General features: G+C 43.4%; 97 protein-coding genes and 1 other annotated feature. Of the genes, 78 read left to right on the top strand and 19 right to left on the bottom strand.

Going from position 1 to position 115,343, the window contains the following annotated elements; genetic code table 11:
• Window positions 1–432 precede the first annotated feature (432 nt).
• Together mnmA and P0G38_RS15200 are read left to right on the top strand one after the other, a co-directional pair.
• Window positions 433–1,551 carry a tRNA 2-thiouridine(34) synthase MnmA gene (gene mnmA, locus P0G38_RS15205; protein WP_026008140.1) on the top strand — a complete coding sequence of 373 codons (1,119 nt, stop codon included), beginning with the start codon at window positions 433–435 and terminating at the stop codon, window positions 1,549–1,551.
• Window positions 1,552–1,748: 197 nt separating this feature from the next.
• Window positions 1,749–2,039, top strand: coding sequence for a hypothetical protein (locus tag P0G38_RS15200; RefSeq protein ID WP_275852808.1), 291 nt, complete (start codon window positions 1,749–1,751; stop codon window positions 2,037–2,039).
• 58 nt (window positions 2,040–2,097) lie between these two features.
• Here P0G38_RS15200 and P0G38_RS15195 read toward each other — a convergent pair whose 3' ends face one another.
• Window positions 2,098–2,958, bottom strand: coding sequence for an AAA family ATPase (locus tag P0G38_RS15195; protein WP_118215020.1), 861 nt, complete (start codon window positions 2,956–2,958; stop codon window positions 2,098–2,100).
• Between the two features lie 311 nt (window positions 2,959–3,269).
• On the opposite strand from P0G38_RS15195, the gene P0G38_RS15190 reads away from it, so the two are divergent.
• Together P0G38_RS15190 and P0G38_RS15185 are read left to right on the top strand one after the other, a co-directional pair.
• A complete protein-coding gene (locus P0G38_RS15190; RefSeq protein ID WP_005227251.1) occupies window positions 3,270–3,647 on the top strand; it encodes a DUF1033 family protein in 378 nt (125 codons plus the stop codon).
• Window positions 3,580–5,652 (top strand): DNA topoisomerase III, encoded by a 2,073-nt coding sequence (locus P0G38_RS15185; protein WP_275852802.1) that lies wholly within the window; start codon window positions 3,580–3,582, stop codon window positions 5,650–5,652. The genes P0G38_RS15190 and P0G38_RS15185 overlap by 68 nt, the downstream gene beginning before the upstream one ends.
• A gap of 77 nt (window positions 5,653–5,729) precedes the next feature.
• Here the strand turns inward: P0G38_RS15185 and P0G38_RS15180 are convergent, their stop codons facing one another.
• Genes P0G38_RS15180 through P0G38_RS15170 form a run of 3 tightly spaced genes read right to left on the bottom strand, consistent with a single transcriptional unit; the run spans window position 5,730 to window position 9,724 of the window.
• Entirely contained in the window at window positions 5,730–7,283 is a 1,554-nt protein-coding gene (locus P0G38_RS15180) for a response regulator (RefSeq protein ID WP_060792376.1), read from the bottom strand.
• Window positions 7,261–8,709, bottom strand: a complete 1,449-nt coding sequence (locus P0G38_RS15175; RefSeq protein ID WP_275852794.1) for a sensor histidine kinase — start codon at window positions 8,707–8,709, stop codon at window positions 7,261–7,263. Before P0G38_RS15175 ends, P0G38_RS15180 begins: the two co-directional genes overlap by 23 nt.
• A gap of 10 nt (window positions 8,710–8,719) precedes the next feature.
• On the bottom strand, window positions 8,720–9,724 hold the full coding sequence (locus tag P0G38_RS15170) for an ABC transporter substrate-binding protein (RefSeq protein WP_008376147.1): 1,005 nt from the start codon (window positions 9,722–9,724) through the stop codon (window positions 8,720–8,722).
• A gap of 232 nt (window positions 9,725–9,956) precedes the next feature.
• Here P0G38_RS15170 and chvE point away from each other — a divergent pair, with 232 nt between their 5' ends.
• From chvE to P0G38_RS15150, 4 genes are all read left to right on the top strand, one after another.
• A complete protein-coding gene (chvE, locus tag P0G38_RS15165) occupies window positions 9,957–11,057 on the top strand; it encodes a multiple monosaccharide ABC transporter substrate-binding protein (protein ID WP_005231478.1) in 1,101 nt (366 codons plus the stop codon).
• Window positions 11,058–11,204: 147 nt separating this feature from the next.
• Complete coding sequence (gene mmsA, locus P0G38_RS15160) at window positions 11,205–12,734, top strand: multiple monosaccharide ABC transporter ATP-binding protein (protein WP_275852786.1); 1,530 nt, start codon at window positions 11,205–11,207, stop codon at window positions 12,732–12,734.
• A 1-nt stretch (window position 12,735) separates the two neighbouring features.
• A complete protein-coding gene (mmsB, locus tag P0G38_RS15155; protein ID WP_005227258.1) occupies window positions 12,736–13,932 on the top strand; it encodes a multiple monosaccharide ABC transporter permease in 1,197 nt (398 codons plus the stop codon).
• Between the two features lie 12 nt (window positions 13,933–13,944).
• Entirely contained in the window at window positions 13,945–14,280 is a 336-nt protein-coding gene (locus P0G38_RS15150) for a PTS sugar transporter subunit IIB (RefSeq protein ID WP_010748708.1), read from the top strand.
• A gap of 512 nt (window positions 14,281–14,792) precedes the next feature.
• Here the strand turns inward: P0G38_RS15150 and P0G38_RS15145 are convergent.
• From P0G38_RS15145 to P0G38_RS15135, 3 genes are all read right to left on the bottom strand, one after another.
• Window positions 14,793–15,902 (bottom strand): ABC transporter ATP-binding protein, encoded by a 1,110-nt coding sequence (locus P0G38_RS15145; RefSeq protein WP_005227260.1) that lies wholly within the window; start codon window positions 15,900–15,902, stop codon window positions 14,793–14,795.
• Window positions 15,903–16,009: 107 nt separating this feature from the next.
• Window positions 16,010–16,840, bottom strand: coding sequence for a helix-turn-helix domain-containing protein (locus tag P0G38_RS15140; protein ID WP_275852780.1), 831 nt, complete (start codon window positions 16,838–16,840; stop codon window positions 16,010–16,012).
• A 205-nt stretch (window positions 16,841–17,045) separates the two neighbouring features.
• Window positions 17,046–17,912 carry an SHOCT domain-containing protein gene (locus P0G38_RS15135; protein ID WP_275852777.1) on the bottom strand — a complete coding sequence of 289 codons (867 nt, stop codon included), beginning with the start codon at window positions 17,910–17,912 and terminating at the stop codon, window positions 17,046–17,048.
• A gap of 149 nt (window positions 17,913–18,061) precedes the next feature.
• Here P0G38_RS15135 and P0G38_RS15130 point away from each other — a divergent pair, with 149 nt between their 5' ends.
• The 5 genes from P0G38_RS15130 to P0G38_RS15110 all read left to right on the top strand — a co-directional run bounded on the left by P0G38_RS15130 (window position 18,062) and on the right by P0G38_RS15110 (window position 25,491).
• Window positions 18,062–19,168, top strand: a complete 1,107-nt coding sequence (locus P0G38_RS15130; RefSeq protein WP_420842465.1) for a GntR family transcriptional regulator — start codon at window positions 18,062–18,064, stop codon at window positions 19,166–19,168.
• Window positions 19,169–19,172: 4 nt separating this feature from the next.
• On the top strand, window positions 19,173–20,768 hold the full coding sequence (locus tag P0G38_RS15125; RefSeq protein WP_275852771.1) for a xylulokinase: 1,596 nt from the start codon (window positions 19,173–19,175) through the stop codon (window positions 20,766–20,768).
• Window positions 20,769–20,787: 19 nt separating this feature from the next.
• Window positions 20,788–21,483 (top strand): L-ribulose-5-phosphate 4-epimerase, encoded by a 696-nt coding sequence (locus P0G38_RS15120; protein ID WP_010748713.1) that lies wholly within the window; start codon window positions 20,788–20,790, stop codon window positions 21,481–21,483.
• A 19-nt stretch (window positions 21,484–21,502) separates the two neighbouring features.
• Complete coding sequence (gene araA, locus P0G38_RS15115) at window positions 21,503–22,927, top strand: L-arabinose isomerase (protein WP_005227266.1); 1,425 nt, start codon at window positions 21,503–21,505, stop codon at window positions 22,925–22,927.
• Window positions 22,928–23,124: 197 nt separating this feature from the next.
• Complete coding sequence (locus P0G38_RS15110; protein ID WP_005227267.1) at window positions 23,125–25,491, top strand: phosphoketolase family protein; 2,367 nt, start codon at window positions 23,125–23,127, stop codon at window positions 25,489–25,491.
• A 128-nt stretch (window positions 25,492–25,619) separates the two neighbouring features.
• Here P0G38_RS15110 and P0G38_RS15105 read toward each other — a convergent pair whose 3' ends face one another.
• Window positions 25,620–26,540 (bottom strand): LysR family transcriptional regulator, encoded by a 921-nt coding sequence (locus tag P0G38_RS15105; RefSeq protein WP_005227268.1) that lies wholly within the window; start codon window positions 26,538–26,540, stop codon window positions 25,620–25,622.
• Window positions 26,541–26,666: 126 nt separating this feature from the next.
• Between P0G38_RS15105 and P0G38_RS15100 the strand changes: the two genes are divergently transcribed.
• The 12 genes from P0G38_RS15100 to P0G38_RS15045 all read left to right on the top strand — a co-directional run bounded on the left by P0G38_RS15100 (window position 26,667) and on the right by P0G38_RS15045 (window position 41,462).
• Entirely contained in the window at window positions 26,667–27,821 is a 1,155-nt protein-coding gene (locus P0G38_RS15100; protein ID WP_275852761.1) for a cobalamin-independent methionine synthase II family protein, read from the top strand.
• A gap of 126 nt (window positions 27,822–27,947) precedes the next feature.
• Window positions 27,948–28,182 (top strand) — a binding site (T-box leader).
• 308 nt (window positions 28,183–28,490) lie between these two features.
• Window positions 28,491–29,135, top strand: coding sequence for an amino acid ABC transporter permease (locus P0G38_RS15095; RefSeq protein WP_010748717.1), 645 nt, complete (start codon window positions 28,491–28,493; stop codon window positions 29,133–29,135).
• 12 nt (window positions 29,136–29,147) lie between these two features.
• Window positions 29,148–29,780, top strand: a complete 633-nt coding sequence (locus P0G38_RS15090; RefSeq protein ID WP_005227272.1) for an amino acid ABC transporter ATP-binding protein — start codon at window positions 29,148–29,150, stop codon at window positions 29,778–29,780.
• Window positions 29,781–29,793: 13 nt separating this feature from the next.
• Window positions 29,794–30,597 carry an amino acid ABC transporter substrate-binding protein gene (locus tag P0G38_RS15085; RefSeq protein ID WP_275852755.1) on the top strand — a complete coding sequence of 268 codons (804 nt, stop codon included), beginning with the start codon at window positions 29,794–29,796 and terminating at the stop codon, window positions 30,595–30,597.
• 176 nt (window positions 30,598–30,773) lie between these two features.
• Complete coding sequence (locus tag P0G38_RS15080; RefSeq protein WP_015508880.1) at window positions 30,774–31,091, top strand: AbrB/MazE/SpoVT family DNA-binding domain-containing protein; 318 nt, start codon at window positions 30,774–30,776, stop codon at window positions 31,089–31,091.
• A gap of 7 nt (window positions 31,092–31,098) precedes the next feature.
• The gene (locus tag P0G38_RS15075; protein WP_015508881.1) at window positions 31,099–31,536 is read left to right on the top strand and encodes a PIN domain-containing protein; all 438 of its coding nucleotides are present in this window, start codon (window positions 31,099–31,101) and stop codon (window positions 31,534–31,536) included.
• Between the two features lie 130 nt (window positions 31,537–31,666).
• The gene (locus P0G38_RS15070) at window positions 31,667–34,105 is read left to right on the top strand and encodes an FtsK/SpoIIIE family DNA translocase (RefSeq protein WP_005231469.1); all 2,439 of its coding nucleotides are present in this window, start codon (window positions 31,667–31,669) and stop codon (window positions 34,103–34,105) included.
• A gap of 41 nt (window positions 34,106–34,146) precedes the next feature.
• On the top strand, window positions 34,147–34,848 hold the full coding sequence (locus tag P0G38_RS15065; protein ID WP_005232219.1) for a GntR family transcriptional regulator: 702 nt from the start codon (window positions 34,147–34,149) through the stop codon (window positions 34,846–34,848).
• Between the two features lie 61 nt (window positions 34,849–34,909).
• Window positions 34,910–35,710, top strand: coding sequence for a pyrroline-5-carboxylate reductase (gene proC, locus P0G38_RS15060; RefSeq protein ID WP_010748724.1), 801 nt, complete (start codon window positions 34,910–34,912; stop codon window positions 35,708–35,710).
• 46 nt (window positions 35,711–35,756) lie between these two features.
• A complete protein-coding gene (locus P0G38_RS15055; RefSeq protein ID WP_074934395.1) occupies window positions 35,757–36,431 on the top strand; it encodes an HAD family hydrolase in 675 nt (224 codons plus the stop codon).
• Window positions 36,432–36,718: 287 nt separating this feature from the next.
• Window positions 36,719–39,421 (top strand): YhgE/Pip domain-containing protein, encoded by a 2,703-nt coding sequence (locus P0G38_RS15050; protein ID WP_275852735.1) that lies wholly within the window; start codon window positions 36,719–36,721, stop codon window positions 39,419–39,421.
• A gap of 217 nt (window positions 39,422–39,638) precedes the next feature.
• Window positions 39,639–41,462, top strand: a complete 1,824-nt coding sequence (locus P0G38_RS15045; RefSeq protein WP_005227281.1) for an APC family permease — start codon at window positions 39,639–39,641, stop codon at window positions 41,460–41,462.
• 72 nt (window positions 41,463–41,534) lie between these two features.
• Here P0G38_RS15045 and P0G38_RS15040 read toward each other — a convergent pair whose 3' ends face one another.
• Window positions 41,535–42,425, bottom strand: a complete 891-nt coding sequence (locus P0G38_RS15040) for an ArsR/SmtB family transcription factor (protein ID WP_005227282.1) — start codon at window positions 42,423–42,425, stop codon at window positions 41,535–41,537.
• Window positions 42,426–42,740: 315 nt separating this feature from the next.
• Here P0G38_RS15040 and P0G38_RS15035 point away from each other — a divergent pair, with 315 nt between their 5' ends.
• The 10 genes from P0G38_RS15035 to P0G38_RS14990 all read left to right on the top strand — a co-directional run bounded on the left by P0G38_RS15035 (window position 42,741) and on the right by P0G38_RS14990 (window position 53,654).
• The gene (locus P0G38_RS15035; RefSeq protein ID WP_005227283.1) at window positions 42,741–43,991 is read left to right on the top strand and encodes an extracellular solute-binding protein; all 1,251 of its coding nucleotides are present in this window, start codon (window positions 42,741–42,743) and stop codon (window positions 43,989–43,991) included.
• Between the two features lie 46 nt (window positions 43,992–44,037).
• The gene (locus P0G38_RS15030; protein ID WP_005227284.1) at window positions 44,038–44,928 is read left to right on the top strand and encodes a carbohydrate ABC transporter permease; all 891 of its coding nucleotides are present in this window, start codon (window positions 44,038–44,040) and stop codon (window positions 44,926–44,928) included.
• 12 nt (window positions 44,929–44,940) lie between these two features.
• Window positions 44,941–45,792, top strand: coding sequence for a carbohydrate ABC transporter permease (locus P0G38_RS15025; protein WP_005227285.1), 852 nt, complete (start codon window positions 44,941–44,943; stop codon window positions 45,790–45,792).
• Window positions 45,793–45,800: 8 nt separating this feature from the next.
• Window positions 45,801–46,217 carry a hypothetical protein gene (locus P0G38_RS15020; RefSeq protein ID WP_010748727.1) on the top strand — a complete coding sequence of 139 codons (417 nt, stop codon included), beginning with the start codon at window positions 45,801–45,803 and terminating at the stop codon, window positions 46,215–46,217.
• Window positions 46,218–46,232: 15 nt separating this feature from the next.
• Complete coding sequence (locus P0G38_RS15015; protein WP_121260156.1) at window positions 46,233–47,189, top strand: glycoside hydrolase family 43 protein; 957 nt, start codon at window positions 46,233–46,235, stop codon at window positions 47,187–47,189.
• An 18-nt stretch (window positions 47,190–47,207) separates the two neighbouring features.
• On the top strand, window positions 47,208–48,830 hold the full coding sequence (locus P0G38_RS15010) for a glycoside hydrolase family 43 protein (RefSeq protein WP_275852719.1): 1,623 nt from the start codon (window positions 47,208–47,210) through the stop codon (window positions 48,828–48,830).
• A 10-nt stretch (window positions 48,831–48,840) separates the two neighbouring features.
• Window positions 48,841–50,286, top strand: coding sequence for an alpha-N-arabinofuranosidase (locus tag P0G38_RS15005; RefSeq protein ID WP_010748730.1), 1,446 nt, complete (start codon window positions 48,841–48,843; stop codon window positions 50,284–50,286).
• Between the two features lie 4 nt (window positions 50,287–50,290).
• Window positions 50,291–50,557, top strand: a complete 267-nt coding sequence (locus P0G38_RS15000) for a DUF6171 family protein (RefSeq protein ID WP_005227303.1) — start codon at window positions 50,291–50,293, stop codon at window positions 50,555–50,557.
• Window positions 50,558–50,693: 136 nt separating this feature from the next.
• Window positions 50,694–51,620, top strand: coding sequence for an AraC family transcriptional regulator (locus P0G38_RS14995; protein WP_225000900.1), 927 nt, complete (start codon window positions 50,694–50,696; stop codon window positions 51,618–51,620).
• A gap of 33 nt (window positions 51,621–51,653) precedes the next feature.
• Complete coding sequence (locus P0G38_RS14990) at window positions 51,654–53,654, top strand: glycoside hydrolase family 31 protein (RefSeq protein WP_275852709.1); 2,001 nt, start codon at window positions 51,654–51,656, stop codon at window positions 53,652–53,654.
• Between the two features lie 123 nt (window positions 53,655–53,777).
• Here P0G38_RS14990 and P0G38_RS14985 read toward each other — a convergent pair whose 3' ends face one another.
• The gene (locus P0G38_RS14985; protein WP_275852706.1) at window positions 53,778–55,043 is read right to left on the bottom strand and encodes a glycoside hydrolase family 27 protein; all 1,266 of its coding nucleotides are present in this window, start codon (window positions 55,041–55,043) and stop codon (window positions 53,778–53,780) included.
• Window positions 55,044–55,163: 120 nt separating this feature from the next.
• Here P0G38_RS14985 and P0G38_RS14980 point away from each other — a divergent pair, with 120 nt between their 5' ends.
• The 11 genes from P0G38_RS14980 (at window position 55,164) to P0G38_RS14930 (ending at window position 69,247) form a co-directional block, all read left to right on the top strand.
• Window positions 55,164–56,063, top strand: a complete 900-nt coding sequence (locus P0G38_RS14980) for a helix-turn-helix domain-containing protein (protein ID WP_060792630.1) — start codon at window positions 55,164–55,166, stop codon at window positions 56,061–56,063.
• A gap of 40 nt (window positions 56,064–56,103) precedes the next feature.
• The gene (locus P0G38_RS14975; RefSeq protein ID WP_275852700.1) at window positions 56,104–57,747 is read left to right on the top strand and encodes a sensor histidine kinase; all 1,644 of its coding nucleotides are present in this window, start codon (window positions 56,104–56,106) and stop codon (window positions 57,745–57,747) included.
• Window positions 57,722–59,272 (top strand): response regulator, encoded by a 1,551-nt coding sequence (locus P0G38_RS14970; protein WP_275852696.1) that lies wholly within the window; start codon window positions 57,722–57,724, stop codon window positions 59,270–59,272. The genes P0G38_RS14975 and P0G38_RS14970 overlap by 26 nt, the downstream gene beginning before the upstream one ends.
• Window positions 59,273–59,393: 121 nt before the next feature.
• Window positions 59,394–60,980 (top strand): extracellular solute-binding protein, encoded by a 1,587-nt coding sequence (locus P0G38_RS14965; RefSeq protein ID WP_016609625.1) that lies wholly within the window; start codon window positions 59,394–59,396, stop codon window positions 60,978–60,980.
• Between the two features lie 102 nt (window positions 60,981–61,082).
• Window positions 61,083–62,006: an ABC transporter permease gene (locus P0G38_RS14960; RefSeq protein WP_016609626.1), complete on the top strand. Its 924-nt coding sequence runs from the start codon at window positions 61,083–61,085 to the stop codon at window positions 62,004–62,006.
• A 12-nt stretch (window positions 62,007–62,018) separates the two neighbouring features.
• Window positions 62,019–62,912 carry a carbohydrate ABC transporter permease gene (locus P0G38_RS14955; protein ID WP_016609627.1) on the top strand — a complete coding sequence of 298 codons (894 nt, stop codon included), beginning with the start codon at window positions 62,019–62,021 and terminating at the stop codon, window positions 62,910–62,912.
• A gap of 4 nt (window positions 62,913–62,916) precedes the next feature.
• Window positions 62,917–63,549 carry a DUF624 domain-containing protein gene (locus P0G38_RS14950; protein ID WP_275852689.1) on the top strand — a complete coding sequence of 211 codons (633 nt, stop codon included), beginning with the start codon at window positions 62,917–62,919 and terminating at the stop codon, window positions 63,547–63,549.
• A 49-nt stretch (window positions 63,550–63,598) separates the two neighbouring features.
• Window positions 63,599–65,539, top strand: a complete 1,941-nt coding sequence (locus P0G38_RS14945) for a glycoside hydrolase family 127 protein (RefSeq protein WP_275852687.1) — start codon at window positions 63,599–63,601, stop codon at window positions 65,537–65,539.
• 154 nt (window positions 65,540–65,693) lie between these two features.
• Window positions 65,694–65,957: a type II toxin-antitoxin system Phd/YefM family antitoxin gene (locus tag P0G38_RS14940; RefSeq protein ID WP_010748737.1), complete on the top strand. Its 264-nt coding sequence runs from the start codon at window positions 65,694–65,696 to the stop codon at window positions 65,955–65,957.
• Window positions 65,957–66,223: a Txe/YoeB family addiction module toxin gene (locus P0G38_RS14935; protein WP_087626849.1), complete on the top strand. Its 267-nt coding sequence runs from the start codon at window positions 65,957–65,959 to the stop codon at window positions 66,221–66,223. Before P0G38_RS14940 ends, P0G38_RS14935 begins: the two co-directional genes overlap by 1 nt.
• A gap of 192 nt (window positions 66,224–66,415) precedes the next feature.
• Window positions 66,416–69,247 carry an endo-beta-N-acetylglucosaminidase gene (locus P0G38_RS14930; RefSeq protein WP_275852681.1) on the top strand — a complete coding sequence of 944 codons (2,832 nt, stop codon included), beginning with the start codon at window positions 66,416–66,418 and terminating at the stop codon, window positions 69,245–69,247.
• 131 nt (window positions 69,248–69,378) lie between these two features.
• Here the strand turns inward: P0G38_RS14930 and P0G38_RS14925 are convergent, their stop codons facing one another.
• From P0G38_RS14925 to P0G38_RS14910, 4 genes are read right to left on the bottom strand one after another with little or no spacing between them, the layout of a single operon-like run.
• Window positions 69,379–70,041, bottom strand: a complete 663-nt coding sequence (locus P0G38_RS14925) for an ABC transporter permease (protein WP_005227316.1) — start codon at window positions 70,039–70,041, stop codon at window positions 69,379–69,381.
• 4 nt (window positions 70,042–70,045) lie between these two features.
• Complete coding sequence (locus P0G38_RS14920; RefSeq protein ID WP_010748740.1) at window positions 70,046–70,966, bottom strand: osmoprotectant ABC transporter substrate-binding protein; 921 nt, start codon at window positions 70,964–70,966, stop codon at window positions 70,046–70,048.
• Window positions 70,966–71,601 (bottom strand): ABC transporter permease, encoded by a 636-nt coding sequence (locus P0G38_RS14915; protein ID WP_016609633.1) that lies wholly within the window; start codon window positions 71,599–71,601, stop codon window positions 70,966–70,968. The genes P0G38_RS14920 and P0G38_RS14915 overlap by 1 nt, the downstream gene beginning before the upstream one ends.
• Before the next feature lie 3 nt (window positions 71,602–71,604).
• Window positions 71,605–72,780 (bottom strand): betaine/proline/choline family ABC transporter ATP-binding protein, encoded by a 1,176-nt coding sequence (locus tag P0G38_RS14910; RefSeq protein WP_005227327.1) that lies wholly within the window; start codon window positions 72,778–72,780, stop codon window positions 71,605–71,607.
• Window positions 72,781–73,132: 352 nt separating this feature from the next.
• Between P0G38_RS14910 and queA the strand changes: the two genes are divergently transcribed.
• Entirely contained in the window at window positions 73,133–74,164 is a 1,032-nt protein-coding gene (gene queA, locus P0G38_RS14905; RefSeq protein ID WP_275852671.1) for a tRNA preQ1(34) S-adenosylmethionine ribosyltransferase-isomerase QueA, read from the top strand.
• A 449-nt stretch (window positions 74,165–74,613) separates the two neighbouring features.
• Here the strand turns inward: queA and P0G38_RS14900 are convergent, their stop codons facing one another.
• Window positions 74,614–75,324, bottom strand: a complete 711-nt coding sequence (locus P0G38_RS14900) for a DUF975 family protein (protein ID WP_275852668.1) — start codon at window positions 75,322–75,324, stop codon at window positions 74,614–74,616.
• 198 nt (window positions 75,325–75,522) lie between these two features.
• On the opposite strand from P0G38_RS14900, the gene tgt reads away from it, so the two are divergent.
• A complete protein-coding gene (gene tgt, locus P0G38_RS14895) occupies window positions 75,523–76,668 on the top strand; it encodes a tRNA guanosine(34) transglycosylase Tgt (RefSeq protein WP_005227333.1) in 1,146 nt (381 codons plus the stop codon).
• Window positions 76,669–76,751: 83 nt separating this feature from the next.
• Window positions 76,752–77,093, top strand: coding sequence for a preprotein translocase subunit YajC (yajC, locus tag P0G38_RS14890; protein WP_005232170.1), 342 nt, complete (start codon window positions 76,752–76,754; stop codon window positions 77,091–77,093).
• A gap of 132 nt (window positions 77,094–77,225) precedes the next feature.
• On the opposite strand, the gene P0G38_RS14885 is transcribed toward yajC, so the two are convergent.
• Complete coding sequence (locus tag P0G38_RS14885; protein WP_005227339.1) at window positions 77,226–77,657, bottom strand: Hsp20/alpha crystallin family protein; 432 nt, start codon at window positions 77,655–77,657, stop codon at window positions 77,226–77,228.
• Window positions 77,658–77,904: 247 nt separating this feature from the next.
• Between P0G38_RS14885 and P0G38_RS14880 the strand changes: the two genes are divergently transcribed.
• The 9 genes from P0G38_RS14880 (at window position 77,905) to adhE (ending at window position 87,767) form a co-directional block, all read left to right on the top strand.
• Window positions 77,905–78,747 carry a YitT family protein gene (locus tag P0G38_RS14880; protein ID WP_275852660.1) on the top strand — a complete coding sequence of 281 codons (843 nt, stop codon included), beginning with the start codon at window positions 77,905–77,907 and terminating at the stop codon, window positions 78,745–78,747.
• A gap of 26 nt (window positions 78,748–78,773) precedes the next feature.
• Window positions 78,774–79,502: a GntR family transcriptional regulator, LSA1692 subfamily gene (locus tag P0G38_RS14875; RefSeq protein ID WP_275852657.1), complete on the top strand. Its 729-nt coding sequence runs from the start codon at window positions 78,774–78,776 to the stop codon at window positions 79,500–79,502.
• Window positions 79,503–79,527: 25 nt separating this feature from the next.
• The gene (locus P0G38_RS14870; protein WP_275852654.1) at window positions 79,528–80,829 is read left to right on the top strand and encodes a Sapep family Mn(2+)-dependent dipeptidase; all 1,302 of its coding nucleotides are present in this window, start codon (window positions 79,528–79,530) and stop codon (window positions 80,827–80,829) included.
• A 123-nt stretch (window positions 80,830–80,952) separates the two neighbouring features.
• Window positions 80,953–81,900: a glycosylasparaginase gene (locus P0G38_RS14865; protein WP_275852651.1), complete on the top strand. Its 948-nt coding sequence runs from the start codon at window positions 80,953–80,955 to the stop codon at window positions 81,898–81,900.
• A 39-nt stretch (window positions 81,901–81,939) separates the two neighbouring features.
• The gene (locus P0G38_RS14860) at window positions 81,940–82,272 is read left to right on the top strand and encodes a PTS sugar transporter subunit IIB (protein WP_005227348.1); all 333 of its coding nucleotides are present in this window, start codon (window positions 81,940–81,942) and stop codon (window positions 82,270–82,272) included.
• Between the two features lie 68 nt (window positions 82,273–82,340).
• Window positions 82,341–83,696, top strand: coding sequence for a PTS cellobiose transporter subunit IIC (gene celB / locus P0G38_RS14855; RefSeq protein ID WP_086339082.1), 1,356 nt, complete (start codon window positions 82,341–82,343; stop codon window positions 83,694–83,696).
• A 17-nt stretch (window positions 83,697–83,713) separates the two neighbouring features.
• Window positions 83,714–84,232: a GrdB-related putative oxidoreductase gene (locus P0G38_RS14850; RefSeq protein ID WP_275852646.1), complete on the top strand. Its 519-nt coding sequence runs from the start codon at window positions 83,714–83,716 to the stop codon at window positions 84,230–84,232.
• A gap of 143 nt (window positions 84,233–84,375) precedes the next feature.
• The gene (locus P0G38_RS14845) at window positions 84,376–84,867 is read left to right on the top strand and encodes an NUDIX hydrolase (protein WP_275852642.1); all 492 of its coding nucleotides are present in this window, start codon (window positions 84,376–84,378) and stop codon (window positions 84,865–84,867) included.
• Window positions 84,868–85,175: 308 nt separating this feature from the next.
• On the top strand, window positions 85,176–87,767 hold the full coding sequence (gene adhE, locus P0G38_RS14840; RefSeq protein ID WP_008376050.1) for a bifunctional acetaldehyde-CoA/alcohol dehydrogenase: 2,592 nt from the start codon (window positions 85,176–85,178) through the stop codon (window positions 87,765–87,767).
• 243 nt (window positions 87,768–88,010) lie between these two features.
• Here adhE and arfA read toward each other — a convergent pair whose 3' ends face one another.
• Window positions 88,011–89,543, bottom strand: coding sequence for an arabinosylfuranosidase ArfA (gene arfA / locus P0G38_RS14835; protein ID WP_201691255.1), 1,533 nt, complete (start codon window positions 89,541–89,543; stop codon window positions 88,011–88,013).
• 101 nt (window positions 89,544–89,644) lie between these two features.
• Here arfA and P0G38_RS14830 point away from each other — a divergent pair, with 101 nt between their 5' ends.
• Both P0G38_RS14830 and P0G38_RS14825 read left to right on the top strand, forming a co-directional pair.
• Complete coding sequence (locus P0G38_RS14830; RefSeq protein ID WP_081117124.1) at window positions 89,645–90,412, top strand: helix-turn-helix domain-containing protein; 768 nt, start codon at window positions 89,645–89,647, stop codon at window positions 90,410–90,412.
• Between the two features lie 91 nt (window positions 90,413–90,503).
• Window positions 90,504–90,989 (top strand): hypothetical protein, encoded by a 486-nt coding sequence (locus tag P0G38_RS14825; protein ID WP_005227363.1) that lies wholly within the window; start codon window positions 90,504–90,506, stop codon window positions 90,987–90,989.
• Window positions 90,990–91,233: 244 nt separating this feature from the next.
• On the opposite strand, the gene P0G38_RS14820 is transcribed toward P0G38_RS14825, so the two are convergent.
• On the bottom strand, window positions 91,234–93,069 hold the full coding sequence (locus P0G38_RS14820) for a DUF2264 domain-containing protein (RefSeq protein ID WP_275852629.1): 1,836 nt from the start codon (window positions 93,067–93,069) through the stop codon (window positions 91,234–91,236).
• Between the two features lie 169 nt (window positions 93,070–93,238).
• Between P0G38_RS14820 and P0G38_RS14815 the strand changes: the two genes are divergently transcribed.
• Together P0G38_RS14815 and P0G38_RS14810 are read left to right on the top strand one after the other, a co-directional pair.
• A complete protein-coding gene (locus P0G38_RS14815; RefSeq protein ID WP_121260118.1) occupies window positions 93,239–94,087 on the top strand; it encodes a hypothetical protein in 849 nt (282 codons plus the stop codon).
• Window positions 94,084–95,751, top strand: a complete 1,668-nt coding sequence (locus P0G38_RS14810) for a heparinase II/III family protein (RefSeq protein WP_275852622.1) — start codon at window positions 94,084–94,086, stop codon at window positions 95,749–95,751. Before P0G38_RS14815 ends, P0G38_RS14810 begins: the two co-directional genes overlap by 4 nt.
• Window positions 95,752–95,810: 59 nt before the next feature.
• Here the strand turns inward: P0G38_RS14810 and P0G38_RS14805 are convergent, their stop codons facing one another.
• A complete protein-coding gene (locus P0G38_RS14805) occupies window positions 95,811–96,854 on the bottom strand; it encodes a LacI family DNA-binding transcriptional regulator (RefSeq protein WP_005232137.1) in 1,044 nt (347 codons plus the stop codon).
• A gap of 177 nt (window positions 96,855–97,031) precedes the next feature.
• On the opposite strand from P0G38_RS14805, the gene P0G38_RS14800 reads away from it, so the two are divergent.
• The 16 genes from P0G38_RS14800 (at window position 97,032) to P0G38_RS14725 (ending at window position 115,229) form a co-directional block, all read left to right on the top strand.
• On the top strand, window positions 97,032–97,454 hold the full coding sequence (locus P0G38_RS14800; RefSeq protein WP_016609650.1) for a hypothetical protein: 423 nt from the start codon (window positions 97,032–97,034) through the stop codon (window positions 97,452–97,454).
• Window positions 97,417–99,258 carry a DUF2264 domain-containing protein gene (locus tag P0G38_RS14795; RefSeq protein ID WP_275852617.1) on the top strand — a complete coding sequence of 614 codons (1,842 nt, stop codon included), beginning with the start codon at window positions 97,417–97,419 and terminating at the stop codon, window positions 99,256–99,258. Before P0G38_RS14800 ends, P0G38_RS14795 begins: the two co-directional genes overlap by 38 nt.
• Window positions 99,242–100,393, top strand: coding sequence for a glycoside hydrolase family 88 protein (locus P0G38_RS14790; RefSeq protein WP_016609652.1), 1,152 nt, complete (start codon window positions 99,242–99,244; stop codon window positions 100,391–100,393). The genes P0G38_RS14795 and P0G38_RS14790 overlap by 17 nt, the downstream gene beginning before the upstream one ends.
• Window positions 100,394–100,438: 45 nt before the next feature.
• The gene (locus P0G38_RS14785; RefSeq protein ID WP_086294521.1) at window positions 100,439–101,710 is read left to right on the top strand and encodes an ABC transporter substrate-binding protein; all 1,272 of its coding nucleotides are present in this window, start codon (window positions 100,439–100,441) and stop codon (window positions 101,708–101,710) included.
• Window positions 101,711–101,796: 86 nt separating this feature from the next.
• On the top strand, window positions 101,797–102,699 hold the full coding sequence (locus P0G38_RS14780) for a carbohydrate ABC transporter permease (RefSeq protein ID WP_005232126.1): 903 nt from the start codon (window positions 101,797–101,799) through the stop codon (window positions 102,697–102,699).
• 13 nt (window positions 102,700–102,712) lie between these two features.
• On the top strand, window positions 102,713–103,585 hold the full coding sequence (locus tag P0G38_RS14775) for a carbohydrate ABC transporter permease (protein WP_005232123.1): 873 nt from the start codon (window positions 102,713–102,715) through the stop codon (window positions 103,583–103,585).
• A gap of 11 nt (window positions 103,586–103,596) precedes the next feature.
• A complete protein-coding gene (locus tag P0G38_RS14770; RefSeq protein ID WP_010748767.1) occupies window positions 103,597–104,253 on the top strand; it encodes a YesL family protein in 657 nt (218 codons plus the stop codon).
• 60 nt (window positions 104,254–104,313) lie between these two features.
• Window positions 104,314–104,856, top strand: coding sequence for a GNAT family N-acetyltransferase (locus tag P0G38_RS14765; protein ID WP_010748768.1), 543 nt, complete (start codon window positions 104,314–104,316; stop codon window positions 104,854–104,856).
• Between the two features lie 226 nt (window positions 104,857–105,082).
• Window positions 105,083–105,856, top strand: a complete 774-nt coding sequence (sufC, locus tag P0G38_RS14760; protein WP_005232112.1) for a Fe-S cluster assembly ATPase SufC — start codon at window positions 105,083–105,085, stop codon at window positions 105,854–105,856.
• A 13-nt stretch (window positions 105,857–105,869) separates the two neighbouring features.
• Window positions 105,870–107,174 (top strand): Fe-S cluster assembly protein SufD, encoded by a 1,305-nt coding sequence (gene sufD / locus P0G38_RS14755; RefSeq protein WP_010748769.1) that lies wholly within the window; start codon window positions 105,870–105,872, stop codon window positions 107,172–107,174.
• Entirely contained in the window at window positions 107,171–108,415 is a 1,245-nt protein-coding gene (locus P0G38_RS14750; RefSeq protein ID WP_005227371.1) for a cysteine desulfurase, read from the top strand. The genes sufD and P0G38_RS14750 overlap by 4 nt, the downstream gene beginning before the upstream one ends.
• Window positions 108,393–108,887, top strand: coding sequence for a Fe-S cluster assembly sulfur transfer protein SufU (gene sufU / locus P0G38_RS14745; protein ID WP_005232105.1), 495 nt, complete (start codon window positions 108,393–108,395; stop codon window positions 108,885–108,887). Before P0G38_RS14750 ends, sufU begins: the two co-directional genes overlap by 23 nt.
• 29 nt (window positions 108,888–108,916) lie before the next feature.
• On the top strand, window positions 108,917–110,308 hold the full coding sequence (sufB, locus tag P0G38_RS14740) for a Fe-S cluster assembly protein SufB (protein WP_005232103.1): 1,392 nt from the start codon (window positions 108,917–108,919) through the stop codon (window positions 110,306–110,308).
• 193 nt (window positions 110,309–110,501) lie between these two features.
• Entirely contained in the window at window positions 110,502–111,260 is a 759-nt protein-coding gene (locus P0G38_RS14735) for a hypothetical protein (protein ID WP_275852590.1), read from the top strand.
• A 177-nt stretch (window positions 111,261–111,437) separates the two neighbouring features.
• A complete protein-coding gene (locus P0G38_RS14730) occupies window positions 111,438–112,052 on the top strand; it encodes a DUF5710 domain-containing protein (protein ID WP_275852585.1) in 615 nt (204 codons plus the stop codon).
• A gap of 588 nt (window positions 112,053–112,640) precedes the next feature.
• On the top strand, window positions 112,641–115,229 hold the full coding sequence (locus P0G38_RS14725; protein WP_275852582.1) for a TrlF family AAA-like ATPase: 2,589 nt from the start codon (window positions 112,641–112,643) through the stop codon (window positions 115,227–115,229).
• Window positions 115,230–115,343 lie beyond the last annotated feature (114 nt).

Below are 115,343 nucleotides of genomic sequence, written 5' to 3'. Positions count from 1 at the left end.
CCTGAAGAATTCCATACGATTTTATGACAAACGACCGTTTAAAAGGTGAAATGCGGCTTCTTAGCATTCGCTTATCTAGTTGTCTTTGAACAATGGGAGGCGTTTGGACGGCTGTCGATAAGATACACAAAAAGCAGCGCTTCTTCTATTGGGCTGAATGGGGGGAAGAACGGACAGCGGGTATCCTCCAGATGACTTTTCTAAAAATGATTTTGCCCCTAGTGATTTATTACGCCAAGAACAGCAGTAATAGGAAGACGGCCGTGGATCGAATGAAAGAAGAACTTATCTAGTAACAAGGAATTTATAAGAAAAGACAGCAAACAGTGAACTTTTTTGTGTTTTGTTGTATAATGCAAATTACTGAAAAGTTGCGACCTTCAAATCGTAGATGATTTCAGAATCTATAATTGAAATGATGGTGAAACGATCATGTCTAACGAAAACACCCGTGTGGTGGTTGGAATGAGTGGCGGGGTAGACTCGTCAGTAACAGCACTTTTGCTGAAAGAACAAGGGTATGATGTTGTCGGGATCTTTATGAAAAATTGGGATGATACCGATGAAAACGGTGTTTGTACCGCAACAGAAGACTACAAAGACGTAGCCAAAGTGGCTGCGCAAATCGGGATTCCTTATTATTCAGTGAATTTCGAAAAAGAATATTGGGACCGTGTATTTGAATATTTCCTTGCAGAATACCGTGCCGGACGGACACCTAATCCAGATGTCATGTGTAACAAGGAAATCAAGTTCAAAGCCTTTTTGGATTATGCGATGGATCTTGGTGCCGATTATGTAGCAACTGGCCATTATGCACAAGTGACCGTTGATGAAAACGGCGTAACTCATATGTTGCGAGGCGTGGATAACAACAAAGATCAAACGTATTTCTTAAGCCAATTGTCACAAGAACAATTGAGCAAAACCATGTTCCCACTAGGCGGCATGGAAAAATCAGAAGTACGAGCGATCGCTGAACGGGCAGGTCTAGCAACAGCCAAGAAAAAAGATTCCACGGGTGTCTGCTTTATCGGAGAAAAGAATTTCAAACAATTTTTGAGTAATTACTTGCCAGCGAAAAAAGGCAATATGGTTACATTAGATGGCGAAGTCAAAGGACAACACGATGGCTTGATGTACTACACCATCGGACAACGTCAAGGCTTAGGTATTGGCGGCGGCGGTGCCACTCAAGAACCATGGTTTGTCGTAGGAAAAGACTTGGCGACCAACACTTTGTATGTGGGGCAAGGATTCCATCACCCCGCATTGTATGCAGATCGCTTGGAAGCAAGCCAAATCCACTTTACTACAGAACAAGACCGCGGCACGGAATTTTCATGCACAGCAAAATTCCGCTACCGTCAACAAGATGTACCAGTAACGGTGCGTCTATTAGATGGAGATCGAGCAGAAGTGATTTTTGACGAACCAGTACGCGCCATCACTCCTGGACAAGCAGTCGTTTTTTATGACGGGATGGAATGCTTGGGCGGCGGTTTGATCGATGCAGCCTACAAAGAAGCCAAAGAATTACAATATGTTTAACCACTAACACAATCAGCCCTAGCTAAGACTACTGAACCAATCAGTTGCACTTAGCTAGGGCTTTTTATAAATCAATTCGAAAAACCGATTAGAGCGAGCGCTTTCCATTTTAAAAAAATAGTCAAATTATGCTATAATTTAGATAGAAAATGAATGTTTTTGATGTATTGGCATTTTTAAAAGAAAGGAGGAGGAGCATGAATCGTACAAAAGCCAATCTCATGAAATGGGGGTTTGTCGTTAGTGTCGTAGGGGTGGTGATGCTTCATCAGACTCAGGTCATTTCAAGCCAAATCAACCATCTTGCCTTAGCCGTACTATGGGGGTTAGCCGGGTATTTGATTGTTTTTAAAAAGTTCTACTTTTTGTCCTCTCAAATTGCGGGGCATTCCGATCAGTATAATCAAGCAGAAGTCAAGTGGGGCAAAATTGCGGGAGTGGTCGCCTTCTTTATTGCGCTGATCAATTTGATTTTAGTCTTTGTGTGAGTGTGGCGGAAAAAAAAGCCGCCAAAAGAAATCTTTGACGGAAACTGGGTTGCTTGGCTCATGATCGATCATCAAATTCGGCTTGGTGTGCTTGAAAAAAGCGGTAATACTGCTGGACACTAGCTAACTGGGTCCACTTCCGAACATCGACGGGCGTTTGATCCAAATCATAGATTTTGGCTTCCTTTAAAGATAAAACGAAAGGACTATGGGTAGCAATAATGAATTGACACTGTTCATAGCGGACAAAATCTTCCAGTAACTGCACCAGTTCCAGCTGACGCTCAGCAGAAAGAGAATTTTCTGGTTCATCTAATAAGTAAAGGCTGTTGGGACGAATCTTTTCTTGAAAGAAGCGAAAGGCACTTTCGCCATTGGAATATTCTCGGACATTGTCGATCAAGTGCTTGCGGGTGAATTTGGACTGTGTGTTGGATCGTGCAAGATTGATTTTCTTCAATTCATGGTAATCGTCAAAACCCGTGAAACGAAAGTCTGCATACTTTGCTTGGTAGTATTCTTGGAATACTTCTTCTCGGCGATGATCGATCCCTTGATTCAAATTTCGAATAGCCAGCATGTAATCAAAGACATCATCGCTGGTCAAAAGTACTTTTTCTTGCGGTTCGTCGATGCTGCCAGTAGTACAGTAGGCTAAGTAGTCCTCGAAAAAATTCGAGCGATTATACGCAGCAAAGCGCTGCGCGTGGATCTTTTCGGCAATCACGTTCAATGCGGTGGTTTTGCCAGAACCATTGCCGCCATATAAGATCGTGACCGGTTCAAAATCGATCTGTTGAAAAAGGCGGGCACTGAGAATCTGAAAAGGGTAGTAAGAATCATAAACGGTTCGTTTGATGGAAAGGAAAAAATCAAACTCGGTCTCTTGATCGGGAAAAGTGATTTGTTCGAGATACATGGGGCACCTCCTGGCAATTTCGTGGTTGTCATTATTGTAGCATATCCATCGCAGACAAATTTTTTTTACGAGGTTAAAATAAATCTTGTTTGATATTTTTTTAATCTTTTGATGTTATATTCACAACAGGAAACATCTGTGCTAGACTATAGGGGCATAGAAATGATGTAATCTTAAACAACCGATAAATCGTACAAAAAAACGAGGGTTTAATGAATTTTTAAAGCAATGTTTAAATGCTGAAACTTATTCCTTGCAAGTTTAAGTAAAAGTGACTAATATGAGGAAGGAATCGTGAAAGGAGCAATGGAATGTATCAAGTAGTAGTCATGTATGGGGACAATGAACCGTGGTGGTTTTTTGAGGGATGGCAGTCAGATATTCAAGAGGCGTTCACATTTGCAACTTTCAGCGAGGCGCAGTCATTTTATGAACAAAAATGGCAAGAAATCAGAGAAGAGTATTCGTACATAAATGCAAAATCAAACTTTATGACGGCTTTTTGGAATGAAGAAGACGAACGCTGGTGCGAAGAATGCGACGATTACCTCCAACAATATATTGGACTGGCATTGCTTAAAGAATATCAGCAAGTCGTCGATGAAAGCAGGAAAGATTTTTATGAAACAACTAATTCTAGCGGAAAAGCCAAGCGTTGCCAAAGACCTCAGCAAAGTTTTGGGCTGTGAGCAAAAACATAAAAATTATTACGAAGGACCCAAGGCGATCGTTACTTGGGCCCTTGGTCATTTATTGGGCTTGAAAATGCCTGAAGATTTAAACAAAGAGTGGGCATCATGGCAGATGGAAACGTTACCGATGATCCCTAAGTCCATCGGGATCAAGCCGTTGCCAAAAACCGGTCATCAACTAAAAGCCATCAAACAACTGGTTCAAAGAAAAGATGTCGGGGAAGTCGTGATCGCTACCGATGCGGGAAGAGAAGGGGAGCTAGTCGCTCGCTGGATTTTGGAGTGGGTTCGTTTTGACAAACCAGTTAAGCGTTTGTGGATTTCTTCGCAAACCCCTAAAGCCATCAAAGAAGGCTTTGCAAAATTGCAGTCAGCCAAGCACTACGACAATCTTTACTACTCCGCCCTTGCGCGGGCAAAAGCCGACTGGCTGGTAGGGTTGAATGTCACCCGGGCATTGACGGTCAAATATCAAGACAATCTTAGTGCGGGTCGGGTCCAAACCCCTACCTTAGCTTTGGTGCGCAGTCAGGAAATGCAAATCGAGAGTTTCCGTCCGCAAACCTATCATGTGATTACCCTAAACGTAGGCGATGCCAAGGCCCGCCTGCAGCAAAAAAATCCCTATCAACTAAAAGAACGCAGCGACGCCGAAGCATTGGTCAAGCAAATGAGTCAACAAAATGGTCGCGTGACAGCGATCGAAGAAAAGGTCAAAACAGAAAGTGCACCATTGCCATACGATTTGACCGAGATCCAACGAGAAGCCAATCAGCGTTATGGATTTTCAGCCAAGAAGACCTTGTCGCTTGTTCAAAGCTTGTATGAAACCCATAAAATCGTCACTTACCCAAGGACGGATTCCAAGTATTTGACCAATGATATGAAGGCAACCATGAAGGAACGCCTGCAGGCAGTTGCGGATTTTGCCCCAGAAGTCAAAGGATACTTGAAAAATGGCGGACAAGTGGTGCAGCAAGCTGTCTTCAATGATAAAAAAGTTACCGATCACCATGCCTTATTGCCAACGGAACAGCGGGCACGTTATGAAAAATTAACTACCGATGAACAACGGATCTATCAAATGATCGTTAGTCGTTTCTTGATGCTCTTTGCGAAACCCCATAAAAAGCAGCAGCAGAAAGTGACCGTGACCTTTGGTTCAGAAACCTTTGTATTCAACCGCAATACCGTGTTAGAAGCGGGATGGAAAACGACTTCTGAAGAAGAAACCAGTGATGTGGCTTGGCAAAAAGGCAGTACCGTCAAGCCTGAGTTTACCATCCAGAAAGAGTTGACTACACCACCGAAACCGTTGAATGAAGGAACTCTTTTAGGCAAAATGGAAAAACACAGTCTTGGTACGCCGGCAACCCGTGCGGAGATCATTGAAAAGCTGATCAAATCTGAGCTGATGGAGCGGACCCCAAGCGGCTTGCAAGTATCGCCAAAAGGCAAGCAGCTGTTAGTCTTAGTCAATCCATCCTTGGTGACACCAGAATTGACGGAAAAATGGGAGAAGGAACTGGAAGCCATTGCGAAAGGCACCTATTCTGCCCAAACCTTCCTCGCACAAATCGAAGCAGACACAAAACAACTGGTCAAAGAAATCAAGCAAAGCGAAAGCAAGTACCAAGATTTCTCATTGACCCAAAAACGGTGTCCCGAATGCGGCGAACCCTTGCGGGAGAAAAATACCCGTGATGGCAAGATCTATGTTTGCTCCAGTGGCACCTGCAAGTACCGTCGTCGGAAAGACCCGAAAGTTTCAAACCGACGCTGCCCGCAATGCCACCGAAAGATGGAGATCATCGAAGGCAAAAACGGCGCCTATTTCCGCTGTAAATTCGATGGGACCACCGAAAAAATGGCGGATAAAAAGGAACGCAGCAAAAAGCTGTCGAAACACGAAGAACGCCGCTTGATGAACAAAATCAATCAAGAAGAACCGCAAGAAAGCCCATTAGCAGCTGCTTTAAAAGCTGCGATGGAGAAGAAATAACTGCATGAGGTAGAAAATGAAAAAGAGTGAGGACGATTTTGCTGTCCCTCACTCTTTTTTTGCATCCCTTCACTCATTTAGGCATTTTTTTGACGGTATTCTTTCGGTGAGATTTTTTCTTTCTTCTTGAACAAAAAGGAAAAATAATTTGGGTCATTGTAGCCAACATCAAAGGCGATCTCAGATAGCCGTAGATTGGTCGTTAACAGCAGTTCCTTAGCTAAGGTCAACCGTTGCTCGGTCAAGTATTCGATAAACGTAGAATCAGTGGCTTGCGAGAAGATGGTGCTGAAATGTGCTGGACTCAAATGAACTTTTTCAGCAACTACATTTAAGGAAATATTGGGATCAGAAAAGTGCTCACTGATAAAGGCTTTGGCTTGATTGATGACGCTTTGATATTTCGCCATTGCAGGATTGATGGGTTGTTGGGTCAATAATGGCAACAGTTCTGCCAGAGTCGTTTGATAGTTCTCTGGCTCATGGGTCAATGCCGCTAGATAGTCTAAGTCATGGGCGTGTTGAACGATCTGGGGCAGCGAATGACTGTCTTTTTTCTTCAACAATGCCAGCAGTTCGACTAAGACGAACAAACGGTACATTTGCGTTCGCTCAACGGTTCCTTGAGGCGCCATCAATTCAGCGATCAGCTCAGGGATCGTCTGTTTCCCAGCATTTGCCAGCCGTGAAGCAAGGTCGGTTTTGAAAGGATTGGTGGGGGATAGTTCCCCTTCGCGAATGTCGTCTTCATAGCTGATGATTTTTTCCTTGCGGATGCTGCCATAGGTTTTTAGCATGTCACGAGCTTTCTGATAAGAAAGAGAGATACCCGAGAAGCGATCTGCTACCGGTCCGATCGCCACTGCTACTTCTTCCCCAGAACCATGAACGAGGCTTTGAGCGATCTGATAGGCTTTTTCTAAAACTTGTTCTCGGTCATGGTCAAAAAGCAAAAACTTGATGAAGCGGCTGGAAACACTGGAGAACAAGACGGCATCGTCTTGTTCATAGGCTTTGGTCAGCTGCTGGCTAAAGCGAGTGTAGTCAGAAAAGCTTTGATTGAAGGGGGTTTTTGCTAACAGCACACAAAACTGTTTGCCTGAAAAGCGTCGGCCCAGTTCTTCTGCTTGCAAAAAGGCTTCTGAGATCGTGATCTTTTGTTTAAAGAGGTGATTCAGAAAGTGATTCTTTTTGATTTCCATTTCGAATAAATCGTCTTCTTTGGATAATTGCTGATGAGTGGCTTGTTGTTCATCTAAGTGTTGAACGACGGTTTTGATGGCTTGTTCTAATTCTTCGTTTTTGATGGGCTTGAGCAAGTAATCGTCTGCTTGCAGCTGCAGTGCCGTTTTTGCATAGTCAAAATCATCAAAGCCGCTAACGAAAATAATGCGAACTTGCGGCAATAATTTCTTGGCTTCTTTCGCAAAGACCAAGCCGTCCATAAACGGCATTTTGATATCACTGATAATAATATCAGGACGCAGATCAAGGATCGAAGCCAGCGCCAATTCGCCATCTGCGGCTTCATCGCTATAAACGATCGGATATTGTTTGGCAAGAGTCATGATTTGGTGGCGCAAACTATCGCGGATCAGATGTTCATCTTCAACTATGAACACTTTGTACATGGTTGGGTTCCTCCCTTTTTGGTACTGTGACGTTAATCGTGGTGCCTTCTTGGTATTGACTGTGGATCATCAGTTGCGCTTCGCTGCCGTAGTTCAGCTGGAGACGGCGATAGACGTTATATAGGCCATAGCCGCTCTCAGAGGCGGGATCAGTGGTTTCTTTAAGGTTACGACGAATCTCCTGCAAACGCTCAGGGTCGATCCCAACGCCGTTGTCACTGATGGTCATTTGAATCTGGTGAGGCAATTCTGACACTGTGATTCGAATCATGCCGACACGACGGACAAACTTGGTGCCATGATATACGGCGTTTTCAACAAGGGGCTGCAGGACCATTTTCAAAACCTGTAGTTCTGGACTGACGGTCTGATCTTCAATGGTGTAAGACAGCATCCTGCCATAGCGGATCTGCAAAATCTTCAAGTAATCGTCCACATGCCGCAATTCTTTTTCCAGCGGAATCCAGTCTTGCCCTTTGCTTAAGGAAATGCGGAAAAAATCTGACAGCGCATAGGTCATTTCGGTTGCTTGCTCGTAACGGGCAGCTTCAATCAAAGAAACGATCGCATCTAAACTATTATAGATGAAATGTGGAGTGATCTGGGCTTGTAAGACCCGCACCTCACTTTGGGCTAAGTGATACTGCTTCAAGGCATTTTCTTCCAAGAGCCGAGTCAAGTCATCTGCCATTCGATTCAAGCTACTCGTCAGAGTCCGCAGCTCTGGGGTTTCGGGCAGTTCTGCTCGGTAGCTCAAATGTCCTTGGGATAGTTCATTGGAAAGGTCTAACAACCGATCCAGCGGGTATTGCAGATTGTCACGAACAAAGCGGCGGTTTTTATTGATGATCGCAAAGATGATCAAAAGCAACACGACCTGAAAAAGGATCAGCAGCAACACGGATTGGACCAGTTCGTGATTGGTTTGGCTGGCTAAGCTGATCTCTACCCCGACAAACTGCTGCAAAATATCGGATAGCAAATCGATCACCGAATCCACTTGGATCATGACGTATTGGTTTTGTTCCACCGGTTCATCGTTCAGAATATTATCGATCAACTGTTGCTGATAGGTTTCTAAAGAATCGAGCGTTCGAAAGGCGACTGCTAAAATATTGAGCTCTTTGGCAGTGCTGGTATTTTCTTGAATGTGCTGCAGATCGCTCCTTAGTTCATCGATCACATTGGTTTCTTGGACTTGTGCGACGGTTTTTTGACCAAAGACTAAATCCCACATTTCTTCCAAGACAATGGCATCGACTTTTTCCGATAATTGATTGGCTTCTTCAATATTGTTGATGGTGTTTTGGTAAATAAAAATCTGCCGCGAGTAAAAGACACTGCTTACTACGAGGGGGATAAAGGCGACGAGGATCATCAGTTTGTTGGTCTGCTGGAAGATGCCCTTGATACTTTTTGTTTTCATCTTCATCTCCTCAATAATTTCTTGGTGGAATCTGATCAAAGTCCATATCACTGGAAAAAACTGTTTCATGGACATAGATTTCACGAGGAATAGCATCGGCGCCGCGAGCCAAGTAGCGCGAGATGGCATTTTTGACGAACACACCAGCATCTGGGTTGCATTCAACGACACAATTGACGATCCCTTGCTTCAATTTGTCGATCATTTCTTTTTGGGCATCGATCGATACGATCACCAAATCCTTCCCTGGCTCAATATCGGTTTTTTCGAGGGCTTCAAGAGCGCCAAGAGTCATCTCGTCATTGTGACTGAACAAGACATCGATCTGCTCCATTTTGCCTTCTGCGATGTATTGTTCAATGACTTCTTTGCCTTTGCGGCGAATGAAGTCACCATTTAGCTCATCTTTGACTTGGATCGTTACATTGTTGTGGGCATAATCACGCTTGATGGTTTCTCGGAACCCTTCTGAGCGCAAATACGTCGGAGAAGTAGCATCCAGTCCCGTCAATTCTAAAACATTGATCGTTTCATTTTGATGTTCTTTATAATAATTGCTGACGTAGAGACCTGCACGATTGCCCTCGGCTTTGAAGCTTGGCCCGATATGAGTCAGAAACAAGGAGGGATCGCTGACGTTGACATGACGGTCCACCACGAAAACGGGAATCCCCGCTTGCGCAGCTTCTTCCAAAATCGGTTCCCAATTGTTTTCCTGAATCGGGGTAAAGACGATGGCATCGACTTGATACACGATAAAACTGCGGATATCTTGAATCTGACGTTCTTGATTCATATAGCCGTTACGATAGAGCACTTCATAGCCTTCCTTCTCTAATTCAGTGCGAATCGATTCGGTGTGGCGTTTACGCCAGCTGCTTTCCGTTCCCGATTGAGAAAAACCGATCACGATACTTTCTTCCGATGTTTCAGCGGTCGTTTCTTTGACTGCTTGGCAACCAGCCAAGAAAGACAAACACAACCAAAGGAGTAACCCAATTTTTATATTCCTCATTTTTTTCACCTCTATGGTCTATTCTACTAAAAAATACGGAAGCGCTTTACACAAAATATCAAATCAAATAAAAACCAAGGGAATCTTAAAAAATCCAAGATTACGAAAAGAAATGGGGGCAACTGAGTCGTTTTTTCTCAAGAAATCCAAGAAACCTCGAAAAAATCTAAATGTAAGCGATTCCTTAACTGGCTATACTGAGAATGTAAGAAAAAGACATGGAGGGATCACAATGAAAGGTACTTTTGGTAAATTGGTCGTCCTAGCATCCACCTTATTGGTTGGCGGATTGTTAGCAGCTTGTGGGAATGGATCAGACAGCGGGGCAAACGGTGACGGAGACAAAGGATTTGTTGGGATCGCGATGCCGACCAAATCGGCAGAACGGTGGATCGCAGATGGCGACAACATGGTAGAAGAATTAGAGAAGCTCGGCTATAAAACTGACCTGCAATATGGAGAAGACAAAGTAGAAAACCAAGTGGCACAAATTGAGAATATGATCACCAAAGGCGTTGATACTTTAGTGATCGCCTCGATCGATGGTTCGGCACTGACAGACGTGTTGGAAAAAGCCCATAACGAAGATATCACAGTCATCGCCTATGACCGTTTACTGATGAACTCGGAATACGTCGATTATTATGCCACCTTTGATAATTTTGGAGTCGGCGTGCTGCAAGCGTCTTATATTGAAGACAAATTGGGTCTCAAAGACGGTGAAGGACCATTTAACATTGAATTATTCGGCGGCTCTCCAGATGATAACAATGCACTGATCAATTATAATGGGGTCCTTTCGGTCTTCCAACAATACTTTGACAGCGGACAGCTAGTCGTTCCTTCTGGTCAAACCAACTTCAACCAAATCGCTACTTTGCGTTGGGATGGTTCAACTGCGCAAGCTCGGATGGACAACTTGTTGAGTGCCAACTATACGGATCAAACATTGGATGCCGTTCTTTCACCTTATGATCCAATCAGCCTAGGAATCATTTCATCGCTTAAAGGCGTTGGCTATGGTTCTTCCGATAAACCACTACCTGTGATTACCGGTCAAGATGCGACGGTGGCAGGGGTGAAATCGATCATCGCGGGCGAACAGACCCAAACGATTTTCAAAGATACACGGGTGTTGGCGAAAAACACGATCGAAATGATCGAAGCCATCACCAATGGCGAGGAAGTGCCAGTCAACGATACGGAAACCTATGACAATGGCGTCAAAGTCGTACCAACCTACTTGTCAAATCCCGTTTCTGTGGATAGCGACAACTACAAAGAAGAACTGATCGATACCGATTACTATACAGAAGAAGAGCTAGGCATTTAAGCAAGAAGCGCTGATCCAGCGAGAAAAGATACATGGTTTCCCCGAAAGCAGTAGGGAAGAACGAATCATCCCCAATATTCGTTCTTTCCGCTTTTCTTACAAAGGCAGCGCACCACTTTTACATAAAAAGGAAAAGGGTGAAAGAACATGGCAGATAATATTTTGATGATGAAAGGCATCGTCAAAGAGTTTTCAGGGGTTCGCGCCCTTGATAACGTCAACCTCTCGATCGAGCGAGGAGAGATCCACGCACTGTGTGGAGAAAATGGCGCTGGCAAGTCCACGCTGATGAATGTCTTAAGCGGACTCTATCCTTACGGCAGCTATGACGGAGAGATCTATTATGAAGGGGAGTTATGCAAGTTCAAAGATTTGCGGGACAGTGAGGACAAAGGAATCGTTATTATTCATCAAGAGTTAGCATTAAGTCCTTACCTGTCGATCAAAGAAAATATCTTTCTAGGAAACGAACAAGCCAAACACGGCATCATTGATTGGGATCTGACCGAAAAAAAAACAGACAACCTCTTAAAGATCGTTGGCTTGAAATTAGACCCGAATACGCTGGTTTCACAAATCGGTGTCGGGCATCAACAGCTGGTGGAAATTGCCAAAGCATTTTCAAAATCCGTCCGATTGTTGATTTTAGATGAGCCAACCGCGGCGTTGAATGAAGAAGAAAGTGCCAATCTGTTAGAGCTGATCAAAGAGTTCCGCAACCAAGGGATCACCTCGATCATCATCTCTCACAAGTTGAATGAAATCGTCAATGTGGCGGATCGCATCACGATTTTACGTGACGGGCAAACGATCGAGACGCTGAGTGGTGCCGAAATCTCTGAAGAGCGCATCATTCGCGGCATGGTTGGGCGAGATTTGACCAATCGCTACCCAGAGCGGAACCCTACTATTGGTGAACCGTTTTTTGAAGTCAAAAATTGGACGGTCCATCATCCAATCGACCATACCCGTGTGGTGAATGAGAATTTGAACTTGATGATCCGCAAAGGAGAGATCATCGGCATCGCCGGTTTGATGGGTGCGGGACGGACAGAGTTTGCCATGAGTGTCTTCGGTCATTCCTACGGCAGTTCGATTTCGGGGGAAGTCTATAAAGACGGCCAACCGATTTCTGTCAAAGACGTGCCAACCGCCATCAAAAATGGGTTAGCCTATGTGTCGGAAGATCGAAAAGCGCTGGGTTTGAATCTGCTGATGGATATTCGCGAGAATACCACCATTGCTAGTCTTGCCAAAATCAGCCACCAAGGGGTCATCGATAAAGAAAAAGAAGTCACGATGGCTGAAGAATTCCGCAAAAAAATGCGGACGAAAACCAATTCGATCTATCAAAACGTCGGCAGCTTGAGCGGCGGGAATCAGCAAAAAGTCGTTTTGGCAAAATGGCTGATGACCACACCAGACATCTTATTTTTAGATGAACCGACCCGTGGGATCGATGTCGGGGCGAAATACGAAATCTATACGATCATCGAAGAGATGGCAGCAGCTGGCAAAGCCATTTGCATCATCTCCTCGGAGCTGCCAGAACTATTAGGCATGTGTGACCGAATCTATACGATGAACGAAGGCCGCTTCACTGGCGAGGTCCTGCGGGAAGAGGCGGATCAAGAACGATTGATGAATCTAATGACATTAGAAGAGAGTGGGGTTTGAGATGGAAACAACCAATAAATTAAAAAAAGAACGCAGCCATTCGCTGAAAGAAAAGGCACTGGAAATCTTTAGCAAATACAGTATGATCATTATCTTAGCAGTGCTGCTGGTGGCCTTTCAGCTCATGACCGACGGGATTTTCTGGCGGCCGCTGAATATCACCAACCTCGTGTTGCAAAACAGTCATATTCTCGTTTTGGCAGCTGGTATGCTCTTGGTCGTCTTGTTAGGACACGTTGATTTATCCGTAGGGTCCGTGATGGCGTTTGTCGGTGCGATTGCAGGCGTCTTAATGGTCAATAACGGCATCAGTCCTTGGCTGGCAGTGCCTCTTTGCTTACTGATGGGCGCAGTGATCGGTGCCTGGCAAGGGTTCTGGGTCGCGTATGTCGGTATCCCAGCATTTATCGTGACCTTGTCTGGTTTACTGATGTTTCGAGGACTGACCCAAGTCGTCTTAGGGGGTCAATCATTGGCGCCGTTTCCCAAGGCATTCCAACAAATTTCTACTGGGTATTTGCCAGATATTGCAGGCGGTCAGATCCATTTACTTTCCATGATTTTAGGTGTAGTGATCACGGGCATCCTGATTTTAGGCCAATGGCGGACCCGTGAGCGTCGCAAAAAAAATCTTTTTGAAGTGGAATCAATGGCAGCCTTTGCCTTTAAAGCCGTCTTTACTGCGGTCGTATTTCTCGGCGCTACCTATATCTTTGCCTCTTATCAAGGGTATCCGATCATTTTGATCGTCTTAGGGGTGATCGTGGCTGCTTATGGCTTTTTGACTAACAAAACCGTTGCTGGTCGTCAAATCTATGCAACCGGCGGCAACAAAAAAGCAGCCGAACTTTCTGGGATCAAGACGAAGAAAATCACCTTCTGGGTCTTCGTGAACATGGGGATGATGGCAGCTTTGGCGGGCTTGGTTTTAGCCGCTCGGTTGAACGCAGCCACCCCGCAAGCAGGAACGTCAATGGAATTAGATGCAATGGCCGCAGTGTATTTCGGCGGTGCTTCCACCTCAGGCGGTATTGGTACTGTGATGGGTGCGATCGTTGGTGGGCTCGTGATGGGTGTCTTAAACAATGGGATGTCGATCTTAGGAGTCGGTGTCGATTGGCAGCAAGCCATCAAAGGGTTGATTTTGCTGCTGGCCGTCGTGTTGGATATCTACAATAAGAAAAAGAAAATATCGTAGGAGGGCCTGTTTATGGAGGAACAAGCACAAAAGACGATTTTATTGATTTGTACCGCCGGTATCACTACGGGTCTCTTAGTGAAAAATATGCAGCGAGCTGCAGATGAAAAAGGATTAGCCGTGCATATCTATTCGGCACCAGCCATCATTGCTGAACAGATCCTGCAGCAGCAGACTGTCGATGCCTTGCTGATCGGTCCGCAGTCGAAGTACGAAGTCAATCGATTGAAAGACTTTCTCATGGTCAAAGCGGTGCCTTATAAATTGATCAAAGAAACAGATTACGAGTTGTTAGATGGCGAAGCTGTCCTTGCAGACAGCCTGACCCTCTTGCAAAACGATCGCTAACCAGCAGCTTGGCAAAAAGCTAGGTGGTCAGCAGTTGAATAGGCTCCCCAGAGTAGTGCTTGTCATCCCCCACAAGCACTACTCTTTTTGTGGTGCTTTTCTGCCTACACTAGCCAAGAAAGCCCCTCTTAAGCAGCAATGCGTGGCAAGCCCGTTGGTTCGTTTTCTCGTGTTTAGGACATCGCATCATAGACAAACAAAAGAGAAGTTGAGGGGGAAGAGGACGAAGCTGACACCACCCGTATGCTGTTTAAAGGCAAGTGATGGGCGAGTGTTTCACGTACTTAAAGCATTGAGGCTGTGGGCGGTAGGAGGGGGGGAATGAGCTGCTTACACCGCTTCTGGTTTCTCGTTCGCAACTAAGCGTTTCGTAGGAAACACAACGAAACCCAAAAACAGACAGTCTGCTGACTGTCTGTTTTTAGGGGATACAAATAAGGAATAAAAGTGGATATTAGTTAAATGCGACTGCCTAGGGGGCAAATCCGAGAACAGTGCATGGTAACTACAAATTAAGGAAGTGTGATGACATTTTCTGAATCTTTGTCGAAGAAGTGTGCTTTGTTGATGTTGAAAGCCAAATCAACCGTTTCACCTGGACGGTGGAAGTCACGAGCATCAACTTTCGAGATAAATTCAGTCGCACCTACGCGTGTATAAAGCATCGTTTCTGCACCTAATAATTCAGATACGACTACTTCGGCACGTACAGTTGCTTCAGGAGAAGCTTCCAATGCGATTTGTTCACTGTGAATATCTTCTGGACGAATACCAAAGACTAATTGTTTGCCTTCGTACCCTTTTTCCACAAGAATCTTGTTCTTGCCTTCAGGAATACGTAAGTTCAAGCTTTGTCCATCAGAGATCATACCGTTTTTCAACGTAACATTGAAGAAGTTCATTGCTGGTGAACCGATAAAGCCGGCAACGAAAATGTTTTTCGGTGTGTTGTAGACTTCTTTTGGTGAACCGATTTGTTGAATGAAGCCATCTTTCATGATAACGATCCGGTCAGCCATGGTCATCGCTTCTGTTTGGTCATGGGTTACATAGATCGTCGTTGTTTCTAAACGTTGGTGTAATTTTGCGATTTCCGCACGCATGGCAACCCGCAATTTCGCATCTAAGTTTGACAACGGCTCATCCATCAAGAAGACTTTAGCATCACGGACGATGGCACGGCCTAGGGCAACCCGTTGACGCTGACCACCTGAAAGGGCAGCAGGTTTACGATCTAAGTATTCTGTCAATCCTAAGATCTCAGCGGCATTTTCTACCCGTTTTTTAATTTCTTCTTTGTCGTATTTACGCAATTTCAAACCAAATGCCATGTTGTTGAAAACAGTCATATGGGGATACAATGCGTAGTTCTGGAAAACCATCGCGATGTCGCGGTCTTTTGGTGCCACATCGTTCATTACTTTTCCACCGATGCTCAATTCGCCTTCAGAAATATCTTCTAAACCAGCGATCATTCGAAGCGTTGTTGATTTTCCGCAACCAGAAGGTCCAACGAAAACGATGAATTCGCGATCTGCGATATCTAAATTAAAATCAGTTACCGAATACGCATCATTATTATCATATTTTTTGTGGATATTTTTTAAGGCCATTTCTACCATTGGGATTACCTCTTTCCATTTAGTTTACATGAACATCATAAATGAAAACGCTTCGAAGGTGCAACGGAAACATGCACAAGAAAAAAACGTTTTCTTGTGCATGTTGTTTAATTGCTCTGATGGGTGAACTGATCGATCAATAAATAGCAAAGCAGCAGATCATCCATATTTTTTAAATTTAAGCGCGTCAGTGTTTGAAACTTATCGATCTTATATAGGAGAGAATTCCGATGCATGAACAGTTCTTTGGCTGTGGAGCTTGCATTGCCTTGATTGCGCCACAGGGATTGAATGATCGTTTCGGTCTCTTCTTCAAACCAATCTAGATACAAGGTACGAAACAAGGAAATATACTCGGAAAAGCCGTTGCGAAAAAGAGAGAAGACCACTTTGGGCAGATCCATACTTTTACTGGTGGTTTTCGTTTTTAACTCATTTTTGAACAGGCTAGACTCACTTGCCCATAAGGCAGTGAAATCGTGGCGTGGATGATGGAAGGGACCGACGAACAGCTGGGAATAGCAGTCGAAATCCATATCCAAAGCGACGAATAAGCCGTCGAGATCTTCGATGGGCAAATTGGCACCATCTTGTTTTTCTACGATCACTGCATGGTCTTCGGTGAGGAAAAAAAGATCCACCACGCTAGGGAGCATTTGCTGAATCTCTGCGAGCCATTCGGATTGCAAAGAGTCGATGGTTCGGGTGAAATGAACTTGCAGCAAGCGAATCCACTCTGGCTCTTGAACGGGCTGATGTTCAAATAAAATCGGATACCATGAATGGTTTCGGTTATCGATTTCTGGTTGCAAAGAGCCGTTTCCCAGTTGGATCAGCAATTTTTCACTGTCACTTAATTGGTCAGTTGGCAGCCAAATATATTTTTTGCCGAAGGCGATGGATTCGATATCCTTCGTTGTGGCAACTTTGTCATGCAACGTTGCCTGGGGGAAACGTGCTTTGATGTCATTAAAAGAAAAAATGAGAAAGACCTCCTTTGAGATACTCTACGTATTCTTCAATTAGTATAGCATGTTCTAAAATAACCGTTCAAAATTTTCCCAGGAAAAAAGCACAGCCCTTCACCGAAAGCTCTGCCTTCTCATGGCAGGAGGGCGGCTTTTTTCTCCGAAGCGATTGCTTCTATAATCCTAACAGTTGTTTTTTCTTGAATGCAAATTCTTCTTCAGTCAAAATTCCTTCGTCGACCAACACTTTTAGTTCGCGTAGTTCAGCAATGAGCGCTTCCGTCGGCTTCGCAGCTGGTGGTGGCGATGGGTTCGTTAACGGGACCGACCGCTCCCGAGGGAAGTTGGTGAGGTAGCGCTGTATGATCCGAGCAATCACCAGGTCTTTTTCGGCAAAGCAAAGGGAGTGATTCGGTTCCATTCGTCTGAATGAATGGGTTTCTCTGATCGCTCCGCCGCCAATATACAATTCTAAAAAGCCATTGCCTTTCCAAAGACCTGATTCAGCAACTTCTTTCAAATTGACACTGGTAATTTGGGGAATCTGCAGAACCTGTTTCGCTTTCTTCTTGTAATCGATGATTGTAAGGGTATCTTCTGAAATGACCCAAGCATCACGATAATGATAGGAAAGTAATTTGATTTTTCCAGCCTCTTCATCCACGTAACTTTTGGCTGATTGCCCACCAAGTGCTGCCAAATGATCCGTTAAAAATTCATAGGCTTTTTGGGCATCGATTCGATTGGTGAAATAGAGTAATTGAGAATTACCTGGTACCTGCAGTCGGAGGTAGTCCACTAAGAGACCTTTGCCTATATGTAATTCCACATCGGCAATTTTTGCCATGGGGATCTTTTCATCTGGGATTTTTGGATGGGTGTTGTTTATCCAGACGCCTTTTTTCGTAATGAGCCAACGACAGCTGGCATCATGTCTGCGATTTTCTCGATATTTTTTTGAATACAAAATAATGGGTTCCTCGTAGGTTTCATAAGGTGTTCTCGTCAAAATACTTACCTCCTTTAACGTAATAAGCAACATTTTATTCAATTATACAACAAATAGTGTTTTAATTCGTTTTATTCTGATGAAAATAAGGGGAATTTATCATTTACCTTCTTTTCGTTAGGTTTTTTTAGAAAAAAAGCCATAGCAGCAATTGACACGGAAGCGGTTTCTTGGTATCTTAGATGTACGGACAACTTTTGGAAGATGGGATTAAAATGGCGAATAAGTACGAACAACTTGCGGATATCTTAAGAGAAAAGATCCGCTTAGGCACCTATCAAGAAGGCGATGCGATCCCTTCAGAAGCAACCTTACAGGAAGAATTTCATTATAGCCGCCACACGGTGCGCCAAGCGATCGCTGTTTTGGTCAATGAAGGCTATTTAAGAAAAGAACGGGGCTCAGGCACCTACGTTTCAAAACCTGAGACTGTCAATCATAAAAACCGCAAAACGATTGGGATCATCATGACCTATTTGTCTGATTATATTTTCCCTTCGATCATGCGCGGCGTGGAACAGACATTGCGGGAGCAAGGCTATTCACTGCTTCTAGGATCAACCAACAATGACCATGAGCAAGAAAGAGCGTGCTTGCAGCAAATGATGGATCAAGGGGTAGACGGGTTGATCGTTGAGCCAACGAAGAGCAGCCAGTACAACCCGAATCTTGCTTATTATGTCGCCCTCCAAGAAGCCGGGATTCCTCTCGTCATGATCAATGCCTATTACGAAGAACTAGACTTGCCGCATATTTGTGTCAACGATACACGTTCTGGGTTTTTAGCAACCAATTATCTATTAGAACAACAGCATCAGCAGTTGATGATGATCACGAAAATCGATGACTTACAAGGGAAATATCGGATGAAAGGGTTTGTCAAAGCCTTGACCCAAGCCAAGCGGACGTTTGCAGCAGAAGACGTCTTGACGTATACGACGGAGACGAAAGAAGCCGTTATTGAACAAGCGATCCAGCGCTTGACGGCTGCCGATAATCAAGTCACAGGCATCGTTTGTTACAACGATGAGATCGCGCATCGCTTGATTAAAGCATTGACGGCTGCTGGGAAGAACGTTCCTGCTGATTTTTCGATCGTGGGTAACGATGACTCGCCCCTTAGCACCTTGTCCACACCGACGATCACCACACTGACTCACCCGAAAGAAGCGATGGGGGAATTGGCGGCACAATGGATCACTACAGGTAAGGCAACAGAAGCACAACGCTTTTATTTTGAACCGGAGCTGATCGTTCGCGGTTCAGTCAATAACCAAAAAGGAGAGTAAGAAGATGACGCAACAAGTAAGGCAAGCAATTATTGACGGACGCACGTCTCTTGGGATCGAGCTAGGCTCGACACGGATCAAAGCTGTCTTGATCGATGAGCAGTTTCAGACGATCGCTTCAGGCAGCTTTGAATGGGAAAATCAATTGGAGCAAGGGATTTGGACCTACTCACTAGAGGCGATTTGGCAAGGACTGCAAGCCAGCTACCAAGAGTTGGCGCACAACATCCAGCAGCAATTCGAGGTACCTTTGACGACGATCGGCAGTATCGGTTTTTCTGCAATGATGCACGGCTATATGGCCTTTGATCAGCAAGGCACGCTGTTGGTACCTTTTCGGACATGGCGCAATGCGATCACGGAAGAAGCAGAAAAAGCCTTGACGGCATTGTTCCAATACAACATCCCGCAGCGTTGGAGTATCGCGCATTTGTATCAAGCGATTTTGAATCAAGAAGCCCACGTCCCAGAGGTTGCTTTTTTCACTACCTTAGCCGGCTATGTCCATTGGCAGCTGACAGGGGAAAAAGTTATCGGAATTGGCGATGCATCAGGGATGTTCCCAATCGACAGTACGACAAAAAACTATGATGCGAATATGCTGCATCAATTTGATGCACAAATCAGCAGTCAGGGGTATCCTTGGCAGATCAAAGACCTTTTGCCGCAAGTGTTGACAGCAGGCGAACCAGCCGGCACATTGACGGCAGAAGGGGCAAAAAAACTCGACCCAACTGGTACTTTGCAAGCTGGCATCCCGTTATGTCCGCCAGAAGGCGATGCGGGCACTGGCATGGTTGCCACGAATAGTGTGGCACAGCGAAGCGGGAATGTTTCAGCCGGGACGTCTGCTTTTGCCATGATCGTCTTAGAAGAACCCTTAACTAAAGTGTATCCAGAGATCGATTTGGTCACGACGCCTTCTGGTGATTTGGTGGGGATGGTCCATACGAATAACTGTACCTCGGAGATCAATGCCTGGGTCAAACTTTTCCGCGAATTTGCCGACGCAGCTGGAATGAAACTTTCCACGGAAGAATTGTTTGCGACCTTATTCAACGAAGCATTGAAAGGGGATTCAGACTGTGGCGGGATGCTTTCTTATGGTTATTACTCTGGTGAAAATATCACTAAGATCCCTGAAGGACGGCCGCTTTTCGTCCGATCGCCAGAGAGTTCTTTTACTTTAGCAAATTTCATGCGCTTACATCTGTTTAGTGCCTTTGGTGCGATGAAGATCGGGATGAAGATTCTGGAAGCCGAAGACGTCGCTATTGATCGAATCGTTGGTCACGGTGGGATCTTCAAAACGCCAGAAGTTGCCCAACGTGTCTTGGCAGCTGTCATGGAAGCCCCGGTCACGGTCATGGAAACGGCTGGTGAAGGTGGCGCCTGGGGGATCGCCCTTTTAGCAGCATACCTTCGCCGTCACACGCCAGAACAATCCTTGGCAGCATTCTTAGCAGATCAAGTGTTTAAAAATGACCACGGCGTGACGTTAGCCCCAACGGAAGCCGACATTCAGGGGTTCACCGTCTTTACCCAACGTTACCAAGCAGGGTTGCCGATCGAGCAAGCGGCAATCGATGCGTTGATTTAAAAAGAAAGAAGGGAATTTTGTGTTAGAAGGATTAAAAGAAGAAGTCTTTCAGGCCAATTTGGCATTGCCGAAGCAAGGATTGATCAAATACACCTGGGGCAATGTGTCAGCAGTGGATCGCCAACAGCAATTGTTTGTCATCAAACCTAGCGGTGTTGACTATGAAACCATGCAAGCCAGTGATATGGTGGTTTGTGATTTTGAGGGCAACGTAGTGGAAGGAGCGAAAAATCCTTCCTCCGATACGCCAACGCATGCCGTTTTATACAAAGCATTTCCAGAAATTGGTGGAATCGTCCATACCCATTCTACATGGGCGACGAGCTGGGCTCAGGCAGGACTCGATCTGCCAGCGATGGGCACGACCCATGCCGATACGTTTTATGGGGCTGTCCCATGTGCCCGCTTTTTGACGCAAACCGAGATCGATGAAGGTTATGAAGCACAAACAGGACAGGTGATCGTCGAAACCTTTAAGGAACGCGGCATCACGCCAGAAGAAATTCCTGGTGTCTTGCTTCACGGTCATGGACCGTTTACCTGGGGCAAAACGGCGGATGCGGCGGTGATGAACGCAGTGGTCTTAGAAGAAGTTGCTAAGATGAATTTTATCACGCGTCAGCTGAACAGTTACGCACCCGAATTGCCGCAGCGGGTCTTAGACAAACATTATTTGCGCAAACATGGAGAAAATGCCTATTACGGGCAAAAATAACGAAAAAGGAGCAAGTAGAATGTTAGAAATCGGGAAAAAAGAATTTTGGTTCGTCGTAGGATCACAGCACTTATACGGAGAAGAAGCATTACAAGAAGTACGGGACCATGCAGAAGAAATGGTCAAAAGCTTAAATGACAGCTCAAAGCTGCCTTATCCAGTCGTTTTACAAGAACTCGCTGTTACTGCCGATACGATTACGAAAATCATGAAAGAAGTCAACTATCGGGATGAAGTCGCTGGGGTGATCACCTGGATGCATACCTTCTCACCAGCAAAAATGTGGATTCGCGGCACGAAATTATTACAAAAACCATTGCTGCACCTTGCCACTCAATACAATGAACAAATTCCATGGGAAACCATCGATATGGACTTTATGAACTTGAACCAAGCGGCTCATGGTGACCGAGAATATGGATTTATCAATGCCCGTTTGAAAAAGCAAAACAAAATCGTTGTCGGCTATTGGAAAAATGAAGCCATCCAAAAAGAAATCGCTGCTTGGATGGACGTGGCAGTCGGCTACAATGAAAGCTTCCAAATCAAAGTCGCTCGTTTTGGCGACAACATGCGTAACGTTGGGGTGACCGAAGGCGATAAAGTCGAAGCACAGATCCAATTTGGCTGGACCGTTGATTATTTTGGGATCGGCGATTTGGTACAAGTCGTCGATGCGGTGACTGACGAAGAAGTCGATGCACTCTTTGAAGAATACAGCCAGCTGTATGATTTCGATTATGGCGATTACGACAAAGAAGAATGGGCACGTCATGTCAAAGCCCAAGCCAAACAAGAAATCGGTCTGCGCCGCTTCCTTGAAGCAGGCGGCTATACGGCATTTACCACGAACTTTGAAGACCTATATGGTATGCAGCAGTTGCCTGGTTTAGCTGTACAACGTTTGATGGCAGAAGGCTATGGGTTTGCTGGTGAAGGGGACTGGAAAACCGCCGCTATTGACCGCTTGATGAAAATCATGGCCCACAATAAAGCGACTGGCTTTATGGAAGACTATACCTATGAGTTGACACCAGGAAAAGAAGCCATCTTGCAATCCCACATGATGGAAGTCGATCCAGTATTAGCAGCCAACAAACCAAAAATCGTGGTTTCGCCATTGTCGATGGGGGATCGTGAAGACCCAGCCCGACTCGTCTTTGACGGCCAAGGCGGCGAAGGTGTCGTGGTTTCGATGGCCGACTTTGGCACCCACTACAAATTATTGATCAATGAAGTCGATGCCTTTGAGCCAACTGAAGAAGCACCAAAACTACCGGTTGCACGAGTAATGTGGACACCAAAACCAAACTTCCACGATGGCGTCAAACAGTGGATCGAAACAGGCGGTGGCCATCACACCGTTGTCTCACTTGTCCTAAATTCTGATCAGATCGAAACATGGGCGAAGCTTGTGGGATTAGAATACGTAACGATCAAATAAGTACCCAATCACAAAAGAAACCGTTGGCGATGGTCGGCGGTTTCTTTGCGTTTTTCTTAAGCTTTCTTGCCTTCTAGCTGCAAAGTGCGGATAAGCAGACCCCTGAAAGCACCAGCAATCAGCAAAATTGACTTTTAAATATAGGGGGCATAGACTTTTATGTAAGAGTGGAACAATGGACTAAAAGGAGGAGCACAATGAAGACAACCTACGATACACCAGAGTATTATCAGAAAATGAACGCTTGGTGGCGAGCAGCCAACTACCTTTCCGTTGGTCAGATTTATTTGAAAGACAATCCCTTATTGCGCCGCCCCATCGAAGAAAAAGATTTGAAAGTGAATCCGATTGGTCACTGGGGAACGATCGCAGGGCAAAATTTTATTTACACCCATCTCAATCGCGTCATCAATAAGTACGACTTAAACATGTTTTATATCGAAGGACCAGGCCATGGCGGACAAGTCATGGTTGCGAATGCTTATTTAGACGGCAGCTACAGCGAGATCTATCCAAAAGCCACCCAAGACGAAGCAGGGATGAAACATCTATTCAAAACCTTCTCTTTCCCAGGTGGGATCGCTTCTCATGCGGCACCTGAAACGCCAGGTTCGATCCATGAAGGCGGCGAGCTAGGCTATTCCATCGCCCACGCTACCGGAGCTATTTTAGACAATCCCGATGTCATTGCAGCAGTAGTGGTCGGTGATGGCGAAGCCGAAACTGGACCATTAGCGGGCAGCTGGTTTTCAAATACCTTTATCAATCCAGTCAATGATGGCGCAATTTTGCCTATCTTGCATTTGAATGGCGCCAAGATTGCCAATCCAACGATTTTGGCTCGTAAAAGTGACCAAGATCTCACGAAATATTTTGAAGGCATGGGTTGGACCCCTTATTTCGTAGAAGGGGACGATCCAGAAGCCGTTCATCCGCAATTGGCACAGAAAATGGATCAAGCCATCGAACAGATCCACGCGATCCAAGCAGAAGCCCGCAAAGGTTCTGCGGAAGAAGCCGCTATGCCTCATTGGCCAGTTTTGATCGTTCGCACACCGAAAGGGTGGACTGGACCGAAAGTCTGGGATGGTGAGCCGATTGAAGGGGGCTTCCGTGCCCACCAAGTACCGATCCCTGTCAATGCGAAACATATGGAACACGTGGATGCTTTGACGGATTGGCTGCAGTCATATCGTCCAGAAGAGCTTTTTGACGAAAACGGCCGCATCAAAGCTGAGATTCAAGAGTTGGCACCAAAAGGAGAGCAGCGGATGGCGGTCAACCCAATCACCAATGGGGGGATCGATCCGCAACCGCTGCGCTTACCAGATTGGCAAGCACATGCCATTGCGATCGAGACACCAGGGGAAACGACTGCCCAAGATATGATGGTCTTTGGGAAATTTGCCCGTGACATCATCAAAGAAAATCCCGACAACTTCCGCATCTTTGGTCCAGATGAAGCCAAATCCAATCGGTTAAACCATGTGTTTGAAGTCACGGATCGCCAATGGTTGGAGCCAAAACATCCTGATTACGATGAATGGCTGTCTTCAGTGGGGCGTGTGATTGATTCACAATTATCAGAGCATCAAGCAGAAGGCTTCTTGGAAGGCTATGTGCTGACGGGTCGTCATGGCTTCTTTGCCAGCTACGAGTCATTCTTAAGAGTCGTTGATTCTATGATCACGCAACACTTCAAATGGTTACGAAAAGCCCATGATCTTGACTGGCGCAACCCGTACCCCTCATTGAATTTGATTGCTTCATCAACGGTCTTCCAACAAGACCATAATGGGTACACCCACCAAGATCCAGGGATCATGACCCATATTGCAGAGAAAAAAGCCGACTTTGTGCGGGTCTACTTACCAGCCGACGCCAATAGCTTGATGGCTGTCATGGCAGAAACGCTCGCTTCTGAAGAAAAGATCAATCTAGTGGTCTCTTCAAAACACCCACGTCCGCAGTTTTATTCGGCGGATGAAGCGAAAGTGCTTGTCAAAGATGGCTTGAAAGTCATCGACTGGGCATCGACAGATGAAGGACAAGAACCCGATATTGTGATCGCAGCTGCTGGGACGGAACCGAATTTGGAAGCTTTAGCTGCTGTTTCGTTGCTGATTGAAGCCTTCCCAGAGTTGAAAGTCCGCTTCATCAATGTGGTCGATCTATTGAAATTGCGTCGTCCAGAAGTCGATCCTCGTGGGTTGAGCGATGAAGCATTCGAAGCCTACTTTACGAAAGACAAACCGATCGTGTTTGCTTTCCACGGGTATGAAGGACTGATTCGCGACATCTTCTTTGGCCGTCGCAACCAACAGCTTCATATTCATGGGTACCGAGAAAATGGCGACATCACGACACCGTTTGATATGCGGATCCTTTCTGAATTGGATCGCTTCCACTTAGCCAAAGACGCCGCCGAATGGGTCTATGGAGAAAAAGCAACGGACTTTGCCCAAAAAATGGCAGACACCGTTGCGTATCACCATGACTTTATTCGAGAAAACGGCTATGATATCGCCGAAGTCGAAGAGTGGGAATGGAAACCATTGCGTTGATTTATTCTCCACAACGCCAACGTAAGACAGTTTAAGAACAAAAAAAGCACAAAAGAAACAAAACGATCCGCAACAGGGTCGGGACACCTTACCAAGGCAACCCGACCGACTGTCTGCGGATCGTTTTTTTAAAAGACGTCGAAACCGTAATTTTTGATATGCTGTTTCAACAAGGCGAGATAGTCCAAAGCCATCTCACTCAGTTCCATTTTCTTGTGTTTGAGGTAACCTAGTGTCATCGCATCATCGACTTCCAAAGGAATCGCAACGATTTTTTCATCATTCAGCTCACTGCTGATGATCCCAGAGCTGATGGTATAGCCGTTGAGACCCACCATCAAATTGAAAATCGTGGCACGATCGCTGATGCGGATGTGTTTTTTGCGTTGTAAAGTGCTTAAAATCTCTTCAGAAAAGTAGAAGGAATTGGTTTCCCCTTGTTCGTACGACAAATAGGTATAAGGTTCCAAATCAGCTAATGTGATGCTTTTTTTCTGAGTCAGGGGATTTTCTCGGCCGATGAAGACGTGAGGTTTGGCTTCAAACAAAGGAATGAATTGCAGGTCTTTTTCGTGGATCAAACGGGTGAGGACCGTCGTGTTAAAATCATTCAGATAAATGACCCCCAATTCGCTCTTAAACGTCTGGATATCATCCAGTACATTTTGTGTCTGGGTCTCTCGCAAGGTGAATTGAAATTCATCTTCCCCTAACTGTTTGACCAGCTCCACGAAGGCGTGGACGACGAAGGCATAGTGTTGTGCGGAAACACTGAAAACATGCTTGCGATGGCTGTCTTTGCGAAAGCGTTCGTCCAAGAGATTGACTTGGTCTAAAACATTTCGAGCATAGTTGAGAAAGGAACGGCCATCATCGGTCAAGGTCACCCCTAATTTACTGCGGTAAAACAGCTGCAGATCATACTCTTTTTCCAACTCTTTCATGGCTTGAGAGAGGGATGGCTGACTGATGAAAAGCTGTTTGGCGGCTTCATTGAAAGAGCCAGTTTCTACGATTTTTTCCAAATATTCAAGCTGCTGGATACGCATGGGATACAACCTCCTTTTTATGTTATAGGTATTGCCTATGGAATATATAAGTTTATAAGTATTATCTATAGTATAAGATGTTTGCTAGAATAAATCTAACAATTTTGAAAACTTTGTATAGGAGGAATGGATATGGCAACAGACAAATTTCAGCTTGTGGGGTCATTGTTACGACCACAAGATTTATTGGACTACAAAAATCAAATCGAGCATCGGGAGGACATCCGCTACCCGTTTTATGATGCGTTTCCTGGCTACCAAGAAACGGAAGCAAAAGCGATCGCTGACATCATTGCAGCGCAAAAAGAACACGGCATCACAGTCATCACAGACGGCGAACACGGCCGCTCGATGTGGCACCTGGATTTTCTCTGGGGATTAAAAGGCGTTGAGCGCTATATCTCCGATCATGGGTATGCCTTTGAAGATTTGGACGGTGGACATTTTGAGACACGTAAAGACATCGGCATCCGAATCACAGAACCATTATCTGGCAAAAACCATCATTACTTGACATTGTTTAAAGAAACCAAACGCCAAGCTGGCGACCTGTCAGTCAAAATCACCGTCTGGGGGGCTGCCCACGCGTTTACCGAGCTGACTGTCTTTAACGACCTCGTTGGTGAAGGTCAGGTGTATCCAACGAAAGAAGCCTTGCGGGAAGGGCTGCTTAACGCCTACAAGGAATTCTTGCAGGAATACCGAGAAGCCGGTGGTGAGATCGTTCAGTTCGATGATTGTTTATGGGAATTATTTGCCGAAGACAATGACAAGAGCTTCTTCACCCAAGGCAATGACGGCTTAGAAGCGTTAGCCGATGAATTTGTGGCGATCAACAACGAAGTCGCTGAATACGCCCACGAATTAGGATTAAAAGTCTGGACCCACAATTGTCGCGGCAATTACCAAAGCCGCGCGGCCGCCAGCGGTACCTACAAAGCGATCGCCGAAAAATTCTTGCGTGATCAGCATTATGACCGCTTTTTCCTAGAGTGGGACGATGACCGTGCTGGTGATATCTCGGCTTTAGAAGCGCTGAAAGATCGTCCAGAAGTGGAAGTTGTCTTAGGCTTATTATCCAGCAAAACCGCCACATTAGACGATGAAGAGCGAGTGATCGCTTTATTAGACAAAGCCAGCCAAATCATTCCTAAGGAGCGGCTTTATCTTTCTCATCAATGCGGCTTTGCCTCTTGTGACTGCGGCAATGAGCTTTCGACTGAACAGCAATGGGCAAAAATCAAGCAAGGACAAGCCTTAGCTGAAGCGTACTTCGGTTAAGCAGCTGCGTCTTCTTTTCCCTGAATCTTCCCCTCGAAATCGGTGCATGCGACAAAGTTTCGAAAATTTCAGAAAAAATGTTTGACATTTTCTTTAAGAGCGAGTAAAGTAAGACACAACTTAATGAAACAGACATCGAAAAGAAGAGTAGCAAGGCTTGCTGTTTGAAGAGAGTCTCTGGTTGGTGCAAAGAGATAACGCATGGTTGTGAAACACATCTTGGAGTCGTTTTTCCGAAAGAAAAGTAGGAGAGACCGGGTTTGCCCGTTACAGCAGCAGTCATTGATTGATGACTTTCTGAGTTCAGTTGCTGTGAAGCACTGATAAACAAAGGTGGAACCGCGTTGATAACGTCCTTTAGCTGTAATGGCTAGGGGACGTTTTTTTTCTCTTTTTTTGCGGCTCACCGAAAACCGAAAGTGGAAGGATCACAAGGACTGCATGAGGCCTTTTCCTGCGAAGGAAAGGCAAATTGAGGTGGAACCACGTATTAAGCGTCCTCTGGCAAATGCCAGTGTGCGCTTTTTTTGTTTTTCTTTTTTAGAAAAATGAAACTTGCCAGTTGCCCCTCACCAGCCAACGTACAGCGCCACATAAGCATCGGAGCAAACCGTCGCTAAGCTGTTTCGCTGCCAATCGAAATTGAAACCTATCAAGGAGGAAGTCACCATGTTTGAGTATTTAGTCAATGTTATGCCCCAACTGATTTCAGGAACTGGAATCACCGTTAAATTGTTCGCACTGACCTTAATCGGGTCCATTCCCTTAGGCATCTTGTTGGCCTTTGTTTTAGCCAGTCGCCTGCGTATTTTGAAATTGATCGTGCAAGTCTACGTTTGGTTGATGCGAGGAACGCCTTTATTGCTGCAGTTGATCTTTGTTTTCTACGGTCTGCCGATTTTAGGGATCGTCTTTGATCGCTTTGAAGCAGCCTTGATCGCCTTTATCATCAATTACGCTGCTTATTTTGCCGAGATTTTCCGTGGAGGGATCCAATCGATTCCAGCAGGACAATACGAAGCCGCGAAAGTCTTGCGTTTGTCCCCGATCCAAACGATCCAAAAAATTATCATCCCACAAGTCGTCAAGATCACCCTGCCATCTGTCGGCAATGAAGTCATCAATCTTGTCAAAGACACATCCCTCGTCTACATCTTGGGCTTGTCAGACGTGATGCGAATCGGAAAAATCGCCATGGAGCGAGACAGTACCTTGCTTCCGTTAGTTGGGGTTGGCTTGATCTACTTGGTGATGACGGGTGTCTTCACGTTATTGTTAAAACAAATCGAGACCAAACTGGACTATTACCGTTAGGAGGAACCACGTATGTTAGAACTAAAACAAGTATCAAAATCATTTGGCGCCAAAAAAGTCATCGATCAGCTAGACCTGACGATCGAAGACGGCAGTATCTTAGCGGTGGTCGGTCCTTCCGGTGGCGGGAAAACCACCTTGCTTCGGACACTGGCTGGGTTAGAAACGATCGATTCTGGAAGCTTTTTACTGGATGGCAAAGCCTTTGATCCCACCGACACAAAAGAACAAGAACAAGTCGTCGGTGTCGTCTTCCAAGACTTCCAATTGTTTCCGCACTTGTCGGTTTTTGAAAACATCACTTTGGCACCAAAAATGGTGCTAAAACAAGACAAAGCCGCGTATACAGCAAAAGCCGAACAGTTGGCAGAAAAACTAGGGTTAAGTGACCTATTAGCTCAATACCCCTTCCAGTTGTCCGGGGGGCAGCGGCAACGGGTGGCTATCGCACGAGCGATGGCGATGAATCCCAAAGTGTTGGCCTATGACGAGCCTACCAGCGCCTTAGATCCAGGCTTGAGACAGCAAGTCGAACAGCTGATCTTGGATCTGAAAAAAGAAGGAGTGACCCAGATCGTGGTGACCCATGATTTGGTTTTTGCCGAAAATATCGGCGATCAATTATTAAAAGTAGCAGGAGAATAAGGGGGAGAACAAAATGAAAAAATTACTATTAACGGGAATCGCAGCAGCAAGTGTATTTTTATTAGGGGCGTGCGGCAGCAGCAATGACACCACAACCAGTGCCGCTGACAAAGAAGAAGTGATCGTCGGCCTAGACGATACCTTCGTACCGATGGGCTTTAAAGACGACCAAGGCAACATCGTTGGGTTTGATGTGGATTTAGCCACAGCGATTTTGGATCTAACAGGAACCAAAGTCAAATTTCAACCAATCGATTGGTCCATGAAAGAAACCGAACTAAGCAATGGCACCATCGATATGATCTGGAACGGGTATACCAAAACCGCAGCTCGTGAAGAAAAAGTATTGTTTACAGATACTTATATGGAAAATAAACAAGTCTTGGTCACAGCGAAATCAAGCGGCATTACTAGTTTTGATGATATGGAGGGCAAAGTCTTAGGTGCCCAAGAAGGTTCTTCTGGTTATGAGACCTTCAATAACCAACCGGAAGTTTTGAAGGATTTCGTAGACGGCAATGACGCAACCTTGTATGCCAGCTTTAATGAAGCCTTTATCGATCTAGAAAACGGTCGGATCGACGGTCTTTTGATCGACCGTGTCTACGCAGAATATTATTTGACTCAAACAGGCAAAACCGATGACTTCAACGAAATCGAAAGCCCCTTTGAAGCAGAAGATTTTGCTGTAGGTGTGCGTAAAGACGATCAAGCCATGGCAGATAAAATCAATGATGGCTTGAAAGAATTGCAAGACAATGGCACCTTTGCTGAAATCTCTGAAAAGTGGTTTGGTGAAGACGTCACACCAAACTAAAAACAAGTCAACAAGAGGCACTGGCTGCTTAGCAGCTGGTGTTTTTTTATACATTCATTTCTTTTGCGTATCTAAGTAAAGAAGGAATGAATGAAGTATATACTTGTGTATACATAAGCGTGCTCATGTTATAATGATAGGTAGTAAGGAAAATCCGATAAAGAGGGGGGAGCCGAGTGGAACATTATAAAGAGACCGCTCATTTGATTAAGTGGGGCAACGGACAGGGGGTTCGCTTGTCTAAGAAAATGATTCGGAAATTGGATCTCCAGGTAGGTTCTGAACTAGAAATGGAACTGGCAGAAGAAGTCAATGGCAAAAAACAGTTAGTTATTACAGAAAAGCAGTCAGTAGGAGCGTTGTCCCCAGAGGAGAAACTTCGTTTAGTCGATTCTTTGCAAGGCATTTTAGCAGATTCATTTGAAACACCTGACGTTGTGGACATCAAAAAAGTAAGAAACGAACGGCGTAGGAAAAAATATCTGGGAGAATAAAATAAGCATGACCAAATACAAAGCCAAACGAGTCGTGATTGACACCAATGTGATCCTTGACTATTTATTAGGAAGAGGGTCTAAAAGCCATCAAGAAGCCATCAAACAGATATACAACAGTTCCATTTATGGACTTTGCGAGGGCGTGATTACGGCAAGTACCTTAACGGATCTTTTCTATATTCTCGATGGAGCAGCAGGAGTCGATGCTCGGAGGGAAGTCAAAAAACTGATCCAAGTGCATACCGTCTTAACAGTTACGGAAGCAGATTGCCTTCAGGCGCTTGATTCAACAATGACAGATTTTGAGGATGCTGTTTTAGCAGCTTGTGCGAAGCGAAATCAAATCGACAGTCTAGTAACGACCAATACAGCTGATTTTGAATCATCGGGACTGATTGTCTATACAGTCGCTGAATTTGTGCAGCAGCTAAAAAGAGGATGATCACTGCTATATCTGGCAGACATCCTCTTTTTTCCTTAAATTCCAACAGCTAACCAAAATTTCTCACAGGAAAACTTTTGTTCGCCTTCTTTTTTCGTTATAATAGGGAAAGATGAAAAGAGGGATAGAAATGGCGCAAAAAAAACGCGCAAAGAAACGCAAAACAAAAAAACAACAAAAACAGCAAGAGAAATTAATGCTGGTCGGCGTCGGCCTGCTCTTTGTCTTGTTTTCGATATTTGGCTTTTTCCATTTAGGTTTTTTAGGAACCTTGATTGCCAACGGGTTTCGGATCGTTGGCGGAAACACGTACCAATTTTTGAGTGTTGCCCTAGCCGCTTATGGTGTCTGGTTAGCGATCAAAACGACCGATGCTCGCTTTAAGAGTATTCGGCGAGTGATTGGCTGTGTATTGGTGTATTTTGGTTTACTGATCATCCTCCATGCGCAAATCTTTAGTAATGTGGTGGGAGAACAAGCCAATATCTTCCAAACGACGTGGATGACGCTGTTAGGCGATATTCGGCGCAGCCAAGTGACCCAAAATGTCGGGGGCGGAATGATTGGCGCCATGCTCTATGGGGCGACCTATTTTCTTGTTTCCCAGATCGGCAGCTACATCATCGCTGTTTTACTCATGATGATTGGGGCGTTCTTGTTCAGCCAAATGAGCAGCCACGAGTTAGTCGAGCACCTGCAAGCAGCTGGTGACAAGCTGCAGCGGTTGTTAGAAGGCTCTCCAGAAAAGCAAGCCGAACGAGAAGCCCGCAAAGCGGAACGAGCAGCAGAGAAACAAGCTGCGAAAGAAGCAAAAAAAGAAGCCGAACGAGCAGCAGTCATGGCGGAGATCAAAGAAAAGAATCAAGTCCGACCAATGACAGAAGACGAAAAATCAGCAAAAGAACAACAGATGCAAGCGCCAGCTGATTTTGAACCAGAGCAGCTGAGCTTTGTACCCATCGACCACTTCCAGGAATTGCCGCAAGCGGCGGGACCAGAGGCCGCTCAAGCACCACATCCAGCAGGAAACAAACCGGGACCAAGCAAAAAGGTCAATGAAGACGGAGAGATCCTTGATGATGATGGTGAAGTGTTGGAATTTGAGATTTCCGAAGAAGCTGAAAATCGTGATTATGAATTGCCTTCAGCGCAATTACTCGATTCGATCCCTTCAACGGATCAAAGCAGCGAGTACAAAAAGATCGAACAAAATATCGGTGTGTTAGAAACCACCTTCCAAAGCTTCGGTGTTGACGCAAAAGTCGTCAAAGCCAGCTTAGGACCAGCAGTAACCAAATTCGAAGTTCAACCAGCAGTAGGGGTCAAAGTCAGCAAAATCGTCGGGTTGACCGACGATATCGCCTTGGCCTTAGCTGCCAAAGATGTGCGGATGGAAGCGCCGATCCCAGGGAAATCATTGATTGGGATCGAAGTTCCAAACAGTGCAGTTAGCATGGTTTCATTCCGAGAAGTGATCGAAGCCCAACCGGATCATCCAGATAAACTATTAGAAGTACCTTTAGGACGCGATATTTCTGGCCGTGTCCAAACGGCAGACTTAACGAAAATGCCCCATCTCTTGATTGCCGGATCGACCGGGAGCGGGAAGTCCGTAGCCATCAACGGCATCATCACCAGTATTTTGATGCGGGCAAAACCCCATGAAGTCAAACTGATGATGATCGACCCGAAAATGGTTGAATTAAATGTTTATAATGGGATTCCCCATCTCTTGACACCTGTCGTGACCAATCCCCGCAAAGCGGCGCAAGCGTTGCAAAAAGTTGTCAAGGAAATGGAAGAGCGCTACGAAAAATTTGCGGCAACTGGGGTCCGAAACATTACTGGCTACAACGATTTAGTGATCAATAAGAATTTAGAAGACGGCGAAAATCGTCCGATCTTGCCATTCATTGTAGTGATCGTCGATGAGTTAGCGGACTTGATGATGGTTGCCAGCAACGAAGTCGAAGATGCCATCATTCGTTTGGCGCAAATGGCACGGGCAGCAGGTATCCATATGATCCTAGCAACGCAACGACCAAGTGTGGATGTCATTACAGGGATCATCAAAGCCAATGTTCCATCACGGATGGCCTTTGCGGTTTCCAGCGGTGTCGATTCGCGGACCATCATTGATGGGAACGGAGCCGAAAAACTGCTAGGACGCGGCGACATGCTGTATCTGCCGATGGGTGAGAACAAACCGATTCGGGTCCAAGGGGCCTTTATCTCCGACCAAGAAGTCGAACGAGTGGTTGAATTCGTGACCGATCAGCAAGAAGCCAATTATGAAGAAAAAATGATGGTCACTGAGGAAGAAACGAGTACCGGCAGCAGCGGACAACCGCAAGATGAGCTATTCGAAGATGCCAAAGCCCTTGTGGTGGAAATGCAGACCGCCAGCGTTTCTCTCTTGCAGCGACGTTTTCGCATCGGCTATAACCGAGCGGCTCGGTTAGTGGATGAATTAGAAGATCAAGGTGTTGTTGGCCCTTCTGAAGGCAGCAAGCCGCGGAAAGTCTTGATCGAGCCGCAACCAGAAGACATTCCTACCTTTGATGAATAGGGAGAACAAGACCAATCCAATGAGAGAAAGGCGAGATAGCAATGAAACGCAAACACATTCTTTACCGTGATGTTGCCGATAAGCTCAAAGAAGACATCATGTCGGGTCGCTACCCGATTGGTTCATTTTTACCGACGGAAACAGAATTGGAAGCCACCTTCAATGTCAGCAAGATCACTGTCCGCAAAGCCATCGAATTGTTAGCGGCAGATGAGTATGTGGAAAAACGCAGCGGACGTGGGACGACGGTTTTAAGCAATCGCCCTTATAACAAGCTGTCAAAAGGCACGACGTTTAGCCAATTGCTTGAAAAGACTGGCAAGGAATACACGAAGAAAAACCTCAGCTATGAATTAGTCGAACTTGCGCCTGAGCACCCCGCGTATTCTTTGATGGGCAAAGAAGTCATGCGTTTACGTCGTATGTATTATTTTGACCACCAACCCTTTATTTACTATGAGTACCATTTGCCAAAGCAGCTAAAGGGTACCTCCATCGAGGTCTTTGAAGAAAAATCATTGTATCGCCTATTGGATGAACATCGAATGATCATCGATCGCTTTCAAGATGCGTTCGTGGCAACGACCTTGACCGAAGAGCAACAGAAGTTTATGATCACGCCAGAGGTCGCTGCCTTGAAACGAACCCGTTATTCGTATGATCTACAAGGAGAAGTGGTAGAATATACAGAAGGGATCTATAACACCGCCTTGCATCCGTATATGATCGAGTTTGAAGCCTAGTCATTGATTAGGCTTTTTTAGCAAAAAGTGGTACCAAAATCAGAAGTGGAGCGTGAAAACTATGAGAAAAATCGCCTTTTTAGGAGCCGGTAACATGGCAAAAGCTATCATCAACGGCTTGATTGCAGCAAACCTGTATGAACCAGCAGAGATCCTGGTTTATAACCATCGCTACGAGCCGACTTTGGCACAATTAGAAAAAGAAACTGGGATCACTGGGACAACTAAGCTAGCAGATGTCACCGAAAAAGCGGAGATCCTCGTCTTAGCAGTTAAACCTTTTGTCTTTCCCCGCTTGCTTGCTGATTTAAAAGACGGCTTGACCAAGGAGCATTTGCTAGTATCTATTGCCGCGGGCGTGACGATCGCGCAAATGGAAGAAATCATCGGTGCGCACAAAATCGTGCGGGTCATGCCAAATACCCCTGCACTGGTGGGGGAAGGGATGTCTTCTATCAGTCCCAACGGTCAAGTGACGGAAGCCGAAGCCAACGAAGTCAAACAGCTTTTTGAAAGCCTGGGCAAAGCCGAGCAAGTACCAGAAAGCATGATCGATGCAGTCATTGGTGTCAGCGGTTCTTCACCAGCCTACACGTATTTGTTCATCGAAGCTTTGGCAGATGGAGCAGTAGCAGAAGGAATGCCGCGTCCGATGGCGTATGAATTTGCTGCTCAAGCGGTATTAGGCGCAGCGAAGATGGTACTAGAGACGAAGGAACACCCAGGTGTCTTAAAGGATCGTGTCAGCTCGCCAGGGGGCACAACGATCCAAGCAGTCAAAACCTTAGAGGAAAATGGCTTTCGGGCGGCTGTCATCAAAGCAGTGCAAGCAGCTGCTGACAAAAGTCGGGAGATGTCTTGATCCCCAGTGAATGAGGAAAAAATCTTAGCAAAACGAAGGAGCGTTTATGAAAGAACTTTTGATTTTTGATTTTGATGGATTGTTAGTCGATACTGAAAGAGTCTATTTTGATGGGTGGTTGGCGCTATTTAAAAAGTATGAGCTTCCGATTACAGCCGCTGATATTTTTGGTTGGCGTGGTCAAAGCTGGCAACAGACTGCCACTAAATTAGCCGACCTCGTAGGCGGTCAGCAGCGGGTGCAGGAATTACGAGCAGAACGGGAAGTCTATATTGCCCAGCAAATAACCGATGGCACCTTCAAAACCAAACCTTATGCGAAAGAAACCATCGCCTTGGCTCGTGAGAAAGGCTTCCAAACGGCATTAGCCACCTCGACGATGAAAAAAAGAGCCTCTGAATTGTTGACGCATTTCGATTTGTTGCAGGCCTTTGACTATCAGACCTTTGGCGATGATGTCTCCGCCCATAAGCCTGATCCAGCACCGTACTTGCTGACTTTAGAAAAAGCGCAAGTCGCAGCAGAAAAAGCTTTAGTCATGGAAGATTCTCTTGTGGGAGCAACAGCCGCGACGCGTGCGGGCATCGATGTCGTGCTGATTCCCGATCAAAGCTTTGATCAAGTCTATTCCCCAGAGGAAAAAGCAGATCTTCAATTATATGGCGAAGCTACCTCATTGAAATATGTGTATGAGTTATTGGCAAAGGATCAACTGAAATAATGCCTAAAAAAGCTTCCTTTTTCGTTGCAGAAAAAGGAAGCTTTTTTTGTATAGGAAAGGCCTGTAAAAAAACAGAACAAAGGATATGAGTGGTGTGTTTTTCGCCATCATGGTAAAGTTAAAGAAAGTTTAACAATAAGCGAAAAAAAACAAAAAGTAAAGGGGTTTCATTTTGACAAAAACGTCCATTTGTCAAAAGGACTTTTCTTGGTCGATCCTAGCCGTTGGCGGCGGGGGAAAAACATGGTAAATTATCCTTCGACGAAGAACTAGTGGGGGAAGAAAAAATGAATAAACTAAAGAATGTTTTCTATTTATATAAACTGGACTGGAAACGAATTTTCAGCAATCCAATCTCTGCATTTTTGATCATTGCCTTAATGATTTTACCCTCGCTTTATGCGTGGTTCAATATCAAAGCCCTCTGGGACCCATACGGCAACACCAGTGAATTGCCGATCGCCGTTTACAGTGCGGATAAAGGGGCAGAATTTCAAGACAAGCACATCGATATCGGTGATGAAGTCATCGACACCCTCCATGATAACAAACAGTTAGGCTGGCGTTTCTTGGATTCAAAAGAGGACTTGGTAGAAGGGGTCAAATCAGGAAAATATTACGCGGGTATTTATCTGCCAGCTGATTTTTCAGATGATCTGATCAGCTTTACCAGCGGGAAAATCGAAAAACCGACCATTGAGTATTATAGCAACCAAAAAATCAACGCCATCGCACCAAAAATCACCGAGAAAGGAGCTAGCAGCCTTCAAGAAGAGATCTCACAGAACTTTATTGAAACCGCCAGCTCTACGTTGATAAAAGTCTTCAATGAAATCGGCTATGACATTGATTCCAACTTAGTCAGCATCAACAAAGTCAAATCCATGATCTTAGATACCGATGACAATTTGGCTACGATCGATGGCTATACGAAAGAGATCGTCACCTTGCACGATAAGTTTCCAGAAATCAAAGAAAAGATCGCAAAAGCCGAAGAATTTACCGATTATATCCCGCAAGTGGATGCCATGGGGGAAAAACTGATCGGCTTAAACGATAAGCTGCCTGCATTGAAGAAAGAAGCCAGCATCATTTTGACCTTGCAAGAAAAGATCCCAGAGATCCAAAATGCTGGCAAACAATTGAAGATGATCGACGATGATTTCGATGACATAGCCAGCACTATGACGGATGGCATCGACACCGCCAAGCAAGGACTGCAAGTCATTGAACAAGTTCAAGCCGCGTTACCACAGATCGAACAACTAGGCGACCAAGCCGCCAGCTTCGCCACCGCGACCAAAGATGGGGCGCAACAGTTCAAAGATGCCTTGCCAAGTATCTCTAGCAGTGCGCAAGTGACGATTGAATCAGCTAAACAAGTTGCTTCGACAACAGCTAAATGGTCCGAAGAATTAAACAAGTTCATCAATGAAGAACAATTAGAAAAAGATCGGGAATCAATTATAAAAACGATTGATGGATTGCAACAAAATATTCAGCAACAACAAAGTATGCTAGATGCCTTAATTACATTTTTAGGAAATATTGAAGGCTCAGTTGAAAATGCACAAATTCAAGGCGTGATTGGGCAGTTAACTGACGCTAAAGAGCGTTTGACGAATGTATCCCAACTATTAGATGGTGCAAAAAAAGCTGTTCAAGAAGGTAATGTCGCTGGATTGAAGGAATATCTAGCTAACATAACTAAAGCAGCAAATGGGATAGAAAGTTTATTGAAGGGTATTGATGTACCATCTATCACTAAAACCATCAACGACATTCTAACCAAACTAATCGAAACCATCACCACCGCCGAAGATGTCTTGAAAAAAGCCCAAGAGATCGATTTTGACTCGTTGCTGTCTTCCACCAAATCAGTGGTCAGCAATGCCGTGACGATTTTGGAAAAATACCAAAAAGAATTGCCTGCCATCAAGCAAGAATTGCACGATGCCAATACGATGCTGAATGGTCACATGGATGAAATCGTCAATGCCATCAACAAAGGAGCCGACCTGTACAACAACGAATTGCCAGTCGTCGAAGAAAAATTAGGGTTGGCCGTAAACTTCTTGCAAAACGATTGGCCAACCATCAAATCAGAAATCAGCTCTACGATGGCAATGGTGGATGAAAAACTGCCAGAAGTTGAAAAAGCCTTGGATGCGGCTGTCGATTTGATCAATAACGATTGGCCGAGCATCAAAGCAGGCATCCACAAAGCCGCTGATGCGATCCGAGCAGGAGAAAATGAAGTCGATCTTGGGGAAGTCATCAAATTATTGAAACTTGATGCCACCGATGAAGCCGACTTCTTCAAACAACCAGTGGAATTAAAAAGCAATGAAATCTATCCAATCGCCAACAATGGTTCAGCTAGCACACCGTTTTATACCGCATTGTGTTTGTGGGTAGGGGCATTATTGTTGTCAAGTGTCGCTACAACGGAGTATCATTTAGAGAAGAAAGACAAAAAACGCTTTACCCAACGTGAAACCTTTGTGGCACGAATGCTGACGTTCTTGACGATGGCAGTCGCCCAAAGTTTGATCGTGACCCTAGGAAATATGTTTTTATTAGGCGTTGATGTCCACAATCCAGTGTACAGTGTCTTCTTCGCATTACTCGTCGGACTCGCCTTTATGATGATCGTTTACGTACTGGCAGGACTGTTCGGCAACCTCGGGAAAGGGATCGCCATCATCATTTTGGTTCTCTCCATCTCAGGTGGGGGAGGAAACTACCCGATCCAAGTTTCTGGGAAGTTCTTCCAATTCATTAATCCGCTGCTGCCATTTACCCATGCAGTCAATCTGTTAAGAGAATCAGCTGGCGGGATCTATTGGCCAAATGCCGTGCCACAATTGGTTATTTTAACGATTTTGTTCCTGGTCTTTGGGATCGTCGGTACTTACGCGTATCCTTATCTAGTCAACTCTACGAAGAAATTAAGCGACATTTCCAAAGAAAGTCATTTCTTCCACTAACATCGAAAAGCAGAAAGAGCATTTGTTCTTTCTGCTTTTGTGCCATCACGTGAAATTTCTAATAATCAAAAGAGGGAAAAAGGGCCGTTTTTTCATCTGATTTTCATTGACTTTTCGCGGTTACAAGAGTAGCATACAGTCTTGATAATTCAATATTTGTGAGGATATCGTTACAAGTTTAACGAAGGATTTTTTCATGAAAAGGAGTGTAGAAAAAGTGGAGTATTTGAAACGTTTGTTGGTCGGACGTCCATTGAAATCCGCAGAGAATGATGAACAAAAACTGAGCCGGACGGCGGCCCTTGCGTTGCTATCTTCTGATGCTTTGTCTTCGATTGCTTATGGGACAGAGCAGATCGTTGTCGTATTAGTGGCACTTTCCGCTGCTGCTATCTGGTATTCATTACCGATCGCTGCTTTTGTTATTATTCTTTTGATTTCATTGACCTTGTCTTACCGTCAGATCATTCATGCATACCCTCACGGTGGTGGGGCGTATGTAGTAAGTAGTGAAAATTTAGGGAAAAATGCGGGCCTGATTGCCGGCGGCTCACTGTTGATCGATTATATGCTGACAGTAGCAGTATCCGTCTCAGCAGGGGCAGAAGCCATCACTTCTGCTGTGCCAGCGTTGTTCGGCCATCAAGTGGCCATTTCTGTCGTGATCGTACTCTTGATCATGATGATGAATCTGCGAGGGCTGCGAGAATCAGCTAGCTTCTTGATGATTCCTGTCTACACCTTTATCGCAGTGATCACAGTCTTGATCGTGGTCGGTTTGTACAATATCGTAACGGGTGCGCAACCGTTAAATGCAACCGCACTACCGGGAGCTGTCGTACCTGGGGTATCCGTGGCCTTGATTTTACGGGCTTTCTCATCAGGTTCCTCTTCTTTGACGGGGGTCGAAGCGATCAGTAATGCTGTGCCGTTTTTCAAAAAACCACGGGCGAAAAATGCAGCTGCGACCTTGACAATCATGGCTGCGATCTTAGGGTTCTTCTTCGTCGGTATCACTTTTATCAACTATTGGTACGGTATCGTACCAGAAGCAGAAGTGACCGTCCTATCTCAAATCGGCTCTGCTGTTTTTGGTCATGGGTTTATGTACTACGTTTTGCAATTTGCCACAGCGCTGATTTTAGCAGTTGCCGCAAATACTGGATTTTCCGCCTTCCCCGTGTTGGCGTATAACTTAGCCAAAGACAAATATATGCCACACATGTATCAAGACCGTGGGGATCGTCTCGGCTACTCAAACGGGATCATCACCTTAGCTGCTGGTTCCATCGTCCTATTGTTTATCTTCCAAGGATCGACCGAGCGTTTGATTCCGTTGTATTCCATCGGGGTATTCATTCCTTTTGCACTATCCCAAAGCGGAATGGTCGTCAAATGGAAAAAAGAAGGCAAAGGCTGGTTCTTTAAATCGATCGCCAACATCATTGGGGCTTTGATTTCTTTTGCGATCATTGCCATCTTGTTCGTGTATCGCTTAGGCGATATTTGGCCATTTTTCATTATCATGCCGATCCTCTTGTATATCTTTTACAAGATCCATGATCATTATAAAAAAGTCGCAGAACAGCTGCGATTGGAAAAACAAGAAGCACTGCATGTCTATGAAGGAAATACCGTGATCGTTCTCGTCGGAAATGTTACCCGAGTAAATATCGGCGCATTGAACTATGCCCAATCGATTGGTGATTATGTCGTGGCGATGCACGTCTCGTTGGATGAAGATGTGAAGAAAGAAAAAGAGATCGAACAAGAATTTAAGCAAAAATTTCCAGACGTGCGTTTCTCCGTCGTTCATTCTTCGTATCGTTCGATTGAAAATCCCATCTTGCGTTATGTGGATCTAGTCAGCCGCAATGCAGCCAAACACAATTACACAACGACCGTCATCATTCCACAGTTTGTCCCAAGACGTCGCTGGCAAAATATTTTGCACAACCAAACAAGCCTGCGCTTGCGTTTCAGACTCTCTTGGCGTGAGAACATCATTGTAAGTACGTACAGTTACCATTTGAAGAAATAACAAAAACGCTAGTTTAGCGACCTGATTCCCAAAAGAAATGTTTGGGTCAGCCGCTAAGACTAGCGTTTTTTTTTAGCTATAAAACATTTTCAGTTTGATATCCTGATCGTAATTCCCAAACCCCTTGCCAAAGAGGGTACAACCGCCGACATGCTCGGCATCTTCTTTGACTTCCACTTTTAAGTGCCACGTATCTTCGTAGGCAGGTATATCCTTGATCGTAATGTCGGAAAGAGGAACACCTTCCATGTAGGTTCCGTGATCCATGATGCGGATCGTCTTCAATAACCCGTACTGATTGAGATTGTCTGGATACCAATCCGGTGTATACTTGCCGCGAATATCTGCAAAATCCCCTGGGCTAGTCCATGTACCAAGCTCCACACCATTTAAGCTGAAGGTGATGTCTGACGGCCAGTTGTTATTGGAAAAAGGAAATTCAGACGAAACTTCCATTGAAATCTCCATCATTTCAAGTTTTTCTTCTCTTGCTAAGAAGTTTGGCGATTGGTATTCAACAAATCCTTTCGTAAACCACAAGATGCGGGCATCCATTCGTCGGGGATCCATGAAAAACTTCGGTTCATCCACCATTCCCACAAAATCAGCTGAAGTAGCAAGCCCGCACGTTGGTTCTACCGAATAATTTGTATAATGACCGATCGGTATCGCCGTTTCTTTCGTATCAAAGGCATTAAAGATTTTCTCAGGAAAGTTGATATCGATATGGTCCACTCTCAAACTGGAAATCTTTTTTTGTCCCACACGCTCTGTTTTGATGATTTTGGCTTCTTCTAATTTTTTGATGTGCATCGTAATGATAGCGCTGCTTAAGCCTAGCTCTTGTGCCAACTCTTTGACATTCATCTTGTTTTTAGCCAGCAATTGAATGATTTTGATTCGCACGTTACTGGCAAGTGCCTCATAGACAGGCAATGCTTCTTGATTGATTTCTAATTGCATCGTGTCACCTCCGCTTAAACTGTTTGATTTACTTGAATGTTAACATATTTGCTAATTTGTGTAAATAGCGTTGTTTATTTCGCTAGTTATTAATATATTTATTAATTAATATAGATATTATCCTAAATAAATTAATCAAAATATTGTTGACAGCGATTACAAATCAAGTTATGATTTATTTGTAAATTGAAAGTGTTTGCAAACGCTAGAAATGAATAATGCAATTATAAATGCTGGGATAGCAAATAAGAGAAGGAGGATAGGCGTGTTCGGCTTCAAAGACCAAAATTCAATTTCTATGAAAGAGGGAAAAACATGAAGAAGAAACTTATTATTATTGGTGCTTTAGTTGCAGTCGTTGCAGTTGCCCTTATTGGTTTTAATCGTTATCAGGCAGCGGAAAAAGAAAAATACACGATTAATTTTTGGTCACCCCTTACTGGTGATGATGGCGCTTATATGGATCAGATCGTAAATGAATTCAATGAACAATCAGGTTCCGATTATACAATCAATCATGTGATCACGTCTGATATGTACACTAAATTAAGTACGGTTGTAAGTTCTAAAAGTGGGATTCCAGATTTGACTTTGATGCATTCTTATAAAGTAGAGGAATTTGTCAATTCCGATATTATTGATCCGGTTGATCGTCTGGTTTCTTATCAACCTGAGTTAGAAGAAAGCAATTATTTAGATACGGCGTGGAATGCAGGGAAAATCGGCGATACTCAATATACGATCCCATTAGATATCCATGCCAGTGCCATGTATTACAATCAAGATCTTTTAGAAAAATACAATGTCACTTCTTGGTTAGACGATAACATCGTGACGTTTGATGAAATGATGTCATTAGCAGGGCAGATGGAAGAAGGCGATTATGTCGTAAATAATGCGTTACTTTCTTGGGTTATCTTAGCGCAAATCCGTAACTTAGGCGGCGCGATTTCTGACGATGCTGGGAACCCGACGGTGAATACGCCAGAAATGAAAGAAGCGTTAGAAAGAATTAAAGCGTTAACAGATGCGGGCCTGATGACACCTTATGGAGAAGATGGGTATTTGATGTTCCAAGGCGGAAACGTACTCTTATCAACGGATGGTACTTGGACTTCTACCGCTCATGATGCGGTTGAGGGCTTGAATTGGGGCGTAACAAATATTTATTCGACTTCAGATGACATCGCAACCAACCGAGCAGCTTCTCATATGTTTGGCATGTTGAAGAGTGAAAGCAGAACAGAAGAAAAAGAAGAAGTAATCGCACAATTTTTAGAATTCGTTCGTACAAACTCGATCGAATGGGCAAAAGCCGGTCAAATCGTTGCAAGTAAAGATATTTTAGAAAGTGATGATTACCAACAATACCCACAATCATTCTTTACTTCTACACCAGAGGAAGAAGAAACACTTTACATCTTTGACTACGTTTATTTCTCTTATGTCTTAGAAGCATTAGATGTTTATAGTACAGATATCGCTTACGGTGAATTAGATATGGATGAAGGATTAGAAACGATGCAACAATATGTCGAAGATAAGATTGCAGAAGTAGCTAGATAAGTGAAGGGGGGATAATTCTATCCCCTTTTCCAATTTTTAGAAGGGAATGAAAGGAATGAAAAAAAAGAGCATTAACTGGGCATCGATCGCATTCATTGGACCACACATGGTACTCTTTATTATTTTTGTATGTATTCCAACGATCTATGGTATTTATGCTTCATTTACGCAATGGAATTTGATCTCTGATCCAGTCTGGGTCGGTTTTAACAACTATAAAACATTATTGTTTGATAGTTCCTCGACGTTCTATACCCAATTTTGGAATGGTTTGAAAAATACCTTTATTTTCGTTTTGATCATGGTGCCGTTACAAATCATCATTCCACTGATGATTGCAGCTGCATTGCAACATAAAAAAGTGAAGCTGAAAGGACTTTTTCAAGCAATTCTATATATTCCAGGTCTTATCTCTGTTTCAGCAGGTTCTTTGATTTGGTCATTGATTTTCCACTCTCGATTAGGTGCCGTCAATAATATTTTTGGGTTCGATTTCTCTTGGGCTTCGCGACAACCCTATGCTTGGATCTTAATTTTTGTTGTCAGCATTTGGGGAGCGATCGGTGGTAACATGATCATTTATCGCTCAGCTTTAGCAGGTGTCAATGAAGACCTTTATGAAGCGGCAGAGATCGACGGAGCGGGAGCATTCCAAAAATTCTTGAATGTGACCTTGCCATCTATTCGCTTTCCACTATTATATACGATCGTGATGACAACTGCTGGAGCATTTAATGTCTTTGCACAGCCTTTGATGATGACAGGTGGAGGTCCAAACCAAAGCACGACTGTATTGATGATGTATATCCGCTCACTGGCTTTTAGTCAAGGAGAATCAATTGCAGGAATGGCTTCGGCAATGGCAGTCATCTTAGGATTGATCATTATGTGTGTGTCCGTATTTCAATATTTTCTTTTAGATAGAAGCAATACTTAAGGGGGCAAAAAAATGAATACACAAAAGAAACATATACCTAGTATGGTCATCGCATATTTGTTTCTGATCGTTTTATGTATCATCTGGGTTATTCCATTGATTTTTAGCTTCGCCACTTCTTTTCGTTCTCAAACCGAAATCGTCTCCACTGGGTTTCGTTTATTACCCGTAAACTGGATATTAGATAACTATGTAGCGATTTTGACTAATACGTCTACTGCACCAATAATGCAGTGGTTATGGAATTCAATGTTTATCGCAGTCACGCACACTGTTTTAGTTGTGATCGTTGTTTCAGTGACCGCTTATGGCTATGGCAGAATGCGGTTTAAATACCGTGATCGTATCTTTTATCTTTTGATGGGGATCTCGATGTTTCCCGGTGTAGTGAATTTGATTCCGTCTTACAAAATCATTGAAACCTTCGGCTGGGTCAACTCTTCTCTTGCCATGATCATTCCAGGCTTAGCAGGGATGGGAAATATCTTTCTTGTGCGTCAGTTTATGAAAGGTATCCCGCTTGAATTTGACGAGTCAGCACGAATGGATGGTGCAGATGAATTTACAATTTTTGCAGAGATCATCGTTCCTTTGATCAAACCTGTGTTGATCGTTGCAGGCCTCTTTTCTTTCACAGGTTCATGGAATGATTTCTTGTGGCCAGTGATCGTGTATACGGATGTTAGTAAAATGCCGATCACAGCCGGTTTGCTATTACTACAAGACATTTATGGCAACTACCGAATGATTGGTCAATTGATGGGCTCGGCATTGATTGCGATCATTCCCACCGTCATGCTGTTTCTATTTGCTCAAAAATACTTCATTGAATCTATGAACTTAAATGCAGGAATAAAAGGATAGTGAAGATCATGAATCGAAAATTGGAAAGAAATTTACTACGTGCCAGTGCGGTCTGGGATGTCTGTATTGGTCTTGTAACGATGTTTGGGTATTATCCTTGGTTTGAAGAACAAGGGATCGCAGCATTTCAAAATCAAAATCAGTATGAATACTTGCAGTCAAGTCTGGTAGGAATGATATCGAAGGTAGTTATGATCGTTGCGTTAGCGACAATTTTGATGGGCGTTATCAGTTGGATCAACGCGAAGAATATGCGAGACAAACAAATAAACAAAGGAACGATACGTTGGATGATCGCCTGTGTCATCATCCATTTGATCATCTATGATGTGATCGGTGTTGTCCTCTATTTACTAGCTACGACGATGTATATGTCTAAAAACAAAGCAATAAAAATACTAAAAACGGAAAACGGAATTATTTAAGAAGGTGTAGAATTTATGGCAGAAAATTATTTGGAACCGATTGTATTAGAACGAGCAGACCCATGGATATACAAGCATACCGATGGATATTATTACTTCACTGGATCAAAACCAGGGTATCAGGAAATCGAATTAAGACGCGCAAAAACCTTGAAAGGACTGGCTGACGGTGAAGTAAAAGTCATCTGGACGGCTCATGCCGAAGGCCCCATGAGTGAACTGATTTGGGCACCAGAGATTCATTTTATTCAAGGAAAATGGTACATCTATTTTGCTGCTGCAGATCATGGAGAAGTCAGAAATGATCAGCATCATCATCGGATGTTTGCGATCGAAAATGCGAATGAAGATCCCTTTGCAGGCGAGTGGGTAGAAAAAGGACAGATCAAGACGCAATTTGAGAGTTTCAGTTTAGATGCTACGGTATTTGAACACAGGAACCGATTGTATTATGTCTGGGCACAAGCAGATCCAAACATTCCAGGCAATTCCAATCTTTATTTATCAGAGATGGAAAATCCTTGGACATTGAAAGGAAAGCAGATTCTGCTGAGCATTCCTTATTATGAATGGGAAAAAATTGGCTTCAAAGTGAACGAGGCACCAGCTGCTTTGATTAGAAATGGAAAAGTGATCATTACTTATTCAGCCAGTGCGACGGATGAAAACTACGCGATGGGACTGTTGTGGGCAGATGAGGATAGTGATTTATTGAATGGGTATTCTTGGCATAAGTTGAAGGAACCAGTCTTTTCAAGTTCTGAACAAAATTCCCTATACGGACCAGGACATAACTCCTTTACAGTCGATGAGGAGGGGGAACAAGAGATCTTAGTGTATCATGCAAGACCAGAAAAAAATGATTACAGTAATCCTTTAGAAAATCCCAATCGACATGCGTATGTCCAACCGTTTACTTGGAAAAAAAATGGATTACCTGATTTTGGCGAACCCGGTGTAGTCAAAGGATAGATAAAAGAGAGGGAAAAAATGAATACAAAAAGAAAAATGCTCTGTTTAACCATGTCCGTTTTTTTTACTAGTTTATTTCTTGCTGGCTGTCAAACAGGAGATGCTGCTGAGCAACTTTCACAAAAGGAGTGGGAAACAACGACAAAAAATCGAGTGTCGATTCATGACCCATCGATTACTTCTATTCATGTTGGTGACCAAGAGCTGTTTTACGTATTTGGTTCGCATCTCGCCCAAGCGAAAACAGAAGATTTACAAACTTGGGAAGTGCCTTTCACTCACGAATATGAATCAATGGAAGACAATATGATCTATGGTAACACAAAAGAAAATCTAGCTGAGACTTTTGAATGGGCAGGCTATGATGATGCCGATTCACAAGGTGGTTACAGCCTTTGGGCACCAGATGTCATTTGGAATGCTGATTATGAATGGTCAAATGGAGACAAAGGAGCCTACATGCTCTACTACTCAGCTAGTTCTACTTGGCGGCGTTCAGCGATTGGATTGGCCGTAGCTAAAACGATCGAAGGACCCTATAGCTATGCGGATACCGTGATCTATTCTGGCTTTACAGAAAAAGATTCGACAGATGGTAGTGAACGCAATACCAACTATCAAAATACCCATTTGGCCAAATTGATCAAAGAGGGGAAAATCAGTGGGTTCAGTGAAAACTGGGCGATCGAAGATGGTCTGACGTATAACACCGATTATGCGCCAAACGCCATTGATCCAGCGTTGTTTTATGATGAAGAAGGGAAACTATGGATGACCTATGGTTCTTGGTCTGGCGGTATCTTTTTATTGGAAGTTGATCCAGCCACTGGAAAACCAATGTATCCTGGGGAAGATAGCACGACGGAAGATGGGCGTATCATTGATCGCTATTTCGGGATCAAGCTTTTTGGCGGCTATCATCAATCAGGAGAAGGTCCCTATATTGTATATGATGAGGAAACCGATTATTATTACCTATTCGTCACTTACGGTGGTTTAGCAGCAAAAGGTGGTTACAATATGCGACTGTTTCGCGCTGAAAAACCAGAAGGACCTTACCTTGATGCCCAAGGAAATAGCCCAATCTTAGAACAAGGGGACCAAAATTCAAACTACGGCATCAAATTGATTGGCAACTACCAATTCTCGTTTCAACAAATGGGGTATCGAGCAGCGGGACACAATTCGGCGATCATCGATGAGAATGGTCAGTGGTCCTTGGTGTACCATACGCGCTTTAACAATGGAACCGAAGCCCATGAAGTGCGGGTCAACAGAATGTATATGAATGAGGAAGGCTGGCCAGTTCCAGCACCCTACGAGTATCGAGGCAATGAACAAGTAGCGGATGCTTTGACAGAAGATGACATTATCGGGCGCTATGAAATCATTAACCATGGTACCGACAATGGAACGACCATGCTAAAAACGCAGACGATCGAGCTTCAAAAAGATGGAAGCGTTACTGGTGACCTGACCGGAACTTGGACGTACGATGCGGGATACTTGGCATTGACTTTTGAAGAAGCGACCTTCAAAGGAATTTTATTAACTCAGGAAATAACAGAGTTTAAGCAGCAAAAATTAACGTTCTCAACGATTGGCGATAATAATGAGTCCATTTGGGGAATCAAAGAATAGGAGTATAACAATGACGATTAATATTCAAAACACAAAATCAGGAACAACGATTAGCAAATATATCTACGGTCATTTTGCAGAGCATCTAGGCCGTTGTATCTATGAAGGATTATACGTTGGAGAAGATTCGCAGATCCCAAATAAAAATGGGATGCGGATCGATGTGGTTGAAGCACTGAAAAACATTCAAATCCCTGTGCTGCGTTGGCCAGGCGGCTGCTTCGCCGATGAATACCATTGGAAAGACGGGATTGGTCCTAAAGAAAACCGCAAAACGATGGTCAACACTCACTGGGGCGGCGTGACTGAAAACAATCATTTCGGGACCCATGAATTTTTTGAATTGATCAAGCAGCTGGAATGTGACGCGTATGTCAACGGCAATGTCGGCAGCGGAACGGTGCAAGAAATGTCGGAATGGGTGGAATACATCACGATGGATGGCATTTCTCCGATGGCTGATCTTCGCAGAGAAAATGGCCATGAAGATGCGTGGGAAATGAAATTCTTTGGCGTAGGAAACGAAAACTGGGGCTGCGGCGGCAATATGCGGCCAGAGTACTATGCGGATCTGTATCGTCGCTATCAAACCTATGTCCGCCAATACGGTGACAAAAAAATCTACAAAGTTGCTGGCGGAGCGAATGTCGCAGACTATCATTGGACAGAAACGCTGATGAAAAACGCCCATTGGTTGATGGACGGCCTAAGCTTGCACTACTACGTTCATCCGCAGGGCTGGGAAGAAAAAGGTAGCGCCTTGGAATTTGATGAGGCAGAGTGGCAAGTGACCTGTGAAAAAGCAGCTTACATGGATGAATTATTGACCCGCCACAGCGCGATCATGGACCAGTATGACCCAGAACAGCGTGTGGGAATCATTGTTGATGAATGGGGCACTTGGTTCTCAGCAGAACCTGGGACGAATCCAGGCTTCTTATACCAACAAAATACGATTCGTGATGCCATGGTCGCAGCGATCACCTTGAATATTTTCCATAAACATGCCAAGCGAGTGCATATGGCAAATATCGCACAAACCGTCAACGTCCTGCAAGCGATGATTTTGACAGATGGCGAACAAATGGTGAAAACCCCAAGCTATCATGTCTTTGATTTGTACAAAGTCCATCAAGATGCTGAAACCATTGATAGCCATGGAACTAGCAGCGATACCATTACGTATACGATTTCGAAAAAAGAGGATACGATCCATCTATCGGTTTGTAATTTTGCTACCCAAGGCACGGAAGAATTAACCTTCTCCCTGGAAACAGCGATCAATGAAGTGAAAGAAGCTCGTTATATCGTGGGGGACAAAATGAACGCACACAATGATTTTGATCATCCTGAAGATGTGGTGATCCAAGACTTCACCGCTTACGATGTTGAAGAGAACAAAGTCAGCTTGCGGGTGCCAGCAATGAGTGTTCTAACGATCTCATTGACAGTCTGATCCCATGACTTGTAAAGGATGCGAAGTGAAAGATGCTGCTGCAGCAGCACAGGAAGACATTGAATCCTTGATTGCAGAACAACTTTCTTTAGAAAGCGACTTGGCTTCGCCGGAGATCGTCAGTAGGAGAATCGCTGTTTGTGAGACTTGTCCATTGCGATTGAATCATACCTGTACCAAATGCGGCTGCTTTTATCGGTTTCGCGCAAATTTAGCTAAGAAAAACTGTCCTGCAGGAATGTGGGAACAAACAGGACAGCTCGTCAAGTAGCTGTCCTGTTTGTTTCAATTGGTCAAAAGGATCAACAGATAAACTATTTTTTGATTACGCTTACATAATCGTTGTAGATACGCTATGATAAAACGAAAAACACTGTTAACAAAGTGGAAAGTGAGCGAGTGATTCAATGAAAATAAATCAACCTGCAGCGCTTGCTTATTATGAAGCTGCGAACCATGGCACAGAAGATTTCCCATTAGCATATTATCCTAATTTAGTGAGTGTTTGGCGAGAATTCTTTTTTGTGCCACATTGGCATAAAGAAATCGAAATTTTATGTGTCCATCAAGGACAGCTAGAATTAGTCGTTAATGGAGTCTCACGCAAGATTAAGGCAAATACGATCGTACTGATTCCTCCCAACACTTTACACACTGCCTATCGAATCGCACAACAAAGCTGCCGTTTTTCGTGTATCGTTTTTTCTGAACAATTAATCACGAGTCGACAATCAGATAGAATTCAAAGTCAACAAATCGATCCTTTTTTGAGACAAGAAGGTGTTACTTCTTATGTGGATTTTCCAGATAAAAGTCAACAAAGTCTCACCTTGTTTCAACTATTTGATCAATGCTTTATGGGGAAATCGTCCTATCGTGAATTACGTCTGAAAGGGATTGTTATCCAACTCTTGTCATATCTATTAGAAGTTGGGACCGACCAGCCAGCAAAAAAATCAAGCGAGCGCCTCCAAGAAAAACGGGAAAAAATGGTTTTATCTTATATTCATAGTAATTATCATGAAATGATCCAATTACAAGATTTGGCCGATTCTGTTTCCTTAAGTAAAGAGCAATTTACACGATTTTTTAAACAATCATTTCGAACTTCCCCAATGGCTTATCTAAATCATTATCGCTTGATCCGATCGGCAGAATTGTTGCGAGAGACTGATTTGACCATGGTGGCGATCGCTCAAGCTGTCGGTTTTTGTAATAGTAATCATTTTTCTGTGTGCTTCAAAAAGATGTTTGGTGAGACCCCTACACAATATCGGAAAAATGACATGATTACGATAGAACACGCCATAAAATCGAAGGATAGCCCTCTGTAATCCAGCTATACTGAAAAAAAGGAGGGTTCAAAAATGTCGTTTTTTTCAATAGGTGAGAATTACCTCGAATTTCAAAATGGAAATGAAGTCGTGCGCATTATTGCTTGGGGCACGAACAGTTTGCGGGTGGTGAGTGCACCGTCTGGTGAACTAGATTTATCCTGCTGTGCATTATTAACACAAGATTCTAAGGCCGAGGTTGCGATTGAGGGGGATGTAGGATCTATCGGTAATGGAAAAATCCACGCAATAGTCACCAAAGAGTCAGGCTGGAACAACTATGGCAAGATCACTTTTTACAATCAAAAAGGCGAAGTGATTTTGAAAGAAGCAGCATCTGGCGGTGCGCTCTTGAAAAAGGCGCGGTTTTTCAAGTCGATTATTGGAGGAGATTTTCAACTAAAAGCTACTTTCGAAGCCAATCATGAGGAGAAAATCTATGGTATGGGGCAATATCAACAGGATATTTTTGATCTAAAAGGGTGTAATTTAGAATTAGCGCATCGAAATTCACAAGCTTCGATCCCCTTTTATTTATCAAACAAAGGATACGGCTTTTTTTGGCAAAATCCAGCAATCGGTTCGGTCTCTTTTGGTAAAAATACGACCGAATGGCGTGCCGAAAGTACGAAGCAATTGGATTACTGGATCACTGCTGGAGAGACACCAGCTCAAATCGAAGAACAATTTAGCCAAGTGACAGGACGGGCACCTATGATGCCCGAATATGGTCTAGGATTTTGGCAATGTAAACTTCGCTATGCGACACAAGCGGAAGTAGTGGCGATCGCTAGGGAACACAAAGAGCGGAACATTCCCGTTGATGTACTAGTGATCGATTATTATCATTGGCCGCGCTGTGGTGATTTTCGCTTTGATGAAAATTTCTTTCCAGATCCCAAGGCGATGGCAGAAGAAGTACGAGATAAATATGGAATCGAGCTAATGGTATCGATCTGGCCCCAAATCGACACGCGTAGTGAGAATTTTCAAGAGATGAAAGAAAAAGGCTTATTAGTCAAAACGGATCGCGGCATTGATGTACAGATGTTGTTTCATGGGAATAACATTTTTTATGATCCAACAAATCCTAAAGCTCGAAACTATGTCTGGGAGAAAGTATCAAAAAATTATGTCAATAACGGCATTCGCTTGTTTTGGTTGGATGAGGCTGAACCAGAATTTGGTACGTATGACTATGATTCCTATCGTTATTATGTAGGGAGTGTGCTGCAAAAAGGCAATATTTACCCCCGTGAGTATGTTCGTGGTTTTGATGAGGGAGAAGCCTCCTCACAAAAAGAACATTCAATCAAATTGGTTCGTTGTGCTTGGGCGGGCAGCCAACGATATGGGGCATTGGTTTGGTCCGGCGATATTCATTCGACTTACCAAGACTTTCGCAACCAAATCGTTGCTGGCATGCAAATGGGGTTAGCAGGCATCCCGTGGTGGACAAGTGACATCGGCGGATTTCATGGTGGTTCTGTGACAAGTCTAGATTTTCAAGATTTATTGATCCGCTGGTTTCAATATGGGACTTTTTGTCCAGTCATGCGATTGCATGGTTCACGTACTCCCCATAAAAAAATCTTCAAGGCAGATGGTGAAGAAACAGAGCAAACCGGAGCAGCTAACGAAATATGGGCGTTTGGGGAAAAGAACTATGAGATTATGAAAAAATTTATTGGAATTCGTGAATTGATGCGGGACTACTCGCGTGAATTGATGCGCGCAGCTCATGAAAAAGGAACGCCAGTCATTCGCCCAACTTTTTATGAATTTCCAGAGGATCACCAGGCATGGGAACTGACAACACAGTATCTCTATGGTTCTGATATTCTAGTAGCGCCCATCGTTGTAGCGCATGCTACTGATCGTGAGGTATATTTGCCAACAGGAGCAAAATGGACCGATGCTCGAGATGGAACTATCTATGAAGGTGGACAATGGATTGTCGCACAGGCACAAATTGATTCCTTACCAATCTTTTTACGAGAGGGAAAACAGAGTTACTTGATTCATGAAGTGTAACTGGAAATGGTTACGGTGAGTTGTTTGTAAGACTAGTAGGTACCTTGTTGAGAGGGTAAGAACCATATGAATAGAAAAGCAACACAATGTGCTCGGCACATTGTGTTGCTTTCATTGAGAGGACTATTGTAATGGGCTTTTGAGTAACAAGACACCATGAGTAGGAACCTCAGCATCGGCAATTGTTTGTTCTTTTTGTTGCCATAACTCAGTGCCGCTTTTAATTGGTAGTAAAGCAGCGATCGATTTTGGGATGGTTTGCGTTTGATCAGAAACATTGAAAATGGCATAGTAGACGGCTGTGTCGCTCAACGCCTCCCAAATGATCCACTCTTGATCACGATAGAACTCTTTTTTCGTATGGATTCTTCGATACATTTCTAAGACTTCAATATTCGTCAATAAACGTAACGTAAAGGGATCGATGTCTGGTAAAGTACCACCGAACATCAATGGAGATTGGAAGATCGTCCATAAACTCATCAATAAGTATTGCTCGTCTTCCGTAAAACGTGTCCAACTATCACCACCGCCACCATCAACTGCCCGAATGCCGATATGACCCAACGGCAGCATATCACAGTCAGGCCAGTTACCTGGACGGACGAAAGGTGCCCACTCTGCTGCTCGGTCAAACATGGCGTAAAGGGCGTCCCAATGATCCCAAAAGTCATCCGTCAAGCGCCACATATTGGCATGATTTTGAAAGAAACTACCATTTTTGAGGGCAGCTGGTCCGGGAGACAAAGAAAGGACGATCTCTCGACCCGATCGATCGATCGCACGGCGAATCGCTTTGATTTCTGCTTTATGGGCATCACCGTAAATTTTCGAATCGCCGATATCATCCACCTTTATAAAGTCAACACCCCAAGAAGCATATAATTCGAGCAAAGAATCATAATAAAGCTGTCCTTCAGGCAATGAAACATCGACCCCATACATATCGGAATTCCAAGGGCAGATTGAATTCATAGCAATGTCCCGTGCCCGTTTATCTGTTCCTTTGATCGGCGTATTTTGATGAACTGCTTGTCGTGGAATGCCGCGCATGATATGGATACCAAACTTCAGCCCTTTTTGATGCAGATAGTCACCAAGTTTTTTGAAACCAGCGCCATCTTTTGCTGAAGGGAAACGGTTCTCAGCAGGAATCAAGCGAGAATAGTCGTCCATACACAACGGATAAAAATCATTGTACCTTGTAGACTTTGCTTCTGGTTCGCTCCATTGAATATCCACGACGACGTACTCCCAACCATAAGCTTTCAAATGCTCTGCCATAAAATCTGCATGGGCGATCACTTCTGCTTCGGTTACAGAAGCGCCATAGCAGTCCCAAGAATTCCATCCCATTGGGGGTGTTTGTGCAAAATGTAAAAAAGACATTGATTTCCTCCTAGTACGTTTTTCTTATAGTATAGTAAGCAATAAAAAAGAGAGGGAAAGTTTTGTCTACTAGAAATAAAAAAGAAAGAAATCGTCAACGAATGAAAAAGGAGTTGATCAATGGTGTTTCCACAAGAAACAAACTATGCGAAGATTACAGCATACTATAGTGTTGCCCTTGAGCGTTTTTCCATGGATCCACATCAACACCCAGCGTGTGAGATCATGTTTGTGACCAAAGGGAAGTGTAAGATAAAGGTGCAAGATCAAGTAATTGTTCTGGAAAGAAATGATTTCGTTTTCATAAACGCGTTTGTGGAACACGCCTTACTCGTTGAAGGAGATTCCTGCACCTTACTGAATATTGAATTTCTTCTGAGTGAGACACCGTCCGGCCTTTGTGTTCGTGATGTTTTTGCATACATCAAAGGAAATGTACAATTGAATGAGCCTTACGCGAAAAGTCGCGATGTCCGCCAATTTGGACAAGCGATCAAGTCATTGCTGCAGCTGCTAATGATCGATGATACTCAAGAGCAACCGTCTGCTGAACGGCAATTTACGATCGAGCTCTTGTTTAAGCGGATGTTGATGGAATTAGCCTTTTCATTACGTACGAAAGAAACCAAACGGGGCAATTGCTATGTGAACGCTGCGGTCAACTATATTCAACAGCATTTTGATGAAGATATTCAAGTCTCCCAAATCGCAGCGGCTGTGGGGATTACGAAAGCCTACTTGCATAAACTCTTTCATGAGCAACTGGGAGTGACGGTCAACCATTTTCTCACCAGTGAGCGTCTGAAGCAGGCAGCATTTTTACTAAGCAATAGTCAGCTGCCAATCGTCGAAATTGCCGCTCAAGCAGGATTCAACAGTAGGCAGCACTTTACCAATACCTTTAAACAGAAAAAAGGCATGAGTCCTAAAGTTTATCGTCAAATCTACACCCATCAAATCAAAGAAGAAGCAGGACAACATATATTAGGGGAACATACAGCTTTTTTAAGAATGAAGTAAAGACAGATAGTTAGAAAGTGTGAAGCGATTGAAGATAAAAATGAAACTTATGGTAACGATCATTATTGCGAATGTCGTTACTTCGTCACTGATCATTCTCTTTTTTTCTAATACCGCGAATAAGATCATTGATAAAAATATGGAGATCCAAGCGAAAGAGATCGAGGTCTCTATTTTACGTAATATCCATACGATCAGTACGGATCTTAATCATATCAATTATAAATTGATTATGGATGGCTACGACACGTTGAAAGAGGCCAGTGAACAACCACGGATTACGAGAGACACCTTTGAGAGCATCAAACTGACCATGGAATTGAAGGAGATCGTGGAACCATTGTATCAATTTCAACCTTATTTGCTGGGAATGGCGATTTATTCCAAAGAAAATCGGTTGATGTCGTTTGGGTTAGTTGATCCAGTTGTTGAAGAAACGTTGATTGGTTACACCAATGAGGCCGCTTATGCAAGAGAAATTGATGATTCGACTGTTTATATCAAAAATGAAATCAAAGTCGGGCAAGTAGTCCTAGGGCACTTGGTGGGATTTCTTCATACAAGCGAGTTTCTTAATGATCAATTAGAAAACCTCCCAGCTGGGACGCAGATCGCCTTGTTAGATCAAAAGCAAACGGTGCTTGCTGAAGTTGGCACCATTGATGAAGACCAAGCCAATTTGTATGAGAAATCATTCTATAGTGAAGAAGTCGAAGCGTGGTTTCATCTCCATCTCCCCAAAAAACCATTTTTGGGACCGTTGACACAGAATTTGCGACTGATGATTTTCCTGTGTATCGTGATCGTCAGCATGAGTATTTTTGTGGCTACGCTGATTATATTAAAACTGTCGAAACGAATCGATCAATTAAACCAAGCAATGGAGCGGGTCAAGAATAAGGACTTATCGACCACTGTTGAGATTCAAGGAAATGACGAATTAAAACAAATGAGTATAGTCTTTAATTCGATGGTTGCCAATATCAATACTTTAATGGAAGAAAATAAAGCCAGAGAAAAAGAGAAAAAAGAAATTGAAATCGACTTTCTACAAGCTCAAATCAACCCCCATTTTCTGTCCAATACGCTAAACTCGATTACCTGGATGGCTGAATTACAACAGGCTAACAATATTGCCCATCTTTCGAAATCACTTGTATCATTGTTGCATGCCACGATGTATAAGGGACAAGACTTGATTCCTTTGTCTGAAGAAGTAGCCCATGTCAAAAGCTATGTGTCCATCCAAAAAGTTGCCTATATTGATAGCTTTGATGTTCATTGGGCGCTTGATCCAGCGATTTTATCTTGCCGTATCCTCCGATTTATTTTGCAGCCCATTGTTGAAAATAGCATTTTGCACAATTTTGTTGGAACGAATAGCGAAAAAGGGCAAATAAAAATAAGTGGAGAAAAAAGGGGAGATAAGCTTTGTTTAATGGTTGAAGATAATGGTAATGGACTAACAGAAGAAGCGATAAAACAGATAAATGAGCGAGAAAAAAGCAATGGAAAACACTATTCGAAAATTGGTATCCATAATATCGATAAACGAATCAAGCTTTACTATGGTCCAGACTATGGTATCACATATGAAACAGAGTTAGAGGTTTATACCAGGGTCATTATTGAGCTTCCTATGATTGGAGAAAACGACGATGAAGAAAATAGCCCTCTTGGATGACGAGTTGATTTCACGCAACAAAATAAGTACTATTTTACAAAATTTCCCTCAATTTGAAATTGTGCTCAGTACGGCAAATCCTTACGAATTGTTAAATTATTTGGAGATTTATTCTGTAGATCTCATTTTTTTAGACATGAATATGCCAATTATGAATGGTTTAGCCTTTTTAGAACAATTGGAACTGATCGATCGCACGACTAAAGTGATCGTGATGAGTGGCTATGCCGACTTTAATTATGCGAGTGGTAGCATGAAATATGGGGTCGTTGACTATCTTTTGAAACATGAATTGAGCGAGGAAGTGATTTCGGAAGCGCTGAAAAAAATCAATTTTTTTACAGACGAGCCAATGGCTGCGCCTGCTTACGAGACACCCTCTCTACGAGACTTTTTTCATGGAAATACAAGCTTCTTGATGCAACAGTATCCGCATTTTGTAACTGAAAAAATGGTAGGACTTGTTATGATACCTATCTCTATCAGCAAAAATGTTTGGGACAAAGAAAAGTATAAACGAAAAGTGAGCGCTGTTTTAGAGCAATTGATTTTAGACACAAAGAATGAAACCATAGAAATGCTCTCTTTTGTGACTGATGATGGGAAGCTTTTTATGCTCTACTCGTTTGCAAAAATCAAATCCTATAAAGCGATCAATGATTACTTGGAAACGATCAAAAATAAGTGCTACCATGCTGCCAAGCGCTTACTAGATGTTGAACTTTTTCTCCTGCGATCCCCAGTAAGCAATCGACTGTCGGAGGTATTAGAACTATTTAAGAGCGATGAACGAATCTCAGATTTACTCTTTTTTTCACGTCCGAATGAGTTGCTGCATTTTTCAAGCCAAGAATGCAGCAAAAACGTCTTTCAACAGCATGAGATCGCTTTGTATCTGAAAAAAATCTATTTTTATACCAAATACATCGAACCAGAGAATATCGGATATTATAGTAAAAAACTGTTTGAGTATATAAGAGAAAAACGGGTCGCACGTTCGCTGGCCTTAGAGCTAATTGCACAAATTGATTTTCAAATCAGTTTAGCGATGAGTAATAGCTTTAGACAGCCGATGGAAACGATGATTCAAATCAATTATTATCAACAGTTCGATACGTTACTAAGAATCGAAGCAGATTTTTTTGAAGCCATTTCATTAAGTGTAAAAAATTTCCAAAAAGAAGTCTTTAAGCCTGTTGACGAGCCGGTAAAAAAATGTATTCTTTATCTTCATCAACACTTCAAAGAACCGATCAGCTTGCAGACCTGCGCCGAAGCGATTGATTTAAATTATTCCTATTTAAGTAGGGTGTTTAAGCAGCAATGGGGACAGTCTTTTTCAAAATACTTGTCTGAGTTGCGGATCGATTATGCAAAATTATTGTTGAGTACCTCGTCTTGTAGTGTCAATGAAGTCGCAAGGCAAAGCGGATTTGCGAACTATAATTATTTTTTTCGTGTTTTTAAAGAACGTGTAGGAATCTCTCCATATCAGTTTAACCGCAACATTATGGACTATGAATGAAGCGGATCATGCAAAAATGGTTGGCGAGTAAAAAAAAGAGAGTAGAAGTAAAAATTGTTAATAAAAGCGTTTTCATTTTCGACGTTATACTTAGTGTAACAAGAGTGAAAGGGATGAGAAAATGAAAAAATTAGGTTTGGTGTTTTGTTCTGCAGCATTGATCGGATTGCTCTCTGGATGCGGGGGAGGATCTTCAAGTGAGGGAGATGGAGAGTCGTCAAGCAACCAGTTAAATGTGTTAGTGGTAAAACATGGCTTGACGCAAAAGAACAAAGATATTGAGTGGTTGAACAAACTAGAAGAAGAACTTGAGCTGACCATAAAGTGGGAGGAAGTTTCCGCTGATTGGGATCAGAAAAAAGCCCCAATGTTGGCTTCTGGAGATATTCCCGATTTGATTCTGGGACCAAATGTTGTGACGGATGCGGAATTTGCGAAGTTTCCTGGCTTGTTCACCGATTTATCTGATCACTTAGATGCCCTGCCAAATGTTCAAAAGATGTTTGAAGAAAAACCAGAAACAAAAGCACTTGCTACTCAACTGAATGGAGAGATCTATGGCTTACCAAAATACCAGCGTTTTTGGCCTAAATCTGCTTCTCGTCAATATATCAATCAAACGTGGCTGGACAATCTTGGGTTAGACGTACCTGAAACATGGGATGAACTATTCGAAGTGTTGGTCGCATTCAAAGAAAACGATGCGAATGGAGATGGGGATGCCAGCGATGAAATTCCAATGGATTGGAGTCCAGTTGGAACCGGCGGTTTTGGCTATTTCCAACCAATGCAGCTTTTAGCAAGTACGGGTATCGTTGTTTCTGAAGGAGGAAATACCGGCTACTTTGCTGAAAATGGACAGGTAGGCAACTTCTTTGTTGATGAGCGTTACAAAGAAACAGTGGAATTTTTGAACAAGTGCTGGGAAGCTGGCTTGATTAATCCTAAGGCTTTTTCTCAAGATTATAGTGCCTATCAGTCCACTGGTAGAGGAGAAGGCGAGACGGCAAAAGTCGGTTTTACTTGGGGCTGGGAAGCTTCAGACCGATTTGGTAATCAGTTAGCAGATCAATATACATCAATGGCACCATTGATTCAAAAAGCTGGAGTGGAACCGACATGGAGCTATGAAACCTCGCTTAATTATGGGGTAAACTTTGCCGTTGTTTCCTCTCAAACCAAAAATATGGACGGAGCCTTAAAATTCGTCAATGCGCTATACGATCCAGAAATCGGAATCCAAGCATTGTTTGGGTCATTGGGCACTAACATCGAAAAAGACGGGGACACTTACCGCGTCTTGCCACCTGCAGATGAAAATGTCGATCCAGGGACATGGAAGTGGACAACAACTTGGGCGGACAATAGTCCAATGTATATTTCAGACGCTCTTGATGTCGAACTTGGCGCAGATATGAAAGCAAATGAGGTCCAAGATGAAGTGTTGCATCCTTACGTGGATAAAATCGTTCCTGAAGAACAAGTAGTACCATTCAATCTCTTGAAATTTAGTAATGAGGATGCTACAACACTAGCAAACAACAATACAACGATCCTCAATGAAGCAATGACAAAATTTGCTAAATGGGTGACAAAAGGCGGCATTGAAGATGAGTGGGAGCAATATGTCACAACCTTGCAAAATAGCGGCTTAGATCAAAATATCGAGATCGTTCAAAAAGGATTTGATCAATATTACGGGAATTAAGTGAGTGGTGAGGCTGGTCAGAGTTGAGTAAAGCAATCGCAAGTTCATGCTTGAATAACAAAGACCAGCCATTTACCTAAATCTATCAAAGGAGTGAAGATCATGGACACAGTTCTCGTGAAAAAAAATAATCGGCTACTCTCTCATTTCAGTCGACAATGGCAGCTATGGTTGATGGTTTTACCGGCATTAGCGATCATTTTGGTTTTTAATTACATACCAATGTATGGTATCCAACTAGCATTTCGGGAATTCGATTTTACGAAGGGACTCACTGGTGGCGAATTTGTCGGTTTCAAGTATTTCCAACAATTTTTCGAAAGCCCGATGTTCCAAACCGTGATAGTCAATACGTTGCGGATCAGTGTGACAACGCTGATTTTTGGGTTCATTGCCCCCATTTTATTGGCATTGATCATCAATCAAATCAGAAACCCTAAAAGAAAAAAAGTCATGCAAACTGCGGTTTATTTACCTCACTTCATTTCTACGGTCGTGATGGTAGGGATATTGCAAGTCTTTCTTTCACCAGAAACAGGTGTTTTAGTCAACCTCTTGAACTTGGATTCTTCTGTCAACTTAATGGGGAGCGACAGTACGTTCGTGCCCGTCTATGTCATTTCTGAGGTTTGGCAGCACTGTGGCTGGAACAGCATTATTTACTTAGCGGCACTTTCGAGTATCGATACGCAACTCTATGAATCAGCAGATATCGATGGCGCCAATCGTTTTCAAAAAATCCTCCATGTTGATATACCAGCATTAGTGCCAACGATGGTTATTTTGTTGATTATGAATATGGGTGGGGTTTTAAATGCTGGCTTTGAGAAGATTTTCCTGATGCAAAATAGTTTGAATTTGAGCGTCTCAGAAGTCATTTCTACGTATGTGTATAAAATTGGGATTTTAAACAGTCAATTTAGTTATTCAACAGCGATCGGGCTATTCAATAACATCATTAATTTTCTCTTTTTAGTTTTAGCAAATGGTCTTTCGAAAAAATACACGAACCGTAGTTTATGGTAAAGGGGTGGCTATATGAATCTATCACTAACAAACAAACCTAAATCAGATCTTCTTTTTAACCTAGCGATCATCATACTTTGCTTGAGTATCTTTTTGATTGTCGTCTATCCGCTCTTTTTTGTCGTCATCGCTTCAATTAGTGATTCCAACATGGTTTCTAAAGGATTAGTCACACTCTTTCCTAGGAATATCAGCTTTTTTGGTTTTGAAAAAATTTTACAAGATGCTAGGATCTGGACGGGCTATCGCAATACCTTGATTTATACGTTAGGAGGAACGGCGGTCAATTTAATTTTTACTTTGCCCGCAGCTTTTGCCTTATCAAGAAAGGAATTTAAACCTCGAAAACTTTTGATGTTTCTCTTTACCTTTACGATGTTTTTCAATGGTGGCTTGATCCCTACGTATTTACTTTATCGAGATGTGGGGTTGATCGATAGTATGTGGGTCTTTATTATTCCCTCGGCAGTCAATGTCTATAATTTGATCATTGCAAGAAGCTTTTTTGAGACAAGCATTCCGGATAGTCTCTATGAAGCAGCCGCTCTAGATGGTTGCTCCTATGCAAAATTTTTTGTTACTGTAGCGCTACCGCTATCCAAAGCAGTCATTTCTGTGGTGGGTCTTTACTATTTGGTCCAACATTGGAACGATTTCTTTACAGGACTCGTATTTATTCGCGACTACGAAAAACAACCTTTACAGATCGTTCTGCGAGATATTTTATTATCAAATCAAGCATCTGCAGGTGGTGCGGGCGCTTTGGGTGATGGCTACGGACAACAATATGCAGATCAGATCAAATATGGCGCCATCATTGTTTCGACCTTACCGATTTTGGTGATCTATCCTTTCCTACAGAAATACTTTGATAAAGGAGTCATGATTGGTGCAATGAAAGGGTGAGTACATGAATAAGCTAGTCAATTTACATGTGAGCATTGGGAAAAAAGGCTTACTGTTATTTCTGTTGCATTGCTATTGGCTGCTGTTTACCTTATTCGGCTTAGTTCTTTTCGGACTATTGCCAGCAACCAATGCGGTTTACGAACTTTGCAATGATGAAAAATATCAAGAAGCAAATGCGATAAAATTGTTTCAGTCCTTTGCAAAAAGCTTTCGAAAAAACTTTTGGAGAATGAATCGATTAGGACTCTTTATCCTTCCTTTAGCAGCCCTTTTTTCGATTGACTTGATGCTAATGAGACACTATGTCTTTACCGAAGCCGATACAACCGTTTATTTGTTGATCCAACTTCTGATAGTGATTAGTCTCCTTTTTTTAGCCAATCTCTTTTGGTTTTTTCAACACGAACGAGCTTGGCAACCCATGCTTAAAAAAAGTTTGATTCTAATGCTTGGCAAACCTGGATTGACCGGTCAAATTTTCGTCCTTATGGTCGGGATCAGCTGTTGCTACTACCTACTACCGGGTTTATTCTTCGTATTTGGTGTTACACCGCTGGTTTATTTTCAACTTAATTTGTTTAAACAAAAAGATGCGTATGTCTTTTTACCTGAAAAAAAGCATACGACTGTCTAAGCTCGTACATTTACCATAAAATCTCAAAATAACAGAACAGGAGAACGAAATGAAAGAATTCGCATTAAACAAGATCCAGCTCACGGACGAGTTTTGGCAAGGATACCAAGAGCTTGTTCGCAAAGAAACGATTCCTTACCAATACCAAGTCCTAAATGATGAAATCGATGTAGATGTTCAAGCAGAACGGGAAGATCCCAATTTGCCAGCTGGGAAAAGCCATGCATTGGCGAATTTTCGCATCGCTGCAGGGCAAATGGAAGGGGAACATTTTGGCTGGTTTTTCCAAGATAGTGATGTCTACAAATGGATCGAGTCGGCTGGGTATAGCTTGTTGAATACTAGCGATCCGCAATTGGAAAAGACAGTAGATGAAGTGATTGACTTAGTTGCTGCTGCGCAAGAAGCGGACGGCTACTTAAATACCTTCTTTCAATTGACCCGACCGAAGTTAAAATACCGTCAGCTGTATTTCAGTCATGAACTTTATTGTGCCGGGCATCTAGTCGAAGCGGCTATCGCTTATGATCAAGCAACAGGCAAGGATAAATTACTGACCGTGGCAGAGAAAAATATCGCCAATATTTGCACGTATTTTGGGCGGGAGCCTGGAAAAATTCAAGGTGCTGATGGCCATCAAGAGATCGAATTGGCTCTGGTGCGTTTGTATGAATACACCGGTAAACAAACCTATTTGACATTCGCTGATTTCTTTCTTGAAGTACGTGGGGAAGATCCTGCCTTTTACGAAAAAGAAATCTTGAAAAACCAAGCGGATGGCTTATCGGATGAAACGCCAAGGGTAGACCTCACCTATTTACAAGCCTACGATCAACCTAAAAAGCAGCATGAAGCCAAAGGGCATGCGGTACGAATGCTGTATATGGCAAGCGGGATGGCAAAAGTCGCCCAGCATACCCAAGATCAAGAATTAATTGATGCTTGCGAAGCGATCTGGGAAGACATCGCCTGTAAGAAAATGTATGTGACCGGTGGCGTCGGCTCAACCGTTCACGGGGAAGCCTTTGTCGGTCCCTATGATTTGCCAAATGATACGATGTATTGTGAAACCTGTGCAGCCATTGCATTGGTCCAATTTTCTTTTGAGCTGTTCAAACTAACCAATGAACCAAAATATTTAGCGACGATGGAACGAGCGTTGTATAATAGCGTCCTTTCTGGTGCGGCAATTGACGGCAAACACTTTTTCTACGTGAATCCTTTGGAGGTCAATCCCCAACGAGATCAAGAAAATCCTGGCAAAGGTCACGTCAAAGCCCAACGACCCGATTGGCTCGGTTGTGCGTGTTGTCCACCCAATTTTGCACGGATGGTCGCTTCGCTGCAGCGCTTGGTTTACACCTGCGATCAAGAGAAGCTTTACGTGAATTTATTTGTAGCAAGCCGTTTAGAAGAACCTGATCAATTTACGTTTGAACAAACGGGCGGGTTTCCTTTTACAGAGGACCTCACGATTCGCTATCAAGGCATTCCAAAGACGCTCATCATCCACAAACCTAACGGACTAAGTAAGTTTCAAATCGATAGTGAACACGAATGGCAGGAGACGAACGAGGCAATCATCTTTGAGGCAGTCGAAAACGTGACGGCCAATATCCGTTTTGAACAACCATTGCAAATCTTGCGTGCGAATCCTCAAGTTATTCAAGACATCAATCAAGTCGCATTGCAACGTGGTCCCTTCGTGTATTGCATAGAAGAAGCCGACAATGGTCAAGCACTCTGGCGTTGCCGCATCGACCCACAGGCGCTGGAGGCGACCTTTTCGAAAGAGGATACGTTGTTGCCAACTACTTTACGTTTGGCGATCAAAGGCTACCAAAGCGAAGAATGGTCGGGAACAACCCTTTACGAAGAACGAGCGGAAACGGTCATACCTCGTACGTGGCAACTGATCCCATACCATTTATGGGGCAATCGGGGCATAGGCGAAATGCGCGTCTGGCTGCCGCTCGTTGGAAAGAAGTAAGAAGTAAGCAGGGCCAAAGAGCTTCCCTAAAAGGAGGCTCTTTTTTTCTATGTAAAAATAACGGGGAAAGTTCGCTGTATATGAGTACGTTATTGTATTTTTGATGTACTCAATCAGGTACGCTATAATTATATCAAGAAAAGGAGGAGTGGCAATGGCTAAAACAACGATGAATCCTAGCACTGCTCGTAAAAATTTTTATCAGTTATTGAAAGATGTAAATGAAAACCATACTGAAATTGAGATTATTAGTGATCGAAGTGGAAACAATGCGGTGTTGATTGGGCTAGGAGACTGGAGAGCGATTCAAGAAACCCTTTTTCTTGAGCAAACAGGTACTCTAGAAAAGGTACGAGACCGCGAAAAAGACGACAGTGGCTTTACGGATATCGATGATATTGATTGGCAAGCTCTTTGATGAGGAGCGATACGGTCACAATCAAAAACTCTGCGAAAGTGGATCTAAGGAAAATCAAACAATCGAATTTAAAAAAACAGTTTGAAGAAGTGATTCAGGCCTTGAAGGAAGATCCATATATGCCCACGCAGTCTTTTGAAAAGCTGAGACCTACACATGAAGGCAGATATTCACGTAGGCTGAGTAGGCAACATCGAGTGGTTTACAAAGTTGATGAGAAAAATAAAGTTGTGGAAATTTATTCTGCATGGACACATTATGAATGAAGTGTGAAGAGCTGATTTTTTAGCTAGTTGACCAAGAGCTTCCCAAAAAGGAGGCTCTTTTTTTTCTAAACTCAACCTTCTTGGATTTGTTGCATGATTTCTTTAATTTGTTCCTATATTACTATCTTTGAAAGCGTTATCGTTTTAGTGTAGGAATGTTGGCGGGTTTATGTAAAACAAGGAGGAAGAAGTGTGACAAGGAAAATCAGTAAAGTTGGCGCATCTTTGTTGGTATTGGCAGCGGCAACGGCAATCGGTGGCTGCACCCAAAGTGAGGCGAAGACAACTGGAAAAGTCGTTTACCAAGAAACAGCCAAAAGTACGTTGGAAAAAGCGATGGACAATCAACCGGAGTCGTCTTATTGGTTCCCAGAGGATTTGTTGGCATGGTCTTTTGAAAAAGATCCAGATGCGAAATACAATACCAGCGTTGTTCCATTAGCGCACCGGGCAGCTAAAGAGACGTTGCCGAAGATGAATGACACGCAAACGGCAGAAACCAAAGTCGTGGCGCTTTCGATCATGAATAGCAGTACGAGCGGCAATGCACCACGTGGGATCAATACCTTTGATGCCAATGTCTTTTCTTATTGGCAATACATCGATCAATTGGTTTATTGGGGCGGCTCTTCTGGCGAAGGGATCATCGTACCACCAAGTCCTGATGTGACAGATGCTGCTCATAGGAATGGCGTGCCAGTTTTAGGAACGATCTTCTTTCCGCAAACTGCCCATGGTGGGAAGCTGGAATGGCTAGATACGTTTTTAGCTAAGGATGAGGACGGCAACTTTCCGATCGTAGAAAAAATGATCGAAGTTGCCAATACGTATGGCTTTGATGGCTGGTTCATCAATCAAGAAACCGATACGGCGGTCACTAGTTTTGATGATGCAGCGGAAGGTGTCGAACAATCGGGGGCTGATGGTAAAGGACTAAATGAAAGCCACGCCAAAGCGATGCAAGAATTGATCGCCCAATTCAAAGAACAAGCCGACGAGCATTTAGAGATCATGTGGTATGATTCCATGACGAGTGATGGGAAAATGGATTGGCAAAACGCTTTGACAGATAAGAACAAAGCCTATTTGGTGGATGCAGAGATGAACCCATTGGCAGATAGTATGTTCTTGAATTTCTGGTGGACCACTGACAAACTGGCGGACAAGGAGCTGTTGAAGGCCTCCAATGAAAAAGCCCGTGAAATCGGTGTCGATCCTTACGATCTTTTTGCTGGGATCGATGTACAAGAAAATGGCTATTCAACGCCTGTGCGCTGGGATCTGTTTACGGATGAAAGAGGCGTTCCTTATACCTCATTGGGCCTGTATGTGCCTAGCTGGACCTATTCTTCTGCTAGTACGCCGGATGATTTCCAAAGCAAAGAGAATGCTTTTTGGGTCAATAACACGGGCGATCCTCGGGAAAGCCAGCTGCCAGAAGCGACAGAGTGGCCTGGGATCTCCACCTATGCCCTGGAACAGACCGCTATCACAGAGCTGCCTTTTGTGACGAATTTTAGTTTGGGGAATGGCTACAACTATTTTATCGAGGGAGAAAAAGTGTCCAGCCGCAATTGGAACAACCGAAGCTTGCAAGCTATTTTGCCGACCTATCGTTGGGTCTTTGACCATGGAAAAGACAATGATTTGGCTGTATCAATCAATTATGCGGAGGCCTATAATGGCGGAAATGCACTGAAACTACGTGGACAGATGACAAAAGGTAGTACCAGTCACATGGCATTGTATCAGACAGCATTTCCTGTGACGAAAAAGACGAAGTTGACGACGACTGTCAAAGCAACGGTACCGACAGCTCTTGATTTGGTCGTGACTTTAGCTGATGGTTCAACACAAACGATCAAAGGAGACAAAGAGGTCGCAACAGACTGGACGACGATCACTTACTCATTGAAAGACATCAAAGGGGAAGTGACAGCGATCGGTTATGACATAACCACGAAAGATACCAGTGATGTCTATGAGTTGAATCTAGGGCAATTAACGATCGGAGATCAGAAAGCGGAGAAATTCGCTGCCGAAGCATTGACGGTTGAGGATGTGCTCTTTGATGAAGAAGAGGGCAACTATGCGGGGGTCCGTTTAACGTGGGAAGCTGCCAAGGACAAGACAGCTGCGGTTTATGAGGTCTACCAATTGAACGATGACGGCTCACGCTCTTTCTTAGCAGCTACGCCAGCAACCAACCACTATTTGAATGCCGTTGAACGACCAAAAGGGACGAAAACCAAGTTCGCGGTGGTGGCAGTGGATCGCTATGGCAATCGCGGCAAGCTATCCGATACGGTGGAGATCACTTGGCCGAACAATCAGCTGCCAAAAGCAGCCTTTACAGCCTCTAAAACCTTAGCGGCACCGGGGGAAACGATCACCTTCACGAATACCTCATCTGCGAATGCCGAAGCATTTGAATGGACGTTTGAAGGCGGCGATATCACCAGCAGTACAGAAGAAAATCCCCAAGTGACCTATTCGGAACCAGGTACCTACAAAGTCACGCTTGTTGCCAAAAACGAAGCAGGAGAGACCCCTCTGGAAATGGCGGGATTGATCACGATTTCTGCTGATGCGCCGAAAGAGTTAATGCTGCTTTCAAAAGATGCCGAAGCAACTGCTTCATCGTTTGTCAATGATGCCGAAGCACCAGCTTTTGCCCTCGATGGTGATTTGAGTACGAAGTGGTGTGCGACAGGCAATGCGCCTCATGAGTTGATGATCGATCTCGGTCGACCACAAACGGTCAGTGAAGTACGCCTCGCCCATGCGGAAGCTGGTGGAGAAGGCCCAGACATGAATACGCGGGCGTATACGGTGCTCGTAAGTGAAGGCGGCAAAGACTATGAGCCAGTTTCACGAACGTTGAAAAATGAAGCGGGCAATAGCACCAATACGTTTGCCGTCAAGAAGGTGCAATATGTAAAAATCAGTATCGATAAACCAACACAAGGAGCAGACTCAGCAGCCCGAATCTATGAAGTCGAAGTATACGGAATGGATAAATAGCAAAAAAGAGCAGGGCGTTAACCCTAAGAAGGGAAGCGGCTGAAGCGATACTTTCCTGAAAAATGACCGAACCAAAAAAGCCGTTGCGACCAATAAATGGTCACAACGGTTTTTGCTTTTTCCCAATAAGTTTAGCGTGAAGTACGGCTGGCTGGATCTAAGCGGCGTTCAATAAAGCTCAATCCAAGATCCGTAATGATCGCCATCAAGGCAGTTGGTAAAGCACCGGCTAAGATGATCGATGCACCATCCGTCGCATTGGTTCCACGGATGATGATGTCCCCCAGTCCACCAGCACCAACGAAAGCCCCAATGGCGGTGATACCGATCGCCACGACTAAGGCGTTTCGAATCCCTGCCATGATCACCGAAACAGACAATGGCAATTCGATCATATACAATCGCTGCCAGCTAGTCATCCCCATCCCTTTGCCGACATCTAACGTATTGCGGTCGACTTGGCGCATGCCAGTATAGGTATTTTTGATGATCGGTAACAAAGAATAAAGGAAAATCGTTAAAATCACGACATTCACACCTAAGCCCATGCCGATCATTAAAATCGAGATCATCGCTAAAGATGGAATCGTCTGGATGATATTGGCGAAACGAATCACCCAATCTGCCAAACGCATTTTTTTAGAAATCAAGATCCCGATTGGAATCCCGACGATCGAGGCAAAAAGTACCCCGTAGATTGAAATCAAGAAGTGACGAATGAACTGGGCAAAAACATAGCCGCCATTTTCTTGAAAATAGAAAAGAAATTGTTGGAATAAATTCATGTCTGCCATTTCGTCACTCTCCTTCGAAGTAATTATTTTCTTCTAAGAAACGTTCGGCAACTACCGTTGGTTCTAGAAGGTCATTATCCACTTGGTAATTCAATTCTTGCATTTTTTCGGTATCGATTTTGCCTGCTAATTTGTTCAGGGCATCGCCGATTTCAGGTGTTTCTTTCAACAATTTGTCATCGACGATCGGTGCGGCATCATAAGGCGGGAAGAAGTTTAGATCATCTTCCAGCATCACGAGATCGTAACTGCCGATCCGGCCGTCGGTTGAGTACCCTAAAACGATATCCATTTTTCCGTTATCAACAGCATCATAGACGAGGCCGATCTGCATCGGTAGGATGTTTTGGAAAGAGAACCCATAGGCTTTCTGGAAGCCATCGTACCCATCGCCGACCCGTGTGATCCACGCGGTATCGACCCCTGCAACCAATTGATCTGCGACATCTTTCAAGTCACTGACTTTTTCCAATCCGTATTCTTCGGCAGTATCTTTTCTGACAAGAAAGACATACGTGTTATCAAAGCCGTAAGAAGGGAACCAAGTCTGTTGGTACCGTTGCTCAAATTCTGATTTGACTTTGTCAAAGGCGGCTTGCGGATCAGATTCTGGTTCCAACCCTAACGTCGTGGTCAAGTCAGTTCCTGTGTAGCGGGCAGCTGAGATCGACGCATCGCCATTCATCATCGCTTGGTGATTGATGGTCGTTGTTGCTAAGTTGTTAATGACGGTTGTGTTTTTATCCGTATAGTGTTCGACCATACCGGCAACCACCGCGCCAAGAATTTGGGCTTCGGAAGTGATGCCACCTGTGATCGCCACGGTATTCTCATCAGAAGTCGAGGCTAAACCGGGAAAGGAACAGCCGGACAGTAAAGCGACACCTAAGGAAAACAACAGCGCTAATTTTGAAGTTTTTTTCATTACGCATCCCCCCTTAAGGCAGCTGGTGTCAGTTTGTTTTCTAACAAACCCAGTAACCAGTCAGCTAATAAAGCAAAGATCGTCACTGGAATCGTTCCAGCAAAAATCAAAGGCGGTTGGTAATTGTTTAGTCCGCTAAAGATCAAATCACCAAGCCCACCGGCACCAATGTAAGAAGCCAAGGTAGCCCAGGCTAAAACATACACGGCCGATAAGCGGATCCCTGCCATGATCGTTGGGATCGCTAGGGGTAATTCCACACTAATGATCGACTGTAAGTTGGTCATTCCCATCCCTTTGGCAACATCGCGGTAATTCCAATCGACTTTTTTCATTCCAATGTAGGTATTTCGCAAAATCGGCAACAAGGAATAAATGAAAAGAGCGACGATGGCAGGGACTTTTCCGACACCTAAAATCGGGATCATCAATGCCAATAGTGCCAAAGAAGGCACGGTTTGCAGCGCACTGGTGATGCCGATCACGACCGTTGCTGCTTTGGGGAAACGGGTCAAGATCACACCGATCGGTACAGCAACAAGGATCCCTAAGAGCAAAGCAGCAAAGGAGATATACAAGTGTTCGAGACTTTTGGTGACCAATTGGCCGCCATATTCATTAAAGAAGCTTTGCATGCGCTAGACCTCCTCAGTTTCTTCAGGTTTCGCCGACTCAATGGCTTCCATGATCGATGGCTCATCGCCCCAAATCACGTCATAAACGATATCAACTAAGGAAGCACGGGTCAAAATCCCGACTAAATGTTTGTCGGCATCTACTACCGGCACATATTTTAAGCCGCGTTTTAAAATGCGTTGCAAGGTATCCCGCAACAAGGCGGTTTCACGAACGAAAAAGACATCTTTGTTCAAGATATCGCCGACACTAGTAACTTTGCCACGGTTGCGGTCGATGGATTCGACATCGATGTAGCCTTTTAACACGTTGCTATTGTCGGTAACCAGCAAGGTATCGACCCGTTTTTCCCGCATCAAGTGAATCGCTTCTTGTAAGGATTTTTCTGGTGTGATAGCGATCGGGGTATTCAACATCACGTCTTTGACTGGCGTCGTGTCAGGTTTTGCTTGCAACAAGCGGTCTTCACCGATCAATTCTTCCACAAACGGTGTTGCTGGGTGTTGCAGAATATTTTCTGGTGTATCAAATTGAATGACTTTTCCTTCACTCATGATCACGATGCGGCTAGCAAGTTTCAATGCTTCATCCATATCATGGGTAACGAAGACGACGGTTTTTCCAAGCCGTTCTTGCAAGTCTTTGACCAAATCTTGTAGGGAATCACGAGTGATTGGGTCTAGTGCGCCAAAAGGCTCATCCATTAAGATGACATCTTGGTCAGCTGCCAAGGCACGGACAACACCGATCCGTTGCTGTTGGCCCCCAGATAATTCGTTGGGGTAACGGTCGAGCATTTCTCGCGGCAATTCCACCAAGTCGATCATGCGCTCGGCAGTTTTGTTGCGTTCTTCTTGGCTGACTTTTAACAATTTTTGAACCAGTGTAATGTTTTCCCGAATCGTCATGTGAGGCATCAAACCGATGCTTTGGATCACATAGCCGATTTGACGGCGTAATTCCACTGGGTTGATCTCTGTAACGCTTTTTCCATTGATCAAGATTTTTCCTTTAGAAGGATCCGTCATACGGTTGATCATCCGCATACAAGTCGTCTTTCCGCTACCACTTGTCCCGATGAAGCAAATGAATTCGCCTTTTTCAAAGGAAAGATTCACATCTTCAACAGCGACTTTACCACCTTTGTAAATTTTGGATACCTGCTGAAACTCAATCATGATGTCACCTCTATTTTTATTTAAGCAATCTGAATAATGGCTTAGAATCTGTACTAAGTATGCCGAAAAGTCCCTTGTTATTCAAATAATCTGCCCATTTTTTTCATAATTGTATAGACAAAACCGAAAATAGCGCCAGAAGCAAGTCCAAATTAAGGAGCGATGCATAGGGAAAAGAAACGGCGAAGATCCCCCGTTATTTTTCATTGGGAAAAAGGGTGCTTTTTTGCAGAATGCCTTGGCAGCAGTCTCTTTATTTTTTTCTAAGAAAGGGCAGAATAAAAAGCTGTTTTTTCAATTTTTATAAAAACATGCTAGAATAGAGAAGAATTTAGGGAAAGAGAGGAACAACATGCTTACAACTGAAGATTTTGATTTTGAATTACCGGAAGAACTGATCGCCCAAACGCCATTAAGCGATCGCTCAAGTTCCCGTTTATTAGTGGTTGACCGTGAGACTGGCAAATTTGAGGACAAGCACTTCTATAACATCATTGATGAATTGGCACCAGGGGATGCCTTGGTGATGAATGATACACGGGTATTACCAGCTCGTATCTATGGCGAAAAACAAGAAACAGGTGCCCATCTGGAAATCCTTTTACTGAACAATATTGAAGGGGATATGTGGGAAACCTTGATCAAGCCAGCCAAAAGAGCCAAAGTCGGCACGAAGATCACCTTTGGCGACGGACGATTAGAGGCAGTGGTGGAAGAAGAGCTCGATCACGGCGGCCGGATCATTCGTTTTCAATACAAAGGGATCTTTTTAGAGATTCTGGAATCACTTGGCGAAATGCCGTTACCGCCTTATATCAAAGAACGGCTTGAAGACCCAGACCGCTATCAAACGGTTTATGCCAAAGAAAACGGCTCAGCTGCTGCACCAACTGCCGGCTTGCATTTTACCCCAGAATTGCTAGAGCAGATCGCAGCAAAAGGTGTCAAGCTGGTTTATCTGACTTTGCACGTTGGTTTAGGAACGTTTCGTCCAGTGAGTGTCGATAATATCGCTGATCATGAGATGCACAGCGAATTTTACCGTTTGACAGAAGAAGCTGCCGCTCAATTGAACGAGGTTCGGGCAAATGGCGGCAAGATCGTTGCAGTCGGAACGACTTCGATCCGTACGTTAGAAACCATTGGGACTAAGTTTGATGGGCAAATCAAAGCCGATAGTGGGTGGACGAGTATTTTTATCACGCCAGGCTATCAGTTTAAAATCGTGGAAGCTTTTTCTACCAACTTCCATTTACCAAAATCAACCTTAGTGATGTTAGTCAGTGCCTTTGCAGGACGCGACCTAACACTTTCTGCCTACCAACATGCCATCGATGAGCGGTATCGCTTCTTTAGCTTTGGCGATGCGATGTTCTTAAAATAAACAAAAAAAACTGAGCGACGTAAGCGGCTCTTTAAGTTGAAACAATTTCTCAACTTTTAGAACTGCTTTTTTGTCGCCCAGCTTACTACTAGAGGAAGGTATAAGTGGTGGTCGCTTTTTGTGGTCCATGCAAAGCAATGTTTCTCGAAAATTTGTTTTCATTTACAAACTTACACATGTTTCGTGTATTCCGATACAAAATGAGACGTATCATTTTTCGATATGGAAATGTTCGATCCTTGTTACGTTTTTCTTCTTGTTACTTTACACGTTTGGTACTAGGTGAAACTTGTACGTTCAACAACTTTTAGTAGATTGAGTTTGCGATATTTACGAAAACCACCAACAGAGTTGCTACCTTCCTTACACGTATACTATAACACGAAACGGAAGCGTTTGCAAAAGAAAAAGGTCGTTTTCCTCAAAAAAAAGACCGGCGAACCGATCTTTTAAGCAAGTGCTCGTTTAGGCAGATTGTCATAAAACGCTGCTTTGGTTGCACTGATATATGGCGTCAGCCATAAGTAGCCGATTCCTGCAGTCATGATGGCCAAAATGTGCCAGCCGATGAAGCTCAGATCAAGGATGAACAGTTGACCTTTGTAGCCTCTCATTAAATGACGGCTACCTGTGATGCAGCTGAGAAAATCTGGTCGCATGCCCGTTTCTTCATAGGTATCATAAAAGACAAAATACGCTTGAGAATAAGAATAAGCTTTAATGATCCCTGGAATGATAAACAGGAATGTCCACAGTGTCGTGAAAATAGTCGACAGAATATAGATGACGATGATCCCTAACACGAAAGCGCCACTGAAGCCGCGAAAGACATCAGAAAAGGGCTGGATCGATTGCTTCTTACCGCGTAAAATGTCAAGGAAAGTCCAAGAGATCCCAGCACCGAATAAGGCAGAAAATAGACCGCTGATCAAACCGCCGCCGCCACTGCCACCACTGCCGCCAGCGGAATTGACTGCATCGGTAGAACCAAGATCATTGAACATACCGCTTTGATACAATGGAATAACAGTAAGGACGATAATGACGAATGCGATAGCGATCGAGATCAAAGTCGGTACAATACACATCAAAACACTGTCTTTCCAGCGTCCTCGCAGCATTGCTTTTGCTTCTGCTTTTAGTTCTCTATTTGATTTCATTTCAAAAAACCTCCCTTCAATATAAATAACATGATAGCAAACTTTCGCTAAATCTTCAAAAAAAAGTAATAGATGTTTCGCATGACTAGGAGAAAATACTCTTAGTTTCTTTAAACTTCCTTGCAAAATGTAAGGGCAACCCTTATCATAGATAGCGTTGCACAGTTAATCGAGTATAGAGAGAAAGTAGGGAAATGAATGACGGAACCAGCCATTCGTTATCGTCTGATAAAGAAAGAAAAGCATACCGGTGCCCGTTTAGGCGAACTGATCACGCCTCACGGAACCTTTCCAACGCCAATGTTCATGCCAGTCGGCACATTAGCAACGGTCAAAACCCTTGCCCCTGAAGAGTTGAAAGAAATGGGTGCAGGCGTCATTTTAAGCAATACCTATCACTTGTGGTTACGTCCAGGAGAAGACATTGTTGCAGAAGCAGGCGGCTTACATAAATTTATGAATTGGGATCAACCAATCTTAACAGATTCTGGTGGTTTTCAGGTCTTTTCATTAGCCGAAATGCGTAACATCGTCGAAGAAGGTGTCCATTTCAAAAACCATTTGAATGGATCGAAAATGTTTTTATCTCCTGAAAAAGCGATTGATATCCAAAACAAATTAGGGTCAGATATCATGATGAGTTTTGATGAGTGTCCGCCATTTGATGAAAGCTATGACTACGTCAAAAAATCGGTGGAACGGACGTCTCGCTGGGCGGAGCGTGGCTTGAAAGCCCATGCCAATCCAGATCGTCAAGGCTTGTTTGGGATCATTCAAGGTGCAGGCTTTGAAGACTTGCGCAAGCAAAGTGCCCAAGACTTGATCAGTATGGACTTCCCAGGGTATTCCATCGGCGGCCTGTCAGTTGGCGAACCAAAAGCGGAAATGAATCGCGTGTTGGAATTTACGACTCCTTGGATTCCAGAAAACAAACCACGTTACCTGATGGGCGTTGGGGCAGCTGACTCCTTGATCGATGGCGTGATTCGCGGTGTCGATATGTTCGACTGCGTTTTACCAACACGGATCGCAAGAAACGGTACCTGTATGACTTCAAAAGGTCGTTTAGTCGTGAAAAATGCGCAATATGCCCGTGACTTTCGACCAATTGACGAGAAGTGTGATTGCTATACATGTAAAAACTATTCTCGTGCGTACATCCGCCACTTGATCAAATGTGATGAAACCTTTGGTATGCGTTTGACGTCTTACCACAATGTCTACTTCTTATTGAATCTGATGAAAAATGTCCGTCAAGCCATCATGGATGACAACTTGTTGGAGTTCCGTGAGCATTTTATTGAAGAGTATGGGTTCAACAAGGAAAATGCGAGGAATTTCTAACATTCTCTACTAAAATGGTGGGAATAATAGAGGAATTCTGATAAAGTATCTTATAGGAAAGAAAATAAATCGAGGTGAAAAAAATGGCACAATCTTTACCAATGCTCTTTATGCTGGTTGCTTTAGTGGCAATGTGGTTCTTTATGAGTCGTTCACAAAAGAAACAACAGCAAGAGCGTAAAAATCTTTTAGAAAATATGAAAGCTGGCGATGAAGTCGTAACCATCGGCGGACTCCACGGCGTTCTTTCTGAAGTCAACACAGAAAAAAGCACCGTGATCATCGACTGTGAAGGAATTTTCTTAGAGTTTGATCGTTCAGCGATCCGCACAGTGAAACCTGGAACTGTTGCATCCGTTGAAACACAAATCGAACCGGCTGATGTCGAAGACGCAACGAGCATCCAAGACGAAACCAAAGAATAAGCACAAACGCACCGTCGCTTTCTCAGAAGCGACGGTGCATTTTTTTTAGTAGTCGGACAGTTTCTAAAATAAAACAAGCACCGCAGCAAAACAGAGATCGCTCGTTTTGCTGCGGTGCTTTGATTGCCTTCGTTACTCGATCGGAATCAGTTTCTTTGACGCTTGTTTGCCTTGGTCTTTTGGCAACGTCAATTTCAAAATTCCTTCAGCGTAAGAGGCTTTGATTTCATCCTCTTTGACGTTTTCTAACAGGTATTGTCGCCGAACGCTTGTCAAGCTGCGCTCGCTGCGAACCAGACGTCCTTTTTCATCTTCGGTCGCATGATCCGTCTGGTGTTGTCCCGTAATCGTTAAAACCCCATTCTCATAGGTTACTTGAATATTTTCTTTAGGGATGCCAGGCAGTTCTGCTTCAACGAGAAATTCCTTGTCATTCTCGTGAATATCGGTTTTGATCAGGTTCGATGGAAACCCATCAAAAAAACTGCGGCCAAAATCTTCAAAGAAATCAAAAGGTGTCATACTGTATGAATCTGAGCGGCGTGGCACAATCTCATGTGTCATAAGAATCATCCTTTCTTTATTCTTTTGTTTTTACACTTTTTATTTTATTCATTTTTTAGCGAATTTCAAGTGATTTACTCGCTTTAAAAAAATCTTAAAAAACCTTTGATACCAACGTTTTACTCCTTGGTTTTGGCGTGTTTTTACATTGCTTCGTTCCTGTTTTCCCCCTCATTTCGCCTGCTTTTTCTGCGTGACAGTATATACTTAATGATATATACTAAAAGCGAAGTGGAGGAGGAAAAACATGGCACGTTATAGAAAACGAATGCTTGTTGCTTTGATCTATGCATTGCTGTCGTCGATTGCCCTAAATCTCTTTTGGTTGCCGGGAAATATTTATGCGAGTGGGATCACTGGTTTATCGCAATTGTTGTCGCAGCTTTTAGATGAGCAGTTGAATCTGCAGCTTTCGATCCCGCTTTTGGTGCTTTTTTTTAATGCGCCATTGTTAACGGTTGCTTGGGTCAAAATCGATCGAGAATTTACCATCATGACGGTTTGTACCGTCGTCCTGTCTTCTGTTATGATGAAGGTAGTACCGGTCATTGCTTTAACGACCGATCCGGTGATCTGTGCCGTGTTTGGCGGATTGCTGCACGGGGTGTCGGTGGGCTTGACATTGAACGACGATTTTTCAACGGGTGGGCTTGACATTTTAGGGATTTTAGTGAAAAAAGCCACTGGTAGAAGTATCGGCAGTTTCTTTATCGGCTTCAATGTCAGTTTGCAGCTAGCAGCTGGGCTGATCTTTGGCTGGCCTTATGCTTTTTATAGCGCCATTTCCTTCTTCATCAGTGGGCGGATGGTCGACTACGTCAACCTGAAGCAGCGGCGTGTGCAGCTGCTGGTCGTTACAGAAAAAGCAGAACCCGTCATTACGACGCTGCAATGTGCCTTGCAGCGAGGCATCACGGTCATCAACGATGTCGAAGGTGGATTTGATCATCAACAGAAAAAACTATTATTACTGGTCATTTCCCATAGAGAACTCAAGACCGTCGAAGGCATGATCCAAGGAATCGATGAACAAGCATTTGTCAGTGTTTCTTCTGGCGTCAGTGCCAATCGATCGTTTTATGAATGGTAGCAAAGTGAAAGAAAGTAGGAGAGACGTTGAAAAAACAAGCAGTATTTCAAGAAGTTGCCCAGCAGATTGCGCAACGGGTTCATGAAGGTATGTACGTGACGAGCCAAAAACTTCCTTCCGATTATGATTTAGCAGAGGAATTTCAGTGCAGCCGTTTAACGGTGCGCAAAGCCATCGATTTATTGATTGCCCAGAATTTGTTAGTGAAAGAAAAAGGCAAAGGAACCTATGTCATGAAACAGCCCAAGATCCAAAGCGGCTCCGGCGGTCTTCAAAGTTTTACTGAAACTGCAAAGGTCCAAGGGAAAAAGACCCGTACGGAAGTTCTGCATATCGAAACCGTCAAAGAACTCCCGATAGAGATTGGTCAGCTGTTTGGCGATTATGGCAAGGAACCGATCGTTTATTTGGTGCGCTTGCGTTACTTTGATGATGAGCCGATGACGGTGGAAAATCTTTACGTACTGAAACGCTATCTGCAAGAAGGCACCGCAGAACTCACGAAAGCACAATTAGAGTCGTCTTTATATCAAGTTATTGAAGCCAACATCGAGATTGGTTATTCCCATCAAGAGGTGGAAGCTGTGAAAAGTCCTGCCGATATTGCGAAACTTTTACAGGTGCCTCAAGAGGAACCGATGCTTTTGGTCCATTCGATGACCTATTCCGCATCAGCCAAACCGATCTTATACGATACATCCTATTACCGAGCAGACAAATATACCTTCAAAAATACATTAGTGCGTCAAAAATAAAATCAATCCTTTAGAGGTGAAGACAATGGATCCACTCACAGCAAGTATTGAAGCCAATTGGTCAGAATTTCTCACGCTTTTGAGCGAGGTGATGCAGATCGCAAGCGTCAAAGGTGAGTCGGCGCCCCATGCGCCTTATGGCACCGGACCACGAGAAGTGTTAGCATACATCATGGAAAAAAGCGCAGCATACGGGTTTCAAACAACGGTCATTGATGATGCGATCGGCTATGCCCATTGGGGACCAACGGATACCGACTATATCGGTGTGTTAGGACACTTGGATGTCGTCCCGGCAGGTTCTGGCTGGAGCTACCCACCGTTTGCACTAACTGAAAAGGACGGCAACTTTTATGGCCGTGGGATCTTAGACAACAAAGGCCCGATCATCAGCTGTTTGTTTGCCATGAAATTGTTGAAAGACCTTGGGCATCAACCGCAATTACCGCTGCGGATCATTTTCGGTACAGATGAAGAAAGCGGCATGTCGGATATCCCGCATTATCTATCGGTTGAGCAGCCACCGCGTTTTGGTTTTACGCCAGACTGCAAGTATCCAGTGGTTTACGGCGAACGAGGTGTCGTCAATGTGCAACTTGATTTTCCATTGCCCGCCCAAGAACAGCAGCTGTTAGCGGCGTTTTCTGGCGATCAATTCCGCGATCATGTGCCAGACCACCTATCGGTAACCATAGGCAGCCAGTCCTTTGAAGCACTAGGCAAACGCTCCCCTAGCAATGCCCCTGAGCTAGGGGACAACGCCATTACAAAACTTGCGCAGCAAGCAGCACCGCAACTAGCGGCGACACCGTCCGTGCAAGCAGCTTTGCAGTGGATCACCCAAAGTTTTCACCAGCAGCACTATGGCGAAGGCATTGATTTGGTACTAGAAGATGCTGATTCAGGAAAGTTGATCTTGACCCCTGTGGTTCTCCAAAAATCCGCCAGTGGATTAGCGTTAGAAGTGGCCTTTCGTTATCCGGTATCGGTAACAGAGGAACAAGTGCTCGCTGGGGTGCAAAAGGCATTGCCAGAAGGGGCAAGCCTTACGATCCTTCGCAGCATTCCGGGGTTCTGCCGATCAAAAGATGCCCCCGAAATCCAAACGCTATCGACGATCTATCACCAAGTAACGGGCAATGATCCAACCCCCGTGACCACTACAGGAGCAACCTATGCCCGCAAGATGCCAAATATCCTTGCTTTCGGTCCGTCTTTTCCAGGGCAAAAAGGGATCGCTCATAACCAAGATGAGTACATGGCGGTTGCCGATCTACGGATGAATCTTGAAATTTATCTGCGCAGCTTACAAGCACTGACAAAATAAGCGAAGACACGAACGAAGAAGAGTTTTTCCATTTTTTTGAGAAACTCTTTTTTTAGTATAGACATAGTAGTATATACCGTATAGAATATACTTGAAAGCGCTATGAAAAATGGAGGGATATTTATGTGGGGAATGATTGCTACATGGCGGATGGCACACGATGGCGTGCTCGCTGCTAAATCAATATTAGAACAACAAGGCTCCTGCCAAGATGCAGTAGAAACAGCCATTAAAGCAGTGGAAGATTATCCATTTTATAAATCGGTGGGGTATGGCGGGCTGCCCAACGAAGAAGGCGTGTTGGAAATGGACGCTGCCTTCATGGATGGTGATACCTTCAAAATTGGTGCCGTCGCTGGGATCGTCGATGTGGAAAATCCTATTTCCGTGGCACGCAGCCTAAGTGAGGAAAAATTCAATAGTTTTCGGATCGGCCAAGGAGCGGTCGCTTATGCGCTTGCCGAAGGATTCCAGCCCAAAGAGATGCTGACACCGCGAGCCAAAACCATTTGGGAAAAGCGCAAAGCAGAGATCGCTGCCAACAACCTCGATCCCTATGACGGCCACGATACAGTGGGAGTAGTTGCGCTGGATGAACACCAAAGCATGGCAGCAGGAACCTCTAGTTCTGGTTTATTTATGAAAAAAAGCGGTCGTGTTGGCGATTCACCTTTATCTGGATCTGGTTTTTATGTGGATAGTGAAATCGGCGGTGCCGCTGCCACAGGGTTAGGGGAAGACTTGATGAAAGGCTGCCTTTCCTACGAAATCGTCCGTTTGATGGGAGAAGGGCTAGCACCGCAAGAAGCATGTGATCAAGCCGTTTACGACTTTGAAGCGCGATTGAAGAAGCGCTACGGCAAAGCCGGCGCCTTCTCGCTGATCGCCTTAGATAAACAGGGTCGCTGGGGGGTGGCAACCAATGTAGAATTTACCTTTAGTGTCGCAACCACCAATCAAGAGCCTGCTATTTTTATGGCAACACCAGGACCTGAGCAGACAACCGTGATCGAACCCATCACGAAAGAATGGTTGGAGGCGTATGAAGAACGGATCAAAGCGCCGGTCTAACAACCGCGATTGAGAAAAACAAACATTGGAGGAATGGATATGGCAACGAAAAAAATCTATTTGTTTTGTGAAGCTGGAATGTCAACGAGTATCATGGTCAATAAAATGATGGAAGTCGTCAAAAAGCACAACATGCCTTTGACGATCGAAGCATTCCCTGCGATCCATGCAGAAGAAAAAGTCGAACAAGAAAAACCAGTCGCTATTTTGTTAGGTCCACAAGTACGACACTTAGATAGCAAAATGAAAGCAACTTTCGAGCCAATGGGGATTCCAGTCGGCACGATCGCGACAGAAGCATACGGCATGATGGATGGCGAACGAGCGTTGAAAGATGCCTTAAGCTTGATCAAAAAAGCCAAAGCAAAGTAATAAAAGTGTTGGAGTAACAGGGGACTACGTGTTATCTGCCAGATAGCACGCAGATGGGAGGAAGAAAAATGCAGAAATTTTTAAACTGGTTAGAAAAAGTGTTAACACCGATGGCAAAGACGATCGGTGAAAACAAATACTTGATTGCGATTCGTGATGGTTTCTTATTATCCACACCGTTGTTGATCGTGGGTTCACTCTTTTTAGTCTTGACCAATTTTCCGATTCCAAATTGGAACGAGATGATGAGCAGTTTGCTGGGAGACAATTGGGCAACGATGTTGAATATGCCAGCAACAGCCAGCTTTGACATTATGACGATTTTAGCCGTTGGTGGGATCGGGTATAGTTTGGCAAAACAGTTTAAAGTTGATGCCATGCAAGCAGCCATTATTTCACTCGTTTCTTTTTTTATCGTGACACCATTTACGACCGTTTTCACACCAGAAGGCTCTACGGAAGTATATGAAGTTGGCAGCCTGCCATTACGATGGATGGGTTCTAGCGGTTTGTTCTTAGGGATGGTTGTTGCCTTGATTTCCACCAGAATGTTCGTTGCGTTATTACGCAAAGGGTGGACGATCAAAATGCCTGACGGTGTTCCCCCAACTGTGGTGAAATCCTTTGAGGCGTTGATTCCCAGCTTTGTGATCGTGACGGTCTTTATGATCGCCAACTGGTTAGCAAACTTGACGTCTTATGGCAATCTCCAAGAGATCCTCTTTAAGTTCTTACAGACACCGTTGTTAAGTTTAGGAAATACTTTAGGTGCCATGATCATAGCTTACCTATTTTTGCATTTTTTCTGGTTCTTTGGGATCAATGGTTCTAGTGTGGTCGGCGCTGTCTTCAATCCTATCTTACGGGCATTATCTATTGAAAACTTAGATGCTTTCAAGAATGGCGCAGAAATTCCTAACATTATCACCGGTCAATTTCAAGACATGTTCGCGACCTTTGGTGGGGGCGGTTCGACATTATCTTTGATTTTAGTCATGATCTTAGTCTGTAAAAGCCAACGGGTCAAAAAACTATCACAGTTATCGTTAATCCCAGGTATTTTCGGGATCAATGAACCCATCATCTTTGGGTTACCGATCGTCTTGAATCCAGTTCTGCTGATTCCTTTTGCTTTAGTGCCAACGATCAATATTATTATCTCTTACTTCTGTATGGATCTTGGGTTAGTCAACTATACCAATGGAATTCAACTGCCATGGACCACACCACCGATTATTTCTGGTTTCTTAGTCAGTGGTTGGCAAGCGTCCGTGTTACAAGTCTTGTTGATCCTCTTAGGAATGGCTATTTATTATCCGTTTATCAAAGTCTTAGATAATCAATATCTAAAAGAAGAAGCGGATACCGTTGAACAAGAAGAAGAGGAAATCAATTTTGATGATTTCGATTTTGATGATCTGTAAGAAAAGAGGCACCGCTCATGAAAAAAATAATTTTGATTCTTAATCATGTCACTGCAGGGATGGGAAGTGATGAAAATGCTCAGTTGCCGCCAAGCGGTAAAAAAGCTGCCCTTGGTCCAGGTCGAACCTTGAATCCACTTTTTCAAGAGCAAGACGCACAAATCGTTGCAACACTTTATTGTGGTGACCAATATTATCACGAGCATCAAGAAGAAGTGAATAAAAAATTTGTGGGGTTTGCTAAAAAATTTGACGCCGATGCCGTTCTTTGCGGACCTGCGATGCATTATCCTAATTTTGGCGAAATGGCAGCAGGATTGACGAAAGTATTCAATGCACAAGGAATTCCAGGGGCTGCAGCGATGTCAGAGGAAAACCCAGCAGTGGCAATCTATGTCAAAGACATCTATATCTTGAAGATGCCGAAAAAAGGCGGAATCGGATTGAATGATTCCTACAAAAAGATGGCGCACGTTGTTTCCCAGCTTGCCCACGGGAAGCCTCTAACAGAAGTAGACCAAGAGGATTTGTTTTAAAGAGAAAGACGATCAGCGTTGGCTGGTCGTTTTTTTGTGTGTGAATCAAGCCAAACGTGTTCGATGTAAGACATAAATCGACTAAGCCTGTTGATGATTTATTTTGATTTACGTAGAATAGATACAAGTTAGGAGGGATTCGGTTGTACCATACCGCATTTGGAGTATATGGAATTTTGTTTCAAGGTAATTGCTTGGCCGCCATCAAAAAGAAGGCGGGACCTTATCAAAACCGCTATGATTTGCCGGGCGGCAGCATGGAGGCAGGTGAGTTGCTGGAAGACACGCTGTGCCGAGAATTTAAAGAAGAAACCGGCATGACTGTCACTAGCTATCATCAATTTGGAACAATTAATTTTCTCTATCCTTGGCGATACAAAGAGACAACAATGAACAATCATATCTGTGTCTTTTATGAGATTCGAGCAATCGTTGGAAAACTTGAAAAAAACGTTCACCAATTTACTGGACAGGATTCATTGGGAGCAGTTTTCTTACCCATCGAGCAGCTAAATGAAGAAAATGCATCACCTCTTGTAATAAAAGCTTGTGAGGTGTTTAAACAGAAGGCATTTACGGCAAGAAGCCAACGCCTAATGAAATGGGATGTATTAGAGGACCCTTCTTATGAATAATCCTTTCAGATCGTAAGACGTTTGACAGAAAAAGTGAAAAGAGCAGATGATCATATTTAGTAGGGATAAGGTGTTTTCGTAAATCCCTCCATTGTTCAATTTAGCACATGACATTTTTCTTAATAAAAACCGAAACTTTTGTCCACTTCTTTTCCTTAAAACCTCTTGAAAACGCTTAATTTAAAGGGAGTTTAATAAAACTGTGAAAAAAATCACAAAAACTATTTACAAACGAAAAAAGATGTTGTATGATCTGTATGTGAAGTAGTTAACAAACAAAACATGTTTAAAAACTAGGAGGACATACAATGGCTAAGACATTGGAAAAAGAAGTGACAATCGACGTACAAGCAATGATTGACGATTTAGCAACGAAGGCAAATGTGGCGTTAAAAGAAATGGAAAGCTTTGATCAAGAAAAAGTGGACCACATTGTTCATGAAATGGCAATGGCAGCATTAGACAAACATATGCCTTTAGCTAAAATGGCAGTAGAAGAAACTGGCCGTGGTATCTATGAAGATAAAGCGATCAAAAACATGTACGCTTCAGAATATATTTGGAACAGTATCAAACATGACAAAACAGTCGGCGTGATCAATGAAGACAAACAAAAAGGCTTGATTGAAATCGCTGAACCAGTTGGTGTCGTTTGTGGGGTAACACCAACAACTAACCCAACATCTACAACGATCTTTAAAGCAATGATCGCTTTGAAAACACGTAACCCGATCGTTTTTGCTTTCCACCCATCTGCACAAAAATGTTCAGCAGAAGCTGCACGTATCGTTCGTGATGCAGCCATCGCTGCTGGGGCACCTGAAAACTGTGTGCAATGGATCGAACATCCATCAATCGAAGCGACTGGCTTATTGATGAACCACCCAGGAATTGCGATCGTATTAGCAACTGGTGGCGCTGGCATGGTCAAAGCAGCATACTCAACTGGTAAACCTGCATTAGGTGTTGGACCAGGGAACGTACCTGCTTATATCGAAAAAACAGCGAAAGTGAAACGAGCAGTCAATGACTTGATCGTGTCAAAAACTTTTGATAACGGAATGATCTGTGCCTCTGAACAAGCAGTGATCGTTGATAAAGAAGTCTATGCCTCTGTGAAAGCAGAATTTGAAGCACATCAAGTATATGTTGTAAAAGCAAAAGAATTACAAAAACTTGAAGATGCCGTGATGAACGAAGGGAAATATGCCGTAAATCCAGCAATCGTTGGTCATTCAGCAATGGATATCGCGAAATTAGCAGGCATCAACGTACCAGAAGGAACAAAATTATTGATCGCTGAACTTGACGGTGTCGGTGCTGATTACCCACTATCAAGAGAAAAACTTTCTCCAGTTTTAGCAATGATCAAAGCAAACAACACAGAAGACGCGTTCGAAAAATGTGAAGCAATGCTTGATTTAGGCGGATTAGGCCATACAGCGGTGATCCACACTGAAAACGAAGACTTGCAATTAGCATTCGGCCTACGCATGAAAGCTTGCCGTATCTTAGTTAATACACCATCTGCAGAAGGTGGTATCGGAAATATCTACAACGAAATGATTCCATCATTGACACTTGGTTGTGGTTCATACGGGAAAAACTCTGTATCACGAAATGTTTCTGCTGTGAACTTGATCAACGTGAAAACTGTAGCGAAACGGAGAAATAATATGCAATGGTTTAAATTGCCACCAAAAATCTTCTTTGAAAAGAACTCTCTAATGTACTTGGAGAAAATGGAAAACGTTGAACGTGTCATGATCGTTTGTGACCCTGGTATGGTTCAATTCGGCTATTGCGATACGGTTCGTGAAGTACTTGCTCGTCGTAAAAATGACGTGAAAATCGAAGTCTTCTCTGACGTAGAACCAAACCCATCAACAAACACCGTTTACGCTGGAACAAAAATGATGGTTGATTTCAAACCAGATACAGTGATCGCCCTTGGTGGTGGATCAGCAATGGATGCTGCCAAAGGCATGTGGATGTTCTATGAGCACCCAGATACTTCATTCTTCGGCGCGAAACAAAAATTCTTAGATATCCGTAAACGGACATACAAGATCGACAAACCAGAAAAAACGCAATTCGTTTGTATCCCAACAACGTCTGGTACTGGTTCTGAAGTAACCCCATTTGCGGTTATCACTGACAGTGAAACACACGTGAAGTACCCATTAGCTGATTACGCATTGACACCAGATGTTGCAATCGTTGACCCTCAATTCGTAATGTCAGTACCTGCTTCTGTTACAGCAGACACTGGAATGGACGTTTTGACTCATGCGATCGAATCTTATGTGTCAGTAATGGCATCTGATTACACTCGTGGATTGAGCTTACAAGCAATCAAGTTAGTCTTTGACTACTTAGAAAAATCAGTGAAAACACCTGATATGGAATCTCGCGAAAAAATGCATAATGCCTCAACAATGGCAGGTATGGCCTTCGCCAATGCATTCCTAGGTATTTGTCACTCAGTAGCCCACAAAATCGGTGGTGAATATGGTATTCCTCACGGACGTACAAATGCGATTCTTTTACCGCACATCATCCGTTACAATGCCAAAGACCCACAAAAACATGCAATGTTCCCTAAATATGACTTCTTCCGTGCCGATACAGATTACGCAGACATTGCGAAATTCTTAGGCCTTAAAGGCAAAACAACGGCTGAATTGGTTGAAGCATTGGCAACAGCTGTTTACGAATTAGGACAATCTGTGGGTATCGACATGAGCTTGAAAGCGCAAGGCGTCACTCAACAAACACTAGATACAACAGTTGATCGCATGGCTGAATTGGCTTACGAAGACCAATGTACAACAGCAAATCCAAAAGAACCACTAATCTCTGAATTGAAACAAATCATCGTTGATGCCTATAACGGCTAAACAATGAATCAAGAACACCCTGCGGTATCTTAGCTGCCGTAGGGTGTTCTTTTGTCGTCTCTTTTTTTGGAAAAGTAAGCCGACAGTTGCCGCTTCCTTGCCCAGATCAGTTAAGAATGCGAAAAATAGCAAGTGAACAGGGGGGATCATAAAAAAGGAGTGGATTTCTCCACTCCGTAAAAGTCTCGTTTTTTCAGGATGTCACCAAGGCTGCTGCTTTTTTTGCTTAAACAGATATACTCGTTACTTGCTGCCGTTTTTCTTCAAGCGTAGCATCTGGAAGCTTTGTTTTTCCAAGACGACACGCAAAATGCCGTCATTCAATTCCGCTGTTTTTCCATTGACGGGCACAACGTTGTTCGGGGTTGCTTCGGTATTGACGGCATGCAAGTCTGGATGGTGCAAGACTTGATGGGTAGCGATTTGCAATGAATCATATTGACGCAAGTCGCAAGTGAATTCATTGGCATCCTGCAAATCCTTATTTACTAAGAAAAAGGTCAAATAGTCATCTTCGTTTTCGATCGCAATGGCATCCACATAAGAAGCTTTTCCGTGGCTGCTATCGAAATCAGCCCCTCGAAGAATACTATGCAACACGTGACCGCGACCATAGTTGCTGATCATTTCATAGGGATAAAAAATCGTTTGTTTCCAAGCGGCAGTATCGGAAGTCATGATCGGTGCGATCACGTTGACCAGCTGTGCCATGCAGGCGATTTTAACGCGATCTGCGTGATGAAGCATCGTGATCATCATGCTTGCGACGAGTAACGCATCTTCAAAGTGATAGACGTCTTCTAATTGTGGTGGGTGTTGACTCCAAGGTTCAATTTTTTGATCCTGTTCATTTGAGTGATACCAGACGTTCCATTCGTCGAAGGAAATATTGATCGTCTTCTTGCTTCGGCGTTTGGCTTTCACTGCATCACAGATTGCTGCGACTTGACTGATGAACTGATCCATTGCGACATTGCTTGCTAGATAATCTTGGCTATCGCCGTTACGGTTGCCATAATATTGGTGCATGGAAATGTAGTCGACTTGATCGTAACAATGACTTAATACTGTATCTTCCCACATGCCAAAGGTCGGCATCGTGAGAGAAGAACTACCACAAGCGACGGTTTCGATCGTTGGGTCCACCAAACGCATCGCTTTGCCAGCTTCTTCTGCGAGACGGCCATATTCATCGGCTGTCTTATGTCCTTCTTGCCAAGGACCGTCCATTTCATTGCCTAGACACCAAAGTTTGATGTCATGAGGATCGGCCACCCCATGGGCACGACGGAGGTCACTATAATAGCTGCCGCCTTTTAAATTGGTGTATTCGATCAAGTTTTTCGCTGCTTCGATTCCTCGTGTCCCAAGATTGATCGCCATCATCGGTGCCGTATTGACTTGTTTGGTCCAATCCATAAATTCGTTTAAGCCGAACTGATTGCTTTCGATTACCCGCCAGGCCAAATCAATTTTTGCTGGCCGTTGCTCTTTAGGGCCGACGCTATCTTCCCATTTATACCCAGAGACGAAATTGCCTCCTGGGTAACGGACGATCGGCACATTCAACTGCTTGATCAAGGCAGCGACATCTTGACGAAAGCCCTGATCATCGGCAAAAGGACTTTCTGGTTGATAGATCCCTTCGTACACACAGCGCCCTAAGTGCTCCACAAAAGAGCCGTAGATCCGTTTGTCGACTGGTGCCAAAATAAAGTGTTTGTCTAAATACATCGTAGTTTTCTTCAATTTTGCAACCCCTTTCTTTTCTTTCATTGTAGCGATAGTCCATGAAAATAAACACTACATTCTGTCTTATTCTATTGACGTTTTGTCCGTTTTCTTTATACTAAAGTCAAGTAGGAAGGAGTGAGAAGTTGAACGTAACCTATTCAGGATTTCAAATGCACAATGCTGTTTCCGATCATATTTATCGACCCTCTGGCTTAAAGCATTATCTTTTCGTGTTGACGTTGTCTCCAATGGTTTTCACTTTTGAAGATGGTCATCAAGAAACTAGTGAAAAAGGTAGCTGCATTCTTTTTCCTCCAACCGTCTATCAAGATTATCGTGGCAAAGAAGATTTTTTTAATAGCTTTGTTGAGTTTCAAACGGATCAGGTGATCGAAGAAACCTATGCGATCCCTTGTAACCAACTGTTCCAGCCGAAAAATATTCAACAAATCAACAAATTGATCCAAAAGATCAATCATGAATCCTTGTTGCCACAACGGCACACGGAAGAATTGATCGCGGCGTATATGACAAATCTATTGGTCTTACTTGAACGCAATTTTGAAGAAAGCATCCCGCAACCACAAAACGAACACTATCAACTGTTTCAAGCGATGCGGTTGAAAATGTTAGTCAATTGCGAACAGCAATGGGATTTTTACCAGTTTAACCGAGAGCTTTCCATCGGTAAAAGCCAATTCTATAAGCTCTATCAACAATTTTTTCATACCACGCCCAAAGAAGATTTATTGCAAGCTCGGTTTCAAAAGTTTTTTTATTTACGCAGCAACGAAACACTAACGATTCGAGAGGCGGCGTTTCAATCTGGGTTCCAAAACATCAACCATTTTAATCGGCTCTTTGCGAAGCGCTATGGCTGCGCACCGTCAAAGTACCAACAGGAGCAATAGGCAGGTCTGATCGGTAAAAACGCAGAAAAAAGTCCGACGAATTCTTGACGGATGAAAGAGAAAACGGGACAATGTCATTAGGAGGTGGCGTATGGATACAGAAACGATCGTAAGCGAACTTTCTAAACGTTCAAGTGAAATGGAAGCGCTACAAAGAAAATTGAGTCAAAGCCAATTAATGAATAATGAAGCGGCACAAACGTTCATTTTTGACTTAAAGGATTATTTAGATAGCTTAAAGCTCGTAACAGATTTAGTACCGTCAGCGGCCACTACAACAGTGGAAGTTGACCAGTTGTCGTACGTCTTAGGTGAACAAAATCAAAGCATCCAGCAGCTGCTGGTTATTTTGGAAGAAGCCGAAGCAAATGACGACCAGCGCTTTTTCGGCAAAAGTGCGGGAGAAGTGCGGCGGATGATTGGCAGTCTGTCTGGGATCCTGGAACTAAACGGTCTGTTGCTGCAAGACAATCGTGGCTTTCAGCAAGTCGTGAAGGAAACTGGACCGCTTCAGGTGACTGAAACAAAGGAAGTCCCTGAGAAAAAAGGGTTTCTCCAAAAGCTTTTTGGGAAATAAGCACTGATCGTCGATCAAAACATGAATCACTTGTACCCAAAAAACGGCACTTCACAATACGTGAAGCACCGTTTTGTGGTACAAGTATTTTTTTGCTTTTTGCCAATAGAGACGGAGGGATCAGAAGGTACCGATGCTGAAACCTTAGACTGAAATCGAACTTCTGGGGGGACATTCTTCAATCCCGTAAATCAGAAAGGTGTTTTCGGTAGCTTTTCTACTAGCATTTGCCAGTAATTTTTTGCTAGTAGCTAAGCTGAATGGTTTTTCTCTGATCCCCTTGGCTCATTGCTACTTTGTCCGCTGTGATAGTGACATCAAAGGGTGGAATCTGATCAGAAAAGGCATTGCCTAAACACGCAACGAGCCATTCCTGTTGTCCGGCGAGAACGGTTTTGCTTATTTGAGGGATGACTGTTCGACTATAAAGTAGATTCGTGTTGGGTTCTGGCATCAAGAGGGTACCTTCTTGATGCGTCGGGAAGCTTTTGATACCGACACAGCCAACCGAGCTTTGATAAAAGGTGCCTTCTTTGCTAGAAAGCGCAGCACCATCAGCTGGTGCTGCAAAGCTGCCATTGACCAGTTGCAACCTTCGATCCGTTTGAATCCGATGGTAACGCAGATGCCAAGGATACATCGGAATCACAAAGGTTTCGATGACGACCTGCTCGTAGGGGCGCCAGCGACTATAGACGTAGTCATCTTTAATCGCAAAGGCTTCGTAACCAAAAGCTGTTTTAAAATCCGTCTGCCCCTCTGAGATCGCCAATGTATTATCATAGGCACCTTGTTTCAATAAAACGGTTGCTTTCGGTACGCTAAACCCAAACGTTGTCGAATAGACAAACTTTTCGTATTTGGCATTGCCGTGAGCATGTTCGTGGGAATGTTGCCCCGCAGTGAAAGCTTGCAATTCTGTGCCTTCTTGGTTATGCACCAAAAGCATCCGACTATGCGGATTGCGCACCGGTGTGGCAAAGGTTGGCACCTGCTCCTCAAGCGTCCAAAATTCAGCATCCGCTGGGATGGCCAATACACAGAAATTTTTGAAAGCCCAATAAGGCGATCCTGGTGCGTTATAGCCTTCAGCCATATTTAGGTTGGGGTAGGCATAGCCAATACTTAAAAAGCCTTCTTGCGTAAAGATTGGTTGGCGAAACCAGTAACGCATGTTTTGTAACAGTAAATATTTTCCTTCATTTTTTGTGAAGCCTTCATATTCTATATCGGCGAAAGCACCGACAGCAAAGAAACTTGATTGCGCAAACCGATACGTTAGACTACGACCAAAAGGCAATGCCGCACCGGTTTTCGTGAACCACTGTTTAAAGGATTGCGCAAACGTAGCGGCTCTTTGACGGTAGCTAAACTGATACGGGCATTGGGAACGACAAGTAAGAACACTGTAAAGGAGTCCGTAGTATTGCATCCCAAAAGGAATATAATAGTCGATTTGGTTTTCATAGCCATCAAAATACCAGCCGTCTGCTAAGTAATACCTCTCGATCTCTTCTTGATCAGCCAAAAGGGTGGTTTCAACAAAAGGCAATGCTGCCATTTCAAAGAAGGTATTAACTAAAATCCGAAAGAAGAGCCAATTGGTTTTAGGGATCGTGTGCTGATTGATCTGATTGAGCCAATCAAAGAGATTTGTTTGCTCTCTTGGTGTGAGGAGATCCCAAAAGACGGGTTTGGTAAAAATCAAATAGCTAGCAAGGGCACCCATTTCCACAAACAATTGGTCGTAGTCATGCAGTTTTCCCCAGTACTCCTGAGAGGTCGGGGTGGTGCCTGCAACGATCCCGGCATTGGCTTGTTGAAAAAGTTTTGGGTAACGAAGGCACGCTTCTTCTTGGCTGAACAATGGGCCCAATCCCCAGAGTGTCCGTAAAAAGCCTTCGACGTCACTCTTTTCCTGAGTGTACACTGCTCCTGAATTTCCTAGGTGGACCCTCCCGGGAGTTCCTTGTTGTGCCATACATTCGTATACGGGAGTGACCAGATCAACAAGGGCCTCTTCTAGATCGGTTTTGGTTCGAAGAGGGTTCTTACTTAATGCTTCTTGGAAGTTTCTCATGTAAACAGCTCCTTTTATTTGTTATTTTACTTTATTTAGTAAAATAAAGAAATGGAAACTGTTACATTTTTCGATTTTAAGTAAAAAAATAGTAAAAAATCGCTGGAACCAGTTACATTTTTTTGTCGACATCGCTATAATGGAGAAAATACGAGAGGAGCTACATGCAATGACCCAGATTTCCTTAACGATTTATGACCAAAAGCATCAAGTAAAAAAAGGCAAACGAACACCTGAAAGTGAACCTACCCTTCTTCAAGCGTCGGCGGAAGACTTTGTCACGTTGGCATCCCAAGAGTATTGTTACGAGGACGGAGATAAAATCGTTGTCTCGCTCTCACGCAGTGGACAATTTGTGTGGGTCACACTCGATGAAACGCTGGCGACTACTTTGGTGTACATCAAAGGCAACGAGTGGATCTACCCCGTACATCTTAGTGAAAATGCCAAAGAAGCCGCACCAGAAGGCCGTTTTGCTGGGAAAAGCCATTATTTGAGTGTGCGGGTAGCAACAAAAGAAGAACTAGCGGCTTACCGCAACGTCGCCTTAAACCCTCATGATCAAAAAGAATTCTTGGGTGCCTATCCGCATGCCCATGCCAATGTTGAAACAAGAGATGATGCGACGTTTTTCGCTTGTAACGCCATTGATGGTATTTTTGCCAATACGTCTCATGGCAATTATCCCTATGGCTCATGGGGGATCAATCAACAAGCAGATGCCGCTTTGACGATCGACTTTGGTCATGAGGTCCGCATCGACCAATGTGCGCTTACGTTACGGGCGGATTTTCCCCATGATAGCTATTGGCAACAAGTCACGTTGGCGTTTTCCGACGGGAGTCAAGAAATCTTGCAGACGGTCAAAAGCAGCCAGCCTCAACGGTTTTCTTTCCAGCCGCGAACGGTCACTTGGGTGAAATTGCATGAGCTGATCCAAAATGACGATCCCTCACCATTTCCAGCGTTGACCCAAATCGAAGTCTTCGGACGCTCCATTCAGGAGGAAAACGCGTGAATCCAGCAGATGTAAAAGAAGAAATTTTACAGGCGGCACAGGCTTATCTTGAGACTGGTGAGATTCCCTATTTGCCTTATCAAGGCTATCAAGAGTATCTCGAATCGGGGAATCGTGTTGCCTTCGAATCCCATTATTTTGCCCGCCGACGGATGTTGGTGGTTTTAGGACTTGCTTATGAAATGGAGCGTAAGGCAGCGATCAAAGTGCTGTTGGAGCAAGTGATTTGGGAAATCTGCAATGAATATACATGGTGTCTGCCAGCGCATCTGCCGATTGTCGATGGTCAGTTTTCTTCGCAAGCGCGCCACACAGTCGATCTTTTTGCAGCTGAAACTGGGCAATCCTTAGCAGAGTTGTTTATGTTGGTTGGGGGAGACCTTTCACCAGTCATCACAGAGCGAGTGTTGTATGAGATCGATCAACGGCTTTTTTTACCCTTCGAGGAGCAAACCTGGGAGTGGGAGACAAAAGAGAACAATTGGTCCGCAGTTATTGGTGGCTGTCTTGGAATGACGGCGCTCTATGTATTGCCGAGAAAAAGCGAGCGACAATTGCGGATGATCAAACGATTGGATACTGCGATGCAAAGCTATCTCAACAGCTTTGGCGAAGATGGTGCTTGTGTAGAAGGCGTCGGTTACTGGGCGTATGGGTTTGGTTATTTTCTGTATTATGCGCAATTGTTGGCAGAAGTATTGCAAGAAGATACCTACCTAAAGCAGCCTAAAACCAGAAAAATTGCCGCTTTTCCTTATTACACGATGATTTCTCCAGGGCATTACATTCCTTTTTCTGATTATTCGGCGATCGAACTGCCTAGCGGCTTGGTCAGTTATTGCTACGAGCATTTGGGCGTGGCGGTTCCCCAATTATCGGGGGTCAGTCCGTTAGATTTTGATCCTTGCTACCGGTTTGCCCACAGCTATCGAAATTTGTATTGGCATAACGAAGCGATCACACGAGAAACGAATGCCTCGTTTCATCACTATTTTGAACAAGCACAGTGGTTCATGGCAAAAGATGTGCAACAGGATCTTTTTTTTGCTGCCAAAGGGGGGAGCAATCAAGAAAGCCACAATCATCTCGATGTCGGTCATTTTGTATTAGGAACGACAGAGGAGTTGTTTCTGACGGACCTTGGTGCAGGGGAGTACACCAAAGAGTATTTTGACGAGAACACGCGCTATCACTACTTTCCCGCAGCCGCAATCAGTCATTCGCTGCCAATCATCAACCAGCACACCCAACGCCCAACAGCCGAGGAAGCAACGGTGCTACAGGTTAATGACCAGCAATTTGACTTAGACCTCAGTGTGTTCTATCCGAAAGCAGCGGTCACTGAATACCAGCGGCGCTTCGTGGTCTCGCAGCAACAAGTAACGATCGAAGACCATTTTGTCTTTGACGAGCACCAACCAAAGAATCTGGTGGTGGAAAACTTTATTACGAACATAACACCAATGGTGCAAGATAAGACCGTTCAACTAATGACAAAAAAAGCACGCTGTGTTCTTCGTTTTACCAGTGATAAGATCCAAATACAGCCAGTCACTTATCATGACCACCATGGTGTACAGGCACAAGCGTATTTGATCCAAGCCGAATACGCGCTTGAGCAGACAGGGAAAATCAAAACGACCATTAAAATAAAAAAAGGGTGAGAAGGATGCGGTGCTTCCTTGCAATGACGTTGATCAATGCAAGAAGACACCGCAGCTTCTCAGCCTTCTTTTGGTTTTGCGGTAGATTGACGAATCACCAGCTGTGTACTTAAAAAGATGCGTCTGGCGATCCCAGGATTTTCGATGCGGTTATAGAGTAGCTCTAACCCCGTTTCACCCATCTCTTCAGTAAATGCTTGGACTGAAGAAAGGGGTGGAGAGACATAGCGGGACACCGAAATATCGTTGATGCCCATAACACTGATGTCTTCAGGAATCTTGATTCCATGAGCCGTTAACGTATGGATGACCCCGATCGCAAAGGCATCATTGGCTGCCAAAATCGCAGTCGGCAAGCGGTCTTGCCACAAAGCCAAAGCCTGCTCCGTTAATTCTTCCCCCGTTTGGACATCCAACCGACTATTTTCTTTCACGATGAAATAATCCTCATCAAACAGCTGATAATGCTGCATCATATCGACATAGGTGTTGACCGTTGGCGTTTTGTACCGCCGATACCCATACATATTTTGACTTTCCTCGGCGCCGATAAAGGCGATTTTTTGATGACCAAGTCCCATCAAGTGAGAAAGAGCCAACTCCGTTGCTTGCGTAAAATCGGTATTGACAGAATCGTAGTCATCCAGCGGAAAGTTACTGCCAATCACACAGAGGTTGGGGTGTAGCTCATGGAGTTTCTTGACCCGCTCTTCTGTAAACTTGCCGATTGCCAGTAAGCCGTCGACGGACTGGATCACTGACTCATCAAGGTTGGAGATTTTTAACAGATCACAACCCAGTTCGGCGGCGCGTTTTTCCACACCCAAACGAATCGACATATAGTAAATGTCTTCTAATTCTTCATCATCCATCCGCCACTGAACGATCCCGATCGATTTGTTGTGTTTTTTTGGTACATCCACTGGTAGTTCACGCTGCTTTTGCTTGTTTTTGTATTTCGTATAATTTAGTTTTTCAGCTGCCTCGAAAATCTTTCGTTTGGTTTCTTCGGTCACTGAAAGACTAGGATCGTAGTTCAGAACCCGTGATACGGTTGATATTGATACCTCAGCTATGGTCGCTATGTCGGTAATCGTAGCCATAGAATCCCTCCTCCAATGCTTCTCCTCTTCAGTATATTTCTTTTTAGTAAAAAAACCAAGAGAGAAATTGCCTTCAAGTAAAAATTTTACTTTTTTTAGGAAAAACTATTGATTATTTTCCTAAAAAAAAGTATGATTTGAAATGAAGAAAGCGTTTTAAAAATGAGGGTGGCATGAATGAAGTGGATTAATTCGTTATTTATCCTGGGTCTACTTATAGGGTTGACTGCTTGTTCTTCAAATGAAGCAACGCAGACGCAAGCATTTTCCCAAAGCAGCGAAAAGCAATTAAAAGAACGAGCGCTTTGTTATTCTGACGAAGATTTTTCGCAAGGTGTCGTCCCGTTGCATGAATTCGTGAAGCTATCTGGCACCATCGTAAAGAGTGATGCGAAAACAGCAGACATTGAGAAAGGGGATCGATTTATTCTAGAAACAGCGGCTGGACAGTACCAAGTATTCAATGAGCAAAGTCAACAACTGAAACTGCAAGATGTGGTGACGGTCTACGGAGAATATTATGGTTTTATTAAAGCGACATTGATTGAAAGGAAGGATGCGGATGCAATCACAGAAGCTGCAGCAATTGAAAAAGAATAAATTTGAAAGTTATGAAGATGTAGCAGCCGGCTTCAAAACGATCATGGATCAACTCAAACCCGCTTTTGCAAGCAGTCGTCCCGGTCATTTGGCTTTAGGCAGCCATGGGACTGTCTATGAGAAAGAGGTACAGGAACTTGAAGCGTTCTTGCGACCGCTTTGGGGACTCGCGCCTTATCTAACCCAGCAAGAAGATTCATTCATGGAAACCTATCTCTCAGGAATTATTGCGGGTACAGATCCAGAGAGTCCCGATTATTGGGGTGTTGTGGAAGACTTCGACCAACGAATCGTGGAAATGGCTTCGCTAAGTACCTTTTTACTATTAAATAAGGAAAAAACGTGGGATGTTTTATCCCAACGCCAAAAAGATAATCTCCATGCGTGGCTGATCCAAGTCAATCAACGAGAAATTCCCGCAAACAATTGGCATTTCTTTCGGGTTCTCGTCAATGTAGCCATGAAGCGTTGTGGCAGCAGCTTTTCCCAAGAAAAGATCGATGCTGACTTGGCATTGATCGAGACCTTTTATTTAGGGGAAGGATGGTACTGTGACGGAGTAGCCACTCAAATCGATTACTATGTATCTTTTGCGATCCACTACTATAGTCTTCTGTACTGTCGATTTGTCCCTGAGGATCTTGAAAGGGGAAGGAAGTTCAAACAACGAGCCACCGAGTTTGCTCAAACCTTCAAGCATTGGTTTGCAGCAGGTGGAGCTGCCGTTCCTTTTGGTCGAAGTTTGACGTATCGCTTTGCGCAAGTTTCTTTCTTCAGCGCATTGGTTTTTGCGGATGTTGAAGCATTGCCATGGGGAGAGATCAAAGGGTTGATCAGTCGTCACCTGCATCAGTGGATGCAGCAAGACATTTTTACTTCCGAAGGGATACTGACGGTCGGCTATTCGTACCAGAATCTGATCTTTGCCGAAGGCTACAATGCACCAGGTTCACCTTATTGGGCGTTAAAAATCTTTCTTTTGTTAGCGGTACCAAAGGAGCATCCCTATTGGCAAGCCACCCCAGCGCCATTAGTGATCACTGAAAGAACACTGGCTCATCCCATCAGTAAGAACTTTTATCAACACAATCAAGACTTGACCCATGCCTTGATGTTTCCTGCAGGACAATGTATCAACTATCAAAGTCATGCCAGCAGCAAATATAGCAAATTTGTCTACTCAACGACGTTTGGCAATAGCGTGCCCAAGAGCAATTATTGGTTTTATGAAGGAAATTATGACAACACATTGGCTTTATCAGAAGATGACCATTACTTTCGCACCAAAGGATTGGATCGCCAGTATCAGCTTTTACCTGATCGGATCATTCATGAATGGAATCCATGGGAAGACGTCCAGATAAAAACAACAATCATTCCACTGATAGGCAGTCACCTTCGCATTCATGAGATCAATTCTCAGCGCGCCCTTTCTTTCTATGAGGGTGGGTTTTCATCACCGAAAGAGGCAACTACCATCACTGAAAAAACCGCAAGCAGCGCTGCGGTACGAACATCGATCGGCTATTCGAAAATCGAGGCGATCGCTGGCTATGAAACGAGCGATGTCATACGAACGGAGCCAAATACGAACCTCTTGTATCCTGCAACGTGGCTGCCGTATTTAACTGCTCAACGACAAGCAGGAAAGCACCTGTTCGTTTCCCTCGTCACCGGCTTGCATCCACAAGAACAAGAACAAGCAGTGACCGTCGAAGTGACAACAAACAACATTACGATCAATCAATCCGGACATATGATCCAGGTTGAGCGAATAGGAGGAAAAAATGGAAACCAGCTATGACGTACAGCTATCACAATGGGTAGCCGAGCAAATCGACTTCACCGTTAATCAAGTAAGAAAGAATACTAAGACCTTTGACACGTTGGTCCCACCTGCAGCAAGTGAACAGCTTGTCTATCGACCAGAAGCCAACCATGATTGGACGGCGAGTTTTTGGACTGGCATGTTGTTTTTGAGTAAAGAACTGACGGGATCAACAGAATTTGATGAAACCATCGAAAAACAACTGCACTCTTTCCAAGAACGATTGGACCAAAGAATTGGACTAGAAACCCATGATATCGGGTTTTTGTATAGTTTGACTGCGATTGCCGACTATCGAGTGAACGGACGGGAATCTTCGAAAAAACTCGCGATTGCCGCCGCCGATCTATTGATGGCCCGTTACTCACCCAAAGCCCAGATCATTCAAGCGTGGGGCAATCTCGATGATCCGCAACAACGAGGGCGCATCATTATTGATTGCTTGATGAATTTGCCGCTATTGTATTTTGCTTCCCAAATGACGGGGGATGAATCCTACAAACAAGCAGCCTATGCTCATGCCAAGCAGACCCAGAAATACATCGTGCGAGACAACGCCACGACGTACCACACCTATTACTTCGACGTTGAAACTGGAGCGGCGATCGGCGGCAATACCCAACAAGGCTATGCCGATGATTCCTGCTGGGCGAGAGGGCAAGCGTGGGGAATCTACGGATTTACGCTGAGTTACCTTTACACCGGTGATACCAGTTTCTTGAAGACTGCTCAAGACCTTGCGGATTACTTTATTGCTGAATTACCGGCGGACAAGGTCAGTTATTGGGATTTAGTGTTTAACGATGGTAGTCAGGAAGAAAGGGATAGTTCGGCCGCCGCCATCGCAGTCTGTGGCTTGCTAGAACTGGCGAAACATTTACCGATCACGCAGCCAAACCAAGCCGCCTATCAGGAAAACGCCTTGGCGATCTTGGCGTCGTTAGCCCAAAACTATACAACGATCGACCATCCCGAATCAAACGGACTATTGATGCATGGGGTTTATGACAAGAATTCCCTCAAAGGGGTCGATGAATGCATGATCTGGGGCGATTACTATTACATGGAAGCGCTGATGCGGGTGTCACAAAGTTGGTATTCCTATTGGTAGTTTTAGGGGCGACCCTTTAAAAAAATGTTTAATGGAGGAATGAACATGCACTTTTTGAAAAAAGGTTTATTAGCAGTAACGATGTTTGGGACAATCGCAGCCTTGGCAGCGTGTGGAGGCGGAGCGACAGATGATTCCGCTGCTTCTGAAGATGGCGACATCAAATTGACCGTAACCACTTGGAATTACGATACGACACCTGAATTCGAAAAACTATTCCGTGCCTTTGAAGAAGCGAATCCAGGCATTACCGTTGAACCTGTCGATATTGCTTCAGATGATTATGATACCAAGCTAACGACGATGCTCTCTTCAGGAGATACGACAGATATTTTGACCATGAAAAATTTACTTTCTTACTCTAATTATGCGTTGCGGGACCAATTGGTGGATCTCACCGACCATATCGGATCATTGGATATTGCCCCAGCGCAAGAAAGCTATGACATGTATGACGTAGAAGGCAAAACCTATGCACAACCGTATCGGACGGATTTTTGGGTCTTGTATTATAACAAAAAAATGTTCGATGAAGCAGGCTTAGACTACCCATCAAACATCACCTGGGACGAATATGAGGAGCTTGCCAAGCAGCTAACAAAACCAGACGAACAAATTTATGGTGCGTATCAACACACGTGGCGTTCCACTACCCAAGCGATTGCAGCTGCCCAAAATGGCGCCAACTTGATCGATCCTCAATACGACTATTTAGAAGAATATTATGATCGTGCATTGCGGATGCAAGACGAAAAGGCGCAAATGGACTTTGGGACAGCAAAATCAACGAAAGTTACGTACCAATCACAATTTGAAAATGAAAAAGCAGCCATGATGTACATGGGAACTTGGTATATGGGTGCATTGATGACCAATATCGACGATGGCAAGACAGATGTCGAGTGGGGTATTGCGGAAATGCCGCAAAATGAAAAAGGGGAAGTAACGACATTTGGTTCTCCGACTGCTTTTGCCATCAATAAAAATTCAAAACATCAAGAAGCCGCGCAAAAGTTCTTAGACTTTTGTTCTGGTGAAGAAGGCGCCAAAGTATTAGCAGAAGTCGGTGTCGTTCCTTCGTATAAGACTGACGCCATTGATGAACTTTACTTCTCCCGTGAAGGCATGCCCGCCGATGAAGTATCGAAAAAAGCCTTCAATCCAGAAACCGTCGCGATCGAGTTTCCTGTCGATGAAAATGGACCAGCGATCGACAAAATCTTGCAAGAAGAACATGACTTGATTCTTGTAGGGGACGAAACACCAAAAGAAGGCATTGCGAATATGGAAAAAAGGGTGAAATCTGAAACCGAATAGTCCTAACGAGAGAAGGGACTTGGGCAAAAAAGTTCCTTCTCTTTATTAATGAAAGGGGGCCTGCTGGCAAGCAGCAGGAGACAAATATGGAAATAACCTCAAAATCAAAAGCAGCCAATAAGTTGAAACGCAAAAATACGCTAACCGCGCTGTCTTTTATTGCACCGAACTTTATCGGCTTTTTCTTATTTACCTTAGTGCCCGTTGTGTTCTCATTGATTCTGGCTTTCATGGAATGGGATTCCTTTAGTTCGCCTGAATTTGTGGGAATGAAAAATTTCAGCAAAATGCTAGGGGACGACACCTTTTGGATCTCGTTAAAGAACACCTTTCTCTATACGATTGGCGTCGTTCCATTGACGTTAGTATGTTCCTTAGGCTTAGCGATTTTATTAAATAAAAAAGTACGTGGAATGAAGTTTTTCCGTACGGCCTTCTTCTTTCCTTATGTCACCTCGTTAGTTGCGATCGCTGTCGTGTGGAACATGTTGTTTCACCCAACGATGGGACCAATCAATCAGTTTTTGAAATTTTTTATTGAAAATCCTCCTGGTTGGACCTCCAGCTCTGATTGGGCTTTGACGGCGATCATCATAGTCAGCGTCTGGCGTGGCATGGGGTATTACATGATCTTATACTTGGCAGGGTTACAAAGTGTGCCAAAGGAATTGTATGAAGCGGCTTCGATCGATGGCGCCAACAAGTGGCAGCAGTTTCGCAACGTGACGTTGCCGTCCTTGCGACCTACGACCTTCTTTGTTTCGATCATGCTGGTCATCAACTGTTTCAAGATCTTCGATTTGGTCCAAGTCATGACTGCCGGCGGACCCGGTCGAGCCACCAATGTCTTGGTGTATCAAATTTACAACGAAGCGTTTGTGAAATTTAATTTTGGTTACGCATCTGCGATCGCCATGGTCTTGTTTGTGATCGTTTTGGGCATCACGGTGATCCAGTTTAAGTGGAACCAAAGACAAGAACGGGTGTAAGGAGGGAGTACAGATGGAAAATACACTGAGTAAAAAGAATGTTCAAGCCAAACCAAAACAAAAAGCCAAGCTGTCGGTCGGCAGTGTCTCCTTGATTCTTTTATTAACATTTCTCGCGTTAGTGACACTGATCCCGTTTCTCTGGATGATTTCTGCTTCTTTTAAGACCAATAACGATGTTTTTAGCGTACCGATCCAATGGATTCCAAAAAGTTGGCACCCAGAAAACTATACGGTGATCTGGGATCGCATTCCTTTGCTGACTTTTTTCAAGAACACAGCATTTTTGAGCGTCATCATTACCTTGATTCAACTGTTTACCTCTAGCTTTGCGGCTTATGGGTTTTCGAAGATGCATTTCAAAGGACGCGACCTGTTGTTTCTGACATACATCGGTACGATTGCGATTCCTTGGCAATCCTATATGATTCCTCAGTTCATCATGATGCGCCAGTTCGGGCTGACAGACACGCTTTGGTCTTTGGTCCTCTTACAAGCCTTCAGTGCCTTTGGCGTCTTTTTGTTGAAACAATACTATAGTAGTATTCCTGACTCATTGTGTGAAAGTGCGCGGATCGACGGCCTGAGTGAGTGGGGGATCTATCGAAAAATCATTCTACCACTGACGAAGCCCGCTTTAGCGAGTCTGACCATCATCACCTTCGTCAATACATGGAACGATTATATGGGACCATTTATCTACCTCTCCTCAACCGAAAACAAAACCATTCAGTTAGGGTTGAAAATGTTTGTCGGCTTATATGATGCCGAGTACGCCCTGATCATGGCAGCATCTGTGGTCTCCATTTTGCCAGTAGCGATCGTCTTTTTAGCAATGCAAAAATACTTCGTAGAAGGAATCGCTACTTCGGGAATGAAAAATTGAGGTGATCAATCATGTTTACCAAACCTACCTTTGAAAACAATCTTTACATGCGGATCTTCCGCTGGCTATATATTGGCTTTGCCCTGAATATCAGTTTTTGGGTCGTGAATACACCCTACACCCTCACGGCAATGTTCTTGGCAGTCGATCCTAGAAACCTCCTTTGGTTTGCATTGGCACTCTTGCTGATTGGTCCAAGCATGATCAGCCTCCTGGCTGCGATCGATCGCTTTGCAGAACACAAAGACATCGATCCAGTAAAAGATTTCTGCTACTTTTTACGAACCTTTGCCGTGCGCGGGTTTCTCTATTGGCTCATCGGCTGGCTGGGAAGTGTCATTGCGATCGTGGATATTCTGTTTGCGGTTCAATTTGAAAGTGGCAAATGGCTCGTTCCTTTCTTTCTTTTGTTAGGGATGCTTTCCATAGCTCTAAGTATCAACGCTTGGTACTTCCAAGTGCGTAATCCAAAAGCCGCTAAGAAAGATGTCCTGCGTACCGCACTTTTCTTCACTTTGAAAAAATGGCCTGTTAGTTTGTTAGCAACCTTTTTGTTTGTTGCCGTTTTTGTCGCCTTGATTTTGAAGCCGCAATTTGGCTTTACTCTTTTTCCAGTCCTTTTTTTCGGACTCCTTTATTTAAACTTACGGAAATTTCAGATAAAATAGAAAGAAAGTCGTCTACGAATAAAGGAGACGACTTTTTTTAGGAGAAAGGGGGGCTTGAAGATGGCAGAAACAGTCACACTTCAACCGATTACGGAAGAAATGATTGCTGAACTTTGGTCGATCAGCTATGGGCCTAAGGCAGATTTAGAATGGAAAAAATGGGACGGACCGTATTTCCAAGACCCCGTGTTGACGTGGGAAGAATTTCGAACGGGGTTTGGTGCTAGCTGCATCGACAACCCGTTACGTAAAGCGATCAGCTATCAAGGAAGAATCGTGGGGATCGCGACCGCTTACTGGGAAGACAATACCTTGCAGCAGTGGTTGGAATTCGGGATAGCCATCTATGATGCTTCCCTTTGGAATCAAGGGATTGGCAGCCAAGCAATTCGCCAGTGGATCAATGAGTTGTTTGAATCACAGCCTCATATCCAGCGTGTCGGTTATACCACGTGGTCGGGCAATCACCGCATGATGAAACTAGGAGAAAAGCTAGGGATGACCAAAGAAGCCCAGATCCGCAAAGTCCGTTTCTGGGAAGGCACCTATTATGATTCCATCAAGTATGGCATCTTGCGAGAAGAATGGGCACAGCAGAAGTGAAGGTAGGGGATGCGACAGCCAATGTCGTATTCCTTTTTCTTTTTTACAACAAATCAAAAAAATTTCTAGCATTACAGACAATAACCATGTACTATCTCTATGTAATACTTTATAATAATTCCAATGTACAGATTAGAAATATTTTAAAAAAGTCGGGAATAGCGTTTGAAGTTCATTCTCAATTAGTCTAAAATAGTGAGAAAGAAAAGATACTGGAGGGAAAGAAATGTCAGTTTTAGAAATCAAAAATCTACACGTCCAAATCGAAGATAAAAAGATCTTAAAAGGCGTTGACTTAGTGTTAAAAACTGGAGAGATTCATGCCATCATGGGACCAAACGGTACAGGGAAATCAACCTTGTCCGCTGCCATCATGGGCAACCCGAATTATGAAGTGACAGAAGGGGAAATTTTGTTCGACGGCGAAAACGTCTTGGAAATGGAAGTGGATGAGCGAGCTCGTTTAGGTCTGTTCTTGGCGATGCAATACCCAAGTGAAATTCCAGGCATCACCAATGCGGAATTTATGCGGGCAGCGATCAATGCCAAACGTGACGAAGACGACAAAATCTCTGTCATGGATTTCTTGAAAAAATTAGATGAAAAAATGGATTTATTGAATATGCCAGAAGAAATGGCGGAACGCTATTTGAATGAAGGCTTCTCTGGTGGAGAAAAGAAACGAAATGAAATCTTACAATTGTTGATGCTAGATCCAACCTTTGCGATTTTGGATGAGATCGACTCTGGTCTAGATATCGATGCCTTGAAAGTCGTAGCAAAAGGCGTCAATGAAATGCGCGGCGAAGGCTTTGGCGCTTTGATCATCACCCATTACCAACGTCTGTTAAACTACATCACACCAGACGTGGTTCATATCATGATGGAAGGCCGTGTCGTGATGACCGGTTCGGCAGATTTAGCCAAACGCCTAGAAGCAGAAGGCTATGCTGGGATCAGTAAAGAGTTAGGGATCGACTACAAAGAAGAAGAAGCGTAAGGAGGCAAGGTAAATGGCAAAATTACAGGATTATCTTGAACAAGTCAACGTTTTTTCAGCGTTAAAAGAAGAGCCTGAATGGATGTTGGAATTACGCCAAGCAGCCCTTGCGAAAGTGGATGAACTTGCGTTTCCAAAAATCGAGCGGGTGCGTTACGAGCGTTGGCCATTGTTCAATATCGACGAACAAGCACTTGCTGGTGAGTACGCTTTGTCAGAAGAAGAAGTGGCAGGCGCAGTTCCCGCCTTTGACGCGATGGATAACCATCCGACCCTCGTTCAGTTTGATGACACCACCATCTTTGAGCAATTACCGCAAGAGTTGATCGACAAAGGCGTGATCTTCACTGACTTGTTTACAGCAATGAAAGAAGTACCAGAGTTGGTCAATCAATACTACATGACCAAAGCAGTGCCAATGGATGAAGATAAAATGACCGCAGCACATGCGGCGTTTATGAATAGCGGCATGTTCTTGTATGTACCAAAAAACGTGGTGATCGAAGAACCCCTTGAAGCGATTTTCTATCACAATGGCAATAGTCAAGCGCATTTCTTCAAACACATTTTGATCGTTGCTGATGAGCACAGTGAGTTCAGCTACTTGGAACGTTTCCAAACCAAAGGCGACCAAGCGAAAAAACTGTCTGGCAATATCGTAGTGGAAGTGATCGCCAAAGCAGGTGCGAAGGTCAAATTCTCTGCGATTGATCAGTTAGGTATCAACATCACTACGTACATGAATCGTCGCGGCTACGTATTACGAGATGCGATGGTAGATTGGGCGATCGGAGTCATGAATGACGGCGACGTCGTGGCGGACTTTGATTCTGATCTTGTAGGCGAAGGCGCGCATTCGGAAGTCAAAGCGGTCGCAATCAGTGCTGGGCGTCAAACACAAGGAATCGACACCCGTGTTACCAACAAAGCACCGCATTCCATTGGTCATATCCTGCAACACGGCGTTATCAGAGAACGCGGCGTCTTAACCTTTAACGGTATCGGACACATTTTAAAAGGAGCCAAAGGGGCGGACGCGCAACAAGAAAGCCGTGTCCTAATGCTTTCAGACCAAGCCCGTGGCGATGCTAACCCAATCCTTTTGATCGATGAGCACGAAGTAACAGCCGGACACGCAGCCAGTGTGGGACGGGTCGATCCAGAAGAAATGTACTACTTGATGAGTCGTGGGCTGCGCAAAGCAGAAGCGGAACGTTTGGTGATTCGTGGTTTCTTAGGCTCCGTCTTGACCGCGATCCCAGTCAAAGAAGTGCAACAAGAATTGGTTGCCGTTATCGAAGGGAAGTTACTCGCATGATCGATGCCCAAAAAGTGAAACAAGCGTTTCCCATCTTGGATCAGCTCGTAAATGACGAACCATTGATCTACCTCGACAATGCCGCCACTACGCAAAAACCAGAGGCGGTGCTGCAGGCGATCACCGATTATTACCATCAAGACAATGCCAACGTTCATCGTGGGGTCCATACCCTCGCAGAACGGGCGACCCATTCCTATGAAGGCGCACGGGAAAAAGTGCGCCGCTTTATCCATGCGAATGAAACGGCGGAAGTGCTGTTTACTCGAGGGACGACCACTGGTTTAAATTGGGTCTCCCGCAGCTACGGCGACCGTTTTGTCAATGAAGGCGATGAAATCGTGATTTCCTATATGGAACATCATTCCAATATCATCCCTTGGCAACAATTAGCAGCCCGAAAAAAAGCTACCTTGAAATATATCCAGCTGACGCCAGAAGGCACCTTGGACATGGAAGATGCCAAGAAACAGATCACAGAAAAAACCGCTATCGTTTCGATCGCTCACGTTTCCAATGTTTTAGGCGTGATCAATCCGATTGCGGAGCTAACCAAATTGGCGCATCAGCACCAAGCCGTCATGGTGGTGGATGGTGCTCAGGCTGTTCCACATATGACAGTTGATGTCCAAGCACTGGATTGTGATTTCTATGCCTTTTCTGGCCATAAAATGTGCGGACCAACTGGCATTGGTGTCTTGTACGGCAAGCGGCAATGGCTGGATCAGATGGAGCCCGTCGAATTTGGCGGGGAAATGATCGATTTTGTCCATCTGCAAGAAAGCACGTGGAAAGAACTGCCGTGGAAATTTGAAGCTGGTACACCAAATATTGCTGGTGCGATCGGTTTAGGTGCAGCGGTGGATTACTTAACAGAAATCGGCTTAGAAAACATCCACGCCCATGAAGCAGACTTAGCTGCCTACGTTTTGCCAAAACTGCAAGCCATTGAAGGCTTGACCATCTATGGCCCCCAAGAAGCAGCGAAACGCACGGGAGTGATCGCCTTTAATCTAGCAGGCATCCATCCTCATGATGTTGCCACCGCTTTAGACATGGAAGGCATCGCGGTACGGGCAGGTCATCATTGTGCCCAACCCCTCTTGAGCTATTTGCAAGTCCCAGCGACTGCACGGGCCAGCTTTTACCTGTATAATACAAGAGAGGACGCCGATCGACTGGTTGACGCCATCAAGCTGACGAAGGAGTTTTTCCAACATGGCACTAACGAAATTAGATAATTTGTATCGACAAGTCATTCTGGATCATTCCAGCCACCCACATCATCGGGGCACCTTGGATGATTCAACGTACAAAGTCGAATTGAATAACCCTACCTGTGGCGACGTGATCCACTTGGAGCTCGCTGTCGAAGGAGACACCATCAAAGACATCGCATTTACTGGCGAAGGCTGTTCCATCAGTACCGCCAGTGCATCCATGATGGGGGATGCGATTATCGGTAAAACACTAGCAGAAGCTGGTGAGCTATCAGGCTTGTTTTCTGAACTCGTCCAAGGAAATGACATTCCTCAAAGCGATCGCTTAGGCGATGCTTCCATGCTTGGGGGGGTGGCGAAGTTTCCTGCACGCATCAAGTGTGCGACCTTAGCTTGGAAAGCCTTAGAAAAAGCCATTGCTGCTGACAGTACACAAGCATCTGTCAGTCACAGCCACGCCAATGAATCTGACACTGAAGAAACCAGCGAATAGACAACCGCACTACAAAAGGAGTGAGAACCATGGGTGTACCCGAATTAGAAGAATATAAATTTGGCTTCCACGATGACGTGCAGCCTGTTTTTAGTACCGGCGAAGGATTGACCGAAGACATCGTCCGTGAAATCTCACGGGTCAAGCAAGAGCCAGAATGGATGCTTGAGTTCCGCTTGAAGTCTCTTGAAGCCTTCAACAAGATGCCCATGCAAAACTGGGGCCCAGACCTGTCTGACATCGATTTTGATGCCATCAAATATTACCAAAAACCAAGTGATCGTCCTGCCCGTGATTGGGATGACGTACCAGAAAAAATCAAAGAGACCTTTGAACGCATTGGTATTCCAGAAGCCGAGCGGGCATACCTGGCTGGCGCTTCTGCTCAATACGAATCAGAAGTCGTTTATCACAACATGAAAGAAGAGTTTGAAAAACTTGGCATCGTCTTTACCGATACCGATTCAGCCTTGAAGGAATACCCTGAGCTGTTCAAACAATACTTCTCAAAATTAGTCCCACCAACCGATAACAAGCTTGCTGCTTTAAACTCAGCCGTTTGGTCAGGTGGTACCTTTATCTATGTACCAAAAGGCGTTCGTGTCGATGTGCCATTACAAACCTATTTCCGGATCAATGCCGAAAATACCGGTCAGTTCGAACGCACATTGATCATCGTTGACGAAGGCGCCAGCGTTCATTACGTCGAAGGCTGTACCGCCCCAACCTATTCAAGCAATAGTTTGCACGCAGCCATCGTTGAAATTTTTACCCTAAAAGACGCTTACTGCCGCTACACCACCATTCAAAACTGGTCAGACAACGTCTATAACCTAGTAACCAAACGGGCCAAAGCCTTAGAAGGTGCTACCGTTGAATGGATCGATGGCAACTTAGGTGCCAAAACAACCATGAAATACCCAAGTGTGTATCTTGATGGCAAAGGCGCACGGGGCACGATGCTTTCCATTGCCTTTGCAGGTGCCAACCAAATCCAAGATACTGGTGCAAAAATGATCCATAACGCACCAAACACCTCCAGCTCCATCGTCTCAAAATCAATTTCTAAAGACGGCGGTGCAGTAAACTATCGTGGACAAGTCACCTTCGGCAAGAAGAGCGCAGGCTCTATCTCCCATATCGAGTGTGACACTATCATCATGGATGACCTATCGAAATCCGATACCATCCCATTCAATGAGATCCACAACAGCCAAGTGTCCCTAGAACACGAAGCCAAAGTCTCCAAAATCTCAGAAGAACAACTGTACTACCTAATGAGCCGCGGTCTCTCCGAAAGCGAAGCAACCGAAATGATCGTCATGGGATTCGTCGAACCATTCACCAAAGAATTACCGATGGAATACGCAGTCGAATTGAACCGGTTGATTAGTTATGAGATGGAAGGGTCTGTGGGGTAATGGAGTTGAATAAGCTAGAAATGCCTATTTGCAGGTGTTTCTGGCTTTTTTTATTTTTGGTGTGTATAAAGTAACACCATTTGGATATAAATTTTTAGAGAGATTTAACTAGTATGCAGTTATTTTTGCATTGTTAAGCCTAAATAAAATAATTAGTAGCGCCCAATTTTGAAAGTATACATTTGCTGACTATATGAATGATAAAGGTAAAGAGACAAAACTATGGTATGTTACAAAAAATGATTTTGGAAAAGATACAGCAATTGAGTCTGTTTTAGTATTTGATAAGGATAATAAAATTAGCAGATATAAGAATACTAAGTTAACTATCGGCGAAGTCTCTAAGATGACAGATGAAGAGATATTAGAAAAAGTTAAGCAAGATGAATTTGATTATCAATCAGTTAGAATTCAAGGTATACGAGAAGATATTGCAATGGCGGAGGAGCTATTAGAGAAAAGCGACAGTTCCATAGTAAAATCAGGAAAAGAATTCCTATCCAAGATGAAATCAGATAATAATTTGAACCCAATTGATATCGAACCATCAGATTTTTATTTCAATATTATCACTGATTCATCAGGAAATAAGACGGAGAAGGAAGAGTTTTCATTTATTATTCATGAAGTGAGTTACCCTGATTCTAGTTATACAGGATTATATAATGTGGAAGGAGATTTGTATGCGATTGGGGACAATTATGTAAATGATGAGACAATCAATGAGGCAATCGCCAACAAAGAATATCAAATGCGTACAGTGCAAAACGAGGTAACTTATGAAATTACGGCTCCGACTGTAGTACGAGCGCCCCAAGTTTATGAAAGTACGTATAATTATTTTCCTATTGAGCCTCTGGGATGGTCTATAGCCTTCAGAACAAAAGATTTAGTATCACTTCAATTTGATCAACCAGATACGGATATTGAGAATATTATCATTGATGAATAATCTTTTGCTCCTTATTTTTTATGAATGAGGAGCTTTTTTACTTTTTCTACAAGAAAACGTATTTTTTGAAATTATTGAAAATATTCCGCGATTTTTATTCGAAACGCTAGAAAATGGACAATGTGACTAAAAGAGTATGATATCATAAGTGAAAACGCTCACTAAGGAGGTTGTATTATGCTTTATTTAACTGTTCCATTTGAACAAAAAGAGTTGGCTAAACAATTAGGTGCGAAGTGGGATCCAAAAGAAAAAAAGTGGTATGTTGAAAATCAAAATGACTATGTAAAGTTCAAAGAGTGGGTTGATGGATGTATTATCGTCAAAGACAACTTTTTAATTGTTGAAGGTCAGCAGTCGTGTTGGAAGTGTCATAAAAATACGAAGGTTTATGCTGTAGGAGCTTTATCACATAATATTATTGATTTAGACAGACCAACAGTCTCAGTTCAAAAAGATACTGGTTATGATCTCCAGTTATGGGCATTAAATGATGAAATTCCTAAAAAAATAAGAGAAGAACTTTCGACAAAGTTTGGATGTAAATTTAAATACTCTTACACAGAAAAGAGAAACTACTTTGCTAATGTTTGTTCTCATTGTGACAGCTTACAGGGAAATTTCTTTTTGTATAATGAACCAGACAGTCCGTTTGGATATATGAATGACAGCGAATTGACACTGTATAAGTATGACTTGAAGGAAGATGTGGGCTCTTGGTTGGTGCTGGACAGGAGCATTTCACCAGATTATTTTTATTTGAGACGGTGTAAATCTGCTAATGTGACATGATTTTTCGGTTAGTGTCAAATTATTTTTTGAGTTTGCTTTGTAAATGAGTATAAAAAAGCTGTTCTTTTCAAAACTAGAATAACTTAATGGCATTAAAAAAATGTCAGATGTTGAAGTGCTTTGTCGAGCATCTTTTTGAGTTTCTGCTACCTAAATGTTTTTGTTATTGTCTCTTAATGATTGATGTTGTGTTCTATTGCCGCTTGAATACTTTAACGTCTTGATATAAACCATTGTTAAATAGTTCTGGTGATTCTTCATAAAAGATTTTTCTTGCCTCAGCAAGGGTACTTCCTTTATTTTTTGTTGTTCTTTATATTATACGCTGTTGTCATTTAAATGTATAAATCATTCTTAAAGATTACATGAATGTTATGCAAAAAAATCAATCAACAGAATATGTGTCACAGTCTATTACTCCAAAAGTAATCATTATCTTTTGAAAAGATATCCAAAAGGCATTTATTTATAATCTATGTTAAAAAATATGTAAATGTGTAGTACAATGATGAGGTAGCGCTATCAAAGAAAAAATTAATATAAAAAGTAATACTAATAGAAATACTATAATAATTACGGAGGAATCAAATGTTTAAAAATGGTTCGGAGTGGATAAGAGCGGATTTTCATCTTCATACCAAAGCAGATAAAGAATTCTCATATAATGGAGAAGATGACCGTTTTATTAGTGAGTATATAGAAAAACTAAAACAAGAAAATATAAAGCTCGGAATTATTACAAATCACAACAAATTTGATCTGAGCGAATTTAGAGGATTGAGGAGAAAAGCAAAAAGAGAAAAAATAAGTATTTTACCTGGAGTCGAACTATCTGTGAAAGAAGGAGCTAATGGAATTCATTGCCTAGTCATTTTTAAAGAAGAAGATTGGATCAATGGAAAATCGGAATTCATAAATGACTTTCTTAATGAGGTATTTAAAAATATAGACAATAGAGAAAATGAGAACACTCGGTGTAATAAAGACTTGTCAGGTACCATTGCTACTCTGGATTCATACCATAAAGATTACTTTATCTTAATGGCTCATATTGAACAAAAAAGTGGATTTCTTCAGGAGTGTAATGGAGGTCTAATAGGATCTTTAAGCAAGAAAAAAGAATTTCAAAATAAAGTTTTAGGGTTTCAAAAAGGTAGAACTAGAGACAAGATGGCTCAACTCGAAGAGTGGATGGGGTATAAATTACCTTATATTGAAGGATCAGATTGCAAATCGATTGAACAAATAGGTAAGGGAGAAAAATCTTATATTAAAATTGGAGATGGGAATTTTGAATCAGTTGTACTTGCGTTTAAAGATTATGAAAACCGAATATCACTCTCTGCAAATGATTACAATCATGGGTATATAAAATCTATTGAATTTACTGGCGGAAAAATGGATGGTCAAAAAATAAACTTATCACCGGAGTTAAATAGTTTAATTGGTATTAGAGGTAGCGGCAAGTCAAGTATCATAGAGGCTATTAGATACACTTTAGATATGTTACCATCTGAAACTGACGAGATCTATAAGGCAGAAGTTGTAAAAAACCTTCTTGGATCGGGTGGACAGGTAACAATTGAAGTACAGGACAACTATAAGAAAAATTATAAAATAAAAAGAATTTTAGGAGAAATACCGCATGTCCTTGATGAAAACGATCAAGAAATTGGCGTTACAATTAACTCCATTCTCCAAACACCATTATATTTTGGTCAAAAGGATCTGTCTTACATGAACAATGGATTTGAATTAGATTTGTTGAACAAATTAGTTGGAAAGAAAACAAAATCATTTCGAAGGGATTTGACACTAATCAATGAACAGTTGATTGATAAGTTCAGTAAAATATTCAGCTTAAATGATCAAGTTAATGCGCTTCCCGAGCTAAGAAAGAGCCTAGTAGATACAAAGCACAGAATAGAGATTTTTGAAGAAAAAGGCTTATCTGAAAAGCTATCTAAACAGGTTAATTTTCAAAAAGATGAGCGAAAGATAGCTAATGCATATCAGTTGATAAACAAATTTAAAAAAGAGGTCAAATATTTAATAAATTCCAATAATATCAACGAGTTGGAAGAACTAAGTCCACTTAGTTCTGATGAAGTTCCAGAGTTGTTTGAAAAAGTATCAACGGAAATTATAAAGATTATCGAAGTCAAAGGTGAGCTTGAAGGGATTATCTCTAAGATAGATTCTAGCTCTGAGCAAGTAAATATATATTTAATGGAGATTCAAGAGATCATAAAATCACTCGAGGAAGAATTTGCTGAAATTAAAAGGGAAATTAATATACCTAATTTAAATCCAGATGATTTTGCCAAATTTAAAGTTGAAGAAGATAATTTATTAACCTCTATTGAGCAAGTTGAAAAGGAAGAAAAAAACAAGAGCATAATAGAAACCGAAATTAGAGAAGCATTAAATGCAAGAAACCAATTGTTGCTTAGTGAATTTAAATTATATGAAACTGAAATAAACACAATAAATGAAAGTCAAGATGCGTTGGAACTAGGCATTGAGTTTAAAGGTAATAAAGATATTTTTCTTGAACATTTATCTCAATTTTTTAAAGGATCTAATATAAATCAGAATACTTACAAAAATATAAGTGAAGAACATTCTGACTTTGCGTCTCTATTAATAGATATTTTAATAGATGATGCTAAAAAAACTTCTGAATTAGTAACGGATACACAATTAGCAAAGATGAAAGAAAAAATCAAAGACAACTATAGTGAATTATTAAAACACCGAACCCCAAATCAAATTGAAATTAAATATCATGGCAAGCCTTTAGCAAAACATTCAATTGGTCAAAGAGCATCTGCATTAGTGCTTTTCATTTTGTCTCAAAAAGAAAATAATTTAATTATGATTGATCAACCCGAGGATGATTTAGATAATCAGGTAATTTATAATGAAATAATTACCAAAGTGAAGGAAAGAAAACCTGAAGTTCAGTTTATTTTCGCTACACATAATGCTAATATTCCGGTATTAGGTGATTCGGAGCAAGTAATTGCCGTTGCTTACGATGAAAGTCTGATAACTCTAGAAATGGGTAGCATTGATAATAAAGATATTCAGAATAAGGTTGTTGATATTATGGGAGGTGGGCAAGAAGCATTTAATAAAAGAACCCAAATATATAGCTTGTGGAAGAAAGAATGATTTTTTATTTTCTTTCTTAAATTAAAATGTTATTCCTGAGATGATATTATTTATTAAATATTCCACCAATGAGACATAACCTGGTTGTGTCTCATTGGAAAAAGGCGCTATCCA

The sequence above is a fragment of the Enterococcus casseliflavus genome (genome assembly GCF_029215545.1).
GTDB classification, from domain to species: domain Bacteria; phylum Bacillota; class Bacilli; order Lactobacillales; family Enterococcaceae; genus Enterococcus_D; species Enterococcus_D casseliflavus.
The sequence above is the reverse complement of the archived record's forward strand: the minus strand, read 5'-3'. Positions and strand labels throughout refer to the sequence as shown.

What these genes read in the sequence shown, in the direction of transcription:
- P0G38_RS14990 (WP_275852709.1), top strand. Translation starts at nt 51,654, where the DNA reads ATGTCGTTTTTTTCAATAGGTGAGAATTACCTCGAATTTCAAAATGGA.
- P0G38_RS15055 (WP_074934395.1), top strand. Translation starts at nt 35,757, where the DNA reads ATGAAAGAACTTTTGATTTTTGATTTTGATGGATTGTTAGTCGATACT.
- P0G38_RS14785 (WP_086294521.1), top strand. Translation starts at nt 100,439, where the DNA reads ATGCACTTTTTGAAAAAAGGTTTATTAGCAGTAACGATGTTTGGGACA.
- P0G38_RS15010 (WP_275852719.1), top strand. Translation starts at nt 47,208, where the DNA reads ATGAATACAAAAAGAAAAATGCTCTGTTTAACCATGTCCGTTTTTTTT.
- P0G38_RS15150 (WP_010748708.1), top strand. Translation starts at nt 13,945, where the DNA reads ATGGAGGAACAAGCACAAAAGACGATTTTATTGATTTGTACCGCCGGT.
- mmsB (WP_005227258.1), top strand. Translation starts at nt 12,736, where the DNA reads ATGGAAACAACCAATAAATTAAAAAAAGAACGCAGCCATTCGCTGAAA.
- P0G38_RS14955 (WP_016609627.1), top strand. Translation starts at nt 62,019, where the DNA reads ATGAATCTATCACTAACAAACAAACCTAAATCAGATCTTCTTTTTAAC.
- P0G38_RS14770 (WP_010748767.1), top strand. Translation starts at nt 103,597, where the DNA reads ATGTTTACCAAACCTACCTTTGAAAACAATCTTTACATGCGGATCTTC.
- P0G38_RS14920 (WP_010748740.1), bottom strand. Translation starts at nt 70,966, where the DNA reads ATGAAAAAAACTTCAAAATTAGCGCTGTTGTTTTCCTTAGGTGTCGCT.
- P0G38_RS15075 (WP_015508881.1), top strand. Translation starts at nt 31,099, where the DNA reads ATGACCAAATACAAAGCCAAACGAGTCGTGATTGACACCAATGTGATC.
- tgt (WP_005227333.1), top strand. Translation starts at nt 75,523, where the DNA reads ATGACGGAACCAGCCATTCGTTATCGTCTGATAAAGAAAGAAAAGCAT.
- P0G38_RS14815 (WP_121260118.1), top strand. Translation starts at nt 93,239, where the DNA reads ATGACCCAGATTTCCTTAACGATTTATGACCAAAAGCATCAAGTAAAA.
- P0G38_RS14860 (WP_005227348.1), top strand. Translation starts at nt 81,940, where the DNA reads ATGGCAACGAAAAAAATCTATTTGTTTTGTGAAGCTGGAATGTCAACG.
- P0G38_RS15190 (WP_005227251.1), top strand. Translation starts at nt 3,270, where the DNA reads ATGTATCAAGTAGTAGTCATGTATGGGGACAATGAACCGTGGTGGTTT.
- P0G38_RS14865 (WP_275852651.1), top strand. Translation starts at nt 80,953, where the DNA reads ATGTGGGGAATGATTGCTACATGGCGGATGGCACACGATGGCGTGCTC.
- P0G38_RS14900 (WP_275852668.1), bottom strand. Translation starts at nt 75,324, where the DNA reads ATGAAATCAAATAGAGAACTAAAAGCAGAAGCAAAAGCAATGCTGCGA.
- celB (WP_086339082.1), top strand. Translation starts at nt 82,341, where the DNA reads ATGCAGAAATTTTTAAACTGGTTAGAAAAAGTGTTAACACCGATGGCA.
- P0G38_RS15040 (WP_005227282.1), bottom strand. Translation starts at nt 42,425, where the DNA reads ATGCAATTAGAAATCAATCAAGAAGCATTGCCTGTCTATGAGGCACTT.
- P0G38_RS14970 (WP_275852696.1), top strand. Translation starts at nt 57,722, where the DNA reads ATGAAGAAAATAGCCCTCTTGGATGACGAGTTGATTTCACGCAACAAA.
- P0G38_RS14935 (WP_087626849.1), top strand. Translation starts at nt 65,957, where the DNA reads ATGAGGAGCGATACGGTCACAATCAAAAACTCTGCGAAAGTGGATCTA.
- P0G38_RS14870 (WP_275852654.1), top strand. Translation starts at nt 79,528, where the DNA reads ATGGATCCACTCACAGCAAGTATTGAAGCCAATTGGTCAGAATTTCTC.
- araA (WP_005227266.1), top strand. Translation starts at nt 21,503, where the DNA reads ATGTTAGAAATCGGGAAAAAAGAATTTTGGTTCGTCGTAGGATCACAG.
- P0G38_RS15110 (WP_005227267.1), top strand. Translation starts at nt 23,125, where the DNA reads ATGAAGACAACCTACGATACACCAGAGTATTATCAGAAAATGAACGCT.
- sufU (WP_005232105.1), top strand. Translation starts at nt 108,393, where the DNA reads ATGGCACTAACGAAATTAGATAATTTGTATCGACAAGTCATTCTGGAT.
- P0G38_RS14985 (WP_275852706.1), bottom strand. Translation starts at nt 55,043, where the DNA reads ATGTCTTTTTTACATTTTGCACAAACACCCCCAATGGGATGGAATTCT.
- P0G38_RS15175 (WP_275852794.1), bottom strand. Translation starts at nt 8,709, where the DNA reads ATGAAAACAAAAAGTATCAAGGGCATCTTCCAGCAGACCAACAAACTG.
- sufB (WP_005232103.1), top strand. Translation starts at nt 108,917, where the DNA reads ATGGGTGTACCCGAATTAGAAGAATATAAATTTGGCTTCCACGATGAC.
- P0G38_RS14925 (WP_005227316.1), bottom strand. Translation starts at nt 70,041, where the DNA reads ATGGCAGACATGAATTTATTCCAACAATTTCTTTTCTATTTTCAAGAA.
- P0G38_RS15020 (WP_010748727.1), top strand. Translation starts at nt 45,801, where the DNA reads ATGAATCGAAAATTGGAAAGAAATTTACTACGTGCCAGTGCGGTCTGG.
- P0G38_RS15065 (WP_005232219.1), top strand. Translation starts at nt 34,147, where the DNA reads ATGAAACGCAAACACATTCTTTACCGTGATGTTGCCGATAAGCTCAAA.
- P0G38_RS14910 (WP_005227327.1), bottom strand. Translation starts at nt 72,780, where the DNA reads ATGATTGAGTTTCAGCAGGTATCCAAAATTTACAAAGGTGGTAAAGTC.
- P0G38_RS14960 (WP_016609626.1), top strand. Translation starts at nt 61,083, where the DNA reads ATGGACACAGTTCTCGTGAAAAAAAATAATCGGCTACTCTCTCATTTC.
- P0G38_RS14750 (WP_005227371.1), top strand. Translation starts at nt 107,171, where the DNA reads ATGATCGATGCCCAAAAAGTGAAACAAGCGTTTCCCATCTTGGATCAG.
- P0G38_RS15170 (WP_008376147.1), bottom strand. Translation starts at nt 9,724, where the DNA reads ATGAGGAATATAAAAATTGGGTTACTCCTTTGGTTGTGTTTGTCTTTC.
- sufC (WP_005232112.1), top strand. Translation starts at nt 105,083, where the DNA reads ATGTCAGTTTTAGAAATCAAAAATCTACACGTCCAAATCGAAGATAAA.
- P0G38_RS15000 (WP_005227303.1), top strand. Translation starts at nt 50,291, where the DNA reads ATGACTTGTAAAGGATGCGAAGTGAAAGATGCTGCTGCAGCAGCACAG.
- P0G38_RS15050 (WP_275852735.1), top strand. Translation starts at nt 36,719, where the DNA reads ATGAATAAACTAAAGAATGTTTTCTATTTATATAAACTGGACTGGAAA.
- sufD (WP_010748769.1), top strand. Translation starts at nt 105,870, where the DNA reads ATGGCAAAATTACAGGATTATCTTGAACAAGTCAACGTTTTTTCAGCG.
- proC (WP_010748724.1), top strand. Translation starts at nt 34,910, where the DNA reads ATGAGAAAAATCGCCTTTTTAGGAGCCGGTAACATGGCAAAAGCTATC.
- P0G38_RS14940 (WP_010748737.1), top strand. Translation starts at nt 65,694, where the DNA reads ATGGCTAAAACAACGATGAATCCTAGCACTGCTCGTAAAAATTTTTAT.
- mnmA (WP_026008140.1), top strand. Translation starts at nt 433, where the DNA reads ATGTCTAACGAAAACACCCGTGTGGTGGTTGGAATGAGTGGCGGGGTA.
- P0G38_RS14725 (WP_275852582.1), top strand. Translation starts at nt 112,641, where the DNA reads ATGTTTAAAAATGGTTCGGAGTGGATAAGAGCGGATTTTCATCTTCAT.
- P0G38_RS14730 (WP_275852585.1), top strand. Translation starts at nt 111,438, where the DNA reads ATGCTTTATTTAACTGTTCCATTTGAACAAAAAGAGTTGGCTAAACAA.
- P0G38_RS14820 (WP_275852629.1), bottom strand. Translation starts at nt 93,069, where the DNA reads ATGAGAAACTTCCAAGAAGCATTAAGTAAGAACCCTCTTCGAACCAAA.
- P0G38_RS15070 (WP_005231469.1), top strand. Translation starts at nt 31,667, where the DNA reads ATGGCGCAAAAAAAACGCGCAAAGAAACGCAAAACAAAAAAACAACAA.
- P0G38_RS14805 (WP_005232137.1), bottom strand. Translation starts at nt 96,854, where the DNA reads ATGGCTACGATTACCGACATAGCGACCATAGCTGAGGTATCAATATCA.
- P0G38_RS15200 (WP_275852808.1), top strand. Translation starts at nt 1,749, where the DNA reads ATGAATCGTACAAAAGCCAATCTCATGAAATGGGGGTTTGTCGTTAGT.
- P0G38_RS14965 (WP_016609625.1), top strand. Translation starts at nt 59,394, where the DNA reads ATGAAAAAATTAGGTTTGGTGTTTTGTTCTGCAGCATTGATCGGATTG.
- yajC (WP_005232170.1), top strand. Translation starts at nt 76,752, where the DNA reads ATGGCACAATCTTTACCAATGCTCTTTATGCTGGTTGCTTTAGTGGCA.
- P0G38_RS15195 (WP_118215020.1), bottom strand. Translation starts at nt 2,958, where the DNA reads ATGTATCTCGAACAAATCACTTTTCCCGATCAAGAGACCGAGTTTGAT.
- P0G38_RS14885 (WP_005227339.1), bottom strand. Translation starts at nt 77,657, where the DNA reads ATGACACATGAGATTGTGCCACGCCGCTCAGATTCATACAGTATGACA.
- P0G38_RS15130 (WP_420842465.1), top strand. Translation starts at nt 18,062, where the DNA reads ATGTACGGACAACTTTTGGAAGATGGGATTAAAATGGCGAATAAGTAC.
- P0G38_RS14790 (WP_016609652.1), top strand. Translation starts at nt 99,242, where the DNA reads ATGGAAACCAGCTATGACGTACAGCTATCACAATGGGTAGCCGAGCAA.
- P0G38_RS14825 (WP_005227363.1), top strand. Translation starts at nt 90,504, where the DNA reads ATGGATACAGAAACGATCGTAAGCGAACTTTCTAAACGTTCAAGTGAA.
- P0G38_RS15085 (WP_275852755.1), top strand. Translation starts at nt 29,794, where the DNA reads ATGAAAAAATTACTATTAACGGGAATCGCAGCAGCAAGTGTATTTTTA.
- P0G38_RS15005 (WP_010748730.1), top strand. Translation starts at nt 48,841, where the DNA reads ATGACGATTAATATTCAAAACACAAAATCAGGAACAACGATTAGCAAA.
- P0G38_RS15015 (WP_121260156.1), top strand. Translation starts at nt 46,233, where the DNA reads ATGGCAGAAAATTATTTGGAACCGATTGTATTAGAACGAGCAGACCCA.
- P0G38_RS14945 (WP_275852687.1), top strand. Translation starts at nt 63,599, where the DNA reads ATGAAAGAATTCGCATTAAACAAGATCCAGCTCACGGACGAGTTTTGG.
- arfA (WP_201691255.1), bottom strand. Translation starts at nt 89,543, where the DNA reads ATGAAAGAAAAGAAAGGGGTTGCAAAATTGAAGAAAACTACGATGTAT.
- P0G38_RS15105 (WP_005227268.1), bottom strand. Translation starts at nt 26,540, where the DNA reads ATGCGTATCCAGCAGCTTGAATATTTGGAAAAAATCGTAGAAACTGGC.
- P0G38_RS14780 (WP_005232126.1), top strand. Translation starts at nt 101,797, where the DNA reads ATGGAAATAACCTCAAAATCAAAAGCAGCCAATAAGTTGAAACGCAAA.
- P0G38_RS14975 (WP_275852700.1), top strand. Translation starts at nt 56,104, where the DNA reads ATGAAACTTATGGTAACGATCATTATTGCGAATGTCGTTACTTCGTCA.
- queA (WP_275852671.1), top strand. Translation starts at nt 73,133, where the DNA reads ATGCTTACAACTGAAGATTTTGATTTTGAATTACCGGAAGAACTGATC.
- P0G38_RS14880 (WP_275852660.1), top strand. Translation starts at nt 77,905, where the DNA reads ATGGCACGTTATAGAAAACGAATGCTTGTTGCTTTGATCTATGCATTG.
- P0G38_RS15145 (WP_005227260.1), bottom strand. Translation starts at nt 15,902, where the DNA reads ATGGTAGAAATGGCCTTAAAAAATATCCACAAAAAATATGATAATAAT.
- chvE (WP_005231478.1), top strand. Translation starts at nt 9,957, where the DNA reads ATGAAAGGTACTTTTGGTAAATTGGTCGTCCTAGCATCCACCTTATTG.
- P0G38_RS15090 (WP_005227272.1), top strand. Translation starts at nt 29,148, where the DNA reads ATGTTAGAACTAAAACAAGTATCAAAATCATTTGGCGCCAAAAAAGTC.
- P0G38_RS15030 (WP_005227284.1), top strand. Translation starts at nt 44,038, where the DNA reads ATGAAAGGAATGAAAAAAAAGAGCATTAACTGGGCATCGATCGCATTC.
- P0G38_RS14915 (WP_016609633.1), bottom strand. Translation starts at nt 71,601, where the DNA reads ATGCAAAGCTTCTTTAATGAATATGGCGGCCAATTGGTCACCAAAAGT.
- P0G38_RS15125 (WP_275852771.1), top strand. Translation starts at nt 19,173, where the DNA reads ATGACGCAACAAGTAAGGCAAGCAATTATTGACGGACGCACGTCTCTT.
- P0G38_RS14795 (WP_275852617.1), top strand. Translation starts at nt 97,417, where the DNA reads ATGCAATCACAGAAGCTGCAGCAATTGAAAAAGAATAAATTTGAAAGT.
- mmsA (WP_275852786.1), top strand. Translation starts at nt 11,205, where the DNA reads ATGGCAGATAATATTTTGATGATGAAAGGCATCGTCAAAGAGTTTTCA.
- P0G38_RS14765 (WP_010748768.1), top strand. Translation starts at nt 104,314, where the DNA reads ATGGCAGAAACAGTCACACTTCAACCGATTACGGAAGAAATGATTGCT.
- P0G38_RS15180 (WP_060792376.1), bottom strand. Translation starts at nt 7,283, where the DNA reads ATGTACAAAGTGTTCATAGTTGAAGATGAACATCTGATCCGCGATAGT.
- P0G38_RS14775 (WP_005232123.1), top strand. Translation starts at nt 102,713, where the DNA reads ATGGAAAATACACTGAGTAAAAAGAATGTTCAAGCCAAACCAAAACAA.
- P0G38_RS15100 (WP_275852761.1), top strand. Translation starts at nt 26,667, where the DNA reads ATGGATATGGCAACAGACAAATTTCAGCTTGTGGGGTCATTGTTACGA.
- P0G38_RS15185 (WP_275852802.1), top strand. Translation starts at nt 3,580, where the DNA reads ATGAAACAACTAATTCTAGCGGAAAAGCCAAGCGTTGCCAAAGACCTC.
- P0G38_RS14950 (WP_275852689.1), top strand. Translation starts at nt 62,917, where the DNA reads ATGAATAAGCTAGTCAATTTACATGTGAGCATTGGGAAAAAAGGCTTA.
- P0G38_RS15135 (WP_275852777.1), bottom strand. Translation starts at nt 17,912, where the DNA reads ATGTTGCTTATTACGTTAAAGGAGGTAAGTATTTTGACGAGAACACCT.
- P0G38_RS15025 (WP_005227285.1), top strand. Translation starts at nt 44,941, where the DNA reads ATGAATACACAAAAGAAACATATACCTAGTATGGTCATCGCATATTTG.
- P0G38_RS14850 (WP_275852646.1), top strand. Translation starts at nt 83,714, where the DNA reads ATGAAAAAAATAATTTTGATTCTTAATCATGTCACTGCAGGGATGGGA.
- P0G38_RS14980 (WP_060792630.1), top strand. Translation starts at nt 55,164, where the DNA reads ATGGTGTTTCCACAAGAAACAAACTATGCGAAGATTACAGCATACTAT.
- P0G38_RS15035 (WP_005227283.1), top strand. Translation starts at nt 42,741, where the DNA reads ATGAAGAAGAAACTTATTATTATTGGTGCTTTAGTTGCAGTCGTTGCA.
- P0G38_RS14735 (WP_275852590.1), top strand. Translation starts at nt 110,502, where the DNA reads ATGAATGATAAAGGTAAAGAGACAAAACTATGGTATGTTACAAAAAAT.
- P0G38_RS14995 (WP_225000900.1), top strand. Translation starts at nt 50,694, where the DNA reads ATGAAAATAAATCAACCTGCAGCGCTTGCTTATTATGAAGCTGCGAAC.
- P0G38_RS15095 (WP_010748717.1), top strand. Translation starts at nt 28,491, where the DNA reads ATGTTTGAGTATTTAGTCAATGTTATGCCCCAACTGATTTCAGGAACT.
- adhE (WP_008376050.1), top strand. Translation starts at nt 85,176, where the DNA reads ATGGCTAAGACATTGGAAAAAGAAGTGACAATCGACGTACAAGCAATG.
- P0G38_RS14800 (WP_016609650.1), top strand. Translation starts at nt 97,032, where the DNA reads ATGAAGTGGATTAATTCGTTATTTATCCTGGGTCTACTTATAGGGTTG.